Raw genomic sequence first — 115,023 nt, forward strand, 5'->3', positions numbered from 1 at the left:
GGCGGGCGCTGCGGGCTGCACGGTCGCCGGGGGCACCGCCGCGGCAGGTGCGGGCGGCGCCGCGGGAACGGACGTCTCCCCCCGTACCGCCGCGCGCGCGGCATGCAGCCCGGCGCCGGGCTGCACGGCCGGTGCGACGGGGGTGGGGGCCGGGGCATGGGCCAGGGCCTCCGGCCCGGGTACGTACCCCATGGCGGGCCCCGTACCGGCGGTCGCGAAGGACGCACCGCGCTCCAGCCGGTCGAGCCGGGCCTGCAGTGAACGCTCGTCGTCGAAGGCCGCGGGCAGCAGCACCCGGGCGCAGATCAGCTCGACCTGAAGGCGCGGCGAGGTCGCCCCGCGCATCTCCGTCAGCCCCTCGTTGACCAGGTCGGCGGCGCGGCTCAGCTCGGCGGCGCCGAAGACGGACGCCTGAGCCTGCATCCGTTCGACGACATCGGCGGGGGCGTCGATCAGGCCCTTCTCCCCGGCGTCCGGCACGGCGGCGAGGATCACCAGGTCGCGCAGCCGCTCCAGGAGGTCGGCGACGAAGCGGCGCGGGTCGTTGCCGCCCTCGATCACCCGGTCCACGACCTCGAACGCCGCGGCCCCGTCACCCGCCGCGAAGGCGTCCACGACGGAGTCGAGCAGCGAGCCGTCCGTATAACCGAGCAGCGAGGTCGCCATGGCGTAGGTCACACCGTCGTCGCCCACACTGGCCAGCAGCTGGTCCATCACCGACATCGAGTCACGCACGGACCCGGCCCCGGCCCGCACGACGAGCGGCAGCACGCCGTCCTCGACGGGGCTGTTCTCCTTGGCGCAGACCTCGGCGAGGTAGTCGCGCAGCGTGCCCGGCGGAACCAGACGGAACGGGTAGTGGTGCGTACGCGACCGGATCGTGCCGATGACCTTCTCGGGCTCGGTGGTCGCGAAGATGAACTTGAGGTGCTCCGGCGGCTCCTCGACCACCTTCAGCAGGGCGTTGAACCCCGCCGATGTGACCATGTGCGCCTCGTCGATGATGTAGATCTTGTAACGACTCGACGCGGGCCCGAAGAACGCCTTCTCCCGCAGATCACGGGCGTCGTCCACACCACCGTGCGACGCGGCGTCGATCTCGATCACGTCGATCGATCCCGGCCCGTTGCGCGCGAGGTCCCGGCAGGACTGGCACTCCCCGCACGGTGTGGGCGTCGGCCCCTGCTCGCAGTTCAGGCAGCGGGCCAGAATGCGCGCGCTGGTCGTCTTGCCGCAGCCGCGCGGACCGCTGAACAGGTACGCGTGATTGACCCGGTTGTTCCGCAGGGCCTGCTGCAGCGGGTCAGTGACATGCTCCTGCCCAATGACCTCGGCGAACGACTCGGGGCGATAGCGGCGGTACAGCGCAAGGGACGACACACCTACGAGGTTATCCGGGCGGACCGACAACCGGCCCCGGACCGGGACGAGACGTCGCCCGGCGCCCCGGAAACACAAAGGCCCCCCACGCACCCGCCAGAGCCGACCTACCCTTGCTGCCTTCCGGCCCTGGGGGAGTTCAGTCAGATAGCGCCACGTGAGGGGCTTGCCCCCCACCCTAGCCGATCCCCGCCCCTCCCGGTCCACAGCCCCACCCCCCGAACCACCCCGGAGGAGCCCGAGCGGACGTCCGAGGGGAACGGGTTCGCGAGCACTCCTCAACGTCTTGTATTGTTTGCCGCGGAGGATTCGCCTAGTGGCCTAGGGCGCACGCTTGGAAAGCGTGTTGGGGGCAACCCCTCACGAGTTCGAATCTCGTATCCTCCGCCATTGCTCTCACCGGGCAATACGTCGAAGGGCCCCACCGCTTGCGGTGGGGCCCTTCGACGTTGATGGTCTCAGTTTTGGTCTCAGTTGCTCCGAGGCGACGCGTCGGCTCGGTTGCTGGTCCGCTCTCCTCCGCCGCGCACCCCCTCACGGCCGACGAGCCAGAGCGCGCTCCCGTTGATCATGGGTACGAGTGGATGTCGATCCCACGGGCCCGATGCTCCGCAGATGGAACAGATCACTCCGTTGAGCGCGAGCGCCCCTGTGGATAACTCTCGTGGCCGAAATCCTCCCTAGTAGTGTCAAGACGTGGCCACTCCCCTGTTCTTCGACACCGCCCTCCACACCCTCCCCTCAGTCCCCGAGGAGGCCGTGGAGCACGGCGAGGTGTTCACGCGGCGTTGGGTCGTCGATCTGATCCTCAACCTTGTGGGCTACACCTCTGACAAAGCCCTCTGCGACCTGAAGCTCGTGGAGCCGGCCTGCGGTTCAGGAGCCTTTCTAGGAGCCGTGGCTTCGCGGATCAGCGCATCCTGCCGCGAGCAAAACCGTCCCATCAGTGACGCAAGCCATGCCGTGCGGGCGCTCGATCTACTGGAACGCAACGTCCGCAGGAGCCGCGAAGTCGTCGAGCAGCACTTGGTCGACGACGGCTGGAACCCCACAGATGCCCAGCAGGTGGCGGCGGCCTGGGTCGAGCAGGGTGACTACCTACTCCAGCCTGAAGGGACCCAGCACGCGGACTACGTGGTCGGCAACCCGCCCTACATCCGCCTGGAGGACGTTCCCGCGGACAGGATGGCGGTCTACCGTCACGCGTGCCCCACCATGGGCGGTCGCGCAGACATCTACGTCGGCTTCTTCGAAGTCGCACTCCGAAGCCTCGGGGCAGGCGGACAGCTGGGCTTCATCTGCGCGGACCGTTGGATGCGCAATCAGTACGGTCGGCAGTTGCGCCACCTGGTAACCAAGAGCTTCAGCATGAACCTGGCTCTGGTCATGCACGATGTGGACGCCTTCGACGACCAGGTCTCCGCGTACCCCGCCATCACGCTGATCAGCAAGCGACCCCAAGGCACCGCTGTGGCAGCGGACACCACGCGAGCCTTCGGTGCTCCTGAGGCCACCGCCTTCGCACGCTGGTACGCGACTGACCAGACAGAGTCGATCACGACACCAGCGTTCCAGGCCGCTCGGATGCCGCACTGGTTCCCGGACGAGGACTCCTGGCCGAGTGCTTCACCTGCACGACTGGCAGTCCTCGAGGAGCTGACAGAGCGCTTCCACCTGCTTGAGAGCAAGAAGTCCGGCACCCGAGTCGGCATCGGCATCGCCACGGGAGCGGACAAGGTCTTCCTCACCGAGGACGGCACGTTGATCGAAGACGACCGGCTCCTGCCGATGGCCATGGTCCGCGACACCACGAGCGGCACGCTCAACTGGAACGGCACCTACCTGGTCAACCCCTGGACGACCAAAGGCGATCTGGTCGACCTCGCCGCGTATCCCCGGCTTGCCAGGTATCTCGACGAACACGGAGCCGCGTTGCGCAAGCGCTACGTGGCGGTCAAGCAGCCACACCGCTGGTACAAAACCATCGACAAGGTCGATCAGGCGCTGACTCGGCGGCCCAAGCTGCTGCTCCCGGACATGAAGCTGACGATCCATCCGGTACTCGACGAGGGCGGACTGTACCCTCACCACAACCTGTACTTCATCGTCTCGGACGTCTGGGACATGCGCGTGCTGGGTGGTCTCCTACTCTCCAAGGTCGCGGAAGCATTCGTGGAGGCGTACGCGGTCAAGATGCGAGGGGGGACCCTCCGCTTCCAGGCTCAGTACCTCCGCAAGATCCGGGTCCCAGACCCGGAAACGATCAGCGAGCGCGACCGAGAAGCCCTGGCGGCAGCTTTCGACAAGCGAGACGTGAGGGCCGCCACGGAGGCCGCCCTGCGCGTCTACGGACTTGCCGAGCTTCCTGACTAGGAGAGCGGATCTTGACGGTCACCCGCCAGGACTTCGAGGACGCGATAGCGACCTATTGGGGCGCCAAGCAGCTGCAGCGGGAGCAGTCCGCGATCAAGGCCGCGGTCGGCGCCGGCACCGCCGGCTCCGTGCGCGGTGGTAAGCACTTCGACGCGATCGCGATCCTCCTGTCGAAGTTCTTCCTCGAAGCCGGCTACCCGCCCGAGAGCATCCGGGTCACCAAGAAACAAGGTCTGGAACTCCCCGGTTACTACCGCCCCCAGAAACAGTGGGACCTCGTGGTGGTCCACGAGGGAGCGCTGGTTGCGGCTTTCGAACTGAAGGCCCTCGGTGGGCCGTCGTTCGGAAACAACTACAACAACCGGGTTGAGGAAGCACTCGGCAGCGCGGTGGATCTGCGACGGGCCGCCTTGGCCGAGCTGTATCCGAAGGAGAAGCCCTGGCTCGGCTACTTCTTCATCATGGAGGACGGCAGCGGCTCTCGGAGGCCGGTCAGCATCGCGGAAGGCGCGCTGCCTGCCGATTCAATCTGGCACGGCACCTCGTATCAGGACCGGTTCGGGATCTTCTGCGAGCGCCTTGTGGCCGAGCAGCTGTACGACGCCGCTTGCTATGTCACGTCCTCAGCCGAGGACCCCAAGCCCGTCGAACTGGTGAACAGCCTTGACTGGCGGCACTTCTCGGCTGCCATAAACGCCCGCCTCACGTACCTGACGGAGCTCGGGATCCCCGGCTAGGAAAGACGAACGGGGCCCCGACCGACCCGGTCGAGGCCCCACATTCGGATGCCCTCGTAGGGGCGAGGACCCTTACCTCTGCCCGTCGCCGTACGTGGCGGGGTTACGCGCCCGGTCCACAGCCTGTGCGCACGCCTCCACGTAGGCAGACGAGACCGCGTCCTCGTCCGTGCCACGCACGTGGGCCTCGATCTCCTGGCCGGGCCGACGCGAAGTGTGCCAGCGCACCGGCAGGTCCGTGTACAGGTCGGGCTCGAAGTCCCATGCCCACGTCGACCATCGGGCAGGACTTCCGACATTGAGCCGTTCGCCGCCTGCCAGGAACACGGCGTGGGCGTGGTGCACCATCCGGCGGTCAGGGATCGCGTGGCGGATCGACTGGGTGCCGCCACCCGCCCCGACCTCCCACTGCTCCCGCTCCATCTCCTCGACCCGAGCCGCTCGACCGGGCCGGTCCTCGCCCCACTGGGCAGCCACCTGCTCCGCGTGCTCTCGGGAGGCGAAGGCCAGACGTCGGCCACCGAGGTCGGCGAGGTAGACCGCTGAGTCGACCGAGGTAGAGCCGGAGCTCCCGGCGGACCCGAGTTCGGCCTGCACCGCCACGTCCGCAGGCGCGGCCCACAGCAGGGCTCCAATCTTGGCGGCGGTCTGCTGCAGGACGGGACCGGTCATGTGCTGGTAACGGCGGTGCATCCGAGCGGACTTACCGGGCTCCCAGCCCATGATGCTGTCGACGACAGCATCGGAGATCCCGAGAATGAGCAGAACCGTGGCCGCCGTGTGACGGGCGTCGTGAAGGCGGCCGTCGCGCACCCCCGCTGCCTTCAGCAGGTCCTTCCACCGGTGAAAGTCGGTGTTCGGGTTCAAGGGTTCGCCGATTGGTGAGGTGAAGACGTACTCCTTCTCCGTCCAGAGGTCCCGAGCGAGAGCGCGCTCTCGGCCCTGCTCCTCCTTGTGTCGACGGAGCAGGGCCATCAGCTCGTCCGGTACACCGATAGGCCGCTGCCCGGCCCGTGACTTCACGCTCTTGGTCTCGCGTCGGACGTTGATCTTCTGCGGGCAGAAGCCGGGCTTGCGCCCGCAGCGGTTGCCGCAGCCGTGCTCGTAGCGGGGCCGCAGGCGGCCTCGTCGGACGCGGATGACTCCGAGTTCGAAGTCGACGTCGGTCCACTGCATGCCGAGGACCTCGCCCTGCCGGAGACCGAGGGCCAGGGCGATGATCCAGCGGGCCGCATTGCGGTGTTTCCCTGCCTCCGCCAAGAGGCGCTGGACCTCCTCGACGGAGTACGGCTCGACTTCGTCTTCTTCGAGGCGCGGGGCCTTCGCGATCGTCGCCGGGTTTCGGATGGCGTGCCCCCGGCGCACGGCCTCGTTGAGAGCGGCACGGAGAGTGCGGTGCACCTGATGGGCCGTGCCGGCGGCGCTGCCGGTCTCCTGCATCTTCTTGTAGAAGCGCTCCAGGTGTTCCGGCTCCAGCTTCTCCAGGCGGTGGGCGCCCAGGCCGGGGACGAGGTGGTGGTTCACCGCGACGCGGTAGCCGTCGATGGTGTTCTCGGAGACGTTCGGCGCTGCGATGTTCTCGACCCAGTGGGTGAGCCAGGTCGCGAGCGTCCAGCTCTGACCGGCCTTGCGTACCGCGCCTTTGTCCCGCTGCCGCTCCAGCTCCCTAACGGTTTTAGTGACCTCCGCACGGGTCTTGCGGCTGACGTGGCGCCGGTCCGGCGAGCCGTCGTTCTTGACGCCGACGGTGATGCGGCCGTGCCAGCGGCCGTCCTTGCCGAGGTAGATGGACGAGGCGCCGTTGGGCTGACGGCCTTTCGCCATCCCGCCCCCGGTCATGCTGCGGCCCCGAAGTCGCCGGCCGTGAGGCGCCGGGCCAGGAAGTCGTTCACCGCCTCCGCTGGGATACGGCGCAAGCTTCCGATCTTCACCGAGGCGATCTCGCCGGAGGTGACGTACTCGTACAGCTTCGTGCGGCCGACACCGATGCGTCGCGCCGCCTCGGCGACGGTGAGGGCGACGAGGGTGGTGTCCCCCTCGGGGGGACGGCGTCCGGACAGCAGGTCCCGCAGGTCGTCCTCGGGGACGTCCAGCAGGTCGGCTATCTGGGCAAGCGGAAGATCGTTTCGGCGCAAGGGAGGGTCCTCTCCTGGCGGGCCATGGGACGGCGAATCCCGTTTGGCCGGCAAGTCGTTCAGGGATGGGCGTGAAGAGATGGAGCTGGACACGACGAGTCCTCGCTGTTCGTAGCAGCGAGGGGTCGCGTCAGCTCTGTTCGGTCGGCGCGTCCATGCGCTCGCCGAGGTAACTGCGGAGCCGTGTCGGGGCACCGAGGTGGTGATGGAACTCGCCGTTCGAGGCAACGGCCAGCTCGTGGGTCAGTAGGGCCTTGACCATGTCTTCCTGGTTGGGGTTCGCCTTCGTGTACTCCGCGAGTTCGTCCTGGATGCGCTGCATGTCCTTACCCAGGGCCCGCCACTCTCTCCATCTCGCGACGTACTCGCCGACCAGGCGGCGGACCAGCGGATTGGCGAGCTGGCCGGGCGGGCTTGTCAGCTCGTCGAAGGTCAGGTCGAAGACCTTGCAGAAGCCGAGCGCTTCGTCGAGGTTGACCCGTCGCCGGGGCTTCCCGCTCTCGATGCGCCAGATCGCGGACTGGTTGACCGGATGGCCGGCCTCGGCCATCTGCTCGGCAAGGGTGACCGTGCTCCATCCGCGCGCCTCGCGTTCGAGCTTGATGCGCTCGGCGACATGGTCCTCGGCCAGCGGCCGGTCCGGCCCCGCGCGGGAGGCGCCTTCTTCACCGCTCATTACTGCACCTCCTCGACAGGGCCCGGCGGACAGCCGGGGCGATGGTGAAAACTAAACACCATTCCGGAGCAGAATGCAACCATTGCGCTTCCGAAAACGTCAGGTACTGTGGACGTCCACCCCCGAACCGGGGTGAACGCAAAAAGCCCCCGACGCTACGAACGTCGGGGGCCAAGCACGAACTCTCGTAACCACCCATCCCTGAACGATTGACCCGCGTGGCCTGGGATTCGCCGTCCCATACGGCCCGCAAGTTGAGGAGTTCCATGTCCAGTATGGACGACCCCCGGCCGAACGCGCCACACCTGGAAGGAGACGGCCGCCAGCCCCCGGTGGGCGACGTCACCGCGGTTCCGCCCCACGACGCGGACGCCGAAGCCGCCGTGCTGGGGGCCTGCATGTTCCAAGCGGCGGTGATCGACGAGGTACGTCAGCTGCTCGACCCGGCCGATTTCTACCGCCCCGCCCACGAGACGGTCTGGCGGGCCGTCCTCACTCTGCACAGCGAGGACAAGCCGACCGACCCCATCGCCCTGTCACACCAACTGCGCGCACAGGACGACCTGGAACGGGTGGGGGGAGCGATGCACGTCCACCGCCTCGCCGACGCCGTCCCCTCGGTCAGCAGCGCCGTCTACTACGCGGGCATCGTGCGCCGGACGGCCGATCTGCGCCGCCTGCGCGCCTCCGGCATCCGGACCGCCCAGCGCGCGATGGAGCCGGGTGCCGACCCGGACGCCCTCCGCAGCGAGGTCGAGTCGGAGGTCCGAATCGAGCGCGAGCGCGCACTCGCCTCCGGCCAGGGCCGACTCTCCCACTTCATCACCGACGGATGGCGATTCGTCACCGAGACCGGCGCCGACACGGAGCCGCTGTGGGGCACTCGCGAGCAGACGGCCTGGTCCTCCGGCGAGAGCCTGATGATCGTCGGAGCACCCGGCGTCGGGAAAACCACGCTGGCGCATCAGGTGATCCTCGCCCGCCTGGGCCTGGCGGACAGCGTCCTGGACATGCCGGTCGCACCGAGTCGGCGAGTGCTGTACCTGGCGCTGGACCGGTACAAGCAGATCGCCCGCGCCATGGCCCGCAGCGTCGGACCCGAGCACGAGCAGCGTCTGCGCGACGGTCTCGCTGTCTGGCAGGGCCCTCTGCCCGCCACGCTGGACAAGGAGCCCAACCTCCTGGCGGACCTCGCCTCCGCTCACCAGGCCGACACCATCGTGATCGACAGCCTTAAGGACGCGGTGAGCACGCTGGTCGACGACGCCCTCGGCGTCGCCTACAACAACGCCCGCCAGCGAGCCATGCGCAACGGCGTCGAGATCATGGAGCTCCACCACCAGCGCAAGGCCACCGAGGGGACCCCACGCGCCCAGAAGCCCACCCTGGACCGCGTCTACGGCTCCACCTGGATCACCTCCGGCGCCGGCAGTGTCCTCTTCGTCTCCGGGGAGGCCGGCGACCTCGCTGTCACCCTGCACCACCTCAAGACACCCACCGGCGAGATCGGCCCCCTCCAGGTCATCCACGACCACGAACGAGGCACCTCGACGCTCGACCCGGCCCTCGACCCGGTCGCCATCCTCCGACAGCGGCCCGACGGCCTGACCGTGCGCGAACTCGCCATGGTCCAGAGCGGCCAGAACAACCCGGAGCGCTCCGCCACCGAAAAGGCCAGGCGCACGCTGGACCGCCTCGTCAAGGCCGGTCTCGCGGACAAGGCCGAAGGAGCCGCAGGAGGAACCGGAGGCGGCCAGCAGACCCGCTACCGCGCCTCGGTCCGCCATATCGGCGCCGTCTCCTGACCTCACCGCCAGACGCAGGGACCGTACACGAGGGCGTACACGCGCCCCTCCCCCCGGCCACCGGCCCACGCCGCACCGCAGGCGTACACGTAACGAACAAAACCCCAGGTCAGACGATCACGCGATCGTTCACGCCGTACACGCCCGCCAGCGTTCACGCGTGAGCCCCCCTTTAGAAGGGGGCTCACGTGTACGCCCCCTCCGTGAACGCCGTGATCGCCTCCGCAGAACCACCTCGGAGAACCCCCGCATGACCACATCCGCCATACCTCACGACACCCCCCAGCAGGCTCACGAGACGCCCCGTGCCCGCCGCGTCCGGGACACGAGGCGAGAAGCAACGCCTCAGCACGCCGCCGAGCGATACGCCCTCGCCGCGGCCGGAACCGTCATCATCGCCCTCACCGCAGGCGGCTTCTGGCTCTCCTACGCACACCTCGCCCAGGTAGCCGGGCAGCATGGACTGGGAAGTTCTCCGGTCCGGCAATGGGCCTGGCCCGCGACCCTGGACGCCTTCATCGTCTCGGGCGAACTGCTGATGCTCCGCGCCGGCCTTCGCCGGGTGACCGACTGGTGGGCGGTCGGTCTGACCGCCATCGGATCGGCCGGATCCATTGCGCTCAACGTGGCCGGAGTGAGCGGCACGGGCCACGAGAACGTCGCACCCCTGCTCGACTACGTGGTCGCGGCGGTCCCTCCGACCGCAGCCCTCCTGGCCTTCGGAGTGCTGATGCGGCAGATCCACCAACTGGTCGACCGGGCTTCCGACTGCCCCGCGACCGGTTCCGTCGAGACGTCGGAATCGCCTGCCCTGCCGCTCGCATCCATCGAACAACCGCAAGCCACCGCATCCGGCTACCGGATCGCGCCGCCCGGGATCTCGAAGAGCCTTGCGCGAGGCGGCCGGCCGGTCAGCGCAACGGTCGAGGAACTGGTCGAGATCGGGCGGATCGCAGCGGCCGAGAAGCGCAAGCTCACACGGGGCATCGTCCAACAGGCCATACGGGGACAAGGGCACACGGTCGGCGGCCAGAGGCTGACCGAGGTCATGGAAATCCTCCGGTCGGAACCCGGCGCCGGTCGGAACGTTGACTGATCGCCCTGACCGGTGGCCGGAACTCCTCCGGCCACCGGTCAGGGCGATCCCCCCGCGCCTCCGCCTGATCGCTCATTCCCACTTACGGCCGTAGCCGTGGCCCCGCACGCCGTTCATCCCGCCCGCACTTCTCCGGAGCGCTATCCGTGACCCATGACCCGTATCTCCCCGACGCCGACATAGGCTCGCCGCTGACACTGACGAAGGCGCCTACGCTGAAGGAACGTCTGCGGCGGGCGTTCGGACGGACGGCTCCTGGCGGAGCCAGTAGTACCCCGAGTCCGACTCTTGGCCGGTCTTCGGGGATCTCCGCCCCAGGGGTGGCGGAGGCGGGCCGGCGCCAGGGGGCGCCGGACCGGGAGGCCGGGACCGAGGGCGGCCCCGACCTGGACACGCTCCACGCCGCCCAGCGCGTGATCCTGCACCCCGCGCACCTCACCGAGACCGTAGTCGCCGAGCCCGCCGCGAAGGGCGTCCAGCCCGCGAACCGCCGCTTCAACGGTCACAAGCGGGTCAAGCGCGTCGGTCCCCTGCGCTTCGTCGGCGAGGAGCTCGCCCTGCTCGAAGCGGCTGCCGCCGAGCACGGCTACCGGGGCGTGTCCGGCCTCGCCGCCGATGTCGTGCTGGCCTTCCTCTACGGGCGCTTCGTCGTGCACCTGCCCCTGTCCGAGGACCGCCGGCGGCTGCACGAGTTCCGCGCCCAGGTCCTGCGTCACCTCCACCGCATCGGCGTCAACGTCAACCAGATCGCCCGCGCCCTCAACAGCGACGTCACCCCCATAGACCTCCGCGAGCGCCTGGACGAACTCCTCCACCTGCTGCGAGTGATCGCCGAGGCCCTGCACGAGCCCGCCGACCCGACGGAGGTCTGACCGCGATGATCGCCGCCATCAAGCCCGCCGGCTCCAACACCCGTGGCCTGCTTGCCTACCTCTACGGGCCCGGCCGCCACGACGAACACCTCGACCCGCACCTCGTCGCCGGATTCGCCATGCTCGGCATGCCCGACCCCGGCCGCGAGGAGAACGTCACCCTCACCCAGCTCGCCCGCCACCTCGACGAACCCGTACGCCTGCGGAACACCGAGTTCGGCAGGCCGGTGACCGACCACGTCTGGCACTGCCCGGTCCGCACCGCGCCCGAGGACCGCCCGCTCTCCGACGCCGAGTGGGCGGACGTCGCCCAGCGCATCGTGGCCGCCGCCGGCATCGCCCCCGCGGGCGACGACCTCGCCTGCCGGTGGATCGCCGTCCGCCACGCGGACGACCACATCCACATCCTCGCCACCACCGTCCGCGAGGACGGCCGCCGACCCCAACTCCACGGCAGCGGTATCCGCGTCGGCGACGAATGCCGCCGGATCGAGAAGGACTACGGCCTGCGGCAACTGAAGCAGGGCGACGGCACCGGCACCCGCCGCCCCACCCAGGCCGAGATGCACAAAGCCGAGCGTCTCGGGTGGGAACAGACCAGCCGCCAGTGGCTCCAGGACCGCATCCGCGCCGCCATCCCCCACGCCAGCGACGTCGAGGAACTCCTCGCCTACCTCGAAGCCGACGGCGTCGAGATCAAGGACCGCCGAGGCCCCTCCGGCGACCTCCTCGGCTACAAGGCAGGCCGCCCCGGCGACCTCACCGGCAACGGCGAGCAGATCTTCCACGCCGGCGGAAAGATCGCCCCCGACCTCTCCCTGCCAAAGCTCCGGGCCCGCCTGGAGACCACCGCGCCCGAGGAACACCCCACAGCCCGCCGCAGCCGACCCGCCACCCCCTGGCACCAGGCCACCGACGCCCTCGACGGCCTCCGCACAGAGGCCAGCGACACGAGCGCCGACGACCGCCGGGACGCCCGGATGCAGGCGAACATCAGTGCCCTGGGCGAGTTGATCGAAGCCACCGCGCAGAAGGCCCCCGTTGCTCTCCGCGCCGAACTGCGAGCGGCCGGCCAGGCATTCGCCCGTGCCCAGCGCTCGCAGATCCGGGCGGAAGACCACGCCGCCCACGCTCTGCGAACCGCGGCTCGCCACATCGCCCACGCTGCCAGCGGCCCTGATGGCAGCGCTCTCGCGGCCCTGACCGCCGCACTCGTCTGGGCCGTCATCGTCGCCGGACGCTGGCACGAGGCCAAGGGGCACGCCCACCAGGCCGACGCCGCGAGGCAAGCCGTCCAGCATCTCCAGTCGGCAGCGGACAGCGCACTCGCCCCGACGCTCACCGCACTCGAAGCCCGACTCCCCAAGGAGGAGGCCCGTCGCACCCTGGCCCACGACGTACGCGCCGCCATCCCGGAACACGCCGAGCGGATACTCGCCGACCCCAGCTGGCCCGCCCTCGCCACCGTCCTCGCCGACGCCGAAGCCGGCGGCCACCAACCCCACCAACTCGTCAAGGAAGCCGCCGCCCGCCGAGAGCTCGGCACCGCCCACCAGCCCGCCCGAGTCCTGATCACTCGCATCCAGCACATGAGTCGCGAGCCCGCGCCCAACCGCCGTGCCGAGGCAGCCCGCATGCGAAGCACTACCGCAGCAGCCTTCGGTGTCTCTTCCTCCACCGACCAGCCGTCGAAGCCGGCCGCGACTCCCACGAGCCGTCCGACCCGCCCACACCGCTGATCCGGACGACACACGAACAGGCAGCGGTCAAGCGGCAGCCGCCATCAGGCCGTGGTCGAATGCGAGCCGCTGCATGCGGGCGGCCACCTCCTGCGGGCCGAGTGCCGCCAACGCCCACAGCGAGCTGAGACTTCGGCCGGAGGACCAGATGTGGGTCATCGGAGGCTGGAACGGCAGGACGGCGATGCCTTCGGCGGCGAACAGCGCCGGGTCGAGATACGTCATGCCGCCGGTCCCGCACACGTACGCGCGGGCGCCAGTGACGGCAGATAGATCAGCAAGTCGCTGGGAGCGGCCCGGCCTGGCGGGAAGATCGCTGCTGGTCAGGATCCGGCCCTGCCAGCCGAGCAGACCGAGCAGAGCACGGGTGGAGATCTCGGCAACTATGGCGGTCCTGCCTGTGCCAAAGGCTTCCAGTACTGGGGCCAGAGCCTGTGCGAGCACAGGCCAGTAAGGCCTCGCACCGTAGTACTGCCGCAGCATCGCCGCAGTTTTCCGGCGGGCCCGGTCAGGATCGTCGATCAGCGCCTCCCGGATGAGAGTCGGCCGTCCTTGGGGAAGGTGTGTGGGGACGGTGAGCCATTGCCGACGATCCGGTTCGTCGAGGGCACCGAGGCGGGCTCGGTGCTGGTAGTCGCGGCGGGTGAACTGGACGTCGTCCAGGACGATCCAGTAGTCCGCCGCGAACAGTTTGGCCAGTGTGGTCAGTCTCGGGAACATATTGGGCTGGTGAATTGCGCACAGCCCGCCCGGCTCGGGCAGGTCAGGAAGAGATGAGACGGCTGGTGAAGCCGTCATGGATGAGGGATTCGTACGCTGCATGCACGTCCTCCGGGACCTCCTGCTCGATGGCGAATCCGAGCTTCGGATACTCGATGACCCGCTGGAGATCGCCGACGAGCATGTCCAGGACGAGCTTCTCGTCGCCGATGGACTTCACGTAGTCGTCGAACTCCAGCGGCTCCGACGCGCAGAGGATCTCGACGTCGGGCCACAGTTTGCGTGCGGTCGCGAACGACCGCCGTTCCATGTAGGGCTTGGAGACCAGCATCACCGTCGTCGGGGTGATGCCGGCGGCGGCGAGGACCTCTCGGGAGAGAGTCACGTTCTGCCCGGTGTTGCCAGCCTCCGGTTCCAGCAGGATCGTCTCGGCGGGGACGCCGAGGGCGATGGCATGCTCACGGAAGTGGACGGCCTCGCCGCGCGGGAAGACCTTGGCAGTGGTGGGGCTGTTGCCGCCAGTGAAGACCAGGGTCGAGAACAGCCCGGCGCGGTAGAGCTCGACGGAGTGGGTCGCCACACCGAGATCATGGCTGCCCAGCCCGATCGCCACGTCCACGGGCCGCAGCTGGTGGTGCATCTGGTGGTAGTCCCAGATCAGCACGGCCCGGTGCCGCTGATCCTCGGTGATGGCCTGCTGGTTGTCGCTCACGCGTCTCTCCCTGGTCACCGTCGCCGGGGGCCGGTCGGCCCCTCGTTCATGGCCTTGATGCCCTCGATACTGCGTAGTTGGTGCACGAGTCCGTACTGCGCGGCCGTGCGGGCGGCCTGATCGAGGACGAGGAGTCCATCATCCCGGGTCGCCGCGTCGGAGAGCAGGATGTGGCCATGAGCGGTGTCCAGCCGTACACGTTGCATCGGAGAGTCCGCGGCCCCGCTGCTGCGGGCGATGTCGATGAAGTGCAGGGCCTGGGTGAGGTCGCCGGCACCACGGCGGGCGAGGGCGAGTTTCTGATGGGCGACCGACCAGTCGTCGGGTTCGGTGAGGTCCTCGAAATCGCGGGTCGCGGCCTGCATGACACGGGTCGCGTAGTCGTGCCGACCGTTCTTGCTGAGCGCCGTACCCACCCACAGGCGGGCCCTGGCACGGTCGCGACGGGACAGCCGGTCATCGACGGCGAGGGTTTCGTAGTGACGGGCGGCGAACTCCAGCTTGCCGGACATTTCCGTGACCACCGCGAGGGAGAGGTCGAGCTGGGCGACACGTCGCGGAATGTCGAGCTGGATGAAGACCGCGCGAGCCCCGGCGTAGGAGTGCTGGGCGGAGAGTGGGCCGAGCACAGAGCCTTGGTCGCGTTTGAGGTCACCGAGCAGCGCGGTCGAGCGGGCGAAAAGGTACAGGCCCTTTTCGTCCATTTCCCGGGCGTTGAACCGCACCAACCAGCGGCTGAGCAGGCTGTCGGCGAAGGCGAAGTTCTGACGGGAGAGCGCGACCACGACGCGGTCCAGGTCGTCCGCCCACGATTCGTACTCCCAGGCTCGGGGGCCGGCGGGGGTGACGCGCCGTCCGGCACCTTGCACGGTGCTGGCCATCTCCGACAGGAGCGTCTCGAAGCGTAGGTGGGCGGCGGCGTCCGCGCGTCCGAGGGCAGTGTCGAGGATGGCCTGGGTGTCGGGTCTGGGCTCGGTTTCGGCGCGCTTGCTCTCCCACTTCGAGACCGTCGCGACGGCCACGCCGAGGTGCTCGGCAAAGGCCCGCACGCTCAGACGCAGGGCGAGACGCAGTGCCCTGGCGTCCAGGCCGGTCCAGTGGTGCACGGTTGCCACGCTCACTCCCTTCCACCGTCATCGAAGCAGACGCGTGTGGGTGGCGGGACGAAAGTGGAACGGAAGTAGAACGGCAGGTGATTGGCCGGGAGTTCGGAGACCTCCATGCTCAGGATCGTCACTACGCGTCGACCCTTTGGACGGTCCCCCGCATGGAACCCCTCACGGAACATCGCCTGGTCAGCGGGCCTGTCGTCTACGGCTTCCTGCGGCTGGTGCGGGTCTCCGAAGCTCGGCAAGAGGCGCTGGTCGCCTCGCTCGCCGAGTACTGCCGTAGCCACGAGCTGGAGCTGTCCGGCGTCTTCACCGAACGCGAGGCGAGTGCCGGCCCCAGCTCGGCGGCCTTCACCGGTCTGCTGGACGTGTTGGCCCTGCCGGATGTCTATGGCGTGCTCGCCCCGGCCGCGTCACACCTCGGCCCGAAGGCGATAGCCGCTGAACGCGGTCGGCGGATTGAGGCGGCCGGCTCCCGGCTGCTTCTGGTCCGCCGGTCCCACCCCGCATGCCCGCCGACTGCCTCCAGCACGGCGGCCCGCCGCCACAGCCCGGAAACCACCCGCCTCCTGGAGACCGAGTCATGAGGGCAACAATGATCGAATCGGTGCAGCGCTTCTTCGAGGCCCACCCCGAATCCGTTGGACAGGCAAGGGAATTCGCCGCCGTAACCCTGGCCGGGTGGGACCTTGCGGAACGGATCGACGACATCCGCCTCTGCGTCTCCGAGCTTGCGACGAACGCACTGGTCCACGGCACTGTCGCCGACCACGGATTCCTGGTCCGCCTCGACGCCGAGGACGACGTCGTACGCCTGGAGGTGCACGATAGCCGCCGCCGGTGCCCCGAGACTCGCCAGGCCGCCGACACCGACCTGTCCGGACGTGGTCTGGTCCTGGTGGCCGCGCTCGCCGACGGCTGGGGAGTACAGGACCGCACACCGCTCGGAAAGATCGTTTGGTCCTGCTTCAAGGCCGCGGGAGGGACGACCGCGTGAGCGCCGTCCTCACTCCGACCGGCCCCGAGCCTCGGCTACTAGTCTCCCTCGCCGCCTGGAGCTGGCCGGGCACCGGTCCGGAGGGCCGCGAGATCGCCCACATTCTGATCACCCACAGTCCTGTCTCCGCTCTCCCCGGGACCACTGACGCGCCTGAAGTCCGCATACGACGTCTCGCCGACAGCCTCGGCGGACTGGGCCGGTCGGGGGACGTGGTCCCGGACGCCGGCCGCTGCCTGCACATCATCGGCGACCACGTGTTTCTGCAATTCCCAGGCGCATCCCACCGGCTGTGGCTGCCCAGCCGCCCCGCCTGGACGGCGCTGGTCGCCGACACCGGCATAGCCGTTCTCCTGCTCGGCCTGGACCCGTTGCCGCAGTCCGCCGACGCCCCTCAGCTCGACACCTACCTGGATACCGCAAGCGGGGCCGACCGGCTGCTGTTCGGGCTTGCCCGCACCCGCTGGCTCCCCCTGGAACTTCCTGCACGGCCCCGGTTGTACGGACGAGAGGGAACTGCCATGGAAACCTTCGAACGCGCCAAGCTGGACGCCTACTTCTCCCGGATCGCCGTCCAGTTCGCCCCCGACGAGCAGACCTCGTCGTTCCTGATCACCCACCTACTGGCCGAGCGCCCCGCATTCGTCCGCGCCGTTGCCGCGATGACCCGGCTCACAGCGGTGCTGCCCAAGCCGAAGTCCATCCATGTGGCTGCCCAGCGCGAGACCGAACGGACCGTCGCCGTCGACGCCCTGACCCGCGAACTGTTCACCGACCCGGACACCGCTCTGGACTACCTCGAATCCCGGGCCGCCGGGGAATCCATCTCTCTCCTCGACGTCGGCGGCTACTTCGCCCCCTCCCTCACCGACATCCACAGCCGCTTCACCGGCCGCCTGGTCGGCGTCGTCGAGGACACCGAGAACGGCCACCGCCGCTACGAAGCCCTCGACAAACTGCCCTGCCCCGTCATCTCGGTGGCCCGATCCCCGCTCAAGGACCCCGAGGACTACCTCGTCGGCCAGTCCGTCGTGTTCTCCACCGAGGCCGTCCTGCGCGGTCGCGGCGACATCCTCCACGGCCGCCCCGCCCTCGTGATCGGCTTCGGCAAGCTCGGCTCCTCCATCGCCCGACTCCTGCACGCCAAGGGTGTCCAGGTCACCGTCTTCGACATCAACCCCGTACGCCGCACCCAGGCCCTGTCCCAAGGCTTCACCGTCGCCCGCGACCGCGAGACCGCTCTCACCGGCGCCGGCCTGGTGCTCTGCGCCACCGGCGCGGTCTCCCTGCGCGGCGAGGACTTCTCCCACCTGCGCAACGGCGCCTACGTCGCCACGGTCACCTCCAGCGAGGACGAACTCGACCTCGCCGGACTGCCGGACGTCTACACCCGCACGGTCGTCGGCGACCACGTCACCCGCTACCAGACCACCGGGCATTACTTCTATCTGGCGAACGGCGGCAATGCCGTCAACTTCATCCACGGCGCGAGCGTTGGACCGTTCATCTTCCTGATCCAGGCCGAGATCCTCGCCGCGGTCAGGATGCTCACCCGCGGAGATCTCGCTCCTGGCATCCACGAGGTCCCCGCACCTGACCGCGAGGCCATCGCGGCGACCTGGCTCTCCTACTTCAACAGGTGATCACCATGCCCATCACGGCCCAGCACATCCGCAACACCATCAGCGCGTACCTCGACGAGCACCCCGAGGATAAGCGCGAGATCACCGTGGTCCAGGGTCTCCTCGACGATGGCGCCGACCTCACCAGCCGCAAGTCCCTGCCGGGCCACGTCACCGCAGGTGCGATCCTCGTCGGCCGCGACGGCCGTGTCCTGCACATCCTCCACAACGCCACCGGCAAATGGCTGCTGCCCGGCGGCCACATCGAGTCCTCCGACGACACGCTCCTGCAGGCCGCCGGCCGCGAACTGGCCGAGGAGACCGGCATCCCGCCACACGTCGTCACCCCGCAGAGCGAGATCCCGCTGCACATCGACATCCACCCCATCGACGCCAACCCCGCCAAGGACGAACCCGCCCACCAGCACGTCGATTTCCGGTTCCTGTTCCGTACCACCGCCGACATCGGCGAACTGCAGACCGAAGAGGTCACGGAGGCCGCGTGGCGCACGGTGGAGACTCTCGCCGACGAGCAGCTGAGGCAACGGGTCGCCCAGGCGCTTCTCTGACCATCCAGGAACCAGCGACTCCCAGTGCACGCCAGGATGCCGCTGGGCCAGCGGCTTTGCCGGAATCTGTTCGGAAGGCTGTCGCCGCTCCGCCCCCGCTGACTGCCACGAGCGCCCCCGAGTCGGCTTCGTCAACACGAATTCTCTCAACTCTGCTTAATCTCGATGAGATTGACCTACTCTTGCGACAGTTGACTTTCTCATCGAGAGGGACTCTTGTGGCAGACAACGATGTGCCGCGCGTTCTGCGGCTAACCTTCGAGTTCACGGTGCCGAAGGGGCTCCGCGTGAACATCCGCAACACCCGCCGGATGGCTGCCGTGAAGGCACTCGTGGCGGCGGTGGAAGCCCTGGGCGCGCGCGAGTTTCCGTGGGCGCAGACAATGACCGTCCGGCACGAGTGGATGTACGCCTGGCACGATGAGACGGAGGAACGGGAGCTTCCCCCGTCCCCGCAGAACGGCGGGTTCGCCGCCCTTGGTCAAGATGATCTCGGGCTCAACGAGGAGAGCGGGCCGTGGACCCTTGCCCAGTTGCAGCGCCTCGGGGCGAAGGAACTGCGGGCTGTCGCCTTGGACGTAGGCTTTGGCCGGACAGAGATTGAGGACGACCCGGAGGTTCACGCGCTGATCGCCGTCTACGCGGACGACGAAGAATAGTCGTCTGCCGCGACCGGAGCGGCGCCTACGCCGAGGAAGCCAGAACCGGGACCCCGCAGGCGATGAAGGCCGCTGACGCCTGGCACCTGTGGCGGAACATCGCCGGGGCCCTGGTGAAAACGGTCGGCTCCCACCACGGATGTATCCGGGGGTCGTTCGCCGAGTCCCCTGTTATGGCGGAGACGATCGTCCAGGCCCCGGTCGCGACGGAGCAGCCCGGGCCGGTGCCCGCGCCGCTCGTTCCGCCCGACGGCACGCTTGACGTGCTGGGCCAGCCGCGGCGCCTGGTGGGGGGGTGACCGAGATACGCGTCAAACGGGCAACGAGATGATCTTGAAGCCCTGATGCGCTCGGACTCAGTCGACGCCGGGGCGGGCGTACCGCTCCAGGAAGCGGACGGAGGCGTGGCGGGAGCGGGCCAGCAGCATCGGGGTGGAGGTGCCGCCCTCGGCATCGTGGGTCAGGGCACTGTGACGGAGCCGGTGAAGGGTCCAGCCGTCCAGGTCCTCGATGTCCTCGGGTGAGGCGAGCGAGTTGGCCAGCAGCCGGGTGTTCTCCTCGGAGATCTCCTCGGCCCGGCGGTAGGAGAGCCGGGCCCGGCCGGTTTCCGGGCACACGTCGAGCGCCGGCGTTCCGGCCGGAGCCTTGCAGTTGGGGAGGAACAGCGGGCCGCGGGTCCGGCGGCCGATGAGGCGGGGCAGGAGCTGGGCGGCCCCGTACGCCGACCAGCTGACCGCCGACATCATCGCAGCTACTCCTCCTCCCCTCGAGGATGCTGAGAAGTAGGGAGCTTCCGCCTCACCAGCGTTCATCGCCTGCGGTTCAGCGACACCACCGTGGTGACGATCAGCCCGGCCAGCGTGGCGATGCTCAGGGCCACCGTCAACGGCTCCTTGAGTACCGGGTACGCGTGGACGAGGAACGCGCCGAACGCGCAGGCCATCAGCGCAACTACCACCCCGATCACAGTCACCGGCACCACCCACCCCGCCCGATCGGGAATGGACGGAGGCTCGGGCACCGGTGCAGGAACATCATCGGGCTGGGTCGTGTTCGAAGTGGTGGCCATGTTTTCCCCCTGGGGCGGATGACGGGCGAAGCAGGTGGTGCTCCACACCTTGGGTTCGGGCTAGGTGCGCAGACAGCGTGGACCGACGAAATCGGCGGCCACGGTGTGGAGCGGGCCGGAGCAGAACGCACTCCGGCCGTTTGTGTCCCGGGGTGAAGTCCGGGGTTCGGGCAGCACAGTGCGACGCGGCGGGGTTAGCCGCGCAAGCGGCTGTCACACCGCGCTGGAACAGCTGGACTCATCACTCAACAAAGGAGTCGGTTACCGGCCGGGCTCACCCCGTCTCAGCGGCAGGACGCGGGCGGTACCGCTGGAGCTCTGTGTCAAGCGGTGGCGGATGCGGCGGATTTCTTCACCGGCGCCTTGCGCGGCTTCGTGATGGGGGCACGCTGGTACTTGTGGGCGATGGTGAAGCCAGCGGGCGCGAGCGGCGCCTTCTTTTTGAAGGGCTTCTTCTGGACGAGGCCGAGTTCGACGAGCTGCTTCAGGCCGCGCTCATGAGTGTCGGCGGACCAGCCGTACCACTCGTCGGCCTTGTCCCCGGGGAAGGACGCCCAGTCCTTCTCGTTCTCGCGGGCGACGACCAGGAACAGGGCCAGGCCGGGCAGACTCAGCTTCTCGTCACGGCCCTGCGTCCAGAACGTCGTGGGGATCTGCAGGAAGCGGTCCTCTTCAGTGTCGCCCTTGGGCCGGTCGTAGGGCTTCCCTGTGCCGTCCTCGCGCAGCAGCGTCACCTTGATCTTGGTGCCGCTGCGGCTACACTCGATGAGGGTGCGGTCCGCCAGCCGGCGCAGGGCACGCCAGGCTCCCGTACGCGCCGACTGACTGGTCGCGGTCTCGTGGATGTCCATCAGCCGCGCCCACACCGCGCTGTCGTGCTCGGTCGTCCAGCCCTTGTCCCCGTTGCTGCACGCGGCCACGATCATCAGGTAGGCCCGAAGACCCCGCAGGTCCCTGCCGGTGACGAAGTCCCTCAGGGGCCCGTGCCGGCTATCGCCCCCTTTGTTCGCCTGCACGAAGGTCTTGCGCAGCGGCACGTTGGCCCGGATCGAGCGCTTCAGAATGGCCGCCCGGGTGTCCCGTCCGGTCGCCTCATTTTTCTGCACGTCCTGCATGGCTACGGTTGTCGTCTTCATGCCTCAGACGGTAGCTGTGCCAGCATTCAACGCCCAAACGATTCAACCGCGTTGAAGCAGACAGACTGGGGCCTGATCATGGATGCACCAGCGGGGGTATGTGAGTGCCAAATGTGAGATCCATTGGGAGGGCCGAGTGAGAGGTCAAGCTGAGAGGACATCTGAGATGACTAAACCTCTCGGGAGTCGGGACACCTCAGCTTCGGACTCTGCACGCCCGGACGCCGTCCTCCAGCGCGACAGCGAACCCTGCCGACCAACTCACCCTCCTGGACCGCGCGTCCATCCTGAAGCCTGGCCTGCACGGCCACTCGCCGCCCTGTACGGCGATCTCACAGCCGAACTCGGCCGCCGCCAACCAGGGACCCCGGAGGTTGCTGACGCACACCCAGAAGGGCACACAGGGGCACTAGATCAGGTCTGGGACATGTCGGCGAACTGGCTGGCGTCTGTAAACACTTGTTCCGGCCCCCTGCACGGACGAGAAGTGGCCCCACTCGTTCGGTCCCGTTCGAGCGAAAAGACGCAGCAACAGGGGGTGGTGGGTACGCCCCGTCGAACTTACGAGTGGAGCCAAAACAGGTCCGTACACCGGGGCCAACTGAGGTGCATACAGACAGGCTGTAGTGCCCGAGGAACGCGACGGTGATCGTGGCGGTGGGCCCGTTACGGTGCTTGGCAACGATCAGGTCCGCTTCCCCGGAACGCGGTGATTCCGATGTCAAGGGCCAGGGTCGACTTGCCCATGGCGGGACGGGCACCGATGACGATGAGCCCGCCGGTCAGCGAATCGAGGTCCTCCAGGCCGGCACGCCGGTAAGCGCCACGCCGCCGCCGTTGCGCATCCGGGTCTCCAGGCTGTCCCAGAACACCGGGACGTCGGTGTCCACGGGTGCGTAGCCGGAGGTCTGCTCCGGGCCCTTGAGCGCGTCCAGGAGCTCCGCCTCAGCGGCAATTCGCAGAGAGGGGTGTCGTGGGATCTGATCCTCGACCCGACGATGCCGCCGCCGCATGGTAGAGACGACCAGTGCCTGTCTGGTCGGCGGTAGCTGGGCCTGGGCCGCTGTCAGTGGACTGTGGGAGCGTGGTCTGCTGACCGGCGGTGGAGCGAGAACAGGGAGTCGTCGATGGCAGGGGACGCTTTGGAGCTACCGGAATGGCTGGCGAGTGGTAGAGGGTCCGGTGCTTTGGACGGGATGGCCGTCCTAGATGCCCGAAGGATGGGATCTCGCTCCCAAGGCATGATCGGGCGGTTCGGGATAGGAGTGAAGAGTGTACTCACTCTGCCCACCGGTACGGGAAAGACCAGGACTTTCGTAGCAACGGCAGTCGAGGCGGCCCAGCAGCGGCGTCGGTTGACGGTCGTAGTCAAGGACCGTTACAAGGTGGCGGAGTTCAAGGCGGAGCTAGAAGCCGCTTGGGGTGGGCTCGGTACGGCGGGGGACAATCTCACCGCACCGGGCAGTTTTCCTCTAATTCCCGAGCCTTACGTGCTACGGAGGCTGCGCGCCCGCACGGACCCAGTGGCCGCCTACAGGGCGCTGTGCAGGAGAGCCATCGAGTGGGAAGCGACCGGGCGGGACCAAGAGCGGCGAGCCGTATCGGGAGACCAACGAGTGCGCAATCGCGCGGCAACTCGTGCGGTGATCATTCGCAGCAGGGGGCAATGCGAGAGCCCAGAGTGCTTGTTGCCGAAGCTTCCGTATCGGACGACAGCCGGAGAGCCGCTGCTGGAGGCCGATCACATCGATGACCACGCTGGCGGCGGCCGTGACCATCCGGCAGCGATGATCGCCTTGTGCCCGAACTGCCACGCCAACAAGACCCGCGGCGCCGGGCGGGCTGAGCTTACCGAGAGGCTGCGTTGGGTCGCGGTGGGCCTGCATGCCGCCTGGGAGGCCAGCATCGTGTAGCGCGAGCGACGGGTTCAGGCGATGGCCTGCCGAGTATCTGGTGCTCGGGCAGATCCGGGTCTAGGACGGCTACTGAGGCACCCCCGTACCCGCGCTCGTCGCTCCGCCGGCTTCCTTCACCACACCGCCCAATGCCACGGCCACCTCTTGGCCATCTTCCACGCCCTCCTCACCCACCGCCCTGAAGGCCCCTACGCCTTCACGCCTGCAGCAAGAGCACCCTGGGAGTTCGCCGAGCGCCGTCTCTATACATGGGCTGATGCCGGAGCAGCGACTCATCAATCGTCGGTGTCGCCGTGCTTCCCCGGGCCTCTTGTGCGGGGAAGCGCCGTTCAGCCAAGGGCGGCCGCAGGCAGGGGGGCCTCTACGTCGCCCGGACGGGCCACGCGCCATGGGGTGTCGTCGAGCGTGATCGTAGGGCTGTCGTCGTGCTCGGGCTGAGTGGGGACGAGGCGAACGCTCATCCATGTGCTCGGCGCGAGGACAGGCAAGCCGAGGGCCGAGGCCCACTCTCCGTCGCGGGAAAGACTGCCGTTTAGGACAAGTACGCCTCTGCGGGCGAGCCTACGCCGTGCCTCCCTTGCCCGCTTTACGCCGTCAGCCTGCATGGTGATAGCGGAAAGGTCCGCCGTGGTGATCGCAGTCAGTTGGGCCTGCCGGAATAGCTCTTCTGTGCGAGCCTGCCCCGAGGGTTTGGCGAAGATCGCGCCCACCACGTCATCAGGCAGCCGCCGCAAAGCATGCTCGGGTAGCGGAAGGTCGCGGTGGATCCAGTGGATCGCGCCCCGGCCCTCCGCACTCAGCCCACGTTTGCCGTCCCGATTCGCCCCCGTCCGCATTAGTTCGGAGCTCACTCGCAGCAGACCGAGGCTCCATAGGCCGCTAGCATCGTCGGCCCGAACGAGCAGGCATAGGCCGCCTTGAAGTTCGGGAGGGAACATCCAGTTGCCACCCAGTGTGAACTTCACGTCGACTTCGTGCCCAGCCACCATGAAGTCCAGTTGCAGTCCGTCGGCGAGACCCAGCTCGCGCTGGATCCGCTGACACACAATGGTGCCCAAGCCGATCTTTTCGGCCTTGGCAAGTTGGGACCAGAGATAGCGGCCGGTGTGCACGGGGTCGAGCAGGTGCCGCCCCGCCCCGTCGATCGCAGACCCCAATCGGCTGCCGTCCGGGTCGAGGCGCAGCATCTCCGCGAGGACCTCAGCCAATCCAGAGTCCTGTTCTAGTGCGCGGACACCCTCAGGCGCGGGCCACTCCACCAAGGACATCGCCCCCTGCTCCGGGTCCCGTTTGACGTATGAGGCGGTGGTGTCCCGCACAGCCCGACCGGTTCCCCTGGCGGGGGCATGGGCCGAAGCGGTCCAGCTGACGGGGTCCATGCGGGTCGTCGGCCACTCACGAGGCGCGGCAGTAGCCGGGCCTCGTGAGCCCTCGTCGCGGGCAACAAACACGTGCTCGCCCTCGGCCAGGCGACGTGCCGCGGCGCGCGCAGCTTGCCGTGCCAGGTCCCGTTCGGCCTCGGTGTCCGCGAGGCGAGCCCGCAGTCCGGAGGCCGCTTCGGAAGGGGGGCTGGAGACCGGGCCGTCCGCATGCGCAGCGGCCCCAATTGCTCCGAGCACCAGCAATGTGGTCACCAACGCGCGAGATCGGGCAGCTTCCTTCTCGGCCTCGGCAGCAGTTTGGAGCGCAGCAGCAAGCTGGGCCTGGACCCCAATCAACTCACGTTGCACTCTTACGAGTTCGGCCATCGAGCCGTCATCACCGCCAGGCCCCCCAGGCCGCGGCGGAACCGGTTCGGCATCCTTCAACCAGGCTTGGTGCAGCAGGTCAACGGCCCGCTCTCTTACAGCGTCGGCGCGCCGTTCATCGGAGACACAGACCCCGACGACTGCCTCGACCAGGCGGCGTTCGTTCATTAGCCCAACACCGCTTAGCTTGCGGTAGAGCGTCGACCGGGCGGGCAGCTGGGCACTCAACTGACCACTGACTCTGAGAAGTTCGTGGACATCCTCGATTGAGAGGCCCGACTCTTTACGCACATCTCGCAGTAGCAGCACCAGCGCGTCCACGGCTTCCGAGCCAGTTGACGGAGGCGCGGCCGGCCGACCGCCTCCTCGGGGTGGGGACGCCATACCGGTTCTCATTCTCTCGACAAGTGTCAAATTTTCTCAGATAGAACTGAGAGATCGTAGCGCGCGATGGCACAAGGAAGGAAGGCTGATCGCCACAGTCCGAACCGAGAGGATTCCGTATCTTATGCGCCGCCCTTCCCCACTCCACCGGTCCCGCGTCCTGGACCTCATCGCCTTCGTCATGGTGCTCGCGACTGGGGTCACACTCGTGGCCCTGGGGCTGTCGCCGGAATCCCTCGCCGCCGTAGCTATCGGCCTGGCGAGCTTGTACTCGGTCTGGCGCGCCGGTCAGCCATCCGTGCCCCCGGCCGTCGAAATGGAGCAGAGTCGGCAGCCAGGGCCCCGTCCCGCAGGGAAGGCCCCGGAGGAGGCAGAACACGTCGCGGGCGAGGCTGGCGAGACGGCTAGCACCAGGTAGGTACTGACCAGGCCACCCACCCGCCCTGATGATCAATCCAGCTCCCAGGGGAGACCACAGAGCCATGGTGACGGGCAAGAACTGGGCAGACTCTGGTCTCAGTTCCGGTCTCATTCACCCCCGTCCAGCAGCGTCCATCGCCTGCCTACTGCCGGACTCCGTGGCAGGTCAGGACACCCACGGCCTCCGCCAAACCCCCAGGCGAACATTTGGAAAGCGTGTTGGGGGCAACCCCTCACGAGTTCGAATCTCGTATCCTCCGCCATTGCTCTCACCGGGCAATACGTCGAAGGCCCCCGCTGCTTGCAGCGGGGGCCTTCGACGTTGGTGGTCTCAGTTGCCGTTCGCCCCTGGTCCGGGGGCCCTGCACCCGCTCGATGAGGCATGGGGCACACGCTGGGGAACAGAGACGCCACCACCACCCGCCGCCCCCGTGTGCGCTCCTCACAGAAGAAGTAGCGCACGCAGGTCTTCGTCGCTCAGCAGGGCAAGGACGTGAGGGTCCATATCCACGAAGCTGGACGTTCATACCGTGCCGCTTGTGTTTGCCCGAGCAGTACGGGGTATCGGCGGCGATCCGGTCGATCGGCAGCAGGGTGCCGTCCAGGATCATGAACGCCTTGGTCCGCGCCATGTGCATCACCTCGACCAGGGTGGGCGCGAGGCCGGCCAACACCCCGACCGCCTCGTGTATGCAGCGGTATACGGTCGCGATACCGATACCGATGCCGAACCCCGCGGCGAGCTGGGCGTACGTGTCACCGCATCGCAGATGGGCCAGGGCGAGGAGAGCCTGACGACCGGCGGTCAGACGCCGCCACCGGGTCCCGATCTCCCCACGCCGCACAGCGAGCCGTTCGGTCAGGCACCGCAGCGTGCGACTGGACAGGTCGATCGACGACGGACAGACAAGCACACGAAGCTCCTGGTAGCTGCGGGCGATCTCGATCGAGAACCCGGATGCCAGGAGGTTCGCCGTTCCGCGGAACCGTCCAACAAGCGGCCATCAGCGTCAGGTTGGAAAAGGCTCATTGCCTACTGACACGCTTGACGTCTCACCTCGTCGCCTGGAGGACAGCATGAGTACCGATCTTGGTCCGCTGGTCATAGCGCGCAAAAGCGGCAGCGAGCCGATACGGGTCAATGGCGAAACAGTGGGCAAGCTCGCTGACTTCTGGAGCTGGGCATGCTCCGACTTGGCCAACAACACCATGCGTGGCGTCCTGGCTGAGTACCTTGTGGCCACAGCACTGGGCGCCGCCGCCGGTACCCGCACAGAATGGGACACGGTTGACATCCGTACGCCCGAGAAGTGGCGCATCGAGGTGAAGTCGACGGCCTACCTGCAGTCGTGGGCACAGTCCCAGCCGTCGAAGGTCTCATTCGACATCGCGCCAGCCTCCGGCTGGGACGCCCAGACCGGTGCCACCTCAGCCGAAGTGCTGCGCCGCTCAGACGTGTACGTCTTCTGCCTGCTGCACCACCAGAACAAACAAACGCTCGATCCCCTCTTCCTCGACCAATGGACTTTTTACGTCCTGCCCACCCGAGTCCTGGACGAACGCTGCCAGATCCAGAAGACCATCACGCTGTCCAGTCTGGAGCGCCTCAGCCCACTGAAGACCGACTTCACCGGCCTGCCGAAGGCAGTGTCCGCGTGCATGGAAGATACGCGATAGCCCCAGGTCCGCGGGCTCACCCCGTGCGGTGAGCCTCGTCGCGGCCTTCCCTGCTCTCTCCGCGCCTCGGCCCCAAGCGAGATCGAGCAGGCCGCCACTACGGCCGGCCGAGCGCCGGGCCTGTCCGGCCGCGCAAGGCCGGGATGTCGGCTGGTCGGTCGGGAGCCGGAGCTCCGGGCATCGCCCGCTTCCGCTCGTCCCGCCGGCCCGGTCGCCGCGAGCGTCGGCGGACACGGGGCGCCGGGCATCGCTCGCCGCGCGGACGTCGGGCCGCCGCTCCGGGCCGGCAGCCCTCGATCGGCGGACCGGGCCCTCGAGCGGCGGGCCGGGCCCATGGCTTGCGTCTGATTCCTGTCTGGCTCCTGTCAGATTCCTGTCAGGTTCCCCGAGGTGGGCCAACCGGCGACGACGCGTCACCCTCTCCCCGGTGCGGGGGGTGCTCCTGGGATTCCTGGGGCGCTGAAGCACGACCGACAACGAGGAGAAACCATCGTGAGACAGGTCTCACGCGCGCTGACGGCTGCCTTGGCGGCCGTCGCGCTGGCGGCGGGTGTGCCAGGGCCGGCACATGCGCAGCCGGCCGCCGACTCCATACCCGGCGCGCCGTCGGGCGCCTCCGGGGAGCAGCTGCCGGAAGGGTGGCGCGTCGAGGGCGGGGAGCTGATCTGGAGCTCGCCCGAGCCCGTGGGCATGGGTGGCGCCCTGGTCGAGTTCCGCTCGGGAGAACGGACCCTCGGCGTCCCGAAGCCCTCCCCCGACCAACGCACCTTCCGGCTCCGCATCGACGGGGCGAAGGTCGGACCGGTGAGCGAACTCCAGGTGGTCGCCGGTTCGCGGCGGCTGGACGCCGCGAGGGCCGACCACGCACCCGGTAAGCGGCGCTTGTCGGCCGCTGTGGCGCCCCAGGCCCCGTTCCCCGCCAACCCGGTCGACCCCGGTGTCGCCGGTAAGTACCGCACCACCAGCGGTGAGTACTCCCTGAAGTCGGTGAAGCTGCCGGGCTACGCCGAGCCCGTGGAGATGCGCGCCACGGTCGTCGGCCCGACGGACGCGCCGGGGAAGCGACCGCTGGCGCTCTTCGTCCACGGCCGCGGTGCCACCTGCTACGAGCCCGGCAAGAACAGCGCGGGCATGGAGTGGCCGTGCAAGCCGGGCAACAAGGAGATCCCGAGCTACCGCGGCTTTCTGCACGACCAGAAGCTCCTGGCATCCCAGGGCTATGTGACGGTCTCCATCTCCGCGAACGGTGTCAACGCGCAGGACGGCCGCGCGGCCGACTTCGGGGCGCAGGCCCGTTCGTCCCTGGTGCGCCAGCACCTCGCCCACTGGGCGGAGTGGGGTGCGAACCCCGCGAAGGCCCCCAAGGCCGTGCGCGCGACGGAGCCCGCGGATCTCTCCAAGGTGCTCCTGGTCGGCCACTCCCGGGGCGGTGAGGGCGTCAACCGGGCAGCTCTCGACAGCGTCTCCCCGCCGCCGCCCGCCGAGGACGGCTACCGGGGGCCGGTGGGCTGGCAAATCCGCGGCACCGTCCTGATCGGCCCCACCAACTTCGGCCAGAACCCCACGCCCGACGTGCCCTCCATGACCCTCCTGCCGGGCTGCGACGGCGATGTGAGCGACCTCCAGGGCCAGATCTACCTCGACGGCACCCGGGGCATCGGCCAGGGCACGGCGCTGCACAGCGCGGTGTACATGGTCGGCGCCAACCACAACTTCTTCAACACGGAGTGGACGCCCGGCCAGGCCGAGGCCCCGGCCGCCGACGACTTCTGGGACGACAAGGCCAACCCGGACCCGGTCTGCTCGGCACAGGCCGAGACCCGGCTGAGCGCCAAGCAGCAGCAGACGGCGGGCGCCACCTACATCGCCGCCGCCGCGCGGCTCTTCCTCGCGGGCGACGACCGGGTCCGCCCGCTGCTCGACGGCTCCGACCGGCGCGCGCCCTCGGCCGACCCCGCGCGGGTGCTGACCCACGCCGTCGGCGGCAACCGCACCCCGGCGATCCGGCCCGACGACCCGCTCTCGGTGACGAACGGGCGCGTGTGCCAGGAGGTCTCGACGAGCGCCGCCCAGGCCTGCCGGCCCGACTCCGCCCCCGGTGCGTCGCCGCACTTCGCGTCCTGGGCGGACACCACCGATGAGCCGGGCCGCAACGCGGTCACGGCCCGCTGGACCAAGCCGGGCACCCCGGTCCGGCTGACGCCGGAGCGCGCCTTCTCGCTGACGGGCTCCGACACGCTCGCCCTGCGGGTGATGGTGCCGCCGAACACCCGGGGCACCCAGCTCGACGTCGCCCTCACCGACACCTCCGGCAAGCGGGTGGGGCTCGGTCAGGTCACCGTCGACGGCCTTCCCGGCTCCGACTCGACGGCCGCGTACTGGGCGCGTGAGGTCCGCGTCCCGCTGAAGGCCGCCGTCAGCGCCGGTGTCGACCTGAAGCGGGTGCAGTCGCTGGAGCTCACTCCGCGCAGCAGCTCCGGCGAGTTCTGGCTGATGGACGCCTGGGGCTGGCGCCCCGGCACCCCGGCAGTACGCCCCGTCGCGCTCTCGCGTGTCGACATCGGCAAGCTGACGGTCAAGGAGGGCGACTCCGGCACCCGCACCTACAACGTGCCCGTCCAGGTCACCGGCAAGGGCACCGGCGTGATCAAGCTCGCCGTCCGCGACCCGGAGACCCGCGAGTCCACCATCCGCACCGTGACGGTGAAGGCCGGTGGCTCCGTGGACGTGCCGATCACGGTCAAGGGCAACTCCCGCTTCAACTACGACCTCAACCACGAGGTCGCGGCGAAGGCCGTGCGCGGCACGGCGGTCGGCGGCGCCTTCGGGGGCGTGCTCGTCGAGAACGACGACCCCATGCCCACGGTCAGCGTGACCCCGGTCGCCGACTCGGTCACCGAAGGCCAGAAGCTCACCTGGAAGGTGGAGCTCTCCGAGCCCGCCGACGTCAACATCGAGACGCGGTTCGACCTCCTGCCGGTGAGCGAGGGCACGGAGCTGTCCACGAAGGACGTCGACGAGGAGTGGCTCTCCAGTCTCGGCGAGGCCGCCGACCCGGAGCGGCCCCTGTCCACGAACAGCCCCTCCCTCTGGGTGACCGTCCCCAAGGGCAAGACGAGCATCGAGGTGTCCGTGCCCACGATCGCCGACGCGCTGACCGAGCCGGAGAAGTCCCTGCGGATGCAGGTGCACATCCTCAAGGAGAACGACTGGTTGGAAGGACCCCTCCTCACGGGGAAGGTCACGGACGCGCGCCAGGGCTGACACCCGGGGACCAGACGTCCCGCGCCGACGGTGCCTGAGCGCACCACCTGGACGATGGCACCGGCCCCCGACACGGGAGCCGGTGCCATCGGCATGAGGCGGCCACACGGGGCCGGTGCCATCGGTGCGAGAGGGCAACACGGGAGCCGGTGCCATCGGTGCGAGGGGGCAGCGTGAGGCGGCCGCGCGGGGCCGCGGAAACCCTCGGCGCTGTCCGCCGGCCATCCGGCGCCCCGCCTCGCACACCCCACGCATCCGCGGACGGAGGATTTCCTCGCAGCGGTCCGGGAAGTGGTGAGCGCCTGACGCAGCCCCCGAACTCCTTTTGCGGGAGGGCCGGTTGCCGCGCATGGTCCCGGTCGGTGCGCCCGGTCGGGGTCGATAGGCCCCGGCCCTGGTTGCCGCGCCCGACCCTGTCGCGGGATGCGCGGCGCCCGCCCGGGGCTCCCGAGCGGGTCCGCCGCCCCGTGGTCCTGTCCTCGCGGCCGCCCCTGCCGAGTCCGGAGGCCTTACGCGTCGGCGAGCAGTGGGTCGTACGCGGTCGAGCGCCGGCGACCCGACATGAAGGAGAGGAAGTCCTTCACGAACGCGCTGCGGGAGTACCTTGCGTCGGCGTCGGCCACGGTGCGCTGGAACCCGGTCCGGAACAGAGCCCGGTACTCGTCCGCGTCGATGAACTGGTTGCCGTCCGCGTCGGTGACGTCGAAGAGCACTTCGGCGACCCTGATCAGCGCGGGCCCGGCGAGGGAGGGGACGGCGGCGGCGTACTCCTCCTTGCTGATGCGGCCGTCGCCGTCGATGTCGAGGGCCGCCTGGAGTTCTCTCCACCACTCGGCATACGCGTTGTAGAGCCTGGTCTCCTCCGGTTCGTCCAGATCCAGGCGGGACGACAACTCCCGGGCCATGGCGGCGAGATCGGGCCAGTCCAGGTAGCCGTCGCCGGTCTGGTCCAGCACCTCGGTGAAGAATGCGCCGGCGCTCCGCTGCGTCCCGGTTCCCTCGGTGGGACCGTGCTGCACGGCTGATGGCGTGACCAGCCGGAACAGGGCGCCGGCCTGCTTCATCCGGCCGCGCAGCGCGGTGAGCGTCGCGGCCTGAGGGGCGTCGCTGTACGGGGACGGGTGGAGCAGGCCGGTGAGGCTCTCGGTCCGGAGCCAGTTGTCGGGCAGGAAGCGTGCCAGCCCGGCGGCCACGTAGACGCTCTGCATCAGCGTCTGGGCACCAGGGGTTTCGGGCAGACCCGCCCGCCGGCGGAAGGACTCGGGGAGGGACGCCACTGTGATCGTGCCGATGACCGGGCCCGCGAGCGCGCGGCCCGCCGCCCACACGGTGGGCAGGCCGTCCAGCAGGGGCGGCGCCGGGAGATGGTCGAAGAGCTTGTAGAGGATGATGCGCAGCGCCTCCGTGTCCTCCAGCTCCTCCTGGACCATGTGGTCGTAGTACGGCCAGAACTCCTGCAATGTGGGCGGCAGGTGGCCGGCCGCGTCTCCCAAGGCCGCGAGAAATGCCTGGTACTCGGCGTAGAGCCGTTCCATGGAGGTCTGGTCGAGCGGCTGCCCGCTCAGTCGGCACATGGTGACGGAGCTCTCGAAGAGCGTCGCGACCACCCAGGCGCGGACCTGGGGGTCCATCGCGTCGTAGGGCCGGTCCTGTGCGTCGGTGCCGCTCAACCGCGCGTGCAGGCGGTTGAGCCGGGCCGCCTCCCTCTGCCGCTCGTGATCATCGGTGCCGAACATGCGCTGCAGGCTCACGAGAGTGTTGCGCAGCCGTCGCCACGGGTGTGCGACGAACGTCGAGTTGTCGATCAGGGCCGCGCCGATCTGCGGGTGGGCGGCTTCCAGAACCGTGGCCCTGACCATGGCCAGTGCCCAGCGCGGATCGTTGAAGAACCGGTGGAACTGCGAGTCAGGACCGAACAGAGAGCCGAGCTGTGCTTCGGGGGCCGGCCGTGCCGGGTCACCGTGGTGATCGGTGGCTCCGGAACGCGTGTGCCTGGGGCGGCTGCTGCCTGTGTCCGTCACGGGTGAGGTGCTCCGTTCGCGTGCGGCGTCACGCCGCCGAAGCGGCGATTGCGTTGCTGATAGGCGTGCAGGCACTCCGCGAAGTGCGGCGCGCGGAAGTCGGGCCAGAGCACCGGCGGGAACATCCACTCGGCGTAGGCCACCTGCCAGAGCATGAAGTTGGAGATCCGCTGTTCGCCGGATGTCCGGATGACGAGGTCCACGTCGGGCGTATCGGAAAAGGGCAGGTGAGCGGCGAAGTGCTGCTCGTCGACGGCGTCGGCCGACACCCCGCTGCGGATGAGGGACCGTGCCGCCTCGACGATGTCCCTGCGCCCGCCGTGGTCGAACGCCACGGTCAGCGTCATGCCTCGGTTCGGGGCGGTCAGCGTCATCAGGTCGGCGAAGTCCCGGGCCAGCGGCCCGGGGATCCTCGGGTCCGCCACCCCGAGGAACCGGCACCGGATGCCGCGCGCGTGCAGCAACGGAGCGTGCTTGCGTACCACGCGGCGCGCCAGGTGCATGAGGAAGTCGACCTCGCTGCTCGGGCGTTGCCAGTTCTCGGTGGAGAACGCGTACAGGCTCAGCCACTCCACTCCCGACGCCCGCGCCGCCTCGATGACGTCGATCACCGTCGTCTCCGCTGCCCGGTGACCCGACGTACGCGGCAGGGACCGCCGTGCCGCCCACCGGCCGTTCCCGTCCATCACGCACGCGACATGGCGCGGCACACCCCTGCGCCGGTCCTCGCCGGTCGGGCGACGCGGGGGCGTGTGGGCCGACGACGAGGCAGCGGTGCCGCCGGCTCGTTCATCCGTCATCCGTGCTCTCCCGGCTGCCGCACCGCAGTCCCCCTCCGCCTCGCGCCCACCCACCGTTCGCAGCGCCTCCTGGCGGCAGGGCACTGCCGCAGTGGCCCGGACAGCGCCCCGCTGCGTCCGGCCTCTGCCGAGCGCGTTGCGCATCCGCCGGAAGCCCGTCGGGGCCGGGGCGAGTTCCGCCCCCGCCGGACGGCGGACCGGCCTGCTCCGCAGACGGCGGACCGGCCTGCTCCGCGGACGGTCCCGGGGGATCCTCCGCCGCAGCGCCCCTCGGATCGACACTCAGCAGAGTGCCCGTGCCCGGCCCCGGGCACATCGCAATCTCCACATATTCACCTGTAGTACGTCAGTCCGCTTTAACGACCTCATGGCCGCGCCCCGACCGGAATCGGAACGCCCTCACCCCCGACCTCGATCCGGAACGCTCTCTCCTCGGACCTCGATCCACAACGTCTTCACCTCGGACCTCGATCCACAACGTCTTCACCTCGGACCTCGATCCACAACGTCTTCACCTCGGACCTCGATCCGGAACGCCTTCACCCCGCACCTCGATCCGGAGGGCTTTCTCCTCGGCGTCCGCCAGCCAGAAGAACAGAGGAGGCAGCACCAGTTCGACCGCGGTCAGCACCACCTGGAACCAGTGGGGCCACCCGAGCGAGGCGACGGACAGCAGCCGCCCGAGCGCGCCCAGCAGGAACACCCCCGCCAGCCACCGCACCGCCGTCGCGGGGATCGGCGACCGCCGGGCCGCCCAGAGCCAGGCGAGGCCGTACCCGGCGAAGATCGCGCCGAAGAAACGCCCGAGGCTGTCGACCGTCGGTCCGGCCGAACCCGCGCCCGGGATCGCGGCGTTGCCGAGCAGTACGTGGAAGAGCCCGATCGCCACGCAGGCGTACCCCATCGCTTGCGCGAGCCCCCGAAGTGCCTTGATCCTGAGCATGGTTCGGCAACCCCCCGTCATTAGTAGACACTCGTCTACTAGGGTACGGCCCACTAGTAGACATGTGTCAAGTAACATCCGCCTGTGCCTCCCCGCCAGCGGCTCAGCCCCGCCGAACGCCGTGCCCAGCTCCTCGCCGTCGCCGCGCAGCTCTTCGCCGCGCACCCGTACGACGAGGTGACGATGGAGGACGTCGCCGAGCACGCCGGGGTCTCCCGCGCGCTGCTCTACCGCCACTTCCCGAGCAAGCGAGACCTCTTCGCCACCCTCTACCAGCAGGTGTCCGAGCGGTTGCTCGCCAAGACCCGGCTCGACCCCGCGGACACCCTGATCGAGCAGCTCGTCGAAGGCCTGGACGCCCATATCGAGTACTTCGCGGAGAACCGCAACACCGTCCTGGCGGCGAACCGGGTGCTGGCGGGCGACCGCCTGGTCCAGACGATCATCTCCGGCGAACTCGACGCCCTGCGCCAGCGGTTGCTCGGCGTGCTTCCGCTCACGGACGACGCGACCCGGGAGGCGGTGTCGGGCGTTCTGAAGAGCTGGCTGGTGTTCGTCCAGGTGCTGTGCCTGGACTGGCTCGCCAAGGAGACCTGCACCCGTACCGAACTGCGCGATGTGTGCATCGGCGCCGTCCTGGGCGCCATCCGGCCCCTCCTCGGCAAGGACCCCGCCCCGGACTGGCCCCGGTGAAGAACACGTCACCGGGGATCGGACGGGCCCGGCACGTACACACCCGGCGGGACCAGGCCGCCGGCGCATAGCCGACGCGTCCGCCCTCCTCGACCGCCGTCCTCGACGGCCCGGCGCGTGCGCCCTCCTCGACGGCCCGGCGCGTGCACCCTCCTCGTCCGCCCGGCGCGTCCGCCCTCCTCTACCGCCCTCCTCTACCGCCCGGCGCGTGCGCCCGCGAGGGCGGCCTCGTGCGGGAGCGTCCTCACTGCGTCGGGGGCGATGGCCGCCTGCCGACGCCCCTGCCGGTCACCGACCTGATCGACGCTCGCCCGCACAGGTGTCCGCGTGGTGGCGTCCGGGCGGCAGCCGTTCTCGGACAAGGTCGCCCGACCGGCGGCGGAAGGAGGGCAGCGGACCGTTCGCGGCCACCGCCCCCCGGTCGGGGACCGCGGACCGTTCGCGGCCGCGGGACAGCCCCGGCCTCCGGGCCGGACCCTTGGTGCGCCGTCCGGGACAGCGGCCGTTTGGGCGCTCTGGCGCCCGCCCGGGGCGGGCCCGATACCCGGCTGACACAAATTCGCGCCGTGCTGGACGCACGGCCCTGATCGGCCGGACACGGCCACCTCGCAGGCTGGGCGCCGTACACGGTCCTCGTGTACGCCGGGCGATGAGAGGTGGTTGTCGGTGACTGTTCTTCGGATACGTACTGCTGGGGCAGGCAGGGAAGGACAGGCCCGGCGCGGGGTGGTGTGGGCTTCGGCCGTCGCGGTCACCGCAGTCGGGATCGGCGGCTGGGTCGGACTCTCCGCCGGCAGCGGAGGGGGGTCCGGGGCCGCCGCCGTGCGGGCGGCGGAGGTGGCGGACCGGCTGGACCTGCCCTGGCCGCGGGAGGGCCAGACGAGCATCGAGGTCGAGGGCCTCGGCAGCCTCGGCAGCAAGGGCGGGCAGGAGTCCGTGCCGATCGCGAGCGTCACCAAGGTGATGACCGCGTACGTGATCCTCAAGGAGCATCCGCTCAAGGACGGGGAGAAGGGGCCGGAGATCACGGTCGACGCGGCCGCCGCGCAGGAGGCCCACTCGCTCAGCGAGTCCAGCGCCCCGGTCCGCGAGGGGCAGCGGATCACTCAGCGCAAGCTCCTGGAGCTGTTGCTGCTGCCGTCCGGCAACAACGTGGCCCGGTTGCTGGCCCGTTGGGACGCCGGTGGTCAGCGGGAGTTCGTGGTGAAGATGAACCGCGCCGCAGCCGCACTGGGGATGACCCGGACGACGTACACCGGGGCCAGCGGTGTTGAGCCCACCACCAGGAGCACCGCCGACGATCAGCTCAAGCTCGCCCGCCGGGCCATGAAGGACCCGGTGCTGCGTGCGGTGGTGGCGATGCGCGACACGACGGTCCCCGGGGTGCCCGGCCCCGTGATCAACACCAACCGGCTGCTGGAGAGGCCCGGCGTGATCGGGTTGAAAACCGGGTCGAGCACGCCCGCCGGCGGCAATCTGATGTGGGCCGCCGAGGCGGCATCCGGCACGGCACGGCATCTCGTGCTCGGTGTCGTGCTGGGGCAGCGGCCCCACACGACGCCCGCCGAAGGTCTCCAGGCCGCCCTGGAGAGCAGCGGCCGCCTGATCGAAGCGGTGCAGAAGGACCTCCCCGGCGCCCTCGGCGAACACGGTGGCAGGGCGGTGCGGTCATGACCGCACCGGTCGAGTGCACGGACCGTGAGGCCGGGGCGCGACCGGAACCCGCTGCGGGCCACACAGACACGGGGCGGCATGGATGGCCGCTCGCTGCGGCCAACAGGGGCGCCTGGCTGCGTAGACGGCTGACCGCCGGAGGCCACGGGGGCGCCTGGCGCCGCGGACGGGTGACCGCCAGGGGCGCCTGGCGCCGCGGACGGGTGACCGCCCGAGGCGACGGGGGCGCCTGGCGCCGCGGACGGGTGACCGCCGCGGCCGCCGGACTGTCCGCGCTGGTCATGGCCGGGCACACCTGGATGCCGAACGGGTTCGGCGGCCTCGGCAGCCTCCTCGAAACGTTCCTGCCGTGGCTCGGGGTGAGCGTGCCCGTACTGCTCGCGTCGGCGGCGGTGCGGCGGTCGGCGACCGCTGGTGTCGCGGTGCTGCTTCCGGCCGTCGTCTGGTGCTCCCTGTTCGGCGGCATGCTCGTGGACAAGGGGGCCGCCGGCGGGGATCTGACCGTGGTCAGCCACAACGTCAACGACGAGAACCCCGACCCGGCCCGGACCGCGCGCGAACTGGCCGCTTCCGGCGCTCAGTTGCTCGCCCTGGAGGAGCTGACCGCGCGTACGGCACCCGCGTACGAGCGCGCCCTGGCCGATACGTATCCGTACCACTCGGTCCAGGGCACGGTCGGGCTGTGGAGCACGTACCCGCTGCGGGACGTGGAGCCGGTCGCGATCATGCCGTGGACCCGTGCCCTGCGGGCCACGGCCGACACCCCGAAGGGGGCCGTCGCCGTCTACGCCGCCCACCTGGCGTCCGTACGGGTGCTCCCGAGCGTGGGCTTCACCACGGCCAGGCGCAACGAGGCGGCCGGGAAGCTGGCCGATGCCGTACGAGCCGAACCGCTGCCCCGGGTCGTGGTCGTGGGCGACTTCAACGGCACGACCGACGACCGCGCGCTGCGGCCGGTGACCTCCCGGCTACGGTCGGTCCAGGAGGAAGCCGGTGACGGCTTCGGCTTCAGCTGGCCCGCGTCGTTCCCGGTGGCCCGGATCGACCAGATCCTGGTAAACGGTGTCATACCGGTATCATCCTGGGTCCTGCCGTCCACCGGGAGCGACCATCTGCCGGTCGCGGCGACTCTGCGCCTCTGAGGGGGCGGGCGGTGGCCGCTTCCCTCCACAACGGGATACCCCCGGGACAACCGGATGATCTCGGGCAGTTCGGTACCGATCGACTTTCAGGTGACGTGATGCAACAGCACGACCGCGGCTCGGCAGGCCGGCACGACGCCGGTCCCACCGGCCCCATAGGCTCCACGGGCCCCACTGGACTCTCCCTTGTCTCCCCTGCCTCCCCTGCCTCCCCCGCCGGAGCGTCCGTCCCGGCTGCCGCCCCCGGGTCCGGCTCCGTCCCCGGCTCCGTTCACGTCCTGCTGGTCGAGGACGACGAAGCGATCCGCAGGTCCGTCGGGATGGCCCTGGACCGCTACGGCTACCAGGTGTCGGCGGCGCCCGACGGCCTGACGGGCCTTGAGATGTTCCGGGAAGGCCGGCACGATCTGCTGCTGCTCGACATCATGCTGCCGCACCTCGACGGCATCGGACTCTGCCGCAGGATCCGCGAGACGAGCCAGGCGCCCATCCTGATGATGTCCGCACGCGGCGACGCGCTGGACGTGGTGGCGGGGCTGGAGGCCGGTGCCGACGACTACATCGTCAAACCCGTCGACACCAGTGTCCTGGTGGCGCGGATCCGCACCCTGCTGCGCCGGGCCACCTTCACCGCACCCGCCACGGCTGCCGACCGGCCGGCCGACAGCCGTGGCGGGCTGCTCACCTTCCGTGACCTCACCGTCGACACCCGTGGTCTGGAAGTCCGCGTCTCCGGGCGAACGCTCGCGCTCACCCCGACCGAGCTGCGGCTGCTCCTGGAGTTCGTGGCCGCGCCGGGCATCGCCCTGCAACGGCAGACGCTCCTGCGCAAGGTGTGGGACTACGGGTGGGACGGCGACATCCGGGTGGTCGATCTGGCGGTGCAGCGGTTGCGCAAGAAGATCGGCGCCGACCACATCGAGACCGTACGCGGCTTCGGCTACAAGTTCCGGCGCTGAGATGCGGCAGACGACCGACCCCGACCCCACCCCCGGTGCCCGCGCCGACCGCATGCCGTCCGACGACGGCCTCGGCCACGCGCTGCGGCGCCTCACCGACCTGCGATCGCTGCGCTGGAAGATCGCTGCCGGGGTCGCGGCAGCGGCCTGCGCGATGGCACTGGGCATCGGGGTCCTGGTCCACCGGACCACCGAGGCCCGCTCCATGAACATCGGCCGCTCCCACGCGATGCGTGAACTGGATGCGGCCGAAGCCGAGTTCCGGGGCGCACCGACCGCCGGGACGTCACCGTCCGCGCCTGCTGCCATCTACCTGGTCGGCGACAACGTACCGGATCAACTGCAGAAACGGCTCGCCTCCGCTCCCAGGCCCATGGTCGTGACCTGGTACGACACCCGGAAGCCGGCCCAGGGGCCGCGGATGTGGGCGGCGGACCGCGTCGACGGCACAGTGCTGGCCGTCTGGGTGGACATGGGCGCCGAGCTGCGCAGTGTCCAAGCCCTGGACCGGCACATGAGATACGCGGCCCTCGCCACGCTCGCCGTCGTCGTCCCCCTCACCGTCCTCGCCGCCGAACTGGTGCTCCGGCGACTGCGCCGGGTCGCCGGGACCGCTCGCCGCATCAAACGCGGCGACCTGGACGCCAGGACCCGAAGCCGCAGCCACGACGAGATCGGCGAAATCTCCTCCGTGGTCGACCTCATGGCGGACGCCCTGCGGGACCGGCTGCGCAACGAACAGCGTTTCACCGCCGACGTCGCCCACGAACTGCGCACCCCACTCACCGGCCTCGTCACCTCCGCATCCCTCCTCCCGGAGAGCGAGGCCACCGACCTGGTCCGTGACCGCGTCCAGGTGCTGCGCGCCCTCGTGGACGACCTCCTGGAGATCTCTCGCCTGGACGCGGGGGCCGAGGAGGCGGACGCCCAACCGGTGCCGCTCGGCGAGCTGGTGGCGGAATCCGTGCGGCGCACGGGCCTGGAGACGCGGATCGCGGTGACCGGTCAGCCGGTCGCCGCGACCGACCCCCGGAGGCTCGACCGCATCGTCACCAACCTGGTCCTCAACGCCCACCGCCACGGCGCGGCACCGGTCGAGGTCACGGTCGACGGCACGACCGTCGTCGTCCGCGACCACGGGCCGGGCTTCCCCCAGGAACTCCTCGACCACGGACCCCAGCGCTTCCGCACCGGAGCCGCGGAACGCGGCCACGGACACGGTCTCGGCCTCACCATCGCCCTCGGCCAGGCCCACGTCATCGGCGCCCGCCTCACCCTGGCGAACGCCACCCCCCGCGGAGCCGTCGCCACCCTGGAACTGCCCGGAGAAGCGGGCCCGCCCGCAGCCCGACCACCGGCAACCTGACCGCCGGCAAACCGACCGCCGGCAAACTGCCCACCCGAGGCCCGACCACCCGCAAGCCGACCACGGGCAACCTGACCGCCGGCCGGCGAAACGGCAGGCCCCCGCAGCCCGCTCTGCTACAACCATCCGACGTCGCCGCAGGTCTGGATCATCGTCCAGCAGCCTTCTGGCCTGTATATGAAAGCCACGTGGGCGGAGCTCTCTCATCGCAAAGGAACGCTCACCGATGCTCGCACGGCACCTCCTGCGCACCGCGACCGTCTCGCTGACCCTCGCCGCCACCCTGCTCGCCACCGGCGGCGCCGAGGCCGTCGGCCCGGCATCCCACTGGGAGGTCTCCCTCTCCGGGGACAGCCCTGCCGAATCCCTGATGTCGGTCTCCACCGTCGGTGACGATCTGGCCTGGGCGGTCGGCCGGAAGGAACAGCACGGCGTCATCATGCGCTGGGACGGGGAGAAGTGGGGCGAGGACACCGCCCCGGGGCTTCCCGACGTCTGGCAATGGTCGTCGGTCAGCGCCGTCTCCGCCGACGACGTCTGGGCCTACGGCACGGTGGGCAGGGACCAGGCGCTGGTGCACTACGACGGCGAACGCTGGACCAGCGTTCCCACCACCGGCCCCGCCGACGACTCCTGGCCCGAGGTCCCGATCAAGGCTGTCCCCGGACGGCTCTTCAAGGGCGGCCAGGCCCTCTACACGTATGCCGACGGCGCATGGCAGACCTTCGCGCTGCCCCGCCTCGTCGACATCCGGGACATCGACGCCCTGTCCGCGGACGACGCCTACGCGACCGGCATGCGGTACCCGGTGAACGGCGGCCACCCGGTGACCTACCACTGGGACGGGACCACCTGGACGCTGATGGAGGAACCCCCCGTGCGTGCCGGTACGGACACCGCCAAGATCACCGCGGAGTCCCCGAACAGCGTCTACGTGGCCGGGTGGGCCGACGGCCCGGACGCCGACCCGCCCGTCCCGAGCGTCGCGCACTGGGACGGCACCGCGTGGAAGGACGTCACCGGGTCGCTCGCCGGCCTCTACCTCCACGCGATCGCCTCCGACGGCCGCGGCGGTCTGTGGGTCACCGGCAACGACCAGGCCGAACCGGCCGCATCCGGGCCGGTCTTCTGGCACTACGACGGCACCACGTGGACCAAGGAACCCGGAGCGACGGCGCCCGACGGCGACACCCGGTGGCCGTCCTACTCCTTCTACGATCTGGCGCCGGCCGGCGACTCCGGTGACTTCTGGGCCGTCGGCGACTACTCCACGCCCATGACCGGGACCGGCGACCACTCGGTCAACGGTCTGATCGAGCGGTCCAAGGCGCTCCCCCCGACGACGACCCGCGGCTGACGGGTCCGCCGGAACCTTCCGGCAGCCGGAAACGGTTCGGCGTTCCGCACGACGGACGGCGCCCCCTCCACGGTCCTGGAGGGGGCGCCGTCCGTCGTGCGGGGCCCGGGAGTGTTACGCGGAGCCCGGTCGTGTTGTGCGGGGCCCGGAAGCCCGGTCGGCCCCGGTTGCGTACAGCGACACACACAACGCCCCGCAGCAACTGCGACACGCGACGCCGCGAGGCATCAGGCGGGTGCGGACATGCAGTCCCCGGTAGTCCTTCGGGGTTCCGTGAGTTTCAGCCGTCGCTGAAAGCTCCGGTATCGAGAGGATCTGCCGGGGGCCTGGCCAGAGCCAACGAGTGGGTCACGCGCATCGGCGAACGTCTTCGTCGACAGTACGGCTCGCTCCGGTTTTCTGGTGTATTGATGATTTTCCTCCCTATTCGCCCCGGGTCAAGGGGTTTGCTCGCTCTTCCTAAGAAAAATCCCATCGGCGCCGGTGCCGGTGCCGGGGTGGTGGGCGGTGCCGGGGGTGGTGGCCGGTGCCGGTGCCTGTGCCTGTGCGGATGACTCCATTGGTCCGCCATTGCGCGCGGATCCTGAACGGCGCTCGCAGGCTGAGGCGGGAGCACTACAGGAAGGGCGGCCCCTTGATGAGGATTGTCGTCGATCTCAACCGGTGTCAGGGGTACGCACAGTGCGCCTTCCTCGCACCCGATGTCTTCGCCATGCACGGCGAAGAGGCGCTGCTGTACAACCCGCACGCCGACGAGATGCAGCGGGAGCAGGTGATGCGTGCCGCGACCGCGTGTCCGGTGCGGGCCATTCAGGTGGAGGACCTGGACGGTGCACCGGCCGCGGCGGAAGAGAGGCTGTCCGGTGTCCGGTGACGGGTTCCTGGAGTGGCTGAGGCGCGAGGGCCGCATCGTGATCGTCGGCGCCTCGCTGGCCGGGCTCCGGGCGGCGGAGACCCTGCGTAAGGAGGGCTTCGCCGGTTCTCTCACGCTGATCGGCGACGAGCCCCACGAACCGTACGACCGGCCGCCCCTGTCCAAACAGGTCCTGCTGGGCCACGCGACCGCCGACCGCACCGAGTTGCCCCGGCGCCTCGCCCTCGACGCGCACTGGCGGCTCGGTGTCGCCGCCACCGGGCTGGACATGGCGGCCAGGCGGGTGCGGCTGGCCGACGGGGACGAGGTGGAGTACGACCGGCTGCTGATCGCCACCGGTGTGCACGCCCGGCCCTGGCCGCACGAGACCGAGGCCCGACTGGACGGGGTCTTCGTGCTGCGTACGCGCGACGACGCGGCCCGGTTGCAGCGGCGGCTGGCGGCGTCGCCCCGCCGGGTGCTCGTCGTGGGCGCCGGCTTCACCGGTTCGGAGATCGCCTCGGCCTGCCGCGAGCGCGGGCTGCCGGTGACCGTCGCCGAGCGCGGTGCGGCACCGCTCGTGGGCGCGCTGGGCGGAGTGATCGGCCGGGTGGCCGCGGAGTTGCAGTGCGACCACGGCGTGGACCTGCGCTGCGGGATCATGGTCACGAGCCTGGAGGGCGACCCGGCAGGCCGGCTCCGGCGCGCCCATCTGTCCGACGGCACCACCGTCGACACGGATGTCGCGGTGGTCTCGCTCGGCGCGTCGCGGAACACCGGGTGGCTGGCCGGTTCCGGGCTCGGCGCCGGCCCGCGCGGAATCGCCTGCGACGCCGGGTGCCGGGCCTTCGACGTGCGGGGCATCGTGACCGACGACGTCTTCGTCGCCGGTGACGTGGCACGGTCCCCGCACGCGCTGTTCGGGTACCAGTTCCTGTCCCTCGAACACTGGGGCAACGCCGTCGCCCAGGCCGAGACCGCCGCGCACAACATGATCAGCAGCAGCTCGGAGCGCCGTCCGCATCTGTGGGTGCCGGCGTTCTGGTCCGCCCAGTTCGGGGTCAACATCAAGTCGGTCGGCGTCCCGTCGCTGGGCGAGGAGATCATCGTCGCCCAGGGGTCGCTCTCCGATCACCGCTTCACCTGCGTGTACGGATACCAGGGCCGTGTCATCGCCGCGGTCAGCTTCGACCAGACGAAGTGGCTGGAGTTCTACCAGCGGCAGATCGAGTCGGCCGCGCCGTTCCCGCCGGCCTATCCCTCGGTGGACCGCCGTCCCGAAGGCCTGCGGCCGGTCCCGGCCGAGTTCCCGGATCCCTCCCTCCCCACCCACGGGCCGTCCGTCACCGTGAGCGGCTACTCGCCGACCGACCAGCGGATCACCTTCACCCCCGCCCGAGCCTGACCCACGGCCCGAAAGCCCGGAGACCCGGAGCCCCGGAAGCCCGGAAGCCCGGACCACCCGGAGGGCCCGGACCGGCCGCCGGCCCGGACTGGCCGGAAGCCCGGACCGGCCGGAAGCCCCGTAAGACCCGTAAACCGGAAGCCCGCAAACCGGAATCCCGCCGTCCCACCGCCCACAAGGACGCCACCATGACGCACCACACACTCCTGCGGCAGATCCTCGACTACTCCAGCCGCGCCGACCCCTATCCGCTGTACGCCGAGCTCCGCAGGACGCCGGTGCTTCAGGAGGGGAGCGACCTCTTCGTCGTCAGCACGTACTGGGAGATCAAGAACCTGCTGCACGACCCGCGGGTCAGCTCGGACGCCCGCAACCTCTCCCCCGGGGCCGCCGGCACGCTCCTCCAGGAGGAGGAGTCGGCTCTGCCGCCCGCCTTCCTGAGACTCGACCCTCCCGAGCACGACCGGCTGCGCCGCATGGCGATGCGCCCCTTCGGTCCGCCGGAAACCCCCCGGCGCGTCCACGACATGCGCAGCGAACTGGCCCGGATCGTCTCCGGCCTCATCGACGGTTTCGGGGACCGGAACCAGGTCGACCTCGTCGAGGACTTCTCGTACCCCTTCCCCGTCACCGTGATCTGCCGGCTGCTCGGGATCCCGCGCGAGGACGAGGCGCGCTTCCACGCCTGGGCCGACACCATCGCCGCCGGTCTCGACCCGGACCCGGACCAGGACGCCGGCGAGCGGCGTCACGTCACCCAGCAGGCCCGTACCGAGCTGGGTGCGTACCTGTCCGAGCTCGTCGAGGAACGCAGGACCGCGCCCGACGACGGCATGCTCTCCGAGTTGATCAACCAGCACGGCGGCACGGACGGGCAGATGACCCGGATGGAAGTGCTCAGCACGGCCGCGCTGCTCCTGATCGCCGGTCACGAGACCACGGTCAACCTCATCACCAACGGCATGCTCACCCTGCTCCGCCACCCCGATGTCCTGGAGCGGCTGCGGAACGACTCCGGGGCGGCCCTCCCGATCGTTGAAGAACTCCTGCGCTTCGAACCTCCCGTGCAGTTGCTTCCGCAGCGCACCACGCTCGCGGACATCGACATCGGCGGCACCACCATCCCCAAGGGCGCTTCCGTCTGGCTCGTCCTGGCCTCCGGCAACCGGGACCCGCAACGCTTCACCGACCCCGACCGCTTCGACCCCGACCGCGAGGACAACCAGCACCTCGGCTTCGGCAGCGGCATCCACAACTGCTTCGGCGCGCCCCTCGCCCGCCTGGAGGCACAGCTCGCCCTGACCGCGCTCGCCCGCAGGCTCGACGGCCCCCGGCTGGTGAAGGACCCGCCCCCGTACCGGCAGAACGCCGTGCTGCGCGGGCCCCGCCACCTGGAGATCGCGTTCGACGGACTCCGTGCCTGAGGGAGAGCCCCTGGCCCTGGCTCCTGTCGCTTCTGTCGCTTCTGCCACTCCTATCCCTCCTGCTGCTTCTGCCGCTTCTGCTGCTTCTGTTGCTCCCGTCGCTCCTGTCGCTCCTGTCGCTCCTGTCAGGGACCGCCGACCATGATGGGCGGATGCCTACGCGTGAACCGGACCGGCACGACACATGGCCCTCGCTGGAGCAGATCCTCGGGCTCATCGCCCCCGGGATGCTCGATGTCGTCGTGGCACCGCGCGGCACCGGTGTGCCGGTGGCCGATGTGGCGCTGCACGATGCCGGTGAGGATCGGGACGACGCGGCCCGGCCGGTGCCGGCGGCCGGGCTGATCCTGCTCGCGGTGGGTGTGGAGGCCGCCTCGCCCGAGGCCGTCGACGTGCTGCGCGACGCCGACCGGGCCGGGGCCGCGGCCGTGGTGCTGCGGCGGGGCGGTCGCGGGCCCCGGGCGGCGCTGGTGGAGGCGGCCCGCCAGGGGCGTACGGCGCTGCTGACCCGGCGGCCGGGGCAGGGGTGGACCGAAGTGTTCGGCCGGCTGCGGACCGCTCTGGCGCACAGCGCCCCGACCCGTTCCGCCCCCGGGCCGACCGGACCGGACGGGGCCGGCGGGGCGGGGGGTGCGGGCGGCACCGGTGGCGTGGGCGGGCTGCGGCTCGGCGATCTGTCGGGGCTGGCCAATACGGTGGCGGACCTCGTCGGCGGTGCCATCACCATCGAGGACCCGCAGTCGCGGGTGCTGGCGTACTCACGGATGCACCACGAACCCGATCCACTGCGCAGACTGACGATCCTCGGGCAGGAGGTCCCTCGCTGGCGGGTCGTCGAACTCCGCGAGAGCGGCTTCTTCCAAGCGCTGTGGAGCACCGACGACGTGGTGCACCGGCCCGCCGACGACCGGTCCGCCGAGCGGCTCGCCATCGCCGTGCGGCACGGGTCCGAGGTGCTCGGATCCATCTGGGCCGCGGCGGACGGGCGGCCGCTCGCCGAGGGCGCGGCGGCGGCGCTGCGCACGGCCGCCCGCGCCGCCGTACCGCATCTGTCCCACCATCGGACGTGGGGCCGGGCGGCAGCCCGAGCACGGGAGGAGGCCGTGCACGCGCTCCTGCACGGGCCCGCGTACGCGGTGCGGGACGGGTACGCGGTGCGGGACACCTACGCGGTGCGGGACGAACACGCCGTCCACGACACGTACGCGGTCCACGACGGATACGCGGCACAGGACGCGTACGCGGTGCCGGACACTGACCCGGTGCGGGGTGCGCACGGCGCCTGGGCCGCGCACGATGCCGGAATCGCACCGGACCGCCCGTACACGGTGATGGTCGCGGAGGCGTACGACAGCCGGGCGCTGGGCGCCGCGTCCGGTCCGGGCCCGGGGGGCGCCGCCGAGCAGCGAGTTCTGGACGTGCTCGCGCTGCAGGCCGCCGCGTACCGGCCGGGGTGTGTGACCGCGCGCTCGGGACGGCGGCTGTACGTCCTGGTGCCGGCGGTGGACGGTGAGGCCGATCCGGCGCGCGCCCTGCTGGCGACGGCCCGCTCGGTGCCGCGCAGTGTCGTGTTCGCGGGCGTCGGGCCGGTGGCGGCGGACCTGTCGGGGCTGCCCGCGTCGCGGGAGGCCGCGGAACTGGTGGTGCGGGTGTTGCGGGAGCGGTCCGCGGCGCTGCCGGTCGCGGAGGTGGTGTCGGCGGTAGCGGCCTTCGGCGAGCTGGTCCCCGACGCGTCGGTGCTCCGGGTGCTCGACCGGGTCGCGCCGTTGTGGACGTCCCTGTCGGGGCCGGTCCACGCGTTGGTGGAGCACGACCGTGCTCACGGTTCGGAGTACGGCGCGTCGGTCACCGCCTACCTCGACGCGTTCGGCGACACGGGCGCGGCCGCACGGCGCCTGAACGTGCACCCCAACACCCTGCGCTACCGGCTGCGCCGGGCCCGGGAGCTGTTCGGCGTCGATCTGGACGACCCGGCCGTGCGGCTCCTCGCGGACATCGGGCTGCGGCTCGCGGAACGCGGAACGCGGGGGCCGAGCAGCCGCTGATCGTTCGGCTGTCCGGTGGCACAAAGGAATCGGGCAGGTGTCGTCGTGTCGGTCGAAGACGCGCCCTCCCCGCCACGTCGAAGCTGTACGTACGGCGGTCTCGCAGCGGTGCAGCGGCACAGCCGTACACCGACCGGTACGCCGTGCGGCCACGGCGCCGTACAGCAGTACGTGGCAGATGGAGGGGAGTTGTCGTGGTTCACATGACGTCCGGCTCGGCAGCCGGCTCCGCGGCACAGCAGCGCGGAATCCGGCAGTCGGCGGCGCTGGCGCGCGCCGTCGAGGAGGGGCTGCTCGGTCCGCACGCGCCCGTGGTCGGCCTCCTCGACGTGGACGGCGTGCTCACCGCCGTCGACGCGTTGAACGAGGCGTTCGAAGGACCCGCCCCGGTGCGGCACACGTTCGCGGCCAAGGCGTGCGGTCTGGTGCCCGTGCTGCGGCTGCTCGCCGACGCGGGGATGGGCTGCGAGGTGGCCTCGCCCGGTGAACTGGAACAGGCCCTGGCGGCCGGCTTCCCGTACAACCGGCTGGTCTTCGACAGCCCCGCGAAGACGGTCGAGGAGCTGGAGTTCGCCCTCGCCCACGGCATCGCGATCAACCTCGACAACTTCCAGGAGATGGCCCGCGTGGACCGTCTGCTGGCCGGGCGTCCGGCCGCCGGGCCGATCGGGCTGCGGGTCAATCCGCAGGTGGGGGCCGGTGCCATCGGCGCAATGAGCACCGCGACCGCGACCTCGAAATTCGGCGTCGCGCTGCGCGATCCGGGGGCCGTCGACGCGGTGATCGACGCCTTCGCGCGGCGGCCGTGGCTCAACCGGCTGCACGCGCACGTCGGTTCCCAGGGCTGCCCGCTGCCGCTCATCGCCCACGGCATCCGCGTCGCCTACGAGTTGGCCGAGCGGATCAACGCGCAGCTGGGCCACGACCGGATCACCGGGATCGACATCGGCGGCGGCCTGCCCGTCAACTTCGACGGCGAGGACGACCGGCCGACGTACGCCGACCACGTCGCCGAACTCCGCCGCGGCGTACCCGGTCTGTTCGACGGGCGCTACACCCTGATCACGGAGTTCGGCCGCTCCCTGCTGGCCAAGAGCGGGACGGTCGGCACGGTCGTCGAGTACACCAAGTCGGCCGGGGGACGACGGATCGCGGTCACGCACGCGGGCGCCCAGGTGGCCACCCGAACGGTGTTCATGCCCGACTCCTGGCCGCTGCGTGTGGGGGTGTTCGACGCCGCGGGCCGGCCCAAGCAGGGCCCGACCGAGATCGTCGACATCGCGGGACCGTGCTGCTTCGCCGGGGACCTGACCGCGACCGGACGTGAACTCCCGGTCGTCGAGCCCGGCGACGTGGTGGCGCTCCACGACACCGGGGCGTACTACTTCTCGTCGCACTTCTCGTACAACTCGCTGCCCCGGCCCGCCGTGTACGGCTATCGCACCGGTGCGGACGGGCAGGTGCGTTTCGCGCTCGTACGCGAGGCGCAGAGCGTGCGCGAGATCGTCGAGGAGAGCGGCTTGGCGCAGGCGGACGCTCTGGTGGCCCTGGCGGCTCCGGACGCGGACGCGGCCCCGGCCCCGGCCCCGGACGCGGACGCAGCCCCGGCCCCGGACGCGGCTCCGGACGCGGACTGAGCCTTCCGGCGAGACGTCCGCCGACCCCCGGAACACGGGTAAGGGGCCGAGGTCAGGACCGTCGGCCGAAGAACTCGACCTCGGCGACGGCCAGGCGGCGGCCGGGGCCCGCTCCATAGGTGCTGTCCGTCGTGAGGCGGGCCCGGACGACCTCCGAGCCGCGCAGGTCGAAGGTCTGCTGACCGGGCTGGTCCTTGACCCTGATCTCCTTGCTCACCAGGCTTCCGTCGGCGGAGGTGAGCCGGACGGTGATCCTGGCCGGGCGGGCCTGGGTGAGGAACTCGTCCATCTTGGCCGACGTACCGGAGAAGACCACCAGCTTCAGCACCCGTACCGGCTGCTCGAAGTCGCACTCCAGGTACTGGCCCACCCCGGTGCCGGGGCCCGCGGCCGACGGCGCCCAGTAACGGTTGTTGAAACCGTCGAACGCCGCCCCCGCCGGGTGGCCCGGCGCCCCGCTGGAGGCCCGGAACCGGGTGGGCGGCACCGCCTCCGGCGTTCCGGTCTCGTCCTTGGCGAAGCCGAACCAGCCGGACAGATGCGGAAGGGCGAACCAGACGCCGCACGCCACCACGATCGCCGCGACCGGAAGCGCCAGCCCGGGGCGGCGCCACAGCCTGCGCCGCGGCCGGGTGCCCGCGGTGGGTGCCTGCCGCAGTCGCCGCCGCAGGATCCGGCGCCACCACGGAGGCCGGACCTCGGGCGGCGGCCCCGGGTCCAGGAGCAGTCCGCAGCGGATGCACAGGGTGCGGTCCGGGGCGTTCGCCGTACGGCAGTTGGGGCAGTGGACGGGGGCGGCGGGAGGCGGACCCGTGGGTGTGTTCGCGGGGCCCGGCCGTACGTCGGGCAGCGCCTCGGGCCCCGGCACCGACGCGTCCGGCTCATCACCGGGGCGACGCGGGGCGGCTGCGGAGACGGGGGGTTGAGGGGCGGGGTTGCGGGTGGGGTTGGGGGCGGGTCGGGGCTGCGGCTCGGCACGCGGTTGCGGTTGGGGCTGGGGCTGGGGCTGGGGGGACGGTTGGGGTGTGGGGGGCGGCTGGGGTGGGGGGACAGGTGTATCCGGCGTAGCAGGTGCAACAGGCGCAACAGGCGCAACAGGCGCAACAGGGGCAACAGGGGCAGGGGCAGCAGGTGCAGCAGGGGACGCGGATGAAGCAGAGCCCCCAGAGGCCGCAGAAGGACCGTCTCCCGCTCCCCGCGTGTCCTCCCACTCCAGGAACGCCCGGCACGACGTGCAGAACTGCGTCCCCGGCGCATTGGTCTGACCGCACACCTCGCAGATCACAAGACCTCCAGGTCGAACCCCACATGCGCGGGAATCTCCGTACGGATCAGCTCCTCCAGCCGCACCCGGTCGACCTGGTACGGCTGCGAGGCGCGCACCCGGACCGTCACCCACGGCCGCGGGCCGCCCGGGAACTGCGTGTGCGGCGTCGACGACCACGCCGTGCCGCCGCTCTCCACGATGTCCGGCTCGATCCCGGTCTCCAGGAGCACCGCCTCCGCGAGACCGCGCCGGGTGCCGCGCCTGCTGTGCCGCTCGACCGCGCCGCGCACCGCCGCGCGCCGCTGCTCGGCCGGGTGGTCCGGGCGGATGTCGACGGCCACCCACTGGGCCAGCCAGGAGAGGAAGTCCTCGGGCGCGCTGCGCGGATCGAGGTGGGCGGGCAGATTGTCGATGGAGAGCAGGACCGGGGCGAGTACGTCGTCGAGCGCCGCGAGGAACCGGCGCAGGAAGTCCTGCTCCAGATAGACCGCCGGGAGCTGTTCGATCAGCGGGTGCGGGGTCGGCAGGCCGGTCACGGCTGTGCGCATGGCGGTCAGGCCTCCTGTACCCGGAGCTGGTGCTCGTAGCTGAAGACCAGGGCGTGCCGGTCCAGCGCGATCTTGGTGGTGGGTTCGTCGCGCTGCCCGGTCACGGGGTCTGCGGGGAAGAGCCGTACGTCCTCCACCAGATCGACCCCCGGAACCTGTTGGAGTACGGCGAACGCCTCGCCCGACTGGATCGGCCGGCCGAACGGCCAGCCGTCGCCGCCGGGTCCGCCGCTCAGCGGGTTGAAGTAGCCGTACAGGGCCGCCAGCGCCTCCTCGCGCACCCGTTCCGCTACGGCGCCCCGGCGGGCCTGGACCGAGGCGACCACGGTGACCCCCTGGTAGTAGGGCGGTTCGACCACCAACCGGGCGCCGATGGGCCGCCGTTCGTCCAGATGGCCCGCGATCAGGGCGAGGGTGTGCTGCGGCGGGAGGAGTTCGTCGAACTGGATCCGGCCCTGCTCGTCGCTGCGTCCGGCCGGCACGACGAGCAGCCGCACCCCGCCCGCCTCGACGTCCGAGTCCCCGCCGGCCGGGATGCACTGCACCCGGGACGCGTCGGGTGCGACCTCGCGGGCCAGCAGTTCGTAGTCGTGCGGTACGACGGCCCGGTGCAGGGTCCGCAGCGTCATGGGCCCGCGGACCCGCGCACTGTCCACCGTCTCGCCCTCGACTCCGCCGAGCGCGGGCCGCCGGTTCTCCACCCGGGCCACGTACGGGATGGCGCTGCGCAGCACCCGGAGTGTGGAACGGGCGACATTGCCGCGCAGTCCGCCGCCCGTGCAGTACGCACGCACGCGGACCGTGGCGCCCTTCGGCGGCACCGCGCCGTAGTAGCGGATGGAGCCGTCCCGCTCCCGTACCGCCGGACCGAATTCGACCCGCCCCGAGTTGGGGTCGAGCGTGATGTGGCGGTCGTCGGGTCCGGAGTGCGCGAAGTCGTCGACGCGGGTCCACTCCGTGCCCCGCGGGCCTCCGGCCGGGTCGGCGACCTCGACGACGAACGCGCCGGGGACGACCGGGGGGCGGCTCACCGTGAAGGTCTGTCCGGGTACGCCCTCGGCCGGGCCGAGCACCTCGTCTGTCACGGTCTCGGCGTGGACGGCCCCGACGGTCGCGCCGATCGTGAACGCCGTGATCCGGCGCACCACCGGGGGTGCCATATAGGTGGGCTGCCCCGGGGCGGCCTCCACCAGGCGGCACCGCAGCCAGCCGCCGGTCCGGCGCACGACAACGGCCGGAGTGTGACCCTCCGGAAGATGCAGGATCAGCTCCCCGGACCGGTTGAAGCCGCCGGTGTCGTCCTTCTCGACCTCGCAGACCGTCCAGGCACTGCCGTCCCACGCCTCCCAGAGCAGCGGCGGCCGCAGCGGGTCCACGCCGACGCCCTCGACCGCGCAGTCCAGCCGCAGCACGACGACGCCCGACGGAACGGCGGCCGACAGGCCCAGGTAGAGGGAGTCACCGGGCGTGGGCGTGGTGTCGAAGCAGGGGACGGCCCGGCCGAGGGCGAGTTCCTCGGTACGGTCGACGGCGTCGCCGGACGTCGGCCAGGTGGCGAGGTGCGCGAACTCGCACGGCACGACGGACAGTTCGCGGACGGTCGTGAACACGACCGCTTCCTCGGTCTCCGTACGGACGGTGGCCACCTCCGTACCGGCCCGCACCCGCACCGGTTCGGGCTGCGGCGCGGAGAGCCGGAACGTCACGTCCGTGTGGGCGGCCGTCGGCGGGTGGAGCCGGACCCCGATCAGGTCGAGGAAGGTCAGATAGCTCTTCTCCGGCACCCGGTTCACCCGGTAGACCAGCTGGTCGACCATGGTCGCGAAGGCTTCGATGAGGGTGACGCCGGGGTCGGAGACGTTGTGGTCGGTCCACTCGGGGCAGCGCTGCTGGACGAGCCGTTTCGCCTCGTCGACCAGGCCCTGGAAGTGGCGGTCGTCCAGATGCGGACTGGGCAGGGTCACGCGCCGTCCACCTCCTCGTGCTGGGGGATCACATAGAACGGGAAGACCAGGTTCCGGGGGTCGTTGGCGCCCCGTACGGTGTAGCCGATGTCGATGTACAGGACCCCGTTGTCGACCTCGTCGAAGCGGACGACGACCTCCGTGACCTCGATCCGGGGCTCCCACCGGTCCAGCGCCAGGCGTACCTCGTACGCCAGTTGTCCGGCCGTGCCCGCGTCCGCCGGGGCGAACACGTAGTCGTTGATCGCACAGCCGAACTCCGGCCGCATGGGCCGCTCGCCCGGTGACGTCGCGAGGATCAGCCGGATCGACTCCTCCAGCTCGTGCTCGCCGCGCACCAGGGCGATGGAGCCGGTGGCGTCCGTACGCGGGGGAAAGGCCCAGCCCGCGCCGATGAACTGCTGGCCCATGGACGCTCAGCCTCCGATCAGCACCGTCGGGCAACCGGACACGACGGGTGAGCCGCAGGCGGCCAGGTCCCCGACGCGGGCGGCGGGCTGCCCGCCGATCAGCACCGTGGTGCTGCCGGGCGGCGCGAGCGCGGACGGCGGGTGCACCGCGGGCGGCGGCCACGCGCACAGGTGCGGGGTGCCGACCGTGGCGGCGGGGAGGCCGCCGATGAGCACGGACGGGACACCGGGCGGCCCGACCGTGCCCGGGTGTCCGGTGGGGTCCCCGACCCGTGCGGCTGCCGCCGCGGCTGCTGACATGGAAGTCCGGTCCTCTCGTTCGGCTCGCTCAGTCCGTTCGGGTCGTACGGGTCGTACGGGTCACGCCGGTCACGCGGGTCGCTCGGTCCGTTCGGGTCGCGCAGTTCGTCCGGCCCGCTCGGGTCGTACGGGTCGCGCGGCGCTTCCGCCCGCCGTCAATTGATCTTCACCAGGGGTGCGTTGATGGCCAGGGAGCTGCCGCCCCTGATGTCCGTCCGCTGCGTCCCGTTGACGGCGACCTGCGCACCCCGGACGTCCACCGTGCCGCCGGTGGAGAGCTTGACCTCGCCGTTTCCACCGTCGACCCGGACGCCGCTGCGGGACGTCAACGTGACGCTGTCGCCGCTGAGTTCGAGCGTCCCCTGACCGCCGTCGAGGGCCACTCCGCGGGCCGCCTTGATGGACACCTGCTGCTTGGCCTCGATGTTCACGCTGCCGTCGCTGTTGATCACGATCACGGTGCCTCTGCGGTCGAGGTCGATCTTCAGCTTTCCGTCGCCGGTGAGCAGGCGTACGCCCTGCGGTCCGTTGGCGCCGTCCAGGAGTTCCAGCTGGTTTCCGCTCCTGGAGGCGACCGAGCGCCGGTTGACGGCCCCGCTGGTCGGGTCGACCAGCGGATCTCCCGGGGCGGAGTCGGCGGTGGAAGCGGTCGGGGCTCCGGTCACGGCTCCGGTCGCTCCTGCTGCCCCGGCGCCGCCGCTGCCACTGCTGCTGTCGCTGCCATGGCCGCCGGCGCTGCTGCTGCCGCCCCCGCTCCCTTGTGACGGCCGGTCCTTCCCGTTGTACAGACCGGCGAGGACGTACGGACGGTCCAGGTGCCCGTGCTCGAATCCCACCAGGACCTCGTCGCCGACCTCGGGGATGAACGCCTCGCCGCCGCTCGTCCCGCCCGACTGCGCCGTACGGGCCCAGTCGCTCGCGTACTCGTCCGACAGCCAGGGAAACCGCACCTTGACCCGGCCCGAACCCTCCGGGTCCTGGGTGTCCGTGACCGTCCCGCTGACCAGGCCCGCACAGCGCGACCCGCCACCGGCCCCCGCTCCGGACCCGCCGGACCCCGGTCCTCCGCCGGTCAGCCCGAACAGTGAGCGCTCCTGCTGCCCGGAGACGGTGAGCCAGGTCTCGTACCCGCGCAACGGGTCGAAGACGTGCCGCGACGACGTGACCGTGTACCGGCCCTCGAAGGGCGCCCCCACCGCGTTGAGCGCCACCGCACTGCCCGCCCGCACCTCCGGGTTCCCCCGGATCACCGCCTCCAGCTCGGCGAACGATCCGGCGATCCGCTCCGCCAGGGCCTTCGCCGCCTGGTCCACCTGCGCCTGGGCCCCGTACGCCGCGTCCGTGACCACGAAACGCGCCTCGCCGAACGGCGCGGACACCTCGGCCGCGCTCACCCCCAGCTCCAGCGTCGCCGACTTGCCCGCGGGCGCCCGCCCGACCAGCGGCTGCTTGGTCTTGACGTCCCAGCCGCGCACCTCGACCTCGGAGACCTGCTCCGCGGAGGACACCCCGGCCCGGCAGCGCAGCAGGTTGCTGCCCATCTCCAGGACCAGCGGGTTCCGGTCCGCCCGCGCCGAGCCGTCCGGTGCACCGCTCGCCTCGGCGGGTCGGGTGATGTGCAGTTGCCCGTCGAGCACGTACGCCTGGGCACCCGCCTCCTCCGCGAGGTCGCGCACGAACTCCCAGTCGGTGACGTTGGGCTGAGCGATGTGTTCGAGTACCGGGCCGGCCACGTCGACCGTTCCCGGCTTCAGTCCGGCGCGCTGGGCCACCTGGGCGCAGATGTCGGCGAGCGTCATGTTCTGGTAGCTGGCCACCCGCCGCCCGCGGAACAGCCGGTGCGACTCGTCGAGCCCGCGTACGACGGTGAAGGTGCCGGTCTCGTCGAGCTCCACCTCCAGGGCGGTGACCACCCCTTTCAGCAGCGGCTTCGGCGCCGTGTCGCCACCCGCGCGGGCCAGCAGCCGGGCCTCGCTGCCGATCTTCAGTCCGGTCTGCTCCAGCAGCACCCGGTCCGGATCGCGGAAGCGCAGGAGGAACAGGTCGGGGAGCGTCCGGCTGTCGTCGACGTACCCCTCGACCAGCGTGTTCACGAACTTGGGTGGCAGCGGCCGGCCGCCGAACTCCACCACCAGCGCCGTCGCGACGCCCGGTTGCGCCATCAGGACCGCCCCCTGTCCCGTTCCTCTTCGAGCCGGCCCAGCTCGTCGAGCGCGGGGAGCAGCAGCTGCTGCCCGGGGGCGAGGCGCATCGGGTCGTCGATCCCGTTCGCCTCCGCGATCACCCGCCAGGCGGCCGGGTCGCCGTACTCGCGCTGGGCGAGCGACGGCAGCGAGTCCCCGGCGTCCAGCCGGTGGACCCGACGGGCCGCGAGCGCCCCGGACGTCGGGTTCTGCCCCGGGGTGTCGCCGCTGATCTCCTCCATCGTCACCTGGCAGACGGCCCGGATCGGCACCCCCGAGGTGGTGAACAGGGTGTACTTCGCCTGTACTTGGCTCACATAGCCGGGGAACCCGGTCAGCCCGCCCCAGTGGAAGACCACCCACGGCGGCGACGAACGCTGCTGCTGCCGGGTCTCGCTCGTCGGCACGCAGCAGGCGAAGAGCTGCTCCACCGAGGTCACCACACGGGTGTCCTGGGTGTCGCTGGCGTCGAAGAACATCTCCACGGTGAGTTTGCTGGGCTGCGAGCCCTGGTACTCCGGCGGTCCCGAACTCTTGGCGCCCTTGGCCGGACTCCGCTTCCAGGAGGCGGCCTTGGTGAGGCTCAGCTCCTTGGGGTTGAACTGGAAGTCGATCCGCCCGCACGGACCGCCGGGCGTGAGGCCACCGCCGGTCGGCGGCGTCCGCAGCTCCAGATAGGCGTGCTCCAGCTTGGGCCGGGCCGAACCTCCCTTGCCCTTCGCCCCCGCCGACGCCCCCGACGTACCGGCGGCGCTGAACGCGATGGGACCCGCACCGCTCACGACGGTCAGCCCTCCATCACATAGCCGTGATGGGCGATCTCGATCGTCTCCATCGCGACCTTGGGCGATTCGGGGGTGAAGGAGGGGCCGGTCCAGCGGACGGGCACGACCTCCAGCAGCCCCCACTGGGCCACCTTCTGCCCGTCCCCGGTCCGTGCCTCGATGTGCGCCGTCTTGCGGCTGAACCCGGTCGTCATGGTGGCGAACCAGCGGGCCACCTTCTCGGTCTCCTTGGTCAGCGGCCTGGACAGCTTCACGTTGGAGTACTTCAGGCGGGTCGGCAGCTGCCACAGATGCCCGTTGTTGCCGCCCTCCTCACGCGTTTCGAGCACCACTTCACAGCCCAGCCCGTCACATGTGTTGAACGACCCGAGTTCGATGTCGTCGATCGTGACGACGAAGCAGACGCTGACGGCGGGATCGTTGTCCTGGGCGGTGGCCATGGCGCGTACCTCTCCATTCCCTGTGGTGTCGCCGCTGTTCGTCGGCGCTCATGAATGCCGGGTGTCGATGAGGAACCCGGCACGTTCGCGTTCCAGCCGCAGATCCGCCTTGAAGAGCCTGCTGAGCGGCGGGTAGAGGGCACGCACCAGCTCGTCGGTGACGACGGGCGGGCCGCCGGGGGCGGTGGCGGGGGTGGGGGATCCCGGCGCGCCGTGCTCCTCGGCCGCGGGCCCGGGAACCGGCTCCGGCTCCGGCTCCGGCTCCGGTGCGGCCTCGGGTTCCCGGGGTGGCTCCGGAGGCGGTGGTTCCGCGGTCTCCGCCTCCCGTTGGACGACGGCTGGCGCGTACGGCGTGGGCGGCGAGCCGAAGACCACGCTGCCGTCGGCCATCCGCTGGGCCACCCCCGCGGCCACCGCAACCGAACCGGCCGTCGGAAAGGGGAGAGCGGCAGGCACCCCGGCGGGCGGGGAAGCCGCGGAGGACGCCGTACGGCTACCGGAATCCGGCAGCGAACGGGGCACCGGCGGCCCGCCGACTGCCTGACGCTGGAGGGCGGGACGTGGCGGAGCGACCGCCCCCGGCGCCTGCCCGGACGGGGCGACGGTCCGTTGCAGAGCTGTCGGCACGGGGGCCGTCGCCGCCACCGACGGCACCCCGGTCCCGGCCGGCGTCCAGCGCACCGGAACGGCGTCGGGCGGGGAGCCGTGCACGGTCCCGGCCGACGGAGCCGCCGCCCCGCCGCCCCCGATCGACCGCTGAACGGCCGCCGCCCCACCCGCTTCACCGCTCTCCCGGGAACGGAGCGCCAAGGGCCGGTCGGCCAGCAGCGGCGCGACGGGGCCGGTGGCCGGGGGCGGCGCCAGGGGTGTGTTCCCGGGCACGACGGGGGTTCGCTGCACCGCCGGGCCGGAGATGGGTACGGGTGCGGACGCGGGCACGGGCGCGGGCTCCGACGGGGCGGGGAGCAGCGGGTCGTCGCCGAGCAACGGGGCGGTGGGCGCGTGGGCGTCGGGCGCCGGATCCGGAGCCGCGGGCGCCTCCTGGGCCCCGGTGTCCTCGGTGACCCCGGGTATTTCGCCCGCCCCGCTGTCGTCCCTGCTCCGGGCAACCGGAACCGCCCCGGCCGTCACGTCCGGAACGGCAGTCTGCCGCTGCGCCGTGGGCGGCAGGGCGGACATGGGCGCCCCGAGGCCGGGCGTCCGCCGGGACCGCTCAGCGGCCGGAGGCGTCACGGCGCGCTGAACGGCCGCGGGCGCGGGCGTGGCTGTGGACGCGGATGCGGACGCGGACGCAGGTCCGGATGCAGAACTGGGCAGGGGCACGGACATGGGCGCGGACTCGGGCTGGGGGCCGGGCGCGGTCGAAGCCGGTACGAAGGGCTGCTCGCCCACCAGTTGGCGTACCGGCCATTCCGCGGCGGCCGCTTCCCCTGCCGACGTCATCGCGGGCGCATCACCGCCCTCCGCACGTTGCACGGGGACGGACACAGGCACGGGCCCGGATACGGACCCGGACACGGACCTGCCCCGAACCGGAAACTCCACCGACCGCTCCACGGCCCGCTCCACGGCCCGCTGCACCGGCGGAGTCCGCTCCCCCGGCGCCGGGGTGGTGATCCCGTGCACCAGCCCCGTGGGCGCGTCCGGACTGACCAGATGCCCGAGGGGCGTACCGAGTGCGGGGTCCTGCCGGGTGGCGAGCGATCCTTGGAATCCGCGAGGGTCGATGACCAGGTCCTGCTGCCCCAACATCCTCTGAAGGGGCGGCAGTTCACCCAGATCGATCCGCTCACGCGGAAGGGCGAACGGAACGGGGTTCTCCCTGGGAACCTCCGCGCTCGCGCCCGTCCCCGTCCCCGTCCCCGTCTCCGTACGCCCGCCACCGCGCAGCCAGGACATCAGGCCCATGGATTCTCCCGCCCTCCCTGCGCTCTTCGCTACTGCCCGTTGAGGCGAGCGATCTGTGCGACGAACTTCAGACGTTCCGGGTGCTCCAGATCCAGCAACTCATCGAGCGGCCAGTGGAAGTGGTAGGCGAGGTACGCGATCTCCTCGTAGAGCAGGTCGGCCGCGTACGTCACGATTCCCCCAGGCGGCCACCGGCGAGATCCACCGCAAACTCCTCCTGGCAGGACGGGCAGGAGACGGCGGCCCGGGTGTGGCCCTCGGCGTTGATCCGCCGGTAGAAGTCCTGCAGAAAGGCCAGGTCGGAGGCGAAGAGGTCCTCGATGACGCCGGGGTGGATGTCGTCGATCGTGCCGATCCGGGTGACGACCCTGGCGATGAGCACGACCGACAGGTACGCGGAGTTCTCGCGCACCCGGTCGTCCCGCAACGGCACGAGTTCGTCGCGCGCGGTCGCGAGCCGCATGACTCCCGTACGGTGCACGGCGCCCGACTCGTCGACGTACCCGCGGGGCAGCTCGAAGGAGAACTCCGTACGCAGGGTGTCGCGCGGGCCGTGCCCCCCGCCTCTGCCGGCCGGCAGCTGCCCGTCCGACCGCCCCGGGGCCGCGGGCGCGGTCGCAGCCGGATCCGGGGCCGGTGCCGTACGGCGCATCAGTCGACTTCCATGCTCTCGTAGGTGATCGCGAGCTTTTCCGTCAGGACCGAGGTGTCACCGGCCTTGAGGGTGCCGATCTCCAGCGACTTCGGCCAGGCGTTGATGAGTTTGTAGCGCTTGATGGCGACGCCCTCGTGGTCGTACACGATGACGGCACCGTTGCGGCGGGCCGCGGTCATCCGGCCGAACCGGGAGTCCTTGATCCACCGCTCGAAACTGTTGTCCTCGGTAAGGCCCCGGGTCACGGTCACCTCACCGGCCTTCGGCCGCCCCGGAAGCTTCTTGATGGCGTAGCGGCCGTCGGCGGTGTTCTGCTTCAGCTCGATGACGTCCTGTTCCATCTTCAGACCGCTGACCTCGGTGATCTGCTTGATGACGACGCTGTCGAATTCGAGGCCGAAGGAGGCCCCGACGGTGCTGTCGAGATCGGGAAGTGGCACAACAGGCTCCTTTACCGCTTTCAACGCGTTTGCCGCTCGGAGGACCTCAGGACGTCCGCACTCTGCTCGGCCCGGACCCTGCTCGGCCCGGCTCCCGGCGCGCTACTCGTCGACACCGCCGGTGCCGCCGGTCAGCTGGGAGAGGCGGAAGACGACGAACTCGGCCGGCCTGACCGGCGCCACCCCGATCTCGCAGATGACCTGACCCGCGTCGATGCTCTCCGGCGGGTTGGTCTCACGGTCGCACTTGACGTAGAACGCCTCTTCCGGAGTGAGCCCGAACAGCGCCCCCTTGCGCCACTCGTTGACCAGGAACGCCGAGACCGTGCGCCGGATACGGGCCCACAGGGCGTCGTCGTTCGGTTCGAAGACGACCCACTGCGTCCCGGCGAGGATCGACTCCTCCAGGTAGTTGAAGAGGCGCCGGACGTTCAGATAGCGCCAGGCCGGGTCCGAGGCCAGCGTGCGCGCGCCCCAGACCCGGATGCCGCGGCCGGGGAAGGACCGGATGCAGTTCAGCCCGATCGGGTTGAGCAGATCGTGTTCGCCCTTGGTCAGCTGCGTCTGCAGGGCGACCGCCCCTCGTACGACCTCGTTGGCGGGGGCCTTGTGGACGCCGCGCGACTCGTCGTTGCGCGCCCAGACCCCGGCGATGTGACCGCTCGGCGGGACCAGCTGCGCCCGCCCCGAGGACGGGTCGGCGACCTTGATCCAGGGGTAGTAGAGCGTGGCGTACTTGGAGTCGAAGTTGGCGCGGCCGGTGCGCCAGGCGCGGATCTGCTGCGGGCTGAGTCCGGGCGGCGGGTCGAGGATGGCGACGCGGTCGCCCATCAGCTCGCAATGGCTGATCAGCCCCTGCTGTACGGCGATGACCGATTCCAGGTCCAGCAGCCCGCGTTCGTACGCGCTCATCAGGTCCGGCACAGCGATCGTGGTGACCTCTTCGACGGCTTCGAGCCCGCCGAGCCCGGTCCGGCGGTCGGGATCGCCGACGTACACCTCGGGGGTCAGCGCTCCGGCTCCGGGGGACGCGGGCGCCGCGGGGGCCAGGGCGACGCTCTGCGGCTCCGGTTTGGCGGGCGCGGCGCCGCGCCCGGACTCCCGCATCTCGATGAGTTCCGACGTGGCGTTGACCCGGGTGGCGACGTTCTCCTTGCTGCGTTTGGTCGTGACACTCGGGTAGGTCTCCGTCACGTGCCCGTCCCGCTTCACGATCAGCTGGAAGACGTCGGAGGGCGGGTCGTCCCCCTCCGCCTCGGCCACTTCGACGGTGATCTCACCGGCCACGCCGGGGCGGGGCCGCACGGCGTACGGCCCGAGCTGTGTCTCCGACCCGGCGGGCAGCTGTCCGCCGTCCGGGCGGCTCCCGTCCCCGGCCGGGGGTTCCGTACCGTCACCGATGCGCACCACGTAGCAGACGCCGCCGCCGTTGGTGAAGAAGCCGTAGACGGCGGAGGCGAGATACGCGCCGGCCACGAAGTCACCGAACGTGCCGGCGAACTGGCTCCAGTTCGTGATCAGCGTCGGCTCGTCGAACGGGCCCTTCTGCGCGAAGCCGACGAAGGCGGCGACCGAGGTGCCCACCCCTTCGATCGGCCGGGATCCGGACTCGATCTCTTCGACGTAGACGCCCGGGGACAGGTACGACGGCATGTGAGTCTCTCCTTGGCCGGGGAACGCCCGCAATTCTCGCGACAGCCGCGATCACCGGGAACGGACACACGGCCGCCCACCCGTGCACCGGCCGCTGCCCGATCAGGCAACGCTCTCGCGCTGTACGACCCCGTGGGCCCTGCCCCCGGTCGCGTCCCCGTGCGCTGCGTACGCGATCCACCGCCCCCGCATTCTGGGGCGGCGGCAGGGCCATGCGTATCGAGTGCCGACTGCCCGGGGACGGGGCGGGCCGGGAGGGCGGATGAAGGCGGTTCCGGAGAAGGACCCCATCGCGTCCGCGTCGGAATCCGGCCGTGGAGGTACCCCTCATCGCGACAACGTGACACTCGTGCCCGAAGTGTCACGTTCGCAATCACCCCCACCTCACCACCCCGGCGATACCCGCCCGTCCGGAGACCGCCCCGCCCCCGACCTCCGCAGCCTGCAGCGCCTGCAACGCGCGGCCGGCAACAGCGCCGTCTCCCGCCTGGTCGCCCAGCGCTACACCGCCCCCGTCAAACCGTCCCCCGCCCAGGCCCCCGGCTTCCGCAGGGTCAAGGCCGACGTCGCGGCGAAACGAACCAGGATCGCCGTCCACGCTCCGGCCACCGCCGAATCGAAATCCGCCCAGGACGCCGCCGTCGCACCCCCCGACGACAAGGAAGCCCAGGGCAAGGCCGCCAACGCGGAAAAAATGAACGCGGCCAAACCCGGTGAGTTCAACAAGCAGGCCTTCATCGACGCCGTGAACAAGGCGATCGACGCCCAGGCCCCCAAGAACCTCGACCAGGCCGACAAGTTCTCCACGTCCGGCAAGGCCGACAAGATCAAGGACGAGGTCGACGGGAAGGTCACCGACGGCAAGGAAAAGTCCGCCAAGGACATCGACACCGCGACCAAGGCCCCGCCCGACACCGCGGCGGCCAAGGACAAACCGGTCACCCCGATGACCCCGGACCAGCCGCCCGCCAACCCCGGCGCTCCGTCCGCACAGGACGCCGTCCCGCCCAAGCAGCCCGACTCCGTCACCGACTTCTCCCAGGGCCCCGCAGAGAACAACAAGGCCATGGCGTCCGCCGAGGTCACCGAGGACCAGCTCGCCAAGGGAAACGAACCCGAGTTCGACCAAGCGCTCTCCGCGAAGAAGACAGCGGAAAAGGACTCCGCGAAGGCCCCCGCCCAGGGCAAAGCGGCCGAGAACCAGCACCTCACCACCGCGAAGGCGGGCGCCGCGGCCTCCGGCGCCCAGGCCATGAACGCGCTGACCGCCACCCGCGCCTCGGCCGGCAAGCACGTCGACAGCGGAAAGGGCGAGACGAAGTCCAAGGACGAGAAACGGCGGGCCGAGGTCACCGCGAAACTCCAGAAGGTCTACGACGGCACGAAGAAGGACGTCGAGGAGACCCTCTCCGGCCTGGACAAGAAGGTCGACACCGCGTTCACGCAGGGCGAGAAGGCCGCCCGCGACGCGTTCACCGCCGACCACAAACGCCGGATGAAGAAGTACAAGGACAAACGCTACTCAGGCATGCTCGGCCCGGCGAAGTGGGCCAAGGACAAGCTCATGGGCATGCCGGAGGAGGCCAACGGCCTCTTCCAGGAGGCCCGCAAGCTCTACGTCGCCAAGATGCAGACCGTCATCTCCTCGGTCGCCGACATCATCGGCACCGAACTCGGCAGGGCCAAGACCCGCATCGCGAAAGGCCGCACCGAGCTGAAGGCCGAGGTCGACAAACTCCCCGCCGACCTCCGCCAGTTCGGCCAGGACGCGGCCAAGGACTTCGCGGGAAAGTTCGACGACCTCGAATCCACCGTCAACGAGAAGTCCGAACAACTCGTCCAGGACCTCGCCCAGAAATACACCGCCGCCCTCAACAAGGTCGACGAGGAGATCAAGAAGCTCCAGGAGGCCAACAAGGGTCTGATCGACAAGGCGAAGGACGCCATCGTCGGCGTCATCAAGACGATCAACGAGCTGAAGAACCTCCTGCTCGGCATCCTCGCCAAAGCCGCCTCGGCCATCATGAAGATCATCAAGGACCCGATCGGGTTCCTCGGCAATCTCGTACGAGCCGTCGGCGCGGGCCTGAACCTCTTCATCACCAACGTCGCCGAGCACCTCAAAACAGGCGTCGTCTCCTGGCTGCTCGGCACGGCGGTCAAGGCCGGCCTCGAACTCCCCCAGAAGTTCGACCTCAAGGGCATCATCCAGCTCATCGGCTCCCTTCTCGGCCTGACCTGGGCCAACATCCGTGCCCGCATCACCCGCAAGGGCATCCCCGACCAGGCCCTGACCGCCGTCGAACAGTCCGTCCCGGTCGCGAAGAAACTCGCCGCCGAAGGCCCCGCAGGCGCCGTAAAAGAAATCGAGTCCGAGGCCGGCGACCTCAAGGCCACCATCCTCCAAAAACTCACCAGTTACCTGATCCCCACGGTCGTCATCGCGGGAATCACCTGGATCATCTCCCTCCTCAACCCCGCCTCCGCATTCGTCCGCGCGGTCAAGGGAATCATCGACATCGTCACGTTCATCGTGAACCAGGGCGCCCAGATAGTGGAGTTCGTCAACGCGGTCCTGGACGCGGTGATCGCCATCGCCAACGGGGGTTCGGCAGGCGTCCCCAAGATGGTCGAGGCAGCCCTCGCCGCCAGCGTCCCCCTCCTCATCGGCTTCCTCGCCTCCCTCCTCGGCATCGGCAACCTCGCCGGCAAGGTCAAATCCGTCTTCCACGCCGTCGCCAAACCCGTGAACAGGGCCATCGACAAGATCGTCAACTTCATCATCAAAAAAGGTAGAGCCATTTGGGCGAAGCTCAAGCCCGGAAAAAACAAGGGCAAGAATCCAGAGAAAAAGAACGACAGCCCGTCCAAAAAGAGGAGCAGGCTCGACAAGGGAGTCAGAGACGCCATCAGGGTTCTGAACTCCTACGAAGGCAGGCTGCTTCCCGAGACTGAGGTCCGGGAAAAGCTGAGCAAAATAAAATCTCGCTATTCCCTGACCGAGGTGAGAGCCGTGGACGGCGGCTCCGCATGGCGGGTCGAAGCCGCCGTGAATCCCAGGGGCGGCGGCCCGACAAAAGCCCCCACGCTGCGGACGGTAGTGGAAAGCATGAAATCCGTCCTCGCCGCTTACGGTCCCGAGCGAGTGAAACAAATCCACAAGGTATGGGGAAAACAGCTGGAGCGGGCAAAGGTCGGCGGGGTCTCCATCTGGACGTCCGCCGACTTGAAGGGTACGGAGAAAGAAGCTCTCGGGGCACTGAATAAGCCCCAGACAAGAAGAATGCTCATCAGTTATTTCGCACAGCCCCGTGACAAGAAAAAACTGGCTGACACGGAAATATTCCGAGAGCACTCCCTGGTCAACACAAAACCCGACCCTCCACACAGCGTCCGAAATGAGTTCAATAGCCTACTGGGACAGGCGGCACTGGCCCATATAAAGGGGCCGAAAGGTGCGGAAAGAATACGATCGCTCGCCAATGAAGAGGGCGACGAATCTCTCGTGAACGAATTACCGGGGATCGGTTTCGATCTACGCGCCGGCGATCTCGGAACGTTCACAGGGCTGCCGGGCGCGCACCCCAAGGCAGATACCACTCTGAAGGATGCAGTAGAGAAGTCGAGGGGAATCGGTCCAGATAAGCCGATCGTCAACTTCCTCAAGCGAATGGTGGCGCCCAACGGTGAGGTCGGAGGCATAACATCCGCAGAATTCTTCAAATTATGGGCGGTAGGAGTAAACGCCGACTGGGTAAAGGACAGGTTCCGCGAGGTGGCACCCGGCAGACACGAATGGATTCCATCCAACTACATTGGCCGAATTTTAGAGACCGCAATAGCAGCAAGAAGTTCTCACGGGCTCAAAAATGCCGAGGGATGGGTAACCCTTCAGAGCTCCCTGAGGTCGTTCACCTGCGACGTGATATGGGATCTCAAAGTGCATAAAAATACGACAGAAGTGTCGAGCGATATCCTACACACCCATACGGGCGCATTCTCTGAGAACACCTACAGCGCCACGGCCGATCCGTTCTACCATGGCGACCCAGACAAAAGGAACGATATACCTGATCCAGAATCCAGGATAGCTCCTGGGGGTCTCCGAGGAATATTCGAGCAGTATTTGGATACAGAGGGAGTAGAGGGGGCAACCCCGCAGGGATTCTTGCGACATCTTCGCGAGCTTCTCAAAAATGGCAACATAATGTGGAACGGACAACTCGACTCAGACCTACCCGCGTCGGTGCGTAATTTGCCGATCGCGGGAACCTACAAGAAGAAGACTGTGAAGGTCGGAGACCAGAACACGACTTCCAATGTCACGGTCGAGGAGGTCACCGGCCTGACCGTCAGCCGGCTGGCGGAATTGCAGCGCGAGAACTATTTGCGAGTCCTCGACAATTTCAACTTTGCCGCACAGCAATTGAAATAAAATGCGATGGAGGGTTGGTTGAATGTTGGATCCGGCCGTTCGAGAAGCAATTCGCGCTAAGGTGGGGGAACGGGAGGCGGATCCTGTCGCGCTCCTCGGTCTTGACATACTGACTGTCAACCATGCGCACGGACTCACCGGAATCGACGCATGCGAGAATCTCAGAATTCTCGTTCTGGCCGGTTGCGAGCTGGATTCCCTCAATGAGGTGGCCAACCTTCACGGACTGGGCACCCTTGCCGCATCGGACTCGACGATCGGTAGCATCGAAGGGCTCGCCAACCTCAACGTCCATACCGTTCTCGCCGAACGCTCTGAACTGCTTGATATCTCACCTCTCCTTCGTTGCCCGGGACTCGTCGAGGTACGACTGGAAGGCACCGCCCTGTCCAAGGAGTCATACCGAAGGACAATCCCAGAGTTGGTGAGAAGCGGATGCGATGTGTCTTTCCCCAGCGTGCTCGAATGGGAGCTGATGACGGACATGCGAGAGTCCGGCCTCTCCTTCTCCTACTATGAGAGCAGAAACGGGTATCGCCTCTGCCGGCCCGGACTCAAGCACACAGAGACACCCGAAGTGAATCATCCGGTGATCTCTCCTGATGAGCTCCGAAGGATGCTTTCGTTCGACCCTCACGGAATCCGGGACTTGTTCTCCGAATCGATCTGAGGATGGCGGGCTCTGTACCGGATGCCCTTGAAGCAGTCGAGGCGCGACGCCCTCCTGTAGGCACGGCAGTGCGGCATACACCGCGTGTGAGGTGACGCCACTCCGGCACCCGCCCACAACCATGAACCTCGGCCCGCGCGCGGTCGGCTCATCTCCAACTGCACCACCATCTGACTTTCCTGTTGATGCACCACCCGTCCGGAACGGGAGATGTCACGAAGCACCGGTGCCACTGCCAGGATGTCGATGCGGGCAACGTCCAGTTGAACGGCGGCTGGTCCTGGCCCCGGCAAGGCACTCTCCGATGCCCACGCCCATCCGGGGTGTTCTGTTCGCCTCCGCTCAAGCGTATGGACATGACGCTGAGAAGCCGACCGGGCAGGTCGCTTCATGCGTCGGCCACCCGCACCGGCAACGACTTCAGCCCGTTGATGAAGTTCGAGACCAGGCGGCGCGGTGGGGCCGCGCGTTCGAGGGGGGTCGGGAGGGCGCGGCACGTCTCCTCGTACAGGGCCCGTAGTTGCAGGCGGGCGAAGTGCGCGCCCAGGCAGACGTGGGGGCCGTCGCCGAAGGAGATGTGGGGGTTGGGGGTGCGGGAGAGATCCAGGGTGAACGGCTCGGGGAAGACGCGTTCGTCGTGGTTGGCGGAGGCGTGGAAGACGACCACCTTGTCGCCGGCGCGGATACGGGTGCCCGCCAGCACCGTGTCCTCGCGGGCCGTGCGGCGGAAGGTCAGGACCGGGGGGTGGCGGCGGAGGAGTTCGTCCACGGCCGACGCGAACTCCACCTCGCCGTTGCGCAGGCGGCCGTACGCCTCGGGGTTCTCGGCCAGGAGGTGCAGGCCGCCGGGGGCAGCGCTGCGTACCGTGTCGTTGCCCGCGACCACCAGCAGGAAGAAGAACATCTCCAGTTCGGGCGCGGTCAGTTCGGGGTCCGTGGCCAGGGCCGTCATGACGTCGTCGGCGGGGTGCCGGCGCTTGTGGGCCGCCAGGGCGTGCGCGTAGTCGAACATGTCGCGCAGTGAGGCCGGGGAGCGGGGGTTGACCGGTTTGCCGTCCGGGCCGAGTTGCGGCGTTCCGGCCTCGTCGGGGTCCTGGTAGCCGATGACGCGCCGGGTCCAGTGCAGGAGGAGTCCGCGGTCGCTGTCCGGCACGCCCAGCAGGTCGGTGAGGTTGAGCAGGGCGTAGTCGTCCGTGACCTGAGTGACGAGATCGCAGGTGCCGTCGCCGGCCCGCGCCTCGGTGACCGCCGCGGTGAGCAGGGAGCGGGCGCGTTCACGGACGACCGTCCCGAACCGGTCGATGCGCTTCGGGGTGAAGGCGCGGCTGACGAGTACGCGCAGGCGTCGGTGGTGCGGCGGGTCCTGGTTGAGCATCATGCGGCGGATGAACGGCAGGTCGGCGGGGTCGGGGTCGCGGATCTGGGTGGCGCCGAGGTACGAGGAGTACGCCGACGAGTCCTTCAGGACCCGGACGGCGTCCTCGTGCCGGGTGACCGCCCAGAAGCCGGGGCCCGCCGGCCAGCCCAGCACCTCCGGCTCCTCCTGCCACGCCACGGGGTGATGGTCGCGCAGGTGGCGGTAGCGGTCGTGGGGGATGCCCCGCCCGTACTGCCCGGGATCGAAGACGTCCGGTACGGGTGTCTGCTCCGGCGCTTCGGGGGCGGACCCGCTCATGCCTTCGCCTCGCCGTCCTCCGTATCGGCCCGCAGGAAGTCCTCCATCACGCGGATCAGGTCGAGCGGGGCCTCGTCCATCGCGTAGTGGCCGCAGGAGGGCAGCTCCACCAGTTCGGCCCGCCGGAACCACCGCATCCAGGTGGCGCGCTGCACCTCGGCCGACAGCGCCGGGTCCAGCGCGCCCACCACGGCCAGGGCCGGCACGGGCGAACCGTCGATCCGGTCGTGGAAGTCCTCGCCCGCCCAGGAGTCCAGCCAGGCACGGAACGCCGTCGCGTCGCTGCGTTCGAACGAGCGGCGCACCATGCGGTCCAGCCAGCCCGCGGGGCGTCGGCCGCCCGTGGTGATGTCGAGGATGGTCCGCCGGTTCTGCGGGGTGTGTGCCGCCCCGGAGAAGAGTTCCCACTGGTCGGGCGGGAGGGGCAGGCCGGACGCGGGGACGGGCGACACCCCGACGATCCTGCGCACCCGTTGCGGCGCGGCGGCCAGCGTCCGCTGCGCGACGGAGCCGCCCATCGAGTGGCCGATCAGCGAGAACCGCTCCCAGCCGAGCCGGTCGGCCAGCGCGATCACGTCCGCGGCGCCCTCAGCCGTCGTGTACGTACCGCTCGCATCCCTGGCCTCGCCGTATCCCCGTAGATCGACCACCGCGTACTGGAACGAGCCGAGGTCGAGATCCGGCAGCACCGGACCGTACGCGGACCGGTCGGCCAGCCAGCCGTGCACCGCGATCACCTTGTGCGGGCCGTCGCCGTGCAGTTCGTGGGGCAGAACAGGCAATGCGGTCACGCCGACTCCCGTCACCGTACGGAGCGGACCGGTCGGTCACCGGCCCGGCCCCGACCACGGTGGCGGCAACGCCGGGTCCGCGCAAGGGCCCACGCAGGGCTCGCGGTCTCCGGCCGGCGGCCTCACGCCAGCAGCCCCAGGTACGGGCCGAACTCCGACGCCAGCGTCAGGCGGCCCAGTTTCTGGTACTCGCGCTGGATCGCGTGGATCAGCGTCGGCATCGTCACCGGCCCGCCCGTGTCCGCCGCCAGGTACGCGGCCGTCACCGCGATCGAGCGGATGTTGCCGCCCGCCAGCTCGAAGTTCTCCGCGCAGAAGGGGAGGTCCAGGTCCCTGCCCCGGGGAAGTACCGGGCCCAGACAGCGTTCCCACAGCAGGAGGCGCTGTTCGGGGTCCGGGACCGGGAAGTCGACGACCAGGTCCAGGCGGCGGGTGAAGGCGTCGTCCAGGTTGGCCCGGAGGTTGGTGGCGAGGATGGCCAGGCCGTCGAAGGACTCCATGCGCTGGAGGAGGTACGCGCTCTCGACGTTCGCGTAGCGGTCGTGGGCGTCCTTCACGTCCGAGCGCTTGCCGAAGATCGCGTCCGCCTCGTCGAAGAGGAGGACGCCGTTCACGCCCGCCGCTTCGGAGAAGATCCGCTCCAGGTTCTTCTCCGTCTCGCCCACGTACTTGTCGATCACCGTCGCCAGGTCGACCGTGTAGAGGTCCAGGCCCAGGTCTGCGGCAATGACCTCGGCGGACATCGTCTTGCCGGTGCCGGAGTCGCCGGCGAAGAGGGCCGACACGCCGCGGCCCCTGCCGCCACCGGGGCGCATGCCCCACTCCCCCAGGACCCGGTCGCGATGGCGCGCGCGGGCGGTCAGTTCGCGGAGTTGGGCGTGGGTGCCCGGGGGGAGGACCAGGTCGTTCCAGCCGACGGTGGGTTCGATGCGGCGGGCCAGCCGGTCCAGGCCCGCCGCGTTCTGGGCGCGGGCGCCCCGGCGCACGTGGTCGGGGGTGAGGATGCCGCCGTCCAGATGGGTGGTCTGGGCGGCGCTCCGGGCGGCGCGGGTGATCTGTTCCGGGGTGAGGAGGAACGGCGAGAGCAGGCGGTCCACGTCGATGGTTTCGGGGAGCGGGGCGTCGTACGCGTCGGTCCAGAGGGCGGCCCGGGTCGCGGGTTCCACGCGTGGGGCATACAGGAGGAGGGGCGGGGCGGTGGACCAGGCCGCGTCCCAGGGGGCCCGGCCGACCAGGACCGTGGGGACCGGGGTGGAGGCGAGCAGCCGGAGGAGTCCCGGGTGTTCGCGGGAGACGGCGTCGAGCGGGGCGCAGACCAGACCGGCGCCGGTCAGCCGGGCCTCGCGGACCAGAGAGCGGACGGCCTCGGCGGGTGACGGGTCTTCGGCCAGTCGTGCCAGGTCCAGGCCCAGGACCCGGTGGCCCGCGTGGGTCAGCGCGGAGGCCGCGAGGGCCGTGCCCGCGCCGCCCTGGTCCTCCCGGAGGTAGGCGAGCGGGACGCCCCGGGCGAGGGCGGCGGCCAGCGGGGCCGGATCGCCGACGCCCGGTACGGGGTGCCAGGGGGCGAGGAGATCCGCCAGGCGCGGGTCGGGGGTGTCGCCGCCCAGGAGGTGCGCCGTGACCCGGTCGGGGACGCGGAGCGCACGGCTCAGGAACGGGCGGTCCAGGTCCTCGACCAGGAGGAGGCGGCCCTCACGGAGCGGGGCGAGGGCCGACAGCCGGCCGCGCGCCGCCTCGTCGGCGGGGGACAGGCCGCAGAGGCCCAGGACCAGGCCGATGGACGGGCGACGGCGGGTGACGTCGTCGTTCAGGTAGCCGTAGAACGCCTCGAAGCGGTCGTCGAGATCCGGGACGAGCGTGATGAGGAGGATCTCGATGTCGAGGGCGGTGAGGCCGAACTCCCCTGCCAGGGAGGTGAGTCTGGCGGGCCCCGTCGGCATCCCGTCGCCGTCCGCGGCAGAGGGCGGCACCGGGGACGGGAAGGCGCGGGCCTCCTCCTGGTCCAGCAGACGGGCGATGTTCTCGTCCGTGAGGTAGAGGCCGCGGAAGGCGTCGTCCGGGTCCGGGTCCGTGCGCTGCCGGACCTCGACCGCTTGTCGGATGCGGTGCTCCACCGCCACCGCGCGGGCGAGGAGATGGCGCAGATTCGGGTCGCCCGAGCTCGTCATCCGGCGCCGTCCTCGGTCGCCGTCCGGCTCTCCGCCTCCGCCTCTGCCTCCGTCGCCCTCCCGGTCTCCGCCTCCGTCGCCGTCGCCGTCTTCATCTCCTCCGTACGGTCCGCCCCGCTGCCCCGCACGGGGTCCGTCGCGGTGGCCCTCCGGTTCTCGGTGATACGGAGCGACAGGCCGCGCCGCCGTTCCCCGTCGGGGGTACGGGGGACGCCCCCGCCAGGACCACCGGAACCAGCAGAACCACCGGAACCACCGGAACCAGCAGAACCACGGGAACCACCAGGACCACCAGAACCGCCGGGCCTGCCCGGACGGCCTCCGTACACCGGAAGCCCGCCGCGCCCCGGCATCGGTTCCGACAACGGCTCGGCCTCCTCCGGTACGTCCCCGAAGCGGGCCTGCAACCCCTCGTCCCCCACCGGTGGACCGACCACATAGCTCGGGGACGCCGTCACCGGCACGCTGATCACCAGGTCCAGCGAGGGTTTCAGCTCACCGCCCAGCGCGCTCCACACGTCGGCGAACGAGCGGTCCTCCGGCGGCGGCAGCGCGATCGACATCGGTACGGCCGCCCCGATCTCGGCCAGCGTGCCCGCCAGCCGCTCCGGAGGCAGCGCCTCGTACCGCAGCAGGCAGCCGAGCAGCGACGAGAGCAGCCGGTGCTCGTCCTCCGGACGCTTCGTCCATGCCGTGATCAGGTACGACAGCTTGAAGAACCGGGGCGGGCGGCGGCGCGCGACGATCGTGCCGCGCCCGTCGTACTCGTTGTGCAGACCCCGCTCGCGCCTGCGCATGTCCTCGCGGATGTCGTAGAGGTAGAGGTTGACCATCGGCGCGTTGACCTTCGCCGCCCACTCCCGGGTCGGGGCGTCGAAGACCACCGCGATCTGGCCGCCTTCGAGCACCTCCGTCCTGATCAGGGCACGCAGTACGTCGTCGACCTCGTGGATCACCCGATCACTCCCGTACGGTCGTCGGCGCTCACGCGCGGCCCGCGAAGTCCGGTGGCTGGAGGTTCCGCTGCACCACCAGGACCGGTTTCTTCAGCCGGTCGAGGTCGCGCGAATCCGCCCTCAGCTCGCGCGGGCCCAGCTTGTCCTTGCGCAGGACCAGGACCTGCACCTCGAAGGTGCCGTCGCGGCCCACCGTGGCGACCGCTCCCCTGGGGGTGATGCCGGTGTTCCACGTGAAACGTACGGTCGCGCCCGGCGGGTAGTCCTTGCCCCGGGCCAGCACCGGCTGGCCCGGTTTGGCGACCTGCGGCGTGACGGTCAGCGAGGGCTTCAGAACGCGCAGCCGGTCGGTGTCCTGGTTGTTGGCCTTCCGGCGGTCGGGCAGGGTGCCGCGCACGGTGGCCCGTACGTCCCCGGTGACCGCCGCGCGGTACGTCGCCGTCTGCGTCACCTCGATGCGGCCACCGGCCGGAACGGTGCACGGTTCGGCCGCCGTGCAGCGGGTCAGGCCGGGCAGGCTGCGGTCCTTCGCGCTGGACGGTTTCGGCCAGCTGGAACCGATGACCACGCCCGTCGCCGCGTCCGGGCCCGCGTTGGTGACGGTAAAGCGGGCACGGGCAGGTCGGCCGGTGTAGGTACGGTCCGGGCTGACGTCGACCTTCATCGCCACGTCCGCCGAGGGCGGCACCGGAGCCTTGAGGACCTCGATCTGCGCGGTGTCCGTTCCCGTGTTGCCCGCCGAGTCGGTCGCCGAGCAGGTCACCGTGGTGATGCCGAGCGGGAAGAGCGAGCCGGAGGGCGGGGTGCAGGTCACGGGGAGGGTGCCGTCGGTGGAGTCCTGGGCGGTGGCGTCGTACGTCACGCGCGCGCCCTTCTTGTCCTTGGCCCAGACGGTCAGATCGTCCACGGTGACGACGGGCGCGTCGACGTCGTTCACCTCGATCCTGATCTGCTCCTGGAAGTCCGGATCGGCGGCCGCGGCCGGACCGATCTCATCCGTGCCGGGGACCCGGGTACCCAGCAGGAACTGGACCGTGCAGGTCAGAGTGGTGCCCTGCGGCGCGTCCGCGGCGACATCGATGTTCTCCGCGAACAAGGCGGTGTCGCCGCTGGTGACGTCGCGCGTGGGGGGATCGAGGGAAACGCTCAGGGACGGGTCGCAGTGGTCGAGCCGGTAACCGACCGTGCTGGGAAGGTTGTTGAAGCCCTCGGCGATCGCCTCTGCGACCTTGTCGCCGTCGATCCCCTCCAGCAGCCGGCCGTTGGTGGCCTTGATGATGCGGGTGGCCTGGTCGGGGGTGGTGAGCGGATCCTCGACGTATTCGGGATCACCGGCGTCACCGTTGCCGTTCAGGCCGTCGCCGATCTTGCTCGCCACATCGACACCGATCACCCGGACGCTCCGGTCCTGAAGATCGAAGATCGTGTCGTCAATGCTGTGGCCGTTGCTCGGGGCGTGGCTGGAAGCGTCGCCGACCAGCACGACGACCGGACTCGCCCCGTCACGGAAAACGGTCTGGCCGCCGGCCCCGTTCGCGATCTGCCACAGCCCGTTGATCCAGTCCTCGGACGGGCCTCGGCTCTTGCCGCCCAGCGCGGTGTCGAGTTTGTCGACGCCTTTCTGCACCGCGTCGAGGTCGTCCGTCAGCCCCTGAAGCACGCTGAAACCGGCGTCGGGGTCGCCCTCCTGATCGCCGAACGTGGCCACGGCGAACCGGGATTCGGGCTGCTCGGCGAGGATCTTGTCGGTGATCTTGGGCAGGTTGTCCTGCACGCTCTTGATCGGGTCGGCCATGCTGGCGGTACCGTCCACCAGCAGCACCACATCCGGCTTCGGCGGAATCGCGGGTGTACGCACCTGCTTGGCCACGCCCGTGGAACCACCGGGATCGACCGTGTCGGTGAACTCGGCGGGGGTGACCCAGGGTTCGGGTACCGCCGCCGTGGGCGTCCCTGAGGTCACGGCCGAGCCGGGCGCGATGCCGGAGACCACGAGGAGCAGGGCCAACGCCGGGACACGGAGCACGGTGAAGGTCCTGCGCGAGGCCGAAGCCCGGGGCCGCGCCGCCCCCGGCCGAGCCGGCCGAGCCGACCCCAGCCGGACCGAACCCGGCCGCGCCGATCGGGACCGGGCCGACCCCGGCCGGACCGACCAGGGCCGGCCGGACCGCTCCGGCCGCGACCGCGCAGCCCGCTGAAACGGCTGGAACCAGCGCACGGAAGTCCTCCCCCACCCTCGGCCGATCGGCGTACCGGGCCCCACCGTCCCGTACGTACGACCGGCCCGCAGCGGTGCGGGAGTCACACCCCCGGGAAGCCGTCACTGCCCTTTCGGGCAGGCACCGCACCCCCGGACGCGCGCGTACCGGACCGCTCAGATCAGCCCTTGCCGCATTGCGTACGCCACCGCGTGCGAGCGGTTCCGCAGCTGCAGCCGGGTCATCACCGAATGCAGCACGTTCTTGATCGTGCGCTCGGAATAGGCCAGCTTCGTCGCGATGTCCGCGGTGTCGTACCCCTCCGCGACCAGGCGCAGCACATCCACCTCGCGCGCCGCGAGACCGGTGAAGTGCAGTCCGCGCGGACCGAGTACCTGCCCCTGGAGGCGACCGACCTCCTCCAGCAGTCTTCCCAGCAGGTCGGAGGGGAGATGGCCTTCGCCCCGCGCCACCGTCCCGATGACCTGGACCAGATGCTCCGGGGTCGACTCGGAGCGCCTGACCACACCGGCGACACCGCACTCCGCGGCGCTCACCAGTTTCTGCTCGTCGATGTCCGTGGTGACGAGGACGGTGCGTGAGGTGCTGGTGCGCTGGATGTGGCGCAGCATCGTCAGCACCTCCTCGTCGACCGCGTCCACGACGACGATCACGATCTGAGGTGAGGCGTCGCCCTCCCCCCACTCCGTCACGCTGATCTCGGGCCGGGCTCGTAACTGACTGGCCACGCCCGCCCGCGAGATCGGATCCTGGGCCCGTAATGCGACAGTGGTGCGCTCCATGGCAATGCTCCCCCTGGGCAACAGCCGATGGCATCACACTGAACACAACCATCACGGCTGCTTTCGTGTGCCTCATTCGTCCTGAGGCGGTCAAACGATTCCCGCGTATACCTACAGGGAAACAAGAAAGCCGATCCGGGCACAGAATCTGCCCGGAAGTGTTCCTTCGCGGCCGATGTCGGCGTTCGGCACCGCCCCTACGGTGCGCCGTATGAGTCTCACGGCAAGCCTCGACGAATCGTCCGTCACTGCCGCACCGGGCGAGGAGACGGCCCTCCCTCTGCGGATCCTCAACTCCGGCAGCACCGTCGAGGAGTACCGCTTCGAGGTGATCGGCGCGTGTGCCGCCTGGTCGGCGGTGGAGCCGGCGAGCCTGTCCCTGTATCCGGGCGACTCCCAGACCGTCTCCCTGGTACTGCGCCCGCCCCGTGACTCGACCGTACTCGCAGGGGAGACCCCCTTCGGGATACGGGTGGTACCCACCAGCGAGCAGGGCGACACGGTGGTACCCGAAGGGCGGGTGACCGTACTCCCCTTCACCGAGACGACCGCCGAGCTGGTACCGCGCAGCTCGCACGGCGCCTGGCGCGGCAGGCATCAAGTCGCCGTCGACAACCGGGGAAACAGCCCGGCGACCGTGCGGCTGGGGGCCCGGTCGGGTACGGAGCGGGCCCGGGTGGTGTTCGCGGCGGACACGTTGCAGATCGAGCCCGGCCGGGCCGGGTTCGGCAAGCTGCGGATCCGGCCGGCGAAGCGCGTGTGGCGCGGTACGCCGGTCACCCACCCCTTCCAGGTGGTCGCCACACCGGATGTGGCGGAGGGTCAGCCCCCGGTCGCACCGGTGGTCCTGGACGGTTCGTACCAGCAGGAGCCGATCCTGCCGCGCTGGCTCCCCCGGGCGCTCATCACCGCGGCTGTTCTGCTGATCGCGCTGGTCGGGCTCTGGTACGCACTGCTGCGACCGGCCGTGAAGTCGGCGGCCCGGGAGGCGATCACGCCGGACGCGGTCCGCTCCGCCGCCGCCGCCGACAAGAGCAAGGCTCCTGACACCGGTTCGACAGGTGGAGCGGATGCGGGCGGCGGCGCCGCCTCGGGGGCGAACGGCGGCTCGCCGAAGCCGAGCCCCTCACCGAGCCCCGGCACCTCCGACGGCGGGTCCGGCGGGGCTGCGGCCGCCGCCCCGACCAGCGCGCAGGTGCAGGTCAGGGACTCGGTGGGCGGCGGGTCGAACACCTCGACCGCCCTCCAGGTACCCCGCGGGCACACCTTCCAGCTGACGGACATCGTGGTCCAGAACCCGCAGGGCGACGCGGGCACGCTCGTGGTCTCCTCCGGGCGGAACACGCCGGTGCTCCGCCTCGCGATGGAGAACTTCCGGGACTCCGACTACCACTTCGTCACGCCGATCCTGGTGCCCGCGGGCGGCAAGGTCACGATGACCGTCGACTGCCGGAAGGTGGGCAAGCCCGTGAACGCGCCGACGCCTTCGCGGTGTGCGGAATCGCTGTTCCTCGGTGGCACGATGCGGACGGACACCGCGGGCTGACTCCGGCTCAGGCGGGCGGGGCCTCTTCCTCCTCCTCGGCCCCTTCCTCCGCCCGTTGGACGAAGGAGCCCTGGACATCGGCGGGTTGCTCGTCCTCGTCCTCCGTCGCCGCCCGTTGCACCGCGGGCGTCGCGGCGGGGGAAACGGCGGGCGACGCGGTGGCGGACTCATCGTGGCCGGCCGCGCCCGTCGCCGCCGTAGTCGCCGTCGCCGTCGCCGTCGCCGTCGCCGTCGCCGTCGACAGATCGGAGGCCGGGACCCCACCCGCAGCCGAGTCCGCAGCAGGAGCCGGGTCCGAGGCACGATCCGGGTCCGAGGCGCGAGCCGGAGCCGGGTCCGACAGCACCCGGTCGGCATTCGCGACGGCCTCCCGCTCGAAGCGGTCGGACGGATCGCTCACCCGGATCCCGCCCGGCGCCTCGGTCCCCTCCACCGGGCCGTTGCGCTGCTGGATCACATGGGTGAGCTCATGGGCCAGCGTGGTGCGGCCCTGCGGCGAGGACGGATCGTAGGCGTCGCGCTGGAAGACCACGTTGTTGCCGACCGTGTAGGCGTGGGCGCCCACGCCCTTCGCCGACTCGTGCGCGGCGGAGCCGGTGTGGACGCGCACGTCGGAGAAGTCCGCGCCCATCCGCCCCTCCAGATCGGTGCGGGTATCGGTGTCCAGGGGCTGCCCGCCGCCGGACGAGACCACGTCGTGCACGGGGGAACGCTCTTCCTCCCCCTGCCTCTGGAGCATCGACCCCACGGCGCTGTTGCCGACCGCCCGTTGGAGCACGCTCATGCCGCCGGCCCCGACCACATCGGCCCGCCCGGTGGCCGCCGCGCGGTAGAGGTGCGGGGTGCCCGCCGCCTGCAGGCCATCGGCCGCCCCTGCGGCGTGCGCGGCTTCGTCGTGCACCTGCTCCTGGCCATGCCCATGCCCGTGGTCATGCTCGTGGTCGTGCTCCCGGTCCCATTCCTGTGCGTGCATCGTCATCTCCCCTGACCGCGCCCCGGTCGAAGGCGCGTCGTGATGGCCCCACCACTCCACCTTCACGACGGGCCACTGCCTCGTCCAGCCCGGACCCCGCCGGCCAGGGGCAGCCGGCACTGCCCCTTCGGGCACCCGGGCCGTTCGTACGGCCCCGCCGCATACAGCCCCTCATACGGTCCTGCCTCACGTCCTGCCCCCCGCCCCGCTCCTCTCCCCCTCTCCCCGCCTCCCTCCCCTCCCCGAACGGAATCCGGCAGCAAACGGCTGCATCGGCGGGCAGCGGAGTGGCCGGGTCACGCCGCCGTCGGGATGATCGAAGGCATGACGAAGACCGACAAGGACCCGGACATCACCCTGCGAATCGCCCAGGCACCGGCGGCGGACGAACTCCTCGCGCGCAGCCCGCTCGCCGCTCTGGTCGGCATGCTGCTGGACCAACAGGTGCCGATGGAGTGGGCCTTCTCCGGCCCGTACACCCTGGCCGTGCGGATGGGCGGAGACGACCTGGACGCGCATGAGATCGCCGCGTACAACCCGGAGGTCTTCGTCGAGCTCTTCACCGCCAAGCCCGCCCTGCACCGCTATCCCGCCTCCATGGCCAAGCGGGTCCAGCAGTTGTGCCAGTACCTGGTGGCGGAGTACGACGGCGACGCGAGCGCGGTGTGGAGCGACGTCCCCACTGGGGCCGAGCTGCGGAAACGGCTGACCGCCCTGCCGGGGTTCGGCACGCAGAAGGCGCAGATCTTCCTGGCTCTGCTGGGCAAGCAGTTCGGGGTCCGGCCGACGGGCTGGCGGGAGGCGGCCGGACCGTACGGCGAGGCGGGCTCGCGCCGGTCGGTCGCCGACATCACCGGTCCGGAGTCACTCGCCGAGGTGCGCGCATACAAGCAGCAGGCCAAACAGGCGGCCAGGGCGGCCAAACGCGTAGCCGACAAGTAGCCGACGAACACCCGCACCGCGCACCTGCCCCCTACGCCCACGGCCCAACGCGCGCCTACACGCACGCCCCCTCGACCGCCACACACCCACCGAACGCTGCCGCACGCCCTCCGAACGCCACCCCCGCCCGCCGCACACCCACCGCACACCCACCGCACGCCCACCGTTGGGAACTACCGCCGGCGGCGGGCCGTGCCGAAGAGCGACCGGGAGATCTCCCGCCCCAGCTGCGTCCCGACGGAGCGTGCCAGCGACCGGAACATCCCGCTCGCCACCACCTGCCCGGCCCGTTCGGCGACCCGGCCGCCCGCCGCACCACCACCGCCCGCCGCCACATCCGAACTTCCCGCCGCACCACCACCAGGTGCCACACCCGCACCCGACGCCACGCCGGTGTCCCGCGCCACGCCGGTGTCCGAACCGCCGCCGGCGTCCGGACCCGCGCCTCCACCCGTGCTGTCGCTGTCACTCATCTCGGCCACTGTTCCGAAATGCCCGCTTTTGTGGCGTTCTTGCCAGCATGGCAGTCCCGCCCCATGGCTGCGCCCGGAGGCTCTTGCCCGGTAGGCTTTCCGTGTGATCTTCAAGCGCATCGGAAATGGGCGGCCTTATCCCGACCACGGCCGGGAAAGCACCCGGCAGTGGGCGGATGTCGCGCCGCGCCCGGTTCGCCTCGATCAGCTGGTGACCACCAAGGGCAATCTGGACCTGGAGACCCTCCTCGCCGAGGACTCGACGTTCTACGGCGACCTGTTCGCGCACGTCGTGAAGTGGCAGGGCGACCTCTACCTGGAGGACGGGCTGCACCGCGCGGTCCGCGCCGCGCTCCAGCAGCGCCAGGTGCTCCACGCCCGGGTACTCGAACTCGGCTGACGAAGCCTCACGGGTTGCCCGCAGGTCCCCGCGGATCCCGTACGGGTTTCTCGTACAGGCTCCTCGTACGGATTCCTCGCACGAGGGCCCGTACGAGACCCGCAGACCCTGCGGGCCCTGTCCGGGTTCGTTCGGGTGCTTTTGCACCCGGACGGGTGCGATCCATTGATCATTTAGTAGGCATCATCACCGGGCCGCACTACGCTGCGCCCATGAGCATGCTCACTCCCCCCGGCATGGGCGGAAAGTACCGCATCACGGGCGACAAGTACCCGCGCATGAGCCGCCCCCGGCGTCGCAGCAGGCTGATCCTCGCCGCCGCCGCGTCCGTGGTCGCCCTCGGCCTGGCCGGATGGGGCGCATTGCAGCTCATCGACGTCTTCACGGGCAACAACCGGAAGGCCGGCGCCGCCGACCACAAGACGGACTGCCCGTCGGGCAATCCGTCCGCGCCCGTGAAGGCGTTGCCGAAGCCCGCGAAGATCACCGTCAACGTCTACAACGCGACACCGCGCAGCGGCCTCGCCAAGCAGGCCGCCGACGAGCTGAAGAAGCGCGGTTTCACCATCGGCAAGGTGGGGAACGCCCCGGCCGCGTACGACAAGAAGGTCGCGGGTGCGGGGGTGCTGCTGGGCGCCCCGTCGGCCACGAACAACTCGCTGCCGGTCCTCGGTACGCAGTTGCAGGGGGCTGTTCCGAAGACCGACGCCCGCAGGACGGCGGACGTCGATCTGATTCTCGGTACGAAGTTCAAGGCGTTCAGCACGCCCCAGTCGGCTGCGGCGGCCCTCGCCGCCCTGGCGAAGCCGGCCCCCGCACCGTCCTGCTGACGGCTGCCGGGTCGGTCCCGGCAGCCCAGCACAACCCGCTCGGCCCGAGGGCCTCTCGTTCGGATCACGCCGGGCTCGCGGGGTACGGCACGCACCCTGATCCGGCTGATCCGGCCTGATCCGAACGGAAGACCCTAGTCGACCGTGCCGTACATCCGGTCGCCCGCGTCGCCGAGGCCCGGGACGATGTAACCGTTCTCGTTGAGCCGCTCGTCGACCGAAGCCGTGACCACGGTCACAGGCGTGCCCGCCAGCTCGCGCTCCATCACCTCGACGCCCTCGGGCGCGGCGAGGAGCACGACCGCGGTGACATCGTCCGCACCGCGCTTGATCAGTTCCTGAATGGCCGCGACCAGCGTGCCGCCGGTGGCCAGCATCGGGTCCAGGACGTACACCTGGCGGCCCGAGAGGTCCTCCGGCATCCGTGTCGCGTACGTGGACGCCTGGAGCGTCTCCTCGTCGCGGATCATGCCCAGGAAGCCCACCTCGGCGGTCGGCAGCAGCCGCACCATGCCGTCGAGCATGCCGAGGCCGGCCCGCAGGATCGGCACGACCAGGGGGCGCGGGTGCGACAGCTTCACACCGGTCGTCGGTGTGACCGGGGTCTCGATGTCGACCTGTTCGGTGCGCACATCCCGGGTGGCCTCGTAGGCGAGCAGGGTGACCAGCTCGTCGGCGAGCCGCCGGAAGGTCGGGGAGTCGGTGCGCCTGTCGCGCAGGGTGGTGAGTTTGTGCGCGACCAGCGGGTGGTCGACGACGTGGATCCGCATGGGCTCAACAGTAACCGGGCCTCCCGCACCCGTGCGCTGGCATCAACCGCACGTTCGGAGGGAAGGTGGTGGCATACGGACCCAGCCTTGGGGTGATGAGCCGATGCCGGACGGGGAACAGCGGGAGCGGGACCGGCCGGACACGCCGGCCCCGCAGGACGCGGAGGACGCGGAGATCCCGCAGGACCCGCAGGACCCGCAGGAGACCGAGGCGGCGCGCCGCAGACGGCGCGCCCAGTTCCTGCGCGAGCTTCATGAGGCGAAGGCGCTGCGCGACCGGGTCCAGCCGCGCCGGGCGCGGGCGGCCCGAATGCGCCAGGCGATGCGGATGCGAACCTTCCGCTGGTAGGTCGGACGGCGGCCCGGGGTCCCCCTGGTGGCGGCGTCCAGGAGAACTGATGGCCGACGCAACGGCCGAACTCCTCTCGTGAAGGCCTTGTTTCTGCCACGATTCCGATGGGCGGGACTCAGGACAGCCGGGCCACCGACTGCCCTCCCGCCGGACCGACACCCCTATGACCAGTGGGAGAGTCACGGTGTACTTCGCCGCACTGCTCGCGCGCACCGAAGACGGGTGGGAAGCGAGCGACACGGAACTCGACGATGTGGAGACCCTGTCCGACCTGACGGATCTGGCCCGTGAGGCCTCGGTGGACGAGGACACGGTCCTCGTCTTCATCGAGCAGGAGGACGCCTGGTTCGGCGTCGTCCGAGTGGATGGCGAGGAGGACCCCCGTATTTTCATCTCGGACGCCACCGCCGCCGCCCGCTCCTCGTACGGGGAGATCCTGCTCACCGATGAACTGCTCGGCCGCGAACCCGGGGCCGAGGACACGATTGCCGCTCTCGAAGAGCTCGTCGGCCTCGACGGTACGGAGGACGGCGAGCCGGACACCACCCCCGACAACGACAACGACGATGACGACGACGGACTTGATGCCGACGCCGTACCGGCGGGCCCGCTCGGCGACACCGGGGTCCTGGCCGACCTCGGGCTCCCCGAGGCGGAGCTGCTGATGCTGCGTACGGACGCACTGGTGGAGATCGCGGACGCGCTGGGTGCGGCCGAGGTCCTGGAGACCGTCCGTTAGGGTCCGCGGGTGAGCGAACCACCGCACCCGCAAGGACCGCAGGCACAGCACCAGCCGTGCCGACCGTGTGAACCGTGCGAACCCACCAGAGATCCGCACGACCCCGTTAAAGACCCGTGGCGGGCGCACATGCGCCGCGCCCTGGCCGAGGCCGACCTGGCGGCGCGGGCCGGCGATGTGCCGGTCGGCGCCGTCGTGCTCGGCCCGGACGGCACTCTGCTCGCCACGGGACACAACGAACGCGAGGCGACCGGCGACCCGACCGCGCACGCCGAGATCCTCGCCCTCCGCCGGGCCGCAGCGGCGCTCGGCCGGTGGCGGCTGTCCGGCTGCACCCTGGTGGTCACCCTGGAGCCCTGCACGATGTGCGCGGGCGCGCTGGTCCAGTCCCGCGTGGACCGGGTGGTCTACGGAGCCCGCGACGAGAAGGCGGGCGCGGCGGGCTCGCTCTGGGACGTCGTACGCGACCGCCGGCTCAACCACCGCCCCGAGGTGATCCACGGCGTCCTGGAGAACATCTGCGCCGACCGGCTGACGGCGTTCTTCCGCGAGCTCTGACATTGGATTTCTATCCACGCCCCGGGATGGTCTAAGCTCTCTCTCGGTAGCGTGTCCGAGCGGCCGAAGGAGCTCGCCTCGAAAGCGAGTGTGGGGAAACTCACCGAGGGTTCAAATCCCTCCGCTACCGCCATCGACGCCCTCCCGAACTGCGGAAACGCAGAACGGGAGGGCGTTCGCGCGTTACAGGGACAGTGAGGCCACCTTCCCACCACGCACCGACTACCGTGTGGGCGGAGGGCGCCCCCGGGGTCTTGACCACTCCGGGGACGCCCCGTTTCAACCGCCCTATCGAGGCGCCTTCGGGCGACACTCACACGCGCCCCCGTCGCACACAGATGCTGTTGCGCATCCGCCATGCTCCCCAGGGCCGTTGATCCCATCCCCAGCACGGGGCGAACCGCCTCCCACGCACCCGAGCGCGGGATCAGCTCCAACCGACCGGATCCGGGCCGTGATGCGTGCGAACCCCCGCAGCCGCCTCAGGTATGAACACGGACCGGCCCGACTGCATGTGTCGCACAGCACCGTGTGGTCGAGAGCGGCTCGGTGCAACACCTCGTCGTCGGCCACCTGCGACCGCCCGGCCCCCGTCACCACATGACCACCACCCACACGACCTTCCCGAACGGCCGTTCCGCGACGCCCCATTGCGCGGCCAGGGCCTGAACCAGATGCAGCCCCCGGCCACGGGCACGCTCGTTCGAGACCGGCCGGGCCCGCGGCTGCCTTCGGCGAGTGTCATGCACCTCGACCCGACACCGCCCAGGCGACGCGTCGACGGTCACCTTCAGCGAATCGCCGGGCTCCTGCCCGTACCTCACCGCGTTGGTCACCAGCTCACTGGCGAGCAGTTCGAGCGTGTCGAGCGCGTCCTCGGGCACTGACGGTTCCTGATGAACGGCCGCCTCCCGGACGTACCGCCTCGCGGGACGCACTGATTCCGGCTTGGACAGGTAGATCGCTTCCGGGGGCACGGCAGGTGCCCGGGAGAGCTGAGCCGACGGTAACGCGTGTGAACCCATACGAACCCCTCAAGGTATGGCCGACGCGGGCCTGGATCCCGTGTCGACAGCGATGGAACTCTGACATCAGAATGCATGCCATACGATTTGAGGTGCAAGCATCTTACGAGTGAAATGAGAATTTGCACATCACGAAGAGAATGCCTGTAGGAAGGGGTGCGCGAAGGTGACAGAGCGCCACAAGGCGCGGCAGACTGATCCCGACCAGACTGCGAGAGGACCCGAATTCGTGAGCGCACCCACAGTGCGGAGGCGGCAGCTGGGCCGCACGCTGCGGGCCCTTCGCGAATCACTCGGCCTGAAACAGGACGAAGTAGCGGCCCGCTCCGGGGGCAAGCTCAACGGGGCGAAGATCAGCCGTATCGAGACGGCCGTAACGGCAGCGACAGCCGCAGACGTGTCGCTCATCCTCGATTCATGTGGCATCACCGACGAGGAGACGCGGTCCGGCCTGCTCCGGCTCACGCGCGAGGGCGCCCGCCGCGGGTGGTGGCAGTCGTATCGCAGCGTTCTCAGCCCTGCTTACGAAGATCTCATCAGCCTCGAATCCGAAGCGGAGCAGATCAGCACCTGGCAGCCAGTCATGATTCCGGGCCTCCTTCAAACCGGCGAGTACGCCAGACACATAATCTCGGCCACTGCCATGGGCGACGCCATTGCGGACCGCGTAACCGCCCTGGTCGAGGTGCGCCTGGCCCGCCAAGCTGTGCTCACCCGGCACGATCCGCTGACCCTGCGAGCAGTCATCGGCGAGGCCGCACTGCGCACCCGCACCGAAGACCCGCGGATCATGTCCGAGCAGCTCACCCGGCTCCTCGCAGCGGGCCGCTGGCCAAACGTGACGGTCCAGGTACTGCCGCTCAGCCACCCACCACACGTGGGTCAGACCGGCGCCTACTCCATCCTTGGCTACGGATCTCACGCCAGCCTCGACGTGGTTCACATCGAGTCGCTGACACAGGCTCTCTACGTCGAAGGCAGGGAGAACGTGGCTGCGTACCAAGACGCCATCGAAACCCTCAAAGCCAGTGCGTTGTCAGCAGCCGACTCGGCAGATTTGATCACTGAGATTAGGGACCAGATATGACCACATCTTCCGCAGCACGCACCGTTCGTGACTCTTCCACCCTCCCCGTGACGTGGTGGAAGTCGTCGCAGTCAGCTGCCCAGTCCGACTGCGTGGAGTGCGGCATCATCGACGCCGAAAGCGTCGCGATCCGCGACAGCAAGGTCCAGAACGGGCCAGCCCTGATCTTTGATCACGACGCCCTCTCCGCCATGGTCGACGCGGTGGCTGCCGGCCTCGTGTGAGCCACCTTTTGCTCGCTCAGGGAGACGAAGGCGCAGGGGTGAGCGATATGTCCGAATCTCAAGAAGTAGGTAAAAACAGAGCTGCCCCTGCATAAACCAGCAGGTCAGCAACTGTGGTCCCCGCGCATGCGGGGTTGGTCCCGGGCGAGCGGGCTGATCCGGCAACCGGTGCCGTGGTCCCCGCGCATGCGGGGTTGGTCCCCCGCCACGGGTCGAGCGTCGAGGAGTTACGCCGTGGTCCCCGCGCATGCGGGGTTGGTCCCCAAGGAAACGGCGGGAGTGCTGGAGTTCTTGAGTGGTCCCCGCGCATGCGGGGTTGGTCCCCTGGCGGCGTGCGGCGAGCAGGCGGAGGACCTGTGGTCCCCGCGCATGCGGGGTTGGTCCCGTACTCAGACCTTCGCTCGACGGCAGAAATGAGTGGTCCCCGCGCATGCGGGGTTGGTCCCTGCCCGTACGTGTCCTCCTTGTTGTGATGGTGGTGGTCCCCGCGCATGCGGGGTTGGTCCCTATGCCTCACTGTGAGGCAAAGTGCTAGGGGGGTGGTCCCCGCGCATGCGGGGTTGGTCCCCGCGCCGCCGCCCGGCACACCGGAGAGGACCAGTGGTCCCCGCGCATGCGGGGTTGGTCCCCCGGTCCAGGTCGGAGAGGCGTGGGACGCAATGTGGTCCCCGCGCATGCGGGGTTGGTCCCCAGGAGGTGGCGAGCTGCACGACGAACCCCTCGTGGTCCCCGCGCATGCGGGGTTGGTCCCTTGCGCTTCCGCGGGCCGCCGGGGCCCGACGAGTGGTCCCCGCGCATGCGGGGTTGGTCCCGGCTCCACGGTCATCCCGAACCATCGGCTCGGGTGGTCCCCGCGCATGCGGGGTTGGTCCCCCGAGCCCGAGAGCATCCGCTACACCGCCGATGTGGTCCCCGCGCATGCGGGGTTGGTCCCCCGAAGCAGTGGCGCAAGGCTGAGCAGATCCGGTGGTCCCCGCGCATGCGGGGTTGGTCCCTTGGTGGCCCGGGAGCCGAGGGAGCTCTTGATGTGGTCCCCGCGCATGCGGGGTTGGTCCCCCCACCCTCACCGACCCGGGCACCACCCTCATGTGGTCCCCGCGCATGCGGGGTTGGTCCCTCCCACAGCAGATCCGCAACGGTGTGGTGGTAGGTGGTCCCCGCGCATGCGGGGTTGGTCCTCGTGAGCTTCGCACGCACATTGACAACCTGATGTGGTCCCCGCGCATGCGGGGTTGGTCCCGCCGATGCGTAAGTGGAAACGGGGGGCATACCGTGGTCCCCGCGCATGCGGGGTTGGTCCCCGTCACGGTGATCTCGCCAACGCGTGGGAGCAGTGGTCCCCGCGCATGCGGGGTTGGTCCCAGCCAGGACCAGCCGTGTTGCCAGACCAGTGTGTGGTCCCCGCGCATGCGGGGTTGGTCCCTGGGGCTACGAGCTGCGCGAGCTACGAACGCTGTGGTCCCCGCGCATGCGGGGTTGGTCCCTCGCCTTCCAGGTCGGTGTCGTTGTCGGTGCCGTGGTCCCCGCGCATGCGGGGTTGGTCCCGTCCGGCCTGGTGTCGAGCGTCCCGGAAGCCGGTGGTCCCCGCGCATGCGGGGTTGGTCCCCACACTCTTCAGCATCGGATCGTAGGTGCTGACGTGGTCCCCGCGCATGCGGGGTTGGTCCCCGAGGGCGACCCCCAATCCACCAAGACACGGGGTGGTCCCCGCGCATGCGGGGTTGGTCCCGGCCGCCTCCGCAAGGTCGACGCCGAGTACAAGCAGGGTGGTCCCCGCGCATGCGGGGTTGGTCCCGTGGCCTGGGACATGTCCGCCCAGACTTCGGGGTGGTCCCCGCGCATGCGGGGTTGGTCCCCGTGCGGCTGTGGGACGCAGCGACGTGCCAGCGTGGTCCCCGCGCATGCGGGGTTGGTCCCGAGGGGACGTCCCACTGAACGGTGGCGCAGGCGTGGTCCCCGCGCATGCGGGGTTGGTCCCGCAACGGAAGCCGCTGCCACAGGCCAGCCCGGGTGGTCCCCGCGCATGCGGGGTTGGTCCCTTCTTGACGCTGCCGTTGCCGGCCGTGGCGCGGTGGTCCCCGCGCATGCGGGGTTGGTCCCGGCTCGCACCGACCAGACGAAACCTTCGGGGAGTGGTCCCCGCGCATGCGGGGTTGGTCCCTTGATCCTGCGCTGTGCCCGTGCGGCCGGCCTGTGGTCCCCGCGCATGCGGGGTTGGTCCCAGGCCGGTACGGGCCTCATGACCGCGGCGTGTGTGGTCCCCGCGCATGCGGGGTTGGTCCCGTGAGTCCGGCGAGCGTCTCCGTGGTGCCGTCGTGGTCCCCGCGCATGCGGGGGTGGTCCCTCCTGCTCCCGGATTGTCCTCTACGGGGTTGCGTGGTCCCCGCCCATGCGGGGTAGCCCTCAAGCTGCTCAGCCATGAAAGCCCGATCGTGATCCCTGCGCCCCCCTTGCCCATCACTGGCGGTTTGATCACCCGGCGGCATTATGTGATCGAGTTCGCTCACTTCAGAACCATTTCGGAACATCACGCATGACCACCAACTCCTTCCTGTCGAATGCCTCCATGGGCCACGATCACCCGGAACTCCGCACGGCTTACACCGAGTTGTCCCCCGCAGCGCGGACGGCCTGGGGCAAGCACGACCGGGCGACCGAGGAGTGGCTCCCGTTGTGGCGGCACATGGCCGACAGCGCCGCCGTCGCGGGCAAGCTCTGGGACGCGTGGGTGCCCGAGAACGTGAAGGCGCTCGTCGCGGCCCCCCTCCCCCAAGGTGCGGTGGATGCCCGCCGGCTCGCCGTCTACCTGGCCTGTGTCCACGACATCGGCAAGGCGACACCCGCGTTCGCGTGCCAGGTGGACGGGCTCGCCCACCGGATGCGGAGGGCTGGGCTCGACATGCCGGACCAGAAGCAGTTCGGCGAAGACCGCCGCATGGCCCCGCACGGGCTGGCCGGGCAGTTCCTCATCCAGGAGTGGCTGGGTGAGCGGTTCGGCTGGAGTGGGCGGGCGTCCGGGCAGTTCGCCGTCGTGGCGGGTGGGCACCACGGGACGCCTCCGGATCACCAGCAGATCCACGACCTCGGGCTTCATCCCCGGCTGTTGCGCACACAAGGGGACAGCGAGGCCGTCTGGCGCTCGGTGCAGTACGAGTTGATGGACGCGTGTGCGCGGCGGGCCGGGGTCGAGGGACGGTTCGCGGAGTGGCAGTCCGTGCGGCTGCCACAACCCGTCCAGGTGGTGCTGACGGCGATCGTGATCGTCTCCGACTGGATCGCCAGCTCCTCCGAGCTGTTCCCGTACGACCCCTCGTCCTGGTCGCCGAGGGAGGGAAAGGACGGTGAGGCCAGGCGGCTCGATGCCGCCTGGACGGGGCTGGATCTGCCGGGGCCGTGGCGGCCGGAAGCGCCGGAGCAGAGCGCGGAGGAGTTGTTCCGGGAACGGTTCGACCTGCCGGGCGGCGCCCGGATCAGGCCCGTGCAGGAGGAAGCCGTACGGATGGCGCGGAGCATGCCCGTGGCCGGGCTGCTGATCATCGAGGCGCCGATGGGCGAGGGCAAGACTGAGGCGGCGTTCGCGGCGGCGGAGATTCTGGCGGCGCGCACCGGAGCGGGAGGCTGTCTGGTCGCGTTGCCGACCCGGGCCACCGGCGACGCCATGTTCCCCCGGCTGCTGAGCTGGCTGGGGCATCTGCCCTCGGACGGCCCGCTGTCCGTCGTCCTCGCCCATGCCAAGGCCGCGCTCAACGAGGCGTGGGCCGGGATGACGAAGGCGGGAAACCGTACGGTCGCCGCCGTCGAACTGGACGGTTGCGAGGAGATGTCCAGTCCCGGGGCGGCCGACCCCGCCCACCCGGCCGAACTGCACGCCCACCAGTGGCTGCGCGGACGCAAGAAGGCTCTGCTCGCCTCCTTCGCGGTGGGCACCATCGACCAGGTGCTCTTCGCGGGGCTCAAGAGCCGGCATCTGGCGCTGCGGCATCTGGCCGTCGCGGGCAAGGTCGTCGTGATCGACGAAGTCCACGCCTACGACGCGTATATGAATACGTACCTCGACCGCGTACTGGAGTGGCTGGCCGCCTACCGGGTGCCGGTGGTGATGCTCTCCGCGACCCTTCCGGCGGTCAGACGGCGGGAGTTGGCCGCCGCCTATGCCGGGGAGGAGACGGCCGAGCTGGCCGATGCGCTGCATCTCCCGGATGATGCCTACCCGTTGATCACCGCCGTCGCGCCCGGAGGCGCCGCCCGCACCACCCGGCCCGAGCCGGCCTCGGGGCGCCGCACCGAAGTGATGGTGGAACGACTCGACGACGACCTCCCGGCGCTGGCAGGACGGCTGGAGCGCGAACTGCGGGACGGGGGATGCGCCCTGGTCGTGCGCAACACCGTCGACCGGGTACTGGAGGCCGCCGCGTATCTGCGGGAGCGCTTCGGCGCGGAGGCCGTGACCGTCACCCATTCCCGGTTCCTCGCCGCCGACCGGGCCCGCAAGGACACGGACCTGCGCGAACGGTTCGGGCCCGGCGGCGACCGGCCCACCGGGCCGCACATCGTCGTGGCCAGCCAGGTCGTCGAGCAGTCGCTCGACATCGACTTCGACCTCCTGGTCACCGACCTGGCGCCCGTGGACCTGATGCTCCAGCGCATGGGGCGGCTGCACCGCCATCCCCGTACGCGTCCGCCGCTCCTGGCAAAGGCCCGCTGTCTGGTGACGGGGGTGGAGGACTGGGGCACCGACCCGCCGGTACCCGTACGCGGCTCGCTCGCCGTGTACCAGGGAGCGCACACCCTCCTCCGGTCGCTCGCCGTGCTGGGCCCGCACCTCGACGGCGCCCCGCTGGTGCTGCCCGACCACATCAGCCCGCTGGTGCAGGCCGCCTACGACGATCGGCCGACCGGGCCGGAACACTGGGCACCCGTGCTGGCCGACGCCCGGCGGAAGTATCTGAAGCACCTCGCGGAGAAGCGGGAGCGCGCGGACGCGTTCCGGCTCGCTCCGGTACGGCGGGCCGGGCGGGCGGTCATCGGCTGGCTGGACGGCAATGCCGGCGACGCCGACGACAGCCGCACCGGACGGGCCCAGGTACGGGACAGCGAGGAGACCCTGGAAGTACTCGTCGTCCAGCGGCGGGACGACGGCCGGCTGACCACGGTGAGCTGGCTCGGCGACGGACGCGGCGGACTGGACCTCCCGGAGCACGCACCTCCGGTACGCCGGGCCGCCGAGGCGGTCGCCGCGAGCGCGCTGACGCTGCCTCGCTCCCTGACACATCCGGGCGTGATCGACCGGACCATCTCCGAGCTGGAGCGATTCGTCGTTCCGGCCTGGCAGGTGAAGGAATGCCCCTGGCTGGCCGGTGAGTTGCTGCTCGTACTCGACGAGCGTTGTCAGACCCACCTGTCAGGCTTGGAGATCCACTACAGCGCCGATGACGGACTCCGGGTGGGTTCCGTCGGCACGCGCGGAGCAAAGAGGCTCGAACCCATGACGCCCTCCTTCGACCTGGTCTCCCGGCCCTGGCTGCCCGTACAGCGCGAAGACGGCACCACGGACGAGTTGTCGCTGACGGACGTCTTCGCGCAGGCCCACACGCTGCGGCGGCTGGTGGGCGATCTGCCCACCCAGGAGTTCGCCCTGCTGCGGCTGCTGCTGGCGGTCCTGTACGACGCTCTCGACGAGGCGGAGGGTGGGAGATCCGGTGCCCCGGCCGAGCTGGAGGACTGGGAGGAGCTGTGGCACGACGAGAAGTCCCTCGCCGTCGTCGCGGACTACCTCGACCGTCACCGTGAGCGCTTCGACCTGCTCCACCCCGAGCGTCCGTTCTTCCAGGTCGCCGGATTGCACACGGCGAAACACGAGGTCGCCCCGCTGAACCGGATCGTCGCCGACGTACCCAACGGGGAGGCGTTCTTCTCGATGCGCCGGCCGGGTGTGGACCGGCTGAGCCTTGCCGAGGCGGCCCGGTGGCTGGTGCACACCCACGCCTACGACTCGTCCGGCATCAAGTCCGGAATGGAGGGCGACGGCCGGGCCAAGGGCGGGAAGGTCTATCCCCAGGGAGTCGGATGGGCGGGCGCGCTCGGTGGCGTCCAGGCCGAAGGGCACACGCTGCGCGAGACGCTGTTGCTGAACCTGGTCCCGACGCAGGAGGACATTCTTGATTCGGTGGCGGACCGGGAGGCCGACCTCCCGGTCTGGCGCCGCGAGACGCCTCCTGGCCCCGGGGTGCTGGCGGACGACCCGTCCGTACCCCGTCCCGCCGGTCCGCGCGACCTCTACACCTGGCAGTCCCGGCGGCTGCTCCTGCACACCGAGGGCGATGACGTCACGGGGGTCGTCCTCGGATACGGCGATCCGCTCACGCCCGCCAATCGGTGGAAGGCGGAACCCATGACCGGTTGGCGGCGCAGCCGGGCGCAGGAGAAAAAGCTGGGCCGCCCGCTGGTCTACCTACCGCGTCAGCACGATCCGAGCCGAGCCGCCTGGCGGGGTCTCGCGAGTCTGCTGTACGCGCAGGGGTCGGACTCCGGGACATCGGGCCGGGGTACGGACGAGAGCAAGCCGTCCGGCGTGGTGCGGTGGCTGTCCATGCTCTCCAACGAGGGCGTTCTGCCCGAGAAGTCGCTGATCCGGACCCGGCTCGTCGGCGCGGTGTACGGGACGCAGCAGTCCGTGGTGGACGAGGTGGTCGACGACGGGGTCACCCTGCCGGTCGTTCTGCTCCACGAGCACCGCCCGCTGCACGGCGCGGCGGCGGTGGGCGCGGTCGCGGACGCGGAGCGGGCCGTGTCGGCGCTGGGGCACCTGGCCGGGAATCTCGCGCGCGCGACGGGTTCGCCGCCCGGTCCGGCCACGAACACCGTGCGTGATCTGGGGTTCGGGGCACTCGACGGACCGTACCGACGCTGGCTGGTGGACCTCGGGAAGGAAGCTGACCCGGATGCCGCGCGCGCGGCGTGGCAGGCCGACGCCCGTCGCATCGTTCTCGACCTCGGCCGAGAGCTTCTCGACAGCGCGGGCCGGGCGGCAGCGGAAGGCCGGGTGGTGGAGTTGCCTGGGGTCGGGAAGCGCTGGATCGACAGCTCACGGGCGGATCTGTGGTTCCGGACCCGGATGAACAAGGTGCTGCCGAAGGCGCCTGAACCGCCACTGCCGTACCAACAGCCGGGCCCGTCCGGCGGCCCGTATCCCGACGACAACCCTCCGGGGGGAGTCTCATGACCACCACTTCGGGCGAACAACTGGGCAAGCAGACGAAGGAACCATCGATCCAGAAACTGGTCGAACAAGCGACGCGTACATACATCGCGCAACTCCAGCCCCGCTATCTCGGAGATCAGCCGGCGGCCGTGGCAGAACTTGCCCGACTCCGCCGCGGTGCGGGAAAGAGGGCGCACCAGGTCAAGGACCTGTGGGGAATCGGCGCTCTGGAGGATCTTGCCGAACTGCTGGAGGGGAGGCACGACTCCGACCGCCTTGAGAAGGCCGAGGAGGCGGTCTTCCTCACCTCGACGCTGTGGGCACTGCATCAGCAATCCCGCCGTGACCAAGGCATGTATGCCAGGGGTCGCAGCCTCGGTGGCGCGGTCCGCTCGCTGATCCGGCTGAAGGACTCACCGGGGACGGACGACGAGGAATCCCCCCTGCGCAAGCGCCTGGTCCGCGTCGGTACGGCCGAGTCGCTCGACTCGGTCGCCGTACGGCTCAGGGAGATCGTGCTGCTCCTGCGCACCGCACCGGAGCCGCTCCCCCTCGACTACGCGCGCCTGGCCGGTCAGCTCTACCGATGGCAGCACCGGCCCGAGCGTGCCGGTGTGCAGCGCGAGTGGGGGCGCGAGTTCCACCTGGCTGCCACTGCCTCTCGCGCCAAGAAGGGGCAGACCCCCGGCGCCGAGGGGGACGACGTGATCGACCCGAATTTGGGTGCGGACGAGGAGGGAACGTACGGCGGGTACGCGGCCGGGGAGTGACGGCTCCCGACGTCACCGCCCTCACCTCCCTCACCGCGCCTCGGCGACGCCCTCACCTCCCTCACCGCGTCTCGGCGACCGACCCGCCCTGCCTCGGCAAGACGCCTCCTACTTCACGAACTGCCCTACCGAACAGAGGATTTGAAAACGCGTGACCAGGACGATTCTCGACATCCATATCCTCCAGACCGTCCCGCCGAGCAATCTGAACCGCGATGACACGGGGGCGCCGAAGTCGGCAACGTACGGCGGTGTGCAGCGTTCCCGGGTGTCCAGTCAGGCATGGAAGCGGGCCACCCGCGCGGCGTTCGCCGAGCTGCTCGACAAATCCGAACTGGGCATCCGTACCAAGAAGGTCGCGGAGGAGCTCGCGGGGCGCGTCCAGAGACTCGACCCGTCGCTGACGCGCGCCGCCGCGCTGGAGCTGGCCGCCGAGACGATCTCCACGGCGACCGGTTCGAAGATCGTCGTGCCCAAGCGCAAGAGCAAGGACGATGACGGCGGGGAGCCCGCCGGGGAGTCCGGGTACCTCATGTTCCTGAGCGATCGGCAGTTCAACGCCCTCGCTGCTCTCGCGGTCGAGGGAGGCAAGGGCGGTGACGTCAAGGCGCTCAAGGACTTCTTCAAGGTCAAGGCGAACAAGGACCGGGCCAAGCAGGCCGCCGACACCGAACACTCCGTGGACATCTCGCTGTTCGGGCGCATGGTCGCGGACTCGGCCGACCTGAGCGTGGACGCGGCCGTGCAGGTCGCCCACGCGCTGAGTGTGCACCCGGTGGAAGTCGAGTCGGACTACTACACGGCGGTCGACGACAGGAACACAGCCGCCGAGCCGGGTGCCGGGATGATCGGCACAGTCGACTTCAACTCCGCGACCCTGTACCGGTACGCGGCCGTCGATGTGAACCGTCTCCAGGAGAACCTGGGCGGTGGCGGAGACGATGAGGACCGGCGGGTGGAGCCCACGCGGCGAGCGGTCACCGCGTTCCTCGAAGGTTTCATCACCTCGCTCCCGACCGGGAAGATCAACACCTTCGGCAATCAGACGCTGCCGGCCGCAGTGATCGTGAAGGTCCGTTCCCGGCGGCCGATCAGCTACGTCGGAGCCTTCGAACGACCGGTTCCGATGGGGGAGAGTGGCGGATACCTCCAGGATGCCTGCGAGCGGCTCGCCACGTTCGTACCGGATCTGGAAGACCGTTACGGCCTCGCCGGGAGCAGGCAGGGCTGGGTGCTGCGGGTGGGCGACGAGACGAGCGCGCTCGACGGGCTGGGCACCGGGGTGAATCTGCCCGAGCTGCTGGCCGCCGTGGGGGACAGCGTGGTCGATCGGCTCCAGCCGGAGACGGCGGACTCCGGTCGGGACCGGGCCGCGGTGGAGCCCGGGGCATGAGCGTGCTGCTGATGCGGCTCGCGGGCCCCCTGCAGTCCTGGGGGTCCACGGCCCGCTTCGTGCGCCGCACCACCGAGACCGCGCCGACGAAGAGCGGAGTGGTCGGGCTCCTCGCCGCAGCCCAGGGGCGCAGGCGGGATGCCGACCTCTCCGATCTGGCGGAGCTGGAGTTCGGCGTCCGTATCGATCAGCCGGGCACCCGGCTGCGGGACTTCCAGACGGCGCATCACAGCGACACGCTCAAGGCCATGCCGCTGTCGGAGCGTTTCTACCTGGCGGACGCCGTGTTCGTGGCGGGTGTGAGCGGCGAGGCGGCGCTCGTGCAACGGCTGTACGAGGCGCTGCTGGAGCCCGTCTTCCTGCCGTACCTGGGGCGCCGCTCCTGCCCGCCCTCGGAGCCGATCACGATCGGGGAGCCGCTGGACAAGGGCCTTGAGCAGGCCCTGCGCGAGGCGAAGTGGGAAGCGTCCGAGCGATATCGGGAGCGCCGCGCGGCGTCCCTCCGGCGCACGGGCGGGACGGCGCCCGACGCGGCGCGTCTGGATCTGCTGCTGGACAGCCCGCCCGAGGTTCGGCCGGACGTCACGCTGCGCGATCTCCCGGTGAGCTTCGATCCGCGTCACCGGCGGTACGGGCTGCGCGGCATCCGGTCGCTGCATGTCTCCGTACCCGTCGGAACCGAATCACCCCCGCCCCCGCCCCCGCCGCACGAGCCCACCGCCCTGCTCACGCCCGTCACACCGAGGACCGACTGATGTACCTCACCCGCTTCCGCGTGAACACCGGACGATCCGACGCCCGGCAGTTGCTCGGTTCACCGCACCGCATGCACGGGGCGGTGAACATGTCCTTTCCCACGCCACCCGCCCGGGACGGATCGGGCCCCCGGGTGCTGTGGCGGGTGGACCGCAACGGAACCTCCGAGACACTGCTGTACATCGTCAGCCCCACCCGCCCCGATCTGACCGGCCTGGTCCAGCAGGCGGGCTGGCCGGCCTCGGACGAGCCGGGCTGGACGACGTTCGCGTACGAGGACTTCCTCGCCGCTCTCCATCCGGGCGACACCTGGGGGTTCAGGCTCACCGCCAACCCCGTGCACAACATCCGCCACCAGTACGTCAAGGAGGGTGAGCGGACGAAGCGCGCCGCGCACCGGACCCCCCGTCACCAGATGGACTGGCTGCTGAAGAGGCAGGAGGACGCGGGATTCGAGATCGTCCAGAAGCCGGTGGAGCGCCGCCTGCTGCCCGAGGGGGACGAGTACGAACTGATCGTCCGCGACCAGATCCCGTTGCAGTTCCGCCGGCCCCCGGCGAAGACGAGCAGGAACGACGTACGGATCACGAAGGTCACCTTCGACGGCCGCCTGCGCGTCACGAAGCCGGACCTCTTCCGCCGCACCCTCACCCACGGGCTGGGCAAGGCGAAGGCGTACGGCTGCGGCCTGATGACGCTCGCCCCGGTACGGGAAAAGGCATGAGCACGGTCGGCCGCAGAGGAGCATCCTCACCGCGTGAACTCACCCGGATCGCAGACCGTCTCTCATTCGTCTACCTGGAACGTTGCACGGTGCACCGGGACTCCCACGCGATCACCGCGGAGGACGCGGACGGCGTCACGCACATCCCGTCCGCCACCATCGGCACGCTGCTGCTCGGCCCGGGTACCCGCGTCACCCACCAGGCGATGGCGCTCCTCGGCGAGTCCGGTGCCGGTGTGGCCTGGGTCGGTGAGCACGGCGTGCGGTATTACGCAGGAGGGCGGGCCCTGACGCGTTCCTCGGGCCTGATCGAGGCACAGGCCACCGCCTGGGCGAACCGGCGCACCCGTCTGGACGTGGCGCGTGCCATGTACCGTCTGCGCTTCCCGGACGAGGACACGGCGGGCTGCACACGGAAGGAACTCCTCGGCAAGGAGGGCACACGCCTGCGGGACTGCTACAAACGGGAGTCGTTGCGTACGGGCGTCCCCTGGCGCCGCCGTGAGTACCACCGCGACGACTTCTCGGCAGGGGACGCCCCCAACCAGGCCGTCACGGCCGCGGCCCAGTGCATGTACGGAGTCTCCCACTCCGTAGTCGCAGCTCTTGGCTGCTCGCCGGGCCTGGGTTTCGTGCACTCCGGGCACGAGCGGTCCTTCGTCATGGACGTGGCGGACTTCTACAAGACGGAGATCGCCATCCCCGCGGCGTTCGACGCGGCTGCCGAGGGGGAAGAGGACGTCGCGGCGCGGACCCGCCGGATGCTCCGCGACCGCATCAACCACACGAGCCTGCTCGACCGCTGCGTCCGGGACATCAAGAACCTGCTCGGCTACGACGGCACCCGCGACACGACCGAAGCGACCGGCACGTCAAAGGACCGGGTCACCCTCCAGTCCGACGGAGACCTCCACGTCGAGAGCGGCCACAACCACGGGGGCGAGATCATCTGGTGACCGTCATCGTTCTCACCAACTGCCCGGTCGGTCTACGGGGCTTTCTCACCCGCTGGCTGCTGGAGATCTCGCCCGGAGTCTTCCTCGGCTCCCCGTCCGCACGCATCCGCGACGTCCTGTGGAACGAGGTCCGCCAATACGCGGGCCAGGGACGCGCCTTGCTCGCTTACCAGACGAACAATGAGCAGGGCTACACCTTCGAGACCCACGACCACGCCTGGCATCCGACCGACCACGAGGGCCTCACCCTGATCCACCGCCCCAACCGCAACCCACCCCACACCTCCCAGAAGCCGGCCGACGTTCCCCGCCGGGGCTGGAGCAAGGCATCCAAGCGGAGAAAGTACGGCGGGCGGTAGGCGAGGTTACGGGTCGGCGTCTGCCAGGGCGCGGCAGGAAGATCGCTGATGCGCCTCGTTTCTCGCCCAACGGACAGAAAGGGAAACCATGTCGGTTATGCCGGAACCCAAACAAGTGGGCAAGAACAGGCCCCTGCCCGCATAGAACCGCAGGTCAACAACTGTGGTCCCCGCGCGTGCGGGGGTGGTCCCATGTGCGAGAGATGGTTCTGAGTGGCCCGCTTGTGGTCCCCGCGCGTGCGGGGGTGGTCCCTGGCCGTGCCGGCCGCCGAGGCTGTAACTCCGGTGGTCCCCGCGCGTGCGGGGGTGGTCCCGACAGACCGGCCAATGCGGCGGCCGATCGCCGGTGGTCCCCGCGCGTGCGGGGGTGGTCCCTCGAAGTCGGCCAGCCACGCCGCGTAGGTGCCGTGGTCCCCGCGCACGCGGGGATGGCCACGCCCGGGAAGGCCGTGGCGGGGGGCGATCGGGTCGGGGGAAGCGGCGTCGGGGGACAAGCCGCTTCCCCCGATGAGAACAGGCCGCTCAAGCCCTCGTCGCGGTCAGGGGGGAAGCTCGCGGCGAGGGCCCCACAGTGAGGTCCTGTTCCTCGCCCCTCGGATTTCCTGCCGGATCCGCGGGGCTCACCGTCCATCCTGGGGCTTCGCAGAGGCCCCGCGAGCAGGCAAAGGGCCCCGATGACCGGGCCCTTGGTCCTTAAAGGCGAGGTGAGTGATCGGAACCATCAGGGGATGCGGCCATACGTGCGGATAGAATCGGTCGACTGCACAGGGGATCGAAGGGGAGGCAGGGGCTGATGGTGCAAGCGAAGAAGATAGCTCTCTACGTGGTAGTCGTCTTCGTGCTGTACACGATCATCACGTCCCCGGCCCGGGCGGCGGATCTTGTCCAGGTAGGGTTCGAGGGCGTTTCGAGTGCCGCGCAGGGCGTCGGAGACTTCATGTCCGAGCTCGTGAAGTAGGAGTACCCCCATGATCCGCCATCTGGTCCTGTTCAAGCTGAACGACGGCGTCGAGCGGGACGACCCGCGGGTCGTCGCCGGGGCGAAGGCCTTCCGGGAGCTGGAGGGGCAGATCCCCGAGCTGGAGTTCTGGGAGTGCGCCTGGAACATCACCGACCGGCCGATCGCGTACGACTTCGCCATCAACTCCGCGGTCGTCGACGAGGACGCGCTGAAGCGCTACGTAGGGCATCCGGCCCATCAGGCGGTCGCCGCCCAGTGGCGCGAGTTCGCCACCTGGGTGATTGCCGACTATCCGTTCTGATCCGCCCGCTCGGCCTGCTGTAGTCGGTCCCCCGAGCCCCTCACCATTGCGGTGAGGGGCTTTTTTTAGTGTTTAAACCAAGTTGAACCCAACACGACGCTATACGGTGCTTGCGCACAGTGGACATGTCTTGTGATGCTATGACCGCTTTTGACGGATGAGTTGACCGAAGTTGACCGCAAAGGGGTGGCCTCACCGTGCCGGCCAGTACAGCGCCTCAAGTGCCTCCCCAGACCGTCCAGAGTGTCGAGACGGCCCCAGCAACCCAGACGGTCCAGACGATCCAGACGATCCAGACGATCCAGACCGAGACTCCCGACAGCACCACGGCGACGCCCGCCAGGACCAGGGGCGCGGACACCAGGGCGCTCACCCAGGTCCTTTTCGGGCAGCTCAAGAACCTGGATCCGGGGACTCCCGAGCACGGCCGGGTGCGGGCTGCGCTGATCGAGGCGAATCTCCCCCTCGTGCGGTACGCGGCGGCGCGTTTCAGGAGCCGCAACGAGCCGATGGAGGACGTCGTCCAGGTCGGCACGATCGGCCTGATCAACGCCATCGACCGGTTCGACCCCGAACGTGGTGTCCAGTTCCCGACCTTCGCGATGCCGACCGTCGTGGGCGAGATCAAGCGGTACTTCCGGGACAATGTGCGCACCGTCCACGTCCCCCGCCGGCTGCACGAGCTCTGGGTCCAGGTCACCGGCGCCACCGAGGACCTGACAACCGCTCACGGCCGCTCGCCCACCACCGCGGAGATCGCCGAACGGCTGAAGATCTCCGAGGACGAGGTGCTGGCCTGCATCGAGGCGGGCCGCTCCTACCACGCGACCTCACTGGAGGCCGCCCAGGAGGGCGACGGGCTGCCCGGACTGCTGGACCGGCTCGGCTACGAGGACCCGGCCCTTGCCGGGGTCGAGCACCGCGACCTGGTCCGGCATCTACTCGTACAGCTGCCCGAGCGCGAACAGCGCATCCTGCTGCTGCGCTACTACAGCAATCTGACCCAGTCGCAGATCAGTGCGGAACTGGGTGTCTCCCAGATGCATGTGTCAAGGCTGCTGGCCCGCAGCTTCGCCCGACTTCGATCCGCAAACAGGATCGAGGCCTAACCGGATCGGGTAGAGCACTCGAAGTCCGGTTCGGACGGCCGGAATTGCCTCACACCCCCTGTTAACTGCACGGATGCCGCAAAGACTTGTCGACATGTCACTACAGCGTGTTGCCGACATGTGACATTCTGCGGAAACCGCGTTTGCCGTGGCCTCGCCTCCGGTATTCAGGTGGAGGCTGCGTTCCTCCGATGGTCGCGGCTCCACGCGACCGTCCGCGACCTCAAGGGGGTGGCATGTCCGCAGAACAGGGCAGCTCGAAGGTGCTCACGCTCACGAAGAGCGCACCCGCACCCGTTGTGCTCACCAGCTCGTCGGAAGCCATCGACACCCGCACGCTGTCCCGCTCGCTGTTCCTGCGGCTCGCCGCGCTGGGGCCCGCACCGGGCCCCGACGGAACGGACAGCCCGGAGCGAGCCTACGTACGGGACACGCTCATCGAGCTCAACCTCCCGCTGGTGCGGTACGCGGCGGCGCGGTTCCGCAGTCGCAACGAGCCGATGGAGGACATCGTCCAGGTCGGCACGATCGGCCTGATCAAGGCGATCGACCGGTTCGACTGCGAACGGGGCGTGGAATTCCCGACGTTCGCGATGCCGACCGTCGTCGGGGAGATCAAGCGCTTCTTCCGCGACACCTCGTGGTCCGTGCGCGTCCCGCGCCGCCTGCAGGAGCTGCGCCTCGCGCTGACCAAGACCAGTGACGAGCTCTCCCAGAAGCTCGACCGCTCGCCGACCGTGCCGGAGCTGGCCAAGGCGCTCGGCGTCTCCGAGGAGGACGTGGTCGACGGCCTGGCCGTCGGCAACGCGTACACCGCGTCCTCGCTGGACTCGCCCTCGCCCGAGGACGACGGCGGCGAGGGCTCCCTCGCGGACCGGCTGGGGTACGAGGATTCGGCGCTGGAGGGCGTCGAGTACCGCGAGTCGCTCAAGCCGCTGCTGGCCAAGCTTCCGCCGCGCGAGCGCCAGATCATCATGCTGCGGTTCTTCGCCAACATGACCCAGTCGCAGATCGGCGAGGAGGTCGGGATCTCGCAGATGCACGTCTCGCGCCTGCTGACCCGTACGCTCGCCCAGCTCAGGGAAGGGCTCATCGCCGACTGATCGCCATGGACCGCCGTACCGTGGCGCGAGGGTTCCGATTTGACGGGCCGTCAGCCACACTGGCGCGATGCGACGTCAGATACTCGACTCGACCGGCCGCCGGGGCACCGTGATCGTCGCCTCGGCGGCCGTGCTGTGTCTGGGCGGTGCGCTGGCCGCCTGCGGCGGCGGTGCGGCGGACGACGGCTACGTGGCGGTCGGCGCGGCGGGCACCGGCCCGGAGGGAGCGCTGTCCGGTGCGGTGCCGCCGTCGGGAAAGGTGACGCTGGTACCGCTGGACAGAAACGACGGGCGCGGCGGGGGCGGCAGGGGCGGCGAGGACGGCAGCGGCGGCAAGGGCGACGGGGCCGGTGGGAGTACTGGGGGCCGGGCGGGCGGCGACGCGGCGTCGTCGGGAACCTCGGCCGACCGTGGCCGCCACCGCGACGGCTCCGGAGGCGCGGGCGACGGGGCAGGCGGGCCGTCCGGGACCCCTGGTGCGTCCGGCTCCGGCGGCGGGGGTACCGGCGGCTCGGGCGGTACCGGGGGTGCGGGCAGCGGCCCCGCGGATCCCTCGGCCCCCTCCACACCCGGCCCCGGCACCACCCCGCCCGCAGGGCCTGCCGTGCTGGTGGTGGGCGCCCCGGAACGGGCGGGCGCGGACGAGCGCTGGTGCGAGAAGGTGACGGTGGAGTTCCGCAACACCGGAGGATCACCGGTGCGGTCGGGGACCGCCACCTTCGCCACGCATATCATCGGCGGGCTGGGGATCGACTGGGCGACCGTCGAGACGTCCGCGCCGCTGCCCGCGCCGATCGGTGCGGGAGCTGCGCGGACGAAGACGTACACCGTCTGCGTGGACGCCTGGCGGGTGCCCCTGGGGATGCATGTCGAGACCCGGGACGTCACCGCCGTATCGAAGTGACGGGTGGAGGCGGGGCGGTACGGGGAACCCGTGCGCCGGTCAGCCGAGCGCGAGCCAGGCGACCGCCGCGAGGACGACGAGCACCGCGACGACGGTGACGATCACCCCGGTCTTCGGTCCGGACGAGGCGGCCGGCTGCTGCCGGCGCTGCGGCTCGCCCTCGTCGACGAAGGCGCGGAACATCTGGGTGCTGCCGGCCGGGTCGTTGTTGCCCTCGGGGCCCTGCGGGGCGTGGGGGTTGTGTGCCATGTGCCAGGACCCTAGCGAACTCGGCGTTACGGCCCAACCCCCGGGTCGCCGAAGGGCCGTGGCCGGTGCCGGGGGATCGGGTCGGGGAGAGACGCGCACCCCGCCGCAAGGCCGCTGCGAAGCCCTCGTGGAACCGGTGCGGAGCCACCCGCAGGACCGGTGCGGAGCCCCCCGCGGAGCCGCCGCAGAGCCGGTGTGGAGCCGCCGTGGAACCATCGCGGAGCCGGTATGAGCCGGTATGAGCCAGCGCGAGACGATGCGAACCGGCGCGAAAGGGGCGGCCCCCTCGCGTACCGGCGCCCGGACGCCCCCCGTGCCCGCGCACCTCTGTATACGCGTCCGTATACACGGCCACCTACACGGCGGGGCCGTCCCGCACGCGCCGCAGGCGGGGTAACCGACCGCCCCGGCTGTGGCAGGAGACACACCCGTCCCGGCCCGCCCCCCACACGCTGGGCGTTTGACCCAAGCCCTACGCAGCCTTTTGCGTTCCTTTACTTCTGCAAGCGCCCTTTCGTTTGCCTTCAGCAACCATCGGCTTCTATGGTTGCCCTAAGCAACAAGATGACAACAAGATGAACCGATGACATGCCTGGGGGGCCCGTGGCCGTACGAGGCCAGTACGAAGAACTGGCCCGGCAGCTCAGCGCCGTCGGAGCCGTCAAACGGGGGCTCGCCCGCATGCTGCCCGCCGAATGTCCCGCCGGCTCCGCCGCCGTACTGGCGCTCCTGCGCGAGCACGGCGAAATGCGGATCAGCAGGCTGGCCGAACTGATGGCCGTCGACATGTCCGTGACCAGCCGTCACGTCGCCCACGTGGCAGAACGCGGCTGGATCGAGCGGTCTCCGGACCCGGCGGACAAGCGGTCCCGCATCCTGCGGCTGACCCCCGCCGGACGTCGCCTGCTCAGTGATCTGAACCAGCGGGTCACCGAACTCTTCGTCCACAACCTCTCCGACTGGTCCGACGACGAGGTCGGACAGCTCAACACGCTGCTGGCCCGGCTGCGCGACAGTTTCGCCTGCCGCGGCCCCGGGGGGTGCGCCCCCGGGAAGCACATCGGCGACTGCCGCCCGCGGCCCGCCGACAGCGACAACGACTTGCACACCCGTACACCTGTGTAACAGAAGCAAAGACAAGGAACTCAATGGCTACGACCACACCAACCGGTGTGCGGGGCGGCCACGCCAAGCACGGGGCATCACCCGATGCCTCGTCCGGCGCGCCGATGACACACCGACAGATCATGGAGGCACTGGCCGGGCTGATGCTCGGCATGTTCGTCGCGATCCTGTCGTCGACGGTCGTCTCGAACGCCCTTCCGGAGATCATCTCCGACCTCGGAGGCGGCCAGAGCGCCTACACCTGGGTCGTCACGGCCTCGCTGCTGGCGATGACCGCCACCACCCCTCTGTGGGGCAAGCTCTCCGACCTGTTCAGCAAGAAGCTGCTGGTCCAGATAGCACTCGTCATCTACGTCGCGGGCTCGGTCGTCGCGGGTCTCTCGACCAGCAGCGGCATGCTGATCGCCTGCCGTGTCATCCAGGGCATCGGCGTCGGCGGTCTCTCCGCCCTCGCGCAGATCGTGATGGCGGCGATGATCGCCCCGCGTGAGCGCGGTCGCTACAGCGGATACATCGGTGCGGTGTTCGCCGTCGCCACCGTCGGTGGTCCGCTGCTCGGCGGTGTCATCACCGACACCAGCTGGATGGGCTGGCGCTGGTGCTTCTACGTCGGTGTGCCGTTCGCCGTCATCGCGCTGGTCGTGCTCCAGAAGACGCTGAAGCTCCCGGTCGTGAAGCGTGAGGTCAAGGTCGACTGGTGGGGTGCTCTCTTCATCAGCGCCGCCGTGTCGCTGCTCCTTCTCTGGGTGACCTTCGCGGGCGACAAGTACGACTGGCTCTCCTGGCAGACCGCCGCGATGCTCATCGGCTCCGTCGCGCTCGCCGGGCTCTTCATGGTCATCGAGTCCAGGGCCAGCGAGCCGATCATCCCGCTGCGCCTCTTCCGCAACCGCACCATCACGCTCGCCTCGATGGCCTCGCTGTTCGTCGGTGTCGCGATGTTCGCGGGCACCGTCTTCTTCAGCCAGTACTTCCAGCTGGCGCGCGGCAAGTCGCCGACGATGTCGGGCGTCATGACGATCCCGATGATCGCGGGTCTGTTCATCTCCTCGACGGTCTCGGGCCAGGTCATCACCAAGACCGGCCGCTGGAAGGCCTGGCTCGTCACCGGTGGCTTCCTGGTCACCGCCGGGCTCGGGCTGCTGGGCACCATCCGGTACGACACGGAGTACTGGCACATCGCGATCTTCATGGCCGTCATGGGTCTCGGCATCGGCATGATGATGCAGAACCTGGTGCTCGCCACGCAGAACCAGGTCGCTCCGTCCGACCTCGGCTCGGCCAGCTCCGTCGTCACCTTCTTCCGTTCGCTCGGTGGTGCGATCGGCGTCTCGGCGCTGGGCGCCGTCATGGCGAACCGCGTCACCCACTACGTCAAGGACGGCCTCGCGGACCTCGGTCCCCAGGGCGCCGCCATGGGCCACGGCGGCACCGGCGGCGGGGGCATCCCCGACCTGGACAAGCTGCCCGCGCCGTTCCGCACGGTCGTGGAGAGCGCCTACGGGCACGGTGTCGGCGATGTCTTCCTGTACGCCGCACCGGCCGCGCTGATCGCCTTCGTGATCACGATCTTCATCAAGGAGGTCGCGCTGAAGACGAACGCGGCGAACGACGCTCCGGCCACGGCCGAGTCCCCCGTCGCGGAAGCGGTCGATGCACCGGTCACCACGGCCGCCACCGCCGCCGTCACGGCCGCGCCGGTCTCCGGGGGAACGGCCGGGGCCACCCCGGCCGACACCCTGGAAGCCCCTGTCGCCACCCTTCAGGGCACGACCGTGCACGGTGTGGTGCGCGGCGCCGAGGGCGCCCCCGTCGCCCGGGCCGCCGTCACGCTGATCTCGCTGGCCGGCCGGCAGCTGGGACGCTCCGTCGCCCAGGCCGACGGCGGCTACGCACTGGACGCGCCGGGCTCCGGCAGCTACGTCCTGATCGCGTCCGCCGACGGCTTCCAGCCGCAGGCGTCCACCGTGGTCGTCGGTGACGAGCCGCTCTCGTACGACATCCTGCTCTCGGGTACGAGCGGCCTGGCCGGGACGGTGCGGACCGCCGAGACCGCCGCGCCGGTCGACGGCGCCATGGTCGTCGTGACCGATGTGCGCGGCGATGTGCTGGCCACCGGCAAGTCCGGCGAGGCGGGCGAGTTCGCCTTCGGTGAGCTGGTCCCCGGTCCGGTGACCGTCGCGGTGAACGCCGCCGGGTTCCGTCCGCTGGCGCTGCCGGTGGAGATCGGCGGCCAGGGTGTCACCCGGATCGAGGCCGCGCTGCAGGCCGGTGCGCTGGTGCAGGGTGTCGTGCGGGCCGGTTCCGGCCGGCGGCCGCTGCCGGACGCCCGGGTCACACTGGTCGACGCGGCGGGCAATGTCGTCGCCACCTCGATGACCGGGGAGGACGGGGCGTACGCCTTCACCGACCTGGACGCGGGCGAGTACTCGGTCGTCGCGACCGGCTACCCGCCGGTGGCCGGCGCGCTGACCGTGGCCGGTCGCGGGGTCGACGGCCACGACATCGAGCTCGCCCACCCCGGCGAGTAACCACAGACCCCTGGCGGGTCGGCGTTTCGAGCGGAGACGCTGTACCGGCCGGTGGAAATGGGCCCCGGTGGCGGGGGACGGCAGGCAGGGGACGGCCTGCCGTCCTCGCCCCGGGGCCCGACTCATTGAGTCGTTGAGCAAGGAGAGAGAACGGGATGGGACTTCGCGCACAGGTACGGACGCGGGACGGCTGGGCGGTCCAGCACGCGGTCGTGACGGTCACCGACATGTCCGGCACGCAGGTGCTGCGGGCCACTGCCGACGAGGACGGGACGGTACGGACCGACACCCCCCTCCAGGCCGGCGCGTACACAGTGATCGTCACGGCGGTCGGGTACGCCCCCGCCGCCTCCACCGCCCTCGTCACGGCGAGCGGGCGCGCCGAGGCCGGCACGGTGGTACTGGCCCGCCAGGGCGGTGTGGAGCTGCCGCCGCCGGGCGCCTGGTCGCTGGATCCGGCGCACTCCTCGGTGGGCGCGGTCGCGCAGCACCTGGGGATCTCCAGCGTGCACGGCCGGTTCACCGAGTTCGGCGGCCGCATCGAGATCGCGGAGGAGGTCCACCGGTCCCGGGTCGACGCCGTCATCAACGCGGCCAGCATCGACACCGGCAACGGGATGCGCGACAAGCACCTGCGCTCCCCGGACTTCCTGGACTCGGACCGCTTCCCGGAGATCACCTACCGCTCCAACGGGCTGACCCCGGCGGGCCCCGACCGCTGGCTGGTCCACGGTGAGCTGTCGCTGCACGGCGTCGTGCGCCCGGTCGACCTGAACCTGAGCTACCTCGGGACCGGCCCGGACCCGTGGGGCGGGGTGCGTGCGGCGTTCAGCGCAACGGCCGAGCTGCGCCGCGAGGACTTCGCCATGAACTACAACCAGGTGGTGCAGGCGGGCATCTCGGCGATCGGTACGACGCTGCGGATCGAGCTGGACATCCAGGCCGTGCAGGGTGCGTCCCTGCCGTCGTAGTCTGCGGACATGGCACCCCACATCGCTACGAACACCGCTGTGGAACTCGACGAGCTGCTTGCTTTCGTACGGCCCCGGCACCGGGCGATCCTGCTGACCACCCGGTCCGACGGCCGTCCCCAGGGCTCCCCGCTGACCTGCGGGGTCGACGACGCGGGCCGGATCGTCGTCTCCACCTACCCCGAACGGGCCAAGACCCGCAACGCGAAACGGGACGCGCGGGTGAGCGTCATCGTGCTGTCGGACGACTGGAACGGGCCGTGGGTGCAGATCGACGGCACGGCCGAGGTGATCGACTCGCCGGATTCGGTCGAGCCGCTCGTCGAGTACTTCCGGAACATCTCGGGTGAGCACCCGGACTGGGACGAGTACCGGGCGGCGATGGTGAAGCAGGGCAAGTCGATCATCCGGATCACTCCGGAGCGGTGGGGTCCGGTCGCCACCGGGGGCTTCCCCGCGTCTCTCGCGTCCGGCAGCTGACGGCCGCTCCCGGCTGCCCTTCCGGATACCGGCGCACCTTCCGTCGCCGGGCCTGCTCGCGCGGGCCCGGCTGCCGGCCGCACCGACGGCAGGGTCCTTCGGGCCGGGGACCGGCGTACAGGCCGAGGACCGGCGTACAGGCCGAGGACCGGCGTACAGGCGGGCCGGAGCTCAGCGGTCCCGCATCGCCTCGATGCCCGCGATCAGCAGGTCCAGCGCGAAGGTGAAGTCCCGGTCGCGCATCTCCTCGACCGTGTCGCCGCCGCGGGCGACCATCAGGTCCTGCGAGTACTCCACGATCCGCCTGAGCTGCGGCTGGCTCCGGATGGCGCCCAGGGACTGCCGGAAGAACTCGTCCTGACTGATCCCCGACTCGACGCTGCGCTGCACGAAGTGGCCCTCGATGGTGCCGAATCCGTACACGAACTGGAAGACCGCGGAGAGCGCCCCCGTCTGCTGGTGCAGCGGCAGGCCCGTCGCCCGGATCACGTCCTGGACGGCGTACGAGAACAGCATCGAGTGCGGGCCCATGTTGAGGAAGTGCCCGGCGAGCGGCGACACCCAGACGTGCCGGATCAGCAGCTGCCGGTAGGCGGTCGCCAGTTCGCGCAGCCGGTCGTGCCAGTGCGCGTCCTCCCGAGGAGGCGCGATCTCGTTGTAGACCGAGTCGAGGGCCAGCTCCAGCAGATCGTCCTTGGTGTCCACGTACCAGTAGAGGGACATCGCGGTGACGTCCAGCTCGGCGGCGAGCCGGCGCATGGAGAACTTGGCGAGGCCCTCGGCGTCCAGCAGGCGGACCGAGGCAGCGGTGATCCTGTCCCGGTCGAGACCGGCCGGCTTATCCGGTTTGCGGGCGCGCGACGGTGCCCGCTGATCCAGCCACACACTGGTCCTGGCAGGGTTCTTCATGCGGTCGGCCGCGGACACCATGGCACTCTCCTCGTCTTGCCGGCGGGACGGACCGGACGCGTACCCGTGCGCAGGAAGCGGATTCGTACGGTCCGATGCGCCCCGTCTCGATGCTATGCCGCCGCCCCGGCCCCGGCCGAGTCCACCCGGGCCGATTCTGCCCGCTCCGCACGGCGCAGGAGCGCCGCGGCCAGCAGGCCGCCGGCCAGCACCGCCACCGCTCCGACGAGCTGGCTGGTCTCCAGCCCCGAGGCGAAGGCGTCCGTGATCCGCGCCCGCTCCCCGTCGTCGGTGGCCGAGGCCAGCGCGGCGGGCAGTGAGGCCGCCCCGACGGCGGCCGGTACGAGCGCCCCGAACCGGGAGTTGAGCACCGCGCCGAGGACGGCGACCCCCAGCCCGTTGCCGAATTCGGCGAGCGTGCCGTTGACCCCCGCGCCCACGCCCGCCTTCTCCGGCGGAATGGCGCTCATGATCGCGTTGGCCATGGCGGGCATGGCCAACGCGATGCCGGCGCCCATCACGACCAGGCCGAGCAGCATGCCGCCGTAGCCGTCGCCGCCGAGCAGCGCGATCGCGGCGAGACCGGCGGCCAGCAGGCTCATCCCGGCAGCGATGGTCACCGGAGTGCCCAGCTTGGGCACCAGCCTGGCGCCCAGTCCGGTGAGGTTGAGGGCGACGACGCTCAGCGCCAGCGGAGCCGTCCGCAGACCGGCCTCCAGCGGCCCGTAGCCGAGGACGAACTGGAGCTGCTGGGTGAGCAGGAAGAGCGAACCGCCCATCCCGAAGGCGACCAGGACCGCGCCCGCGACCGCCCCGATGAACTTCTGGTCCCGGAAGAAGTGCATGTCCAGCATCGGATACGGGATGCGCAGCTCCCACAGCACGAATCCGGCGAGGACGGCGATCCCGATGAAGGCGGTCAGCAGCACCCGGCCCGACGTCCAGCCGTGCTCCGGGCCGGAGATGATCGCGTACACGACGGAAGCCATACCGATGGTGGACAGCAGCGCGCCGAGCAGGTCGGGGCGCTCGCCGCTGGAGTTCCTGGACTCCGGGACGAGCCGGGTAACGGCGGCCAGGCCGATGACGGCGACGGGGATGTTGATCAGGAAGATCGCGCCCCACCAGAAGTGGTCGAGCATCACGCCGCCGATCAGCGGTCCGACGGCGAAGCCGAGCGAGCTGACGGTCGACCAGATGCCGATGGCCTTGACCCGCTCGGAGTCGTCGAAGATCTGCACGATGACCGCCAGGGTCGTCGTCATCAGCAGCGCGCCGCCGATGCCCATGCCCGCACGGGCGGCGATGAGCTGCGCGGACGTCTGGGCGAGCCCGGCCACCAGTGAACCGATGCCGAACAGGGCGAGCCCGGCGACCAGCATCTTCTTGCGGCCGTAGCGGTCGGCGGAGCTGCCGGCCGTGAGCAGCAGACCCGACTGGACCAGCGAGTAGGCGTTGATCATCCACTGCACATCGGCGGTGGAGGCGTTCAGCTCCTGGGTGAGGGAGGGGATCGCCACGTTGAGCACGGTGTTGTCGAGCAGCACGGTGAGCTGAGCGAGGCAGATGACGCCGAGGATCAACCAGCGTTGCGGATGTCTCGGCGGCGAGAGGTGGTTCTGCTCGGCGACGGTCGCCGTCATGCGGACTCCTGCGTTCTGTTTCTTATACGGCGTACAGGGATAAGACGTACACCGTATAGCTCGCCTTATACGGTGTACAACTCATTTCCGCGCGATACCGTGCTCGCCGCTGATTCGACAAGGACTGGAGTGGTATGTCACTGCGTCGTCGTACGGTGGACGTGCTCATCGCAGCGGGCCTGTCGGGGGCCGTCCTCGCGCCTCCCGCGTCGGCCGCCGGGCAGGGGCACGCGGTGCCGCTGCGCGTGGCCACCTACAACATCCATGCGGGCGCCGGCATGGACAACGTCTTCGATCTCGACCGGCAGGCGGCCGAACTGCGCGCGCTGGACGCCGATGTGATCGGCCTCCAGGAGGTCGACGTCCACTGGGGCACCCGCAGCCAGTGGCGCGACCTGGCGGGTGAACTGGCCGAGCGGCTGCACATGCACGTCTCGTTCGCCCCGATATACAGCCTCGATCCCGGGACACCCGGTGCGCCCCGGCGCGAGTTCGGGGTCGCGGTGCTGTCCAGGTACCGGATGACGAGCACCGAGAACCACGAGATCACCCGGCTCTCCACCCAGGACGCGAACCCGGTGCCGGCCCCCGCGCCCGGCTTCGGCGAGGTGGTCCTCCGGGTGAAGGGACTGCCCGTGCACGTGTACGTGACGCATCTCGACTACCGCGCCGACCCGTCCGTACGGACCGCCCAGATCGCCGACACCCGCCGGATCATGGCGCAGGACGGGGCACCGGGGCCGGGGGCCGGGCGGCAGAAGGTGCGGCAGATCCTGCTCGGCGACTTCAACGCGGCCCCGGACGCTCCCGAGCTCGCCCCGCTGTGGGAGCGGCTGACGGACGTCGAGCCCGGCGGGCCGACGTACCCGGCGCAGGATCCGGTGCAGCGGATCGACTACGTGGCGGTGTCGAAGGATTCCGTACAGGTCCGCGACGCGGCGGTGGCCGAGACGCTCGCCTCGGACCACCGCCCGGTGGTCGCCGACCTGCTGCTGCGGCGCTGAGCCTCAGCTGCTCTGCTTCGGCCGGGTCAGGTCGTAGAAGGTGGCGCTGCCGACCGTGACCTCCTTGAAGTTGTCCTCCACCCAGGAGGAGATCTGCGAGGAGGGGCCGGTGCCGCCGCCCCCGCCCATTCCGCCCGCGATGAAATAGTGGATCCTGCCGTCCTCAACGTACTGCTCGAACCGGTCGAGCGTCGGGGACGGGTCGCTGCCGTTGAAGCCTCCGATCGCCATCACCGGTTCTTCGGTGGCGAGTTGGTAGCTCGCGGCGTTCTGGGATCCGATGGCGGCGGCGGCCCAGGTGTAGTCCCCGGCGTTCTCCTCCAGGATCTTCCTGGCCTCGGCGCCGACGGACGCGCCGTTGAGCAGCCCGCCCATGCCGCCGCCCCCGAAGCCTTCGCCCATGCCGGGCATGCCGGGCATGGCGCCGGGCTGCCGGCCGTTCTGCGAGGTGCCGGGCCGGCCCGGCACCTGGCCCTGGATCTGGCCCTGGCCCTGGCCGGGCGGGGTGCCGGTCGGAGGCTGCCCCATGCCGCCACCCTGCTGATTGCCCTGCTGATGGCCCTGCCCCGGGAGACGCATCCCGCCGCCGGGACCACCGCGTCCGCCGCCACCCCTGCCGCCGGGACCGCCCATGCCGCCCGAGGACGGGCCGGCCGTCACGATCGAGCCCTGGTGCCCGGTGTTCAGTGTGCTCGCGGCGTACGCGGACGGCCCGGCCAGCGACGCGGCGAGGCCCAGCCCCACGACGACGAGCGCCGACCGGCGCCCCAGCCGGGACACGAGCAGCAGACCCAGCGCACCGGCGATCCCGGCGGCCGGCACGGCCGTGCGCAGCCACGGCAGGTAGTCCGGGGTCCGCCCCAGCAGCACGTACGCCCAGTACGCCGTCACGGCGACCGTGACGCCGAGCGTGGCACCCGCCCACCAGCGGGACCGCTCCTCCCACAGGACCGTCGCGCCCATACCGGTGAGCGCCGCGAGATACGGCGCCAGGGCGACCGTGTAGTACTGGTGGAAGATGCCGGCCATGAAGCTGAAGACGACCGCGGTCATCAGCAGCGAACCGCCCCAGGCGAGGAACGCCGCACGGGCCGTGTCGGTGCGCCCGGCCCGCCAGGTCAGCCAGACACCCGCGACGAGGAGGATCAGCGCGGCGGGCAGCAGCCAGGAGATCTGGCCGCCGATCTCGGAGTCGAACATCCGGCCGACGCCGGTCTCGCCCCACTGGCCGCCGGCGCCGCCGCCGCCCCCACCGCCTCCGACACTGCCGGTCTCGTCGCCGTTGATCCGGCCGAGACCGTTGTAGCCGAAGGTCAGCTCCAGGAAGGAGTTGTTCTGCGAGCCGCCGATGTACGGACGCGACGAGGCGGGCCACAGTTCGACGATCGCGACCCACCAGCCGCCCGCGACGACCGTCACGAGGGCCGAGAGCGCGAGTTGGCCGAGCCTCTTGCGTACGGGTACCGGCGCGAACACCGCGTACAGCACGGCCAGCGGCGGCAGGATCAGGAACGCCTGGAGGGTCTTGGTCAGGAAGGCGAACCCGACCGCGACGCCCGCCCACACCAGCCACTTGGTCCGGCCGTTCTCCATGGCGCGCAGCACGCAGTAGACGGTGGCGGTCATCAGCAGCGCCAGCAGCGCGTCCGGGTTGTTGAAGCGGAACATCAGCGCGGCGACGGGCGTGAGCGCGAACACCGCCATCGTGATCAGCCCGGCCACGGCGTTGAACCGGCGGCGCACAGCCGCGTACAGCACCCCGGCCGTCGCCACCCCCATCACCACCTGCGGCACCAGGATCGCCCAGGAGTTGAGGCCGAGGATCCGTACCGACAGGGCCATCGGCCAGAGCGAGGCCGGGGGCTTGTCGACGGTGATCGCGCCGGCCGCGTCCAGCGAGCCGAAGAAGAGGGCCTTCCAGCTCCGGCTGCCCGCCTGGACGGCCGCGGAGTAGAAGGAGTTGGCGTATCCGGAGGCGCTGAGATTCCACAGGTACGCGGCCCCGATGACCAGCAGCAGGGCGAGGAAGGCGGGCCGCGCCCAGCGCGGATCCTCGGGCCTGCCCCGCCACACGCGGTGCGCCAGGGACCTGTTCGGGCGGCCGTGGGCCGGCGCGGTGGACGGCACAGGGGCCGGCGCGGTGGACGGCGCGCCCGGCGGGGCCGGGAGGTGGTCGGGATGCGGCGTGGTCATCGGGCATTCCCCAGTTCGTGGTGGGTGTCGTCGGCGTGCCCGGCCGGGCGGGCCTGCGCCGCGGCCCGCTCCGGGAAGACCCAGGCGCGGAAGAGCAGGAAGCGCAGCACCGTCGCCGCGAGGTTGGCCGCGATCAGCACGGCGAGTTCCGTGGCGTGCGAGGGCGATCCGGAGGCCGCTCCCAGCGCGGCCAGCGAGCCGCTGGTCAGCGCGAGACCGATGGCGAAGACGACCAGGCCCTGCGCCTGGTGGCGTACGGCCCCGCCCCGGCCGCGTACGCCGAAGGTGAGCCTCCGGTTGGCCGCCGTATTGGCGACGGCCGACACCAGCAGCGCGCCGCCGTTGGCGAGCTGCGGGCCCACGCCCAGCCGGAACAGCGAGTACAGGGCGAGGTAGCAGAGCGTGGAGAGGGCGCCGACGACACAGAACCCGACGAGCTGGCGGGCCAGTCCGCCCGGCACCCCGCTCAGCGCCCGGTCGCGCGGATCGTCCCCGAAGGGCCGCGCCAGCCGGTCCAGCGGCAGCGCGCCGACCGCCAGCGCCCGCCCCACCCGCCACACGCCTTTCAGGTCCTCGGCCGCCGTCCGCACGATGTGGACGGTGGAGTCGGGGTCGTCGACCCAGTCGACCGGCACCTCGTGGATGCGCAACCCGGCGCGTTCGGCGAGCACCAGCAGCTCGGTGTCGAAGAACCACCCCGAGTCCTCCACCATCGGCAGCAGCCGCTCCGCGACATCGCGCCGGATGGCCTTGAACCCGCACTGCGCGTCGCTGAACCGGGCGGCCAGCGACGAGCGGAGGATGAGGTTGTAGGCGCGCGAGATGAACTCCCGCTTCGATCCGCGCACCACCCGCGAACTACGGGACAGCCGGGAGCCGATGGCCAGGTCGGAGTGGCCCGAGATGAGCGGCGCGACCAGCGGCAGCAGCGCGTTGAGGTCGGTGGACAGGTCGACGTCCATATAGGCCAGCACCGGGGCCTCCGAGCCCGACCAGACGGTACGCAGCGCCCGCCCCCGGCCCTTCTCCTCCAGCCGGTGCGACCGCACCCGGGGCAGCCGGTCCGCGAGCCGGGCCGCCACCTGCGGTGTGCGGTCGGTGCTGGCGTTGTCCGCGACGGTGATCCGGAAGGCGTACGGGAAGGTGCGCGCCAGATGGTCGTGCAGGCGCAGCACACACGGTTCGAGGTCCTTCTCCTCGTTGTGGACGGGTACCACCACGTCGAGTACGGGGGCATCTGCCGCATCGACCGCTCCGGCGAGGAGGTGGTCCCGGGCCGGCAGGGTGCTCCAGGGAGTGTCGGTTCGCATGGGAACGACACTCGCCACCCCCGCTGTCACGCCGGTGTGCTGAGCCTGTCCCCATGCTGTGAGTGCGACGCGGCCGGAGGAAGGGCGGGCAGACGGACGGCGAACACCGTGCGTCCCGGCACCGATTCGACCTCGACCCGGCCGCCGTGCGCGGCGACGACGGCCTGCACGATGGCGAGCCCGAGCCCGGTGGAGCCCGCGCCGCGGGAGCGCGAGGCGTCACCCCGTGCGAATCGCTCGAAGACGTGCGGCAGCAGCTCGGGCGGGATGCCGGGCCCGTCGTCCGCGACCTCCAGCACCACCCAGGGCCTGCCGGCCGCGGACCGCACCCGGACGGTGACGGTCGTCCCCGGCGGGGTGTGGGTGCGGGCGTTCGCCAGGAGATTGACCAGCACCTGATGGAGCCGGGTCGGATCGCCGCGCACGGTCGCGGGCTCGTCCGGCAGTTCGAGGCGCCAGTGGTGGCCGTGCTCCCCGGCGGCACGGGCATCGCTCACCGCGTCGACGACGACCGGGGAGAGGTCGGTGCTCTCCAGGCCGAGCGGGCGGCCGGCGTCCAGCCGGGCGAGCAGCAGCAGATCCTCCACCATGCCCGTCATCCGCTCCGCCTCGGACTCGATCCGGGCCAGGGCGTGCCGGGTGTCGGGGCCGGTCTCCTCGTGGCCGCGCCGGGTCAGTTCGGCGTATCCGCGGATCGAGGCCAGCGGGGTGCGCAGCTCGTGGCTGGCGTCCGCGACGAACTGCCGTACCCGTGTCTCGCTCTCCTGCC

At 70.3% G+C, this 115,023-nt stretch carries 97 protein-coding genes, 2 tRNA genes, 1 other RNA gene, 2 pseudogenes and 2 CRISPR repeat arrays (1 of these 104 only partly in view); of the genes and pseudogenes, 56 read left to right on the forward strand and 46 right to left on the reverse strand.

Going from position 1 to position 115,023, the window contains the following annotated elements; genetic code table 11:
- Together ACFVT1_RS03735 and ffs are read right to left on the reverse strand one after the other, a co-directional pair.
- Window positions 1-1,380 (reverse strand): DNA polymerase III subunit gamma and tau (locus ACFVT1_RS03735; protein ID WP_389792259.1); only part of this gene is annotated, 1,380 nt, incomplete at its 3' end.
- 74 nt (window positions 1,381-1,454) lie between these two features.
- Window positions 1,455-1,549, reverse strand: an RNA gene (ffs, locus tag ACFVT1_RS03740) — signal recognition particle sRNA small type.
- A 133-nt stretch (window positions 1,550-1,682) separates the two neighbouring features.
- Between ffs and ACFVT1_RS03745 the strand changes: the two genes are divergently transcribed.
- The 3 genes from ACFVT1_RS03745 to ACFVT1_RS03755 all read left to right on the forward strand — a co-directional run bounded on the left by ACFVT1_RS03745 (window position 1,683) and on the right by ACFVT1_RS03755 (window position 4,490).
- Window positions 1,683-1,770 (forward strand) — tRNA-Ser (locus tag ACFVT1_RS03745).
- Between the two features lie 306 nt (window positions 1,771-2,076).
- Window positions 2,077-3,753: an Eco57I restriction-modification methylase domain-containing protein gene (locus ACFVT1_RS03750; RefSeq protein ID WP_389792261.1), complete on the forward strand. Its 1,677-nt coding sequence runs from the start codon at window positions 2,077-2,079 to the stop codon at window positions 3,751-3,753.
- Between the two features lie 11 nt (window positions 3,754-3,764).
- Complete coding sequence (locus ACFVT1_RS03755; RefSeq protein ID WP_389792263.1) at window positions 3,765-4,490, forward strand: PaeR7I family type II restriction endonuclease; 726 nt, start codon at window positions 3,765-3,767, stop codon at window positions 4,488-4,490.
- Between the two features lie 72 nt (window positions 4,491-4,562).
- Here ACFVT1_RS03755 and ACFVT1_RS03760 read toward each other — a convergent pair whose 3' ends face one another.
- The 3 genes from ACFVT1_RS03760 to ACFVT1_RS03770 form a co-directional block, all read right to left on the reverse strand.
- Window positions 4,563-6,314 carry a tyrosine-type recombinase/integrase gene (locus tag ACFVT1_RS03760; RefSeq protein ID WP_389792265.1) on the reverse strand — a complete coding sequence of 584 codons (1,752 nt, stop codon included), beginning with the start codon at window positions 6,312-6,314 and terminating at the stop codon, window positions 4,563-4,565.
- An 11-nt stretch (window positions 6,315-6,325) separates the two neighbouring features.
- Window positions 6,326-6,625, reverse strand: a complete 300-nt coding sequence (locus ACFVT1_RS03765; RefSeq protein ID WP_389792266.1) for a helix-turn-helix domain-containing protein — start codon at window positions 6,623-6,625, stop codon at window positions 6,326-6,328.
- 130 nt (window positions 6,626-6,755) lie between these two features.
- Complete coding sequence (locus tag ACFVT1_RS03770; protein WP_389792268.1) at window positions 6,756-7,301, reverse strand: helix-turn-helix transcriptional regulator; 546 nt, start codon at window positions 7,299-7,301, stop codon at window positions 6,756-6,758.
- Window positions 7,302-7,576: 275 nt separating this feature from the next.
- Between ACFVT1_RS03770 and ACFVT1_RS03775 the strand changes: the two genes are divergently transcribed.
- The 4 genes from ACFVT1_RS03775 to ACFVT1_RS03790 all read left to right on the forward strand — a co-directional run bounded on the left by ACFVT1_RS03775 (window position 7,577) and on the right by ACFVT1_RS03790 (window position 12,813).
- The gene (locus ACFVT1_RS03775; RefSeq protein ID WP_389793321.1) at window positions 7,577-9,106 is read left to right on the forward strand and encodes a DnaB-like helicase N-terminal domain-containing protein; all 1,530 of its coding nucleotides are present in this window, start codon (window positions 7,577-7,579) and stop codon (window positions 9,104-9,106) included.
- 250 nt (window positions 9,107-9,356) lie between these two features.
- Window positions 9,357-10,202, forward strand: coding sequence for a DUF2637 domain-containing protein (locus ACFVT1_RS03780; protein ID WP_389792270.1), 846 nt, complete (start codon window positions 9,357-9,359; stop codon window positions 10,200-10,202).
- A gap of 320 nt (window positions 10,203-10,522) precedes the next feature.
- Window positions 10,523-11,074 carry a plasmid mobilization relaxosome protein MobC gene (mobC, locus tag ACFVT1_RS03785; protein WP_389792272.1) on the forward strand — a complete coding sequence of 184 codons (552 nt, stop codon included), beginning with the start codon at window positions 10,523-10,525 and terminating at the stop codon, window positions 11,072-11,074.
- A 5-nt stretch (window positions 11,075-11,079) separates the two neighbouring features.
- Entirely contained in the window at window positions 11,080-12,813 is a 1,734-nt protein-coding gene (locus ACFVT1_RS03790) for a relaxase/mobilization nuclease domain-containing protein (RefSeq protein WP_389792273.1), read from the forward strand.
- 27 nt (window positions 12,814-12,840) lie between these two features.
- Here ACFVT1_RS03790 and ACFVT1_RS03795 read toward each other — a convergent pair whose 3' ends face one another.
- The 3 genes from ACFVT1_RS03795 to ACFVT1_RS03805 are packed head-to-tail and all read right to left on the reverse strand — an operon-like array spanning window position 12,841 to window position 15,360.
- Entirely contained in the window at window positions 12,841-13,533 is a 693-nt protein-coding gene (locus ACFVT1_RS03795) for a WbqC family protein (protein WP_389792275.1), read from the reverse strand.
- A gap of 43 nt (window positions 13,534-13,576) precedes the next feature.
- Window positions 13,577-14,245: a YdcF family protein gene (locus tag ACFVT1_RS03800; RefSeq protein WP_389792277.1), complete on the reverse strand. Its 669-nt coding sequence runs from the start codon at window positions 14,243-14,245 to the stop codon at window positions 13,577-13,579.
- A 14-nt stretch (window positions 14,246-14,259) separates the two neighbouring features.
- Window positions 14,260-15,360 carry a helix-turn-helix domain-containing protein gene (locus ACFVT1_RS03805; protein ID WP_389792279.1) on the reverse strand — a complete coding sequence of 367 codons (1,101 nt, stop codon included), beginning with the start codon at window positions 15,358-15,360 and terminating at the stop codon, window positions 14,260-14,262.
- A 152-nt stretch (window positions 15,361-15,512) separates the two neighbouring features.
- On the opposite strand from ACFVT1_RS03805, the gene ACFVT1_RS03810 reads away from it, so the two are divergent.
- The 6 genes from ACFVT1_RS03810 to ACFVT1_RS03835 all read left to right on the forward strand — a co-directional run bounded on the left by ACFVT1_RS03810 (window position 15,513) and on the right by ACFVT1_RS03835 (window position 19,500).
- Window positions 15,513-15,941 (forward strand): hypothetical protein, encoded by a 429-nt coding sequence (locus ACFVT1_RS03810; RefSeq protein ID WP_389792281.1) that lies wholly within the window; start codon window positions 15,513-15,515, stop codon window positions 15,939-15,941.
- An 8-nt stretch (window positions 15,942-15,949) separates the two neighbouring features.
- Complete coding sequence (locus tag ACFVT1_RS03815) at window positions 15,950-16,351, forward strand: ATP-binding protein (protein WP_389793322.1); 402 nt, start codon at window positions 15,950-15,952, stop codon at window positions 16,349-16,351.
- Between the two features lie 521 nt (window positions 16,352-16,872).
- Entirely contained in the window at window positions 16,873-17,994 is a 1,122-nt protein-coding gene (locus ACFVT1_RS03820) for an adenosylhomocysteinase (RefSeq protein ID WP_389793323.1), read from the forward strand.
- A gap of 5 nt (window positions 17,995-17,999) precedes the next feature.
- Complete coding sequence (locus tag ACFVT1_RS03825; protein ID WP_389792283.1) at window positions 18,000-18,542, forward strand: NUDIX hydrolase; 543 nt, start codon at window positions 18,000-18,002, stop codon at window positions 18,540-18,542.
- Window positions 18,543-18,760: 218 nt separating this feature from the next.
- The gene (locus tag ACFVT1_RS03830; protein WP_389792285.1) at window positions 18,761-19,201 is read left to right on the forward strand and encodes a hypothetical protein; all 441 of its coding nucleotides are present in this window, start codon (window positions 18,761-18,763) and stop codon (window positions 19,199-19,201) included.
- Window positions 19,202-19,263: 62 nt separating this feature from the next.
- Complete coding sequence (locus tag ACFVT1_RS03835; RefSeq protein WP_389792287.1) at window positions 19,264-19,500, forward strand: hypothetical protein; 237 nt, start codon at window positions 19,264-19,266, stop codon at window positions 19,498-19,500.
- A gap of 57 nt (window positions 19,501-19,557) precedes the next feature.
- Here the strand turns inward: ACFVT1_RS03835 and ACFVT1_RS03840 are convergent, their stop codons facing one another.
- The 4 genes from ACFVT1_RS03840 to ACFVT1_RS03855 all read right to left on the reverse strand — a co-directional run bounded on the left by ACFVT1_RS03840 (window position 19,558) and on the right by ACFVT1_RS03855 (window position 22,419).
- Window positions 19,558-19,947, reverse strand: coding sequence for a site-specific integrase (locus tag ACFVT1_RS03840; protein ID WP_389792289.1), 390 nt, complete (start codon window positions 19,945-19,947; stop codon window positions 19,558-19,560).
- Window positions 19,948-20,009: 62 nt separating this feature from the next.
- Entirely contained in the window at window positions 20,010-20,270 is a 261-nt protein-coding gene (locus tag ACFVT1_RS03845; RefSeq protein ID WP_389792290.1) for a hypothetical protein, read from the reverse strand.
- Window positions 20,271-20,593: 323 nt separating this feature from the next.
- On the reverse strand, window positions 20,594-21,406 hold the full coding sequence (locus ACFVT1_RS03850; RefSeq protein WP_389785769.1) for a hypothetical protein: 813 nt from the start codon (window positions 21,404-21,406) through the stop codon (window positions 20,594-20,596).
- A gap of 782 nt (window positions 21,407-22,188) precedes the next feature.
- Window positions 22,189-22,419 (reverse strand): hypothetical protein, encoded by a 231-nt coding sequence (locus ACFVT1_RS03855; RefSeq protein WP_389792292.1) that lies wholly within the window; start codon window positions 22,417-22,419, stop codon window positions 22,189-22,191.
- Window positions 22,420-23,022: 603 nt separating this feature from the next.
- On the opposite strand from ACFVT1_RS03855, the gene ACFVT1_RS03860 reads away from it, so the two are divergent.
- Window positions 23,023-23,319 carry an HNH endonuclease gene (locus ACFVT1_RS03860; RefSeq protein WP_389792294.1) on the forward strand — a complete coding sequence of 99 codons (297 nt, stop codon included), beginning with the start codon at window positions 23,023-23,025 and terminating at the stop codon, window positions 23,317-23,319.
- A gap of 332 nt (window positions 23,320-23,651) precedes the next feature.
- On the opposite strand, the gene ACFVT1_RS03865 is transcribed toward ACFVT1_RS03860, so the two are convergent.
- Complete coding sequence (locus ACFVT1_RS03865; RefSeq protein ID WP_389792296.1) at window positions 23,652-25,466, reverse strand: NaeI family type II restriction endonuclease; 1,815 nt, start codon at window positions 25,464-25,466, stop codon at window positions 23,652-23,654.
- Between the two features lie 920 nt (window positions 25,467-26,386).
- Window positions 26,387-26,788, reverse strand: a pseudogene (locus ACFVT1_RS03870) (transposase family protein); the annotation flags it as partial.
- Between the two features lie 163 nt (window positions 26,789-26,951).
- Here ACFVT1_RS03870 and ACFVT1_RS03875 point away from each other — a divergent pair.
- Entirely contained in the window at window positions 26,952-27,551 is a 600-nt protein-coding gene (locus ACFVT1_RS03875; protein ID WP_389792298.1) for a hypothetical protein, read from the forward strand.
- 492 nt (window positions 27,552-28,043) lie between these two features.
- Window positions 28,044-30,815 carry an alpha/beta hydrolase family protein gene (locus tag ACFVT1_RS03880; protein WP_389792300.1) on the forward strand — a complete coding sequence of 924 codons (2,772 nt, stop codon included), beginning with the start codon at window positions 28,044-28,046 and terminating at the stop codon, window positions 30,813-30,815.
- A gap of 509 nt (window positions 30,816-31,324) precedes the next feature.
- Here ACFVT1_RS03880 and ACFVT1_RS03885 read toward each other — a convergent pair.
- From ACFVT1_RS03885 to ACFVT1_RS03895, 3 genes are all read right to left on the reverse strand, one after another.
- The gene (locus tag ACFVT1_RS03885) at window positions 31,325-32,734 is read right to left on the reverse strand and encodes an oxygenase MpaB family protein (RefSeq protein WP_389793324.1); all 1,410 of its coding nucleotides are present in this window, start codon (window positions 32,732-32,734) and stop codon (window positions 31,325-31,327) included.
- A 98-nt stretch (window positions 32,735-32,832) separates the two neighbouring features.
- Window positions 32,833-33,636 (reverse strand): polyprenyl diphosphate synthase, encoded by an 804-nt coding sequence (gene uppS, locus ACFVT1_RS03890; RefSeq protein WP_389792302.1) that lies wholly within the window; start codon window positions 33,634-33,636, stop codon window positions 32,833-32,835.
- A 511-nt stretch (window positions 33,637-34,147) separates the two neighbouring features.
- A complete protein-coding gene (locus ACFVT1_RS03895) occupies window positions 34,148-34,579 on the reverse strand; it encodes a DUF4345 domain-containing protein (RefSeq protein ID WP_389792305.1) in 432 nt (143 codons plus the stop codon).
- An 84-nt stretch (window positions 34,580-34,663) separates the two neighbouring features.
- Between ACFVT1_RS03895 and ACFVT1_RS03900 the strand changes: the two genes are divergently transcribed.
- The 11 genes from ACFVT1_RS03900 (at window position 34,664) to ACFVT1_RS03950 (ending at window position 49,134) form a co-directional block, all read left to right on the forward strand.
- The gene (locus tag ACFVT1_RS03900) at window positions 34,664-35,272 is read left to right on the forward strand and encodes a TetR/AcrR family transcriptional regulator (RefSeq protein ID WP_389792306.1); all 609 of its coding nucleotides are present in this window, start codon (window positions 34,664-34,666) and stop codon (window positions 35,270-35,272) included.
- A gap of 726 nt (window positions 35,273-35,998) precedes the next feature.
- Window positions 35,999-36,946 (forward strand): D-alanyl-D-alanine carboxypeptidase family protein, encoded by a 948-nt coding sequence (locus tag ACFVT1_RS03905; protein ID WP_389792308.1) that lies wholly within the window; start codon window positions 35,999-36,001, stop codon window positions 36,944-36,946.
- Window positions 36,947-37,116: 170 nt separating this feature from the next.
- Window positions 37,117-38,088, forward strand: coding sequence for an endonuclease/exonuclease/phosphatase family protein (locus tag ACFVT1_RS03910; RefSeq protein WP_389792310.1), 972 nt, complete (start codon window positions 37,117-37,119; stop codon window positions 38,086-38,088).
- A 98-nt stretch (window positions 38,089-38,186) separates the two neighbouring features.
- Window positions 38,187-39,047 carry a two-component system response regulator CseB gene (gene cseB / locus ACFVT1_RS03915; RefSeq protein ID WP_389792312.1) on the forward strand — a complete coding sequence of 287 codons (861 nt, stop codon included), beginning with the start codon at window positions 38,187-38,189 and terminating at the stop codon, window positions 39,045-39,047.
- Window positions 39,048-39,099: 52 nt separating this feature from the next.
- Complete coding sequence (locus ACFVT1_RS03920; protein ID WP_389793325.1) at window positions 39,100-40,413, forward strand: ATP-binding protein; 1,314 nt, start codon at window positions 39,100-39,102, stop codon at window positions 40,411-40,413.
- A gap of 226 nt (window positions 40,414-40,639) precedes the next feature.
- Entirely contained in the window at window positions 40,640-41,770 is a 1,131-nt protein-coding gene (locus ACFVT1_RS03925; RefSeq protein ID WP_389792314.1) for a hypothetical protein, read from the forward strand.
- Between the two features lie 637 nt (window positions 41,771-42,407).
- The gene (locus tag ACFVT1_RS03930) at window positions 42,408-42,644 is read left to right on the forward strand and encodes a ferredoxin (protein ID WP_389792316.1); all 237 of its coding nucleotides are present in this window, start codon (window positions 42,408-42,410) and stop codon (window positions 42,642-42,644) included.
- On the forward strand, window positions 42,634-44,028 hold the full coding sequence (locus ACFVT1_RS03935) for an NAD(P)/FAD-dependent oxidoreductase (RefSeq protein ID WP_389792318.1): 1,395 nt from the start codon (window positions 42,634-42,636) through the stop codon (window positions 44,026-44,028). The genes ACFVT1_RS03930 and ACFVT1_RS03935 overlap by 11 nt, the downstream gene beginning before the upstream one ends.
- Window positions 44,029-44,216: 188 nt before the next feature.
- The gene (locus tag ACFVT1_RS03940) at window positions 44,217-45,452 is read left to right on the forward strand and encodes a cytochrome P450 (RefSeq protein WP_389792320.1); all 1,236 of its coding nucleotides are present in this window, start codon (window positions 44,217-44,219) and stop codon (window positions 45,450-45,452) included.
- A gap of 152 nt (window positions 45,453-45,604) precedes the next feature.
- Window positions 45,605-47,497, forward strand: coding sequence for a PucR family transcriptional regulator (locus tag ACFVT1_RS03945; RefSeq protein ID WP_389792322.1), 1,893 nt, complete (start codon window positions 45,605-45,607; stop codon window positions 47,495-47,497).
- A gap of 203 nt (window positions 47,498-47,700) precedes the next feature.
- Window positions 47,701-49,134 (forward strand): diaminopimelate decarboxylase, encoded by a 1,434-nt coding sequence (locus ACFVT1_RS03950; protein ID WP_389793326.1) that lies wholly within the window; start codon window positions 47,701-47,703, stop codon window positions 49,132-49,134.
- Between the two features lie 52 nt (window positions 49,135-49,186).
- Here the strand turns inward: ACFVT1_RS03950 and ACFVT1_RS03955 are convergent, their stop codons facing one another.
- The 13 genes from ACFVT1_RS03955 to ACFVT1_RS04015 form a co-directional block, all read right to left on the reverse strand.
- Window positions 49,187-50,002, reverse strand: a complete 816-nt coding sequence (locus ACFVT1_RS03955) for an NADase-type glycan-binding domain-containing protein (protein WP_389792324.1) — start codon at window positions 50,000-50,002, stop codon at window positions 49,187-49,189.
- 413 nt (window positions 50,003-50,415) lie between these two features.
- Window positions 50,416-50,949, reverse strand: a complete 534-nt coding sequence (locus ACFVT1_RS03960; RefSeq protein WP_389792326.1) for a phage tail protein — start codon at window positions 50,947-50,949, stop codon at window positions 50,416-50,418.
- 5 nt (window positions 50,950-50,954) lie between these two features.
- Window positions 50,955-52,913 carry a putative baseplate assembly protein gene (locus ACFVT1_RS03965; protein WP_389792328.1) on the reverse strand — a complete coding sequence of 653 codons (1,959 nt, stop codon included), beginning with the start codon at window positions 52,911-52,913 and terminating at the stop codon, window positions 50,955-50,957.
- Window positions 52,910-53,323, reverse strand: coding sequence for a GPW/gp25 family protein (locus tag ACFVT1_RS03970; RefSeq protein WP_362201318.1), 414 nt, complete (start codon window positions 53,321-53,323; stop codon window positions 52,910-52,912). The genes ACFVT1_RS03965 and ACFVT1_RS03970 overlap by 4 nt, the downstream gene beginning before the upstream one ends.
- Window positions 53,324-53,329: 6 nt before the next feature.
- A complete protein-coding gene (locus tag ACFVT1_RS03975; RefSeq protein ID WP_389792331.1) occupies window positions 53,330-53,623 on the reverse strand; it encodes a PAAR domain-containing protein in 294 nt (97 codons plus the stop codon).
- 155 nt (window positions 53,624-53,778) lie between these two features.
- Window positions 53,779-55,785 carry a VgrG-related protein gene (locus ACFVT1_RS03980; RefSeq protein ID WP_389792333.1) on the reverse strand — a complete coding sequence of 669 codons (2,007 nt, stop codon included), beginning with the start codon at window positions 55,783-55,785 and terminating at the stop codon, window positions 53,779-53,781.
- Entirely contained in the window at window positions 55,785-56,570 is a 786-nt protein-coding gene (locus ACFVT1_RS03985; protein WP_389793327.1) for a LysM peptidoglycan-binding domain-containing protein, read from the reverse strand. The genes ACFVT1_RS03980 and ACFVT1_RS03985 overlap by 1 nt, the downstream gene beginning before the upstream one ends.
- Before the next feature lie 23 nt (window positions 56,571-56,593).
- Complete coding sequence (locus ACFVT1_RS03990) at window positions 56,594-57,031, reverse strand: phage tail protein (RefSeq protein WP_093549687.1); 438 nt, start codon at window positions 57,029-57,031, stop codon at window positions 56,594-56,596.
- A 48-nt stretch (window positions 57,032-57,079) separates the two neighbouring features.
- Complete coding sequence (locus tag ACFVT1_RS03995) at window positions 57,080-58,939, reverse strand: hypothetical protein (RefSeq protein ID WP_389792336.1); 1,860 nt, start codon at window positions 58,937-58,939, stop codon at window positions 57,080-57,082.
- A gap of 29 nt (window positions 58,940-58,968) precedes the next feature.
- Window positions 58,969-59,112: a DUF6760 family protein gene (locus ACFVT1_RS04000; protein ID WP_389792338.1), complete on the reverse strand. Its 144-nt coding sequence runs from the start codon at window positions 59,110-59,112 to the stop codon at window positions 58,969-58,971.
- A complete protein-coding gene (locus tag ACFVT1_RS04005) occupies window positions 59,109-59,591 on the reverse strand; it encodes a hypothetical protein (protein ID WP_389792340.1) in 483 nt (160 codons plus the stop codon). The genes ACFVT1_RS04000 and ACFVT1_RS04005 overlap by 4 nt, the downstream gene beginning before the upstream one ends.
- Window positions 59,591-60,034 (reverse strand): phage tail protein, encoded by a 444-nt coding sequence (locus ACFVT1_RS04010; RefSeq protein ID WP_266747442.1) that lies wholly within the window; start codon window positions 60,032-60,034, stop codon window positions 59,591-59,593. The genes ACFVT1_RS04005 and ACFVT1_RS04010 overlap by 1 nt, the downstream gene beginning before the upstream one ends.
- Window positions 60,035-60,136: 102 nt before the next feature.
- The gene (locus tag ACFVT1_RS04015) at window positions 60,137-61,687 is read right to left on the reverse strand and encodes a phage tail sheath family protein (RefSeq protein ID WP_389792342.1); all 1,551 of its coding nucleotides are present in this window, start codon (window positions 61,685-61,687) and stop codon (window positions 60,137-60,139) included.
- Between the two features lie 262 nt (window positions 61,688-61,949).
- Here ACFVT1_RS04015 and ACFVT1_RS04020 point away from each other — a divergent pair, with 262 nt between their 5' ends.
- Complete coding sequence (locus ACFVT1_RS04020) at window positions 61,950-66,122, forward strand: hypothetical protein (protein WP_389792344.1); 4,173 nt, start codon at window positions 61,950-61,952, stop codon at window positions 66,120-66,122.
- 22 nt (window positions 66,123-66,144) lie between these two features.
- On the forward strand, window positions 66,145-66,792 hold the full coding sequence (locus ACFVT1_RS04025; RefSeq protein WP_389792346.1) for a hypothetical protein: 648 nt from the start codon (window positions 66,145-66,147) through the stop codon (window positions 66,790-66,792).
- 388 nt (window positions 66,793-67,180) lie between these two features.
- On the opposite strand, the gene ACFVT1_RS04030 is transcribed toward ACFVT1_RS04025, so the two are convergent.
- From ACFVT1_RS04030 to ACFVT1_RS04055, 6 genes and pseudogenes are all read right to left on the reverse strand, one after another.
- The gene (locus ACFVT1_RS04030; protein WP_389792348.1) at window positions 67,181-68,467 is read right to left on the reverse strand and encodes a cytochrome P450; all 1,287 of its coding nucleotides are present in this window, start codon (window positions 68,465-68,467) and stop codon (window positions 67,181-67,183) included.
- Entirely contained in the window at window positions 68,464-69,258 is a 795-nt protein-coding gene (locus ACFVT1_RS04035; RefSeq protein WP_389792349.1) for an alpha/beta fold hydrolase, read from the reverse strand. The genes ACFVT1_RS04030 and ACFVT1_RS04035 overlap by 4 nt, the downstream gene beginning before the upstream one ends.
- Window positions 69,259-69,380: 122 nt before the next feature.
- Window positions 69,381-71,426, reverse strand: coding sequence for an ATP-binding protein (locus ACFVT1_RS04040; RefSeq protein WP_389792352.1), 2,046 nt, complete (start codon window positions 71,424-71,426; stop codon window positions 69,381-69,383).
- A 302-nt stretch (window positions 71,427-71,728) separates the two neighbouring features.
- Window positions 71,729-72,382, reverse strand: a pseudogene (locus ACFVT1_RS04045) (DUF4255 domain-containing protein); the annotation flags it as partial.
- Between the two features lie 28 nt (window positions 72,383-72,410).
- A complete protein-coding gene (locus ACFVT1_RS04050) occupies window positions 72,411-74,408 on the reverse strand; it encodes an HYR domain-containing protein (protein ID WP_389792354.1) in 1,998 nt (665 codons plus the stop codon).
- Window positions 74,409-74,756: 348 nt separating this feature from the next.
- Window positions 74,757-75,383 (reverse strand): response regulator transcription factor, encoded by a 627-nt coding sequence (locus tag ACFVT1_RS04055; RefSeq protein ID WP_389792356.1) that lies wholly within the window; start codon window positions 75,381-75,383, stop codon window positions 74,757-74,759.
- A 211-nt stretch (window positions 75,384-75,594) separates the two neighbouring features.
- Here ACFVT1_RS04055 and ACFVT1_RS04060 point away from each other — a divergent pair, with 211 nt between their 5' ends.
- Window positions 75,595-76,929: a hypothetical protein gene (locus ACFVT1_RS04060; RefSeq protein WP_389792358.1), complete on the forward strand. Its 1,335-nt coding sequence runs from the start codon at window positions 75,595-75,597 to the stop codon at window positions 76,927-76,929.
- 7 nt (window positions 76,930-76,936) lie between these two features.
- Here ACFVT1_RS04060 and ACFVT1_RS04065 read toward each other — a convergent pair whose 3' ends face one another.
- A complete protein-coding gene (locus ACFVT1_RS04065; protein WP_389792360.1) occupies window positions 76,937-77,908 on the reverse strand; it encodes a DUF4157 domain-containing protein in 972 nt (323 codons plus the stop codon).
- 318 nt (window positions 77,909-78,226) lie between these two features.
- Here ACFVT1_RS04065 and ACFVT1_RS04070 point away from each other — a divergent pair, with 318 nt between their 5' ends.
- Window positions 78,227-78,844, forward strand: coding sequence for an HhH-GPD-type base excision DNA repair protein (locus ACFVT1_RS04070; RefSeq protein ID WP_389792362.1), 618 nt, complete (start codon window positions 78,227-78,229; stop codon window positions 78,842-78,844).
- Window positions 78,845-79,017: 173 nt separating this feature from the next.
- Here ACFVT1_RS04070 and ACFVT1_RS04075 read toward each other — a convergent pair whose 3' ends face one another.
- Window positions 79,018-79,317, reverse strand: a complete 300-nt coding sequence (locus tag ACFVT1_RS04075; RefSeq protein WP_389793373.1) for a hypothetical protein — start codon at window positions 79,315-79,317, stop codon at window positions 79,018-79,020.
- Between the two features lie 103 nt (window positions 79,318-79,420).
- On the opposite strand from ACFVT1_RS04075, the gene ACFVT1_RS04080 reads away from it, so the two are divergent.
- Together ACFVT1_RS04080 and ACFVT1_RS04085 are read left to right on the forward strand one after the other, a co-directional pair.
- Window positions 79,421-79,717 carry a type II toxin-antitoxin system VapB family antitoxin gene (locus ACFVT1_RS04080; protein WP_072488263.1) on the forward strand — a complete coding sequence of 99 codons (297 nt, stop codon included), beginning with the start codon at window positions 79,421-79,423 and terminating at the stop codon, window positions 79,715-79,717.
- Window positions 79,718-79,953: 236 nt separating this feature from the next.
- Entirely contained in the window at window positions 79,954-80,547 is a 594-nt protein-coding gene (locus ACFVT1_RS04085; RefSeq protein ID WP_389793329.1) for a LytR C-terminal domain-containing protein, read from the forward strand.
- Window positions 80,548-80,681: 134 nt separating this feature from the next.
- Here ACFVT1_RS04085 and upp read toward each other — a convergent pair whose 3' ends face one another.
- On the reverse strand, window positions 80,682-81,317 hold the full coding sequence (upp, locus tag ACFVT1_RS04090) for a uracil phosphoribosyltransferase (RefSeq protein WP_093900065.1): 636 nt from the start codon (window positions 81,315-81,317) through the stop codon (window positions 80,682-80,684).
- 103 nt (window positions 81,318-81,420) lie between these two features.
- Here upp and ACFVT1_RS04095 point away from each other — a divergent pair, with 103 nt between their 5' ends.
- The 4 genes from ACFVT1_RS04095 to ACFVT1_RS04110 all read left to right on the forward strand — a co-directional run bounded on the left by ACFVT1_RS04095 (window position 81,421) and on the right by ACFVT1_RS04110 (window position 83,099).
- On the forward strand, window positions 81,421-81,666 hold the full coding sequence (locus tag ACFVT1_RS04095) for a hypothetical protein (RefSeq protein ID WP_389792364.1): 246 nt from the start codon (window positions 81,421-81,423) through the stop codon (window positions 81,664-81,666).
- Between the two features lie 187 nt (window positions 81,667-81,853).
- Window positions 81,854-82,408 carry a hypothetical protein gene (locus tag ACFVT1_RS04100; RefSeq protein ID WP_362201735.1) on the forward strand — a complete coding sequence of 185 codons (555 nt, stop codon included), beginning with the start codon at window positions 81,854-81,856 and terminating at the stop codon, window positions 82,406-82,408.
- A gap of 129 nt (window positions 82,409-82,537) precedes the next feature.
- Window positions 82,538-82,966: a tRNA adenosine(34) deaminase TadA gene (tadA, locus tag ACFVT1_RS04105; RefSeq protein ID WP_389792366.1), complete on the forward strand. Its 429-nt coding sequence runs from the start codon at window positions 82,538-82,540 to the stop codon at window positions 82,964-82,966.
- A gap of 45 nt (window positions 82,967-83,011) precedes the next feature.
- A tRNA-Ser gene (locus tag ACFVT1_RS04110) sits at window positions 83,012-83,099 on the forward strand.
- A gap of 460 nt (window positions 83,100-83,559) precedes the next feature.
- Here ACFVT1_RS04110 and ACFVT1_RS04115 read toward each other — a convergent pair.
- The gene (locus tag ACFVT1_RS04115; protein ID WP_389792368.1) at window positions 83,560-83,991 is read right to left on the reverse strand and encodes an ATP-binding protein; all 432 of its coding nucleotides are present in this window, start codon (window positions 83,989-83,991) and stop codon (window positions 83,560-83,562) included.
- 229 nt (window positions 83,992-84,220) lie between these two features.
- On the opposite strand from ACFVT1_RS04115, the gene ACFVT1_RS04120 reads away from it, so the two are divergent.
- The 14 genes from ACFVT1_RS04120 (at window position 84,221) to ACFVT1_RS04185 (ending at window position 101,839) form a co-directional block, all read left to right on the forward strand.
- Window positions 84,221-85,078, forward strand: a complete 858-nt coding sequence (locus ACFVT1_RS04120) for a helix-turn-helix domain-containing protein (protein ID WP_389792371.1) — start codon at window positions 84,221-84,223, stop codon at window positions 85,076-85,078.
- Window positions 85,075-85,302 carry a DUF397 domain-containing protein gene (locus tag ACFVT1_RS04125; RefSeq protein WP_389792373.1) on the forward strand — a complete coding sequence of 76 codons (228 nt, stop codon included), beginning with the start codon at window positions 85,075-85,077 and terminating at the stop codon, window positions 85,300-85,302. The genes ACFVT1_RS04120 and ACFVT1_RS04125 overlap by 4 nt, the downstream gene beginning before the upstream one ends.
- 113 nt (window positions 85,303-85,415) lie before the next feature.
- Window positions 85,416-87,707: a CRISPR direct-repeat array (repeat unit 29 nt; unit sequence GTGGTCCCCGCGCATGCGGGGTTGGTCCC).
- A gap of 161 nt (window positions 87,708-87,868) precedes the next feature.
- The gene (casA, locus tag ACFVT1_RS04130) at window positions 87,869-92,524 is read left to right on the forward strand and encodes a type I-E CRISPR-associated protein Cse1/CasA (RefSeq protein WP_389793331.1); all 4,656 of its coding nucleotides are present in this window, start codon (window positions 87,869-87,871) and stop codon (window positions 92,522-92,524) included.
- Window positions 92,521-93,273 (forward strand): type I-E CRISPR-associated protein Cse2/CasB, encoded by a 753-nt coding sequence (casB, locus tag ACFVT1_RS04135; protein ID WP_389792375.1) that lies wholly within the window; start codon window positions 92,521-92,523, stop codon window positions 93,271-93,273. Before casA ends, casB begins: the two co-directional genes overlap by 4 nt.
- A 151-nt stretch (window positions 93,274-93,424) precedes the next feature.
- Window positions 93,425-94,666: a type I-E CRISPR-associated protein Cas7/Cse4/CasC gene (cas7e, locus tag ACFVT1_RS04140; protein WP_389792377.1), complete on the forward strand. Its 1,242-nt coding sequence runs from the start codon at window positions 93,425-93,427 to the stop codon at window positions 94,664-94,666.
- Window positions 94,663-95,421, forward strand: a complete 759-nt coding sequence (gene cas5e / locus ACFVT1_RS04145; RefSeq protein ID WP_389792379.1) for a type I-E CRISPR-associated protein Cas5/CasD — start codon at window positions 94,663-94,665, stop codon at window positions 95,419-95,421. The genes cas7e and cas5e overlap by 4 nt, the downstream gene beginning before the upstream one ends.
- The gene (gene cas6e / locus ACFVT1_RS04150; protein ID WP_389792382.1) at window positions 95,421-96,146 is read left to right on the forward strand and encodes a type I-E CRISPR-associated protein Cas6/Cse3/CasE; all 726 of its coding nucleotides are present in this window, start codon (window positions 95,421-95,423) and stop codon (window positions 96,144-96,146) included. The genes cas5e and cas6e overlap by 1 nt, the downstream gene beginning before the upstream one ends.
- Window positions 96,143-97,102 (forward strand): type I-E CRISPR-associated endonuclease Cas1e, encoded by a 960-nt coding sequence (gene cas1e, locus ACFVT1_RS04155; protein ID WP_389792384.1) that lies wholly within the window; start codon window positions 96,143-96,145, stop codon window positions 97,100-97,102. The genes cas6e and cas1e overlap by 4 nt, the downstream gene beginning before the upstream one ends.
- A complete protein-coding gene (gene cas2e, locus ACFVT1_RS04160; protein WP_389792386.1) occupies window positions 97,099-97,461 on the forward strand; it encodes a type I-E CRISPR-associated endoribonuclease Cas2e in 363 nt (120 codons plus the stop codon). The genes cas1e and cas2e overlap by 4 nt, the downstream gene beginning before the upstream one ends.
- A gap of 163 nt (window positions 97,462-97,624) precedes the next feature.
- Window positions 97,625-97,897: a CRISPR direct-repeat array (repeat unit 29 nt; unit sequence GTGGTCCCCGCGCGTGCGGGGGTGGTCCC).
- 357 nt (window positions 97,898-98,254) lie between these two features.
- Window positions 98,255-98,419: a hypothetical protein gene (locus ACFVT1_RS04165; protein ID WP_356481987.1), complete on the forward strand. Its 165-nt coding sequence runs from the start codon at window positions 98,255-98,257 to the stop codon at window positions 98,417-98,419.
- 10 nt (window positions 98,420-98,429) lie between these two features.
- Window positions 98,430-98,723, forward strand: coding sequence for a Dabb family protein (locus ACFVT1_RS04170; RefSeq protein WP_362201422.1), 294 nt, complete (start codon window positions 98,430-98,432; stop codon window positions 98,721-98,723).
- Between the two features lie 197 nt (window positions 98,724-98,920).
- Entirely contained in the window at window positions 98,921-99,832 is a 912-nt protein-coding gene (locus tag ACFVT1_RS04175; protein WP_389792388.1) for an RNA polymerase sigma factor SigF, read from the forward strand.
- Window positions 99,833-100,068: 236 nt separating this feature from the next.
- Window positions 100,069-100,935 carry an RNA polymerase sigma factor SigF gene (locus ACFVT1_RS04180; protein ID WP_362201429.1) on the forward strand — a complete coding sequence of 289 codons (867 nt, stop codon included), beginning with the start codon at window positions 100,069-100,071 and terminating at the stop codon, window positions 100,933-100,935.
- Between the two features lie 67 nt (window positions 100,936-101,002).
- A complete protein-coding gene (locus ACFVT1_RS04185) occupies window positions 101,003-101,839 on the forward strand; it encodes a hypothetical protein (RefSeq protein ID WP_389792390.1) in 837 nt (278 codons plus the stop codon).
- A gap of 39 nt (window positions 101,840-101,878) precedes the next feature.
- On the opposite strand, the gene ACFVT1_RS04190 is transcribed toward ACFVT1_RS04185, so the two are convergent.
- Complete coding sequence (locus tag ACFVT1_RS04190) at window positions 101,879-102,088, reverse strand: hypothetical protein (protein ID WP_362201435.1); 210 nt, start codon at window positions 102,086-102,088, stop codon at window positions 101,879-101,881.
- Window positions 102,089-102,691: 603 nt separating this feature from the next.
- Between ACFVT1_RS04190 and ACFVT1_RS04195 the strand changes: the two genes are divergently transcribed.
- The 4 genes from ACFVT1_RS04195 to ACFVT1_RS04210 all read left to right on the forward strand — a co-directional run bounded on the left by ACFVT1_RS04195 (window position 102,692) and on the right by ACFVT1_RS04210 (window position 107,195).
- On the forward strand, window positions 102,692-103,213 hold the full coding sequence (locus ACFVT1_RS04195; RefSeq protein WP_389793332.1) for a MarR family winged helix-turn-helix transcriptional regulator: 522 nt from the start codon (window positions 102,692-102,694) through the stop codon (window positions 103,211-103,213).
- A gap of 23 nt (window positions 103,214-103,236) precedes the next feature.
- Window positions 103,237-105,744: an MFS transporter gene (locus ACFVT1_RS04200; RefSeq protein ID WP_389792392.1), complete on the forward strand. Its 2,508-nt coding sequence runs from the start codon at window positions 103,237-103,239 to the stop codon at window positions 105,742-105,744.
- A gap of 155 nt (window positions 105,745-105,899) precedes the next feature.
- Window positions 105,900-106,715 (forward strand): YceI family protein, encoded by an 816-nt coding sequence (locus ACFVT1_RS04205; protein WP_362201445.1) that lies wholly within the window; start codon window positions 105,900-105,902, stop codon window positions 106,713-106,715.
- 9 nt (window positions 106,716-106,724) lie between these two features.
- The gene (locus ACFVT1_RS04210) at window positions 106,725-107,195 is read left to right on the forward strand and encodes a PPOX class F420-dependent oxidoreductase (RefSeq protein ID WP_389792394.1); all 471 of its coding nucleotides are present in this window, start codon (window positions 106,725-106,727) and stop codon (window positions 107,193-107,195) included.
- 171 nt (window positions 107,196-107,366) lie between these two features.
- On the opposite strand, the gene ACFVT1_RS04215 is transcribed toward ACFVT1_RS04210, so the two are convergent.
- Entirely contained in the window at window positions 107,367-108,125 is a 759-nt protein-coding gene (locus ACFVT1_RS04215; RefSeq protein WP_389792396.1) for a TetR/AcrR family transcriptional regulator, read from the reverse strand.
- Between the two features lie 92 nt (window positions 108,126-108,217).
- Window positions 108,218-109,747, reverse strand: coding sequence for an MFS transporter (locus ACFVT1_RS04220; RefSeq protein ID WP_389792399.1), 1,530 nt, complete (start codon window positions 109,745-109,747; stop codon window positions 108,218-108,220).
- A gap of 134 nt (window positions 109,748-109,881) precedes the next feature.
- Here ACFVT1_RS04220 and ACFVT1_RS04225 point away from each other — a divergent pair, with 134 nt between their 5' ends.
- Window positions 109,882-110,751, forward strand: a complete 870-nt coding sequence (locus ACFVT1_RS04225) for an endonuclease/exonuclease/phosphatase family protein (protein WP_389792401.1) — start codon at window positions 109,882-109,884, stop codon at window positions 110,749-110,751.
- A 3-nt stretch (window positions 110,752-110,754) separates the two neighbouring features.
- Here the strand turns inward: ACFVT1_RS04225 and ACFVT1_RS04230 are convergent, their stop codons facing one another.
- The 3 genes in view from ACFVT1_RS04230 to ACFVT1_RS04240 are tightly spaced (at most 26 nt apart) and all read right to left on the reverse strand, a layout consistent with a single transcriptional unit that may run on beyond the window.
- Window positions 110,755-112,944, reverse strand: coding sequence for an ArnT family glycosyltransferase (locus tag ACFVT1_RS04230; RefSeq protein ID WP_389792403.1), 2,190 nt, complete (start codon window positions 112,942-112,944; stop codon window positions 110,755-110,757).
- On the reverse strand, window positions 112,941-114,254 hold the full coding sequence (locus ACFVT1_RS04235) for a glycosyltransferase (RefSeq protein WP_389792405.1): 1,314 nt from the start codon (window positions 114,252-114,254) through the stop codon (window positions 112,941-112,943). The genes ACFVT1_RS04230 and ACFVT1_RS04235 overlap by 4 nt, the downstream gene beginning before the upstream one ends.
- Before the next feature lie 26 nt (window positions 114,255-114,280).
- On the reverse strand, window positions 114,281-115,023 hold the end of the coding sequence (locus ACFVT1_RS04240) for a sensor histidine kinase (RefSeq protein ID WP_389792407.1). The gene runs 817 nt beyond the window's last position; the window shows 743 of its 1,560 coding nt (coding positions 818-1,560); its start codon lies off the right edge, out of view; the stop codon is at window positions 114,281-114,283.

Origin of the sequence: Streptomyces sp. NPDC057963 (assembly GCF_042887155.1) — a bacterium.
GTDB lineage: Bacteria > Actinomycetota > Actinomycetes > Streptomycetales > Streptomycetaceae > Streptomyces.

Bases quoted from the DNA above. Each gene is read 5' to 3' on its own strand.
- ACFVT1_RS03760 (WP_389792265.1), bottom strand. From the start codon at position 6,314: ATGGCGAAAGGCCGTCAGCCCAACGGCGCCTCGTCCATCTACCTCGGC.
- ACFVT1_RS03770 (WP_389792268.1), bottom strand. From the start codon at position 7,301: ATGAGCGGTGAAGAAGGCGCCTCCCGCGCGGGGCCGGACCGGCCGCTG.
- ACFVT1_RS03775 (WP_389793321.1), top strand. From the start codon at position 7,577: ATGGACGACCCCCGGCCGAACGCGCCACACCTGGAAGGAGACGGCCGC.
- ACFVT1_RS03780 (WP_389792270.1), top strand. From the start codon at position 9,357: ATGACCACATCCGCCATACCTCACGACACCCCCCAGCAGGCTCACGAG.
- ACFVT1_RS03790 (WP_389792273.1), top strand. From the start codon at position 11,080: ATGATCGCCGCCATCAAGCCCGCCGGCTCCAACACCCGTGGCCTGCTT.
- ACFVT1_RS03795 (WP_389792275.1), bottom strand. From the start codon at position 13,533: ATGTTCCCGAGACTGACCACACTGGCCAAACTGTTCGCGGCGGACTAC.
- ACFVT1_RS03810 (WP_389792281.1), top strand. From the start codon at position 15,513: ATGGAACCCCTCACGGAACATCGCCTGGTCAGCGGGCCTGTCGTCTAC.
- ACFVT1_RS03815 (WP_389793322.1), top strand. From the start codon at position 15,950: ATGATCGAATCGGTGCAGCGCTTCTTCGAGGCCCACCCCGAATCCGTT.
- ACFVT1_RS03820 (WP_389793323.1), top strand. From the start codon at position 16,873: ATGGAAACCTTCGAACGCGCCAAGCTGGACGCCTACTTCTCCCGGATC.
- ACFVT1_RS03825 (WP_389792283.1), top strand. From the start codon at position 18,000: ATGCCCATCACGGCCCAGCACATCCGCAACACCATCAGCGCGTACCTC.
- ACFVT1_RS03835 (WP_389792287.1), top strand. From the start codon at position 19,264: ATGAAGGCCGCTGACGCCTGGCACCTGTGGCGGAACATCGCCGGGGCC.
- ACFVT1_RS03840 (WP_389792289.1), bottom strand. From the start codon at position 19,947: ATGATGTCGGCGGTCAGCTGGTCGGCGTACGGGGCCGCCCAGCTCCTG.
- ACFVT1_RS03845 (WP_389792290.1), bottom strand. From the start codon at position 20,270: ATGGCCACCACTTCGAACACGACCCAGCCCGATGATGTTCCTGCACCG.
- ACFVT1_RS03850 (WP_389785769.1), bottom strand. From the start codon at position 21,406: ATGAAGACGACAACCGTAGCCATGCAGGACGTGCAGAAAAATGAGGCG.
- ACFVT1_RS03855 (WP_389792292.1), bottom strand. From the start codon at position 22,419: ATGCGGCGGCGGCATCGTCGGGTCGAGGATCAGATCCCACGACACCCC.
- ACFVT1_RS03865 (WP_389792296.1), bottom strand. From the start codon at position 25,466: ATGAGAACCGGTATGGCGTCCCCACCCCGAGGAGGCGGTCGGCCGGCC.
- ACFVT1_RS03875 (WP_389792298.1), top strand. From the start codon at position 26,952: ATGAGTACCGATCTTGGTCCGCTGGTCATAGCGCGCAAAAGCGGCAGC.
- uppS (WP_389792302.1), bottom strand. From the start codon at position 33,636: ATGACGGATGAACGAGCCGGCGGCACCGCTGCCTCGTCGTCGGCCCAC.
- ACFVT1_RS03895 (WP_389792305.1), bottom strand. From the start codon at position 34,579: ATGCTCAGGATCAAGGCACTTCGGGGGCTCGCGCAAGCGATGGGGTAC.
- cseB (WP_389792312.1), top strand. From the start codon at position 38,187: ATGCAACAGCACGACCGCGGCTCGGCAGGCCGGCACGACGCCGGTCCC.
- ACFVT1_RS03920 (WP_389793325.1), top strand. From the start codon at position 39,100: ATGCCGTCCGACGACGGCCTCGGCCACGCGCTGCGGCGCCTCACCGAC.
- ACFVT1_RS03925 (WP_389792314.1), top strand. From the start codon at position 40,640: ATGCTCGCACGGCACCTCCTGCGCACCGCGACCGTCTCGCTGACCCTC.
- ACFVT1_RS03930 (WP_389792316.1), top strand. From the start codon at position 42,408: ATGAGGATTGTCGTCGATCTCAACCGGTGTCAGGGGTACGCACAGTGC.
- ACFVT1_RS03940 (WP_389792320.1), top strand. From the start codon at position 44,217: ATGACGCACCACACACTCCTGCGGCAGATCCTCGACTACTCCAGCCGC.
- ACFVT1_RS03945 (WP_389792322.1), top strand. From the start codon at position 45,605: ATGCCTACGCGTGAACCGGACCGGCACGACACATGGCCCTCGCTGGAG.
- ACFVT1_RS03950 (WP_389793326.1), top strand. From the start codon at position 47,701: ATGACGTCCGGCTCGGCAGCCGGCTCCGCGGCACAGCAGCGCGGAATC.
- ACFVT1_RS03960 (WP_389792326.1), bottom strand. From the start codon at position 50,949: ATGCGCACAGCCGTGACCGGCCTGCCGACCCCGCACCCGCTGATCGAA.
- ACFVT1_RS03970 (WP_362201318.1), bottom strand. From the start codon at position 53,323: ATGGGCCAGCAGTTCATCGGCGCGGGCTGGGCCTTTCCCCCGCGTACG.
- ACFVT1_RS03975 (WP_389792331.1), bottom strand. From the start codon at position 53,623: ATGTCAGCAGCCGCGGCGGCAGCCGCACGGGTCGGGGACCCCACCGGA.
- ACFVT1_RS03980 (WP_389792333.1), bottom strand. From the start codon at position 55,785: ATGGCGCAACCGGGCGTCGCGACGGCGCTGGTGGTGGAGTTCGGCGGC.
- ACFVT1_RS03990 (WP_093549687.1), bottom strand. From the start codon at position 57,031: ATGGCCACCGCCCAGGACAACGATCCCGCCGTCAGCGTCTGCTTCGTC.
- ACFVT1_RS03995 (WP_389792336.1), bottom strand. From the start codon at position 58,939: ATGGGCCTGATGTCCTGGCTGCGCGGTGGCGGGCGTACGGAGACGGGG.
- ACFVT1_RS04005 (WP_389792340.1), bottom strand. From the start codon at position 59,591: ATGCGCCGTACGGCACCGGCCCCGGATCCGGCTGCGACCGCGCCCGCG.
- ACFVT1_RS04015 (WP_389792342.1), bottom strand. From the start codon at position 61,687: ATGCCGTCGTACCTGTCCCCGGGCGTCTACGTCGAAGAGATCGAGTCC.
- ACFVT1_RS04020 (WP_389792344.1), top strand. From the start codon at position 61,950: ATGAAGGCGGTTCCGGAGAAGGACCCCATCGCGTCCGCGTCGGAATCC.
- ACFVT1_RS04025 (WP_389792346.1), top strand. From the start codon at position 66,145: ATGTTGGATCCGGCCGTTCGAGAAGCAATTCGCGCTAAGGTGGGGGAA.
- ACFVT1_RS04030 (WP_389792348.1), bottom strand. From the start codon at position 68,467: ATGAGCGGGTCCGCCCCCGAAGCGCCGGAGCAGACACCCGTACCGGAC.
- ACFVT1_RS04040 (WP_389792352.1), bottom strand. From the start codon at position 71,426: ATGACGAGCTCGGGCGACCCGAATCTGCGCCATCTCCTCGCCCGCGCG.
- ACFVT1_RS04055 (WP_389792356.1), bottom strand. From the start codon at position 75,383: ATGGAGCGCACCACTGTCGCATTACGGGCCCAGGATCCGATCTCGCGG.
- ACFVT1_RS04060 (WP_389792358.1), top strand. From the start codon at position 75,595: ATGAGTCTCACGGCAAGCCTCGACGAATCGTCCGTCACTGCCGCACCG.
- ACFVT1_RS04065 (WP_389792360.1), bottom strand. From the start codon at position 77,908: ATGACGATGCACGCACAGGAATGGGACCGGGAGCACGACCACGAGCAT.
- ACFVT1_RS04070 (WP_389792362.1), top strand. From the start codon at position 78,227: ATGACGAAGACCGACAAGGACCCGGACATCACCCTGCGAATCGCCCAG.
- ACFVT1_RS04075 (WP_389793373.1), bottom strand. From the start codon at position 79,317: ATGAGTGACAGCGACAGCACGGGTGGAGGCGCGGGTCCGGACGCCGGC.
- ACFVT1_RS04085 (WP_389793329.1), top strand. From the start codon at position 79,954: ATGGGCGGAAAGTACCGCATCACGGGCGACAAGTACCCGCGCATGAGC.
- upp (WP_093900065.1), bottom strand. From the start codon at position 81,317: ATGCGGATCCACGTCGTCGACCACCCGCTGGTCGCGCACAAACTCACC.
- ACFVT1_RS04095 (WP_389792364.1), top strand. From the start codon at position 81,421: ATGCCGGACGGGGAACAGCGGGAGCGGGACCGGCCGGACACGCCGGCC.
- tadA (WP_389792366.1), top strand. From the start codon at position 82,538: ATGCGCCGCGCCCTGGCCGAGGCCGACCTGGCGGCGCGGGCCGGCGAT.
- ACFVT1_RS04115 (WP_389792368.1), bottom strand. From the start codon at position 83,991: ATGGGTTCACACGCGTTACCGTCGGCTCAGCTCTCCCGGGCACCTGCC.
- ACFVT1_RS04125 (WP_389792373.1), top strand. From the start codon at position 85,075: ATGACCACATCTTCCGCAGCACGCACCGTTCGTGACTCTTCCACCCTC.
- casA (WP_389793331.1), top strand. From the start codon at position 87,869: ATGGGCCACGATCACCCGGAACTCCGCACGGCTTACACCGAGTTGTCC.
- casB (WP_389792375.1), top strand. From the start codon at position 92,521: ATGACCACCACTTCGGGCGAACAACTGGGCAAGCAGACGAAGGAACCA.
- cas5e (WP_389792379.1), top strand. From the start codon at position 94,663: ATGAGCGTGCTGCTGATGCGGCTCGCGGGCCCCCTGCAGTCCTGGGGG.
- cas6e (WP_389792382.1), top strand. From the start codon at position 95,421: ATGTACCTCACCCGCTTCCGCGTGAACACCGGACGATCCGACGCCCGG.
- cas1e (WP_389792384.1), top strand. From the start codon at position 96,143: ATGAGCACGGTCGGCCGCAGAGGAGCATCCTCACCGCGTGAACTCACC.
- ACFVT1_RS04165 (WP_356481987.1), top strand. From the start codon at position 98,255: ATGGTGCAAGCGAAGAAGATAGCTCTCTACGTGGTAGTCGTCTTCGTG.
- ACFVT1_RS04170 (WP_362201422.1), top strand. From the start codon at position 98,430: ATGATCCGCCATCTGGTCCTGTTCAAGCTGAACGACGGCGTCGAGCGG.
- ACFVT1_RS04180 (WP_362201429.1), top strand. From the start codon at position 100,069: ATGTCCGCAGAACAGGGCAGCTCGAAGGTGCTCACGCTCACGAAGAGC.
- ACFVT1_RS04185 (WP_389792390.1), top strand. From the start codon at position 101,003: ATGCGACGTCAGATACTCGACTCGACCGGCCGCCGGGGCACCGTGATC.
- ACFVT1_RS04190 (WP_362201435.1), bottom strand. From the start codon at position 102,088: ATGGCACACAACCCCCACGCCCCGCAGGGCCCCGAGGGCAACAACGAC.
- ACFVT1_RS04200 (WP_389792392.1), top strand. From the start codon at position 103,237: ATGGCTACGACCACACCAACCGGTGTGCGGGGCGGCCACGCCAAGCAC.
- ACFVT1_RS04205 (WP_362201445.1), top strand. From the start codon at position 105,900: ATGGGACTTCGCGCACAGGTACGGACGCGGGACGGCTGGGCGGTCCAG.
- ACFVT1_RS04210 (WP_389792394.1), top strand. From the start codon at position 106,725: ATGGCACCCCACATCGCTACGAACACCGCTGTGGAACTCGACGAGCTG.
- ACFVT1_RS04215 (WP_389792396.1), bottom strand. From the start codon at position 108,125: ATGGTGTCCGCGGCCGACCGCATGAAGAACCCTGCCAGGACCAGTGTG.
- ACFVT1_RS04220 (WP_389792399.1), bottom strand. From the start codon at position 109,747: ATGACGGCGACCGTCGCCGAGCAGAACCACCTCTCGCCGCCGAGACAT.
- ACFVT1_RS04225 (WP_389792401.1), top strand. From the start codon at position 109,882: ATGTCACTGCGTCGTCGTACGGTGGACGTGCTCATCGCAGCGGGCCTG.
- ACFVT1_RS04230 (WP_389792403.1), bottom strand. From the start codon at position 112,944: ATGACCACGCCGCATCCCGACCACCTCCCGGCCCCGCCGGGCGCGCCG.
- ACFVT1_RS04235 (WP_389792405.1), bottom strand. From the start codon at position 114,254: ATGCGAACCGACACTCCCTGGAGCACCCTGCCGGCCCGGGACCACCTC.